The sequence below is a fragment of the Ruegeria sp. BB10 genome (assembly GCF_056535725.1).
Genome location: NZ_JBQFIW010000002.1, coordinates 1 through 113,600, shown reverse-complemented (window position 1 = coordinate 113,600; position 113,600 = coordinate 1). Strand labels below are relative to the sequence as shown.

Here is a 113,600-nt window from a genome sequence, read left to right as displayed (position 1 = left end):
TTTCCGGGGTGACGATGCCGGCGCGAGCATAGGCCAGTTGCGTCACAGCCTTTCCATCCTTGGCGCGCAGAGGGCGCGGGCGCACAGGGAACTCGGGCGTTAGCCGATCACCTTCGACAAAACCGTTGTCTTCCGGTTTGATCTCACGTCCATCATATTCTTCGGCATCTGCTCGAGCCTCAATCCACTTGCGACGCAGCGGCGCCAGACCTTGCCGAATGTCCGTCATCACCTGCGGATCGGTATACGGCCCTGAACTGTCATACACGGGCAAGGGTGGCTCCCCCGCCGTGGGGTGGACCGAAATTTCACGCATTGGCACGCGCACATCCGGGTGCACTGTGCCGTTTACATAGATCTTGCGCGATGCGGGCAGTTCACCGGCGGTGATTTTGGGGTTGGGGACGTTCATGTTGGTGCTCCTCAAGCAGTTCAACTTAAAAAGACACCAGATGAGTTTTGGCTTGGGGAAACGAGAAGGCAGACAGCCCCCTGTTCGGAGTGCGCTTGCCCGGTATTGTGGCCTGCGCGCCCTAGCTTCCTACGCCAGTATCAACTGGGTCAGGTTCAAAGGGTCGCGTCGCCGGGCATTGCCCCGTCAGCCTCTCAGTCCCCTTGGTGGGACTCCCCTGCGTACAGGTGGTTTAGCTTGAGATTCACGGCTTAAACAAGCACCAAAATTAATTTGTTTCAGATTTTCTCGAACGGCCGGGACCTTCCATTCGGTGCAGTATGTCACCAGAAATACGGTCTTATCTGATGCGCATGCCGACCAATTCGACAGATACTCCGCATATCGACGGTAAGTTAAACACGGTTATTTAACATAAGACGTCTTATAGGGGAATTCCCTCATTTGAGGGAGAATTGTCGGAGTACGTAAATAATGGGACTGAATTATTGAGACTCGTCTTCCCCATAATTCAACGACTTAAGATTCTCATGCATTTTGGTGGATTTCGCTGATTTGGACTTATCAAGCTTGTCTCAGACTGCAGCAATACGATCGTCGACTGCGACGCGCATTGGGAACTTCCGAGAGCGGAAACAACTCGCAGACCGACAGCTTCACAGCGTAAGGTTTTGTGCTGAACAATGTTGAGCGACTGAGTGCCCTGCCCTGATCACTTCCGGCCCTTACCGGACTTTAGTCGGTCGTTCAGCATTCTGCAGTGCGGCTCGGCATTACGGACATTCGCTGCACGTGCGCAATTAGAAGATGGCTGAATGACCGTTCTGCGGACGAAGCGGACAAATATACCATCCGGTTTTCCACTGCCGACTCAAGCAAGTAGGCAACCTCTCAACCCTGTGAGCCAACTAGTCGCTTGCTCTTTGCATCGCGTCTTCGAGTTTTTGAATATCCGCTTGGCTCAACTGGGGCCGGTCGATTTTTATCGTAAGCTTTTCCAGTTTCGCGGTTAGTGGGAACGGTGGTTGGTAGTCGTCGTCGTTAACGCCGGTCAATGTATCAGAACCTATGTCAAACGCCTCGTCCCACTGAAGGGTGGTGGGAATAGTGTTCTTCATCTTTTGGGTTGCTACGACTTCGCCATCGACTTTCAGCGTCCCGGTGCCACCTGACCTAAACCACTGGTGCTTCCATATGCGAGGTTCCGGTCCGAGGCCGTCATATTTGAAGTCAAACTCCAGAGTGTGCTTTCCGGGTGCCAAGGCCTCTTTGCCTTCCCATTTTATCCGTTCTAGATTCAACATATTCAGAGAAGACTGGCTTGCCATCAAGTAGGTAGAAACCGTAACCGGCAAAGCGGCCGCCTGATGTCAAAATCATGCCTTCAGCACCACCTTCGGGCACATCTATCTCTGCTGTAATGGTGTACGAGCTGTTAAGAATACTTGGGAATCTCCTGAGGAACCCCAGTCATTGGCCGGACATAAACGAACTCGTTTCGTCCCGCCGCAATGCTTGGCCGAGGTAATGAAATTCTGGACGTGACCGAGGCATCCATCGGGAAGACCTGATACTTATTTGCTTCTTCTATAAATATAGCCTTCAGTTCTTCGATCTTCTCTGGGTGCTGCGCCGCTAGATCATTTCTTTGATTCATATCCGTGGTTAGATCGTAAAGCTCGAGCACTTGATTGTTCAAAGGGTCAGGGTTTGGTGTCTTTGGCGTTTCCCATGGCATCCGGTTTACTTTGGTGCTCAATAACCAACCTTCGTGATACAAAGCCCATTGTCCCATCATTTCAAAGTACTGAGTTCGGTGACGGCTCGGTGCATCCTTGTTTTTCTCATCGAAAGTATATGCAAAGCTGGTGCCTTCAATTGGAGATTGAACAATCCCGTCGACTTCCAACGGTGCATCAATTCCGGTGACTTCTAGGATCGTCGGCACGACGTCGATTACATGCATGAACTGATCTCGCTGACCACCTTTGTCTGCGATTCCGTCAGGCCATGACACCACCATGTTCTGTCGGATGCCGCCAAGCCTGTTTGCATTCTGCTTGAAATAGTCAAACGGAGTATCAAAGCCAGGACCATCCTGCAGACATGTGATTGTATGTCTGGTCCGTTCCCCAGACATCGTACCACTGCAACTGCGTTTTTGCAGGCATCTCTGCGATACCATTGAACCAAGCCACCTCGTTCGGTGTCCCCATTGGACCACCCTCAGCCAGGTGCCATTGTCACCGTTGATGTAGAAGATCAGTGTGTTGTCACGTTTTCCGAGGTCCTCTATTGCGTCAATCACGCCCAATTTCATGGTCTGTATAAGCCGCATAAGCGGCGAACACTTCCACCTGCCGCACGAAGAGTTTTTTCTCGTCGTCCGTCAATTGATCCCACGGCTTGATTTTGTCTGCGGGCCAAGGCGACAGCGTTGCATCTTGCGGGACAAGCCCCAACTTTTTCTGATTCTCAAAAATTGTCTGCCTAAGTGCTTCGTACCCACCATCAAACAGGTTCATCGCCTCGATCTTCTGACCCACTCTTTGGTCGGGTGGTGCGGCGCGTGCGTTGCACCGGGCACATACTTGACAAAGAAAGGCTTACTTGGCTCGATTTGGTGCAACCGCGAAATGTGGTCAATCGCATCGTCGGCCATTCCGGTGATCAGGTTCCACTCAGGATCACCTTCAAACGGGTAAATCGGGGTGGTGTTTCGATATAGGTTCGGCTGCCATTGGTTCGCGTCTCCACCAACAAACCCAAAAAAGTACTCGAAACCTAAACCAGTCGGCCATTTGTCAAATGGACCAGCCTGGCTCGCTGCAAATGCTGGGGTGTTATGGTTTTCCAAACCATGAAGTGGCGTAGCCATTGTCTGAAAGTATCCTCCCGATAGTGGCTTTGTTGTCTGGAATAATACTGTTGTAGCCGGGATACCCGGTCGAAGATTCGAAATCACTCCGAACCCGACCGGTGATGATTGCGGCCTGTCATCAAGGCTGCTGGTCGGTGAACAAAGTGCGGTCGAATAGATATTCGTAAAACTCAAACCCTCTTTTGCCAATTCATCCATCGTATCAGTCGGGATGACGCCGCCAAAAGTACTAGGAATACCATACCCAGCATCATCCAACATGATGAGGAGGATGTTGGCGCGTTCTCAGGTGGCACGACGCGGCGGCCACAAGGGTTGAATTGGTCGCTTGCTCCTCAATTTTTCCCAAACACCGGAGGTTCAGGCAATTGCCTGCCATCAATTGTGGTGGTTCCGTCTGGAGAGCCCACTTGCGATTGGGATAGCGCCATTTCGGTAGTGAAACGAATGAGACCAATACTGCTACAGTTAGCTTCAATCTATTGGTTGCAGGCATTTCTAACCCTCCCTCCACATTGACACACGGGATTGCGGTCAACCTTATTTCCGTCGGTTTCGGGTTTTAGAGCCGCGCTAGACCAAATCCCGTAGTGATATTCATATTCAAGAATGTTCTATGTGTAGCACTAGATTTCCTTGGCACGACAATTTTTTGCGACCTCTATGGGCTCAATACGGACCTCGGACCGAACGCAGCATCCGGGCGGCAGACGTTACTCACATGTACCGAAACGGCCCATTGAGGATTTTGATCTGAAGCCGCACAGCTGCGTCGCAGCAACTGCAATGCGGACGTTCGTTTCATATCGGTCAGTGAAATGTCACTGCCAACGCAGCGTGCTTTTAGGTATCCGAATGGCCAACCTGATGTGCGTCGTAGCTTGCTTCCAGTTCTCCTCTCAAAAACTGTCCAAACTTCAGGATCGAACCTCGCAGTCCCTGTCCCAGGAGCGGCGCGATTTCAGCAGAGACATGTGGGTCGAAGAAGAACGGTACGGAATAGCGCTGTTGTCCGGTCGCATTGATAACCCGGTGCGGGGTGGACAACAACTTTCCGTTGGAGAGTCGGTGCAGCATATCGCCTACATTAACCACGAAGGCATTGTCGATAGGCGGTGCATCCACCCAATGACCCTCAGGCGTCTGGACTTGCAAACCACCAACATTGTCCTGTGCGAGCAATGTCAGACATCCAAAGTCCTTGTGGGGTGCAGATCCGTAAAGATCACCCAAAGCCTGTGGCGGTTGTGGTGGATAGTGGAGTAGGCGCAGCCAAATCGTTGGCGTCTGGAATGCACTGAGGATCGAACGATCCGCGGCGCCAATAGCGTCAAGGGCAAGACCCATGAGTTTGTAACCCAGTTTTGTCATCGCGTCGGCATAAGCCTCGCAGGCCTCTCGGAAACCTTCCAGAGCGGGCCATTGATTTGGTCCGGACAGATAGACGGCAGGGTCGACCTCGGCATCCTCGCGCATCATCATGAACGATGCGGACTGATTGGGTTTAGTCACCTTGGCCAGGTCAGAGTTCACGTCCGTGGAGGTGTTGATCGCGATGTAGCCACGATGACATTTATTTAATGCAATTGCCTGTTTTTCGATCTCCGGCAGTGCATGAAATTCCGTCGAGGCGGCAAACACGGCAGCGCGCAAGTCAGGATCAACGCCGTGATTAACAACATAGCCAAATCCGGTTTTTCCATAGGCTTCGGCGAATTCCAAGGCGAGGTTGGACGTATCCTCTCCATTGATCAGCGGTGCAAGATCAAGCACCGGGATTTCAATGAATTCAGTCATCTGAGGTCTCCAAAATTGTTTTACTGGCAGGGTTACAAATGGAAGACCAGCTATCCGGCAAAACGTTTTCGGCGATGAGTGCTGTGGCGCTCTAAGACGACAAGATGGAGAAACTTGGGCATATGCTGCAAGCTATGACAGACTAATTCTTCGATCAATCCATAACCACCGCGACCGGCCAGGGCCAATTTCTAAGATCTCGGGGACTTTCGCGTTGCAACTTCACAAGACAAGTCACTTGTACTCAATTCCGCATTTTCTCGTTCCGAATCTCCAAACCAGTCGGCTACTGAGGCCGATGATTGTGAAGCAATGGCCCTTCCGATAGTATCAGACAGCGTTCAAGCAGAAGTACCAGTTGGAAAACGACGGGAGGTTTAACCACGCTGGTAGATTGGAGGTATATCTTCGTATGGCTCAATACCCTATCTTATGGTCGTTCCGTCGCTGCCCATACGCCATAAGGGCCCGTCTCGCATTGGCGAGTTCACGAGTCACAGTCGAGCTGCGCGAGATTCTTTTGCAGGACAAACCAGAGGCTTTCTTGCAAACATCCCCGTCCGGAACAGTGCCCGCGCTTCGACTTCCAGACAAAGTAATAGATGAAAGCCTGGAAATCATGATTTGGACGCTTCAACAAAATGATCCGCAGCGACTTTTGGATATGCCTCAAGAAGGTTGGGGCCTAATCGCGGCAAATGATGGTCCATTCAAGGATGCATTAGATCACACAAAATACGTCGTGCGGTATCCGGATTTAGACGTCAAAGGAGCGCAGGAAAGCGGCGAGCTACTTGCTCAACCTCGACGAGCGGTTAGTCGGGAGGGCCTGGCTTTTTGGAGATCGCCCACTCTCGCCGATTTGGCGATTCTACCATTTGTTCGCCAGTTTGCGTATATAGACCGGGCGTGGTTTGACGCACAGGAGTGGCCGAATTTAGCGGCGTGGCTGGATCAATTCCTGGACAGTGAAGTATTTTTGCTGGTGATGCGAAAGTACATAACTTGGTCAGAAGGCGATGCTCCGATTTGGTTCAACGACTGAGCCCGACACGTCGCATCACAGCCCAATCCAGACTTTAGACCGGGGGTCGCTTTGCCGCGAGGGGGCAAAGCTGCCGTTAGTGCACAGCGCAGTATTTCCATGCTCAGCATGTTCGAAATGCGGGCTTGCAGGACATTCGATTTGAACGGGATACTTATCGAAAACGAATGCTCTAAACTCAAGGCCGGCCTACTACAAAGTTTGGCACTATCCCCGCCTTCTTGATCGCTGCTTCAACATCATGCCCTGCGAAGAACCCATATCCTGAAATGAGTGCCGAATCTATGCCAGCGCTGGATGCGCCCAGAATGTCGGTGTGCAGGCTGTCGCCAACCATCAGAACCCGGGACCTGTCGATGTGCCCGAGACGTTGGAAAGCAAGATCATAGATGTTGGCGAAAGGCTTTCCAAAGAACTGAGGAACAACACCTGTCCGGTCTGCCAGCTGGTGCGCGAAAAGACCGGGCTCTTTTGAAAACCCGTACTCGCGGGGCGCGACGATATCAGGGTTGCCGACCATTACCGGACGAGGCCGTTCAAGCAAGGCCGTCTCTAGCATAGCTTGACGCGATTCAGTCCAAACCGCTGATCCTATCATTAGAAACCCGTCAACGGTTTCGTAGGGCTTCGGGTCATCCTCGAGGTAGGATAGTTTCAGCCCTTCCAAATCGCGAAGACCGGCACTGGGGGTCGCCATCAAGCCCCAATGCAACCCACTTTGACCGTTTATTTCTGATAGCAACGTGGCCCGGCTGGTGATCACGTCTCGGGGCGCGAAGTCATAACCAAGCCTAGAATATTTTTCCAACAGAGTTGTGTGAGGAAACCCAGCAGCATTTGAAACGACCAAAACACGTTTGCCGGCGGCTTTCAGCGACCTGACCCGATCCGGTGTATCCGGGATTGCCGTGTCACCTATATTAAGAACCCCGAAGGCGTCGAGGAGGAATACATCGAACTCATGAGCTATGTCATCAAGCGTTTCAACCTGACGATATGTCACTTCAGTAGGTCTGGCTTCCGGAAGGCGATGTCGTACAGCTTCATAGGCATCGAAAGCCTCCTGCGCAGAGAACCCGGTCAAATGATCGCCCCTCGAACTTTTGCCGAGACCCATTCGCTGATCAAAACCGCGACGAGAATTACAATCAGGATCAGGCTGACCTGTGGCCAAGCCAGAACGTTGAGCGAAGCTGACAGTTGCAATCCAATACCTCCGGCACCAACCAGGCCCAGAACCGTGGACTCGCGGATATTTATGTCCCAACGAAAAACGGCAATGCCTGCAAAAGCGGGCAGGATTTGTGGAACAATCCCGTAAGCCATGACCTGCCAGCGCGACGCACCGGTCGCCGTGATCGCTTCGACCTGAGTGTGATCAATTTCCTCTATGGCTTCATACAGAAGCTTTGCGCAGAACCCGATTGAACGGATGGCAATTGCAATAACACCTGCAAAGACGCCTGGGCCAATAATTGCGATCAATAGAAGCGCCCAGATCAGCGAGTTGATAGAGCGGGTCGAGACAATGATCAACAAAGCTATGGGTCGAATGAACAATGTCGACGGTGTGGTGTTGCGCGCGGCCAAGAAGGCAACCGGCACTGCCATGCACAAGGCGATGATAGTACCTAGGGTGGCAATGTTCAGCGTATCCCAAATCGGGCGGCCCAGCTGTGTGATGTAATCCCATTTGGGAGGCGTTGCGCGGGTCCAGATATCGTTGGCAATGCGGGGGGCATCCCAAACGAAAAACCAGGTCGTCGATTCCGAAATGAACTGCCAGCAATAAACAAAGACAGCCACACCCAAAAGCCAGCCAAACCAGCGAACAAGACTTTGACCCGTCGTCCGTCTGCGCCAGATCTGCGTATCGTTTTGTTCAAGAACAGGCACTACTGAACCCTCGCGCGGATAATTCCCGAAAGGTATTCAAGTGCCATGACGATCCCGATGATCAGGATGAGAATGGCCGCCGCTGTGTCGTACTCATATCGATCGAACGCAGTGTTCAACGTCGCGCCAATCCCGCCGGCACCGACCAGACCAAGAATTGCGCTTTCTCGAAAATTGATGTCGATCCGGTACATGGAAAGGCCCACAAGTCGCGGCATAACCTGCGGCTGAACGCCATAGTTGATCCATTGCGGCCAACGCGCGCCAGAGGCCTTGATTGCCTCGGCCTGAACCTTGTCCATCGCTTCGATGTCTTCGGCTAAAAGTTTTGAGAGAAATCCGATGGTGGCGAAGGAAAGGGTCAGAAATCCGGCCAGCGGACCAAAACCGAAGATAGCCACCAGCAAAATGGCCACGATGATTTCTTGCAAGGCTCGACTGATGGCAACAATGCCCCGGCAAATCATGTAGACTGGTAAAGGGGCGATATTTCGTGCTGCGCCCAACCCTATTGGGATCGAGATCAAGATACCCACGACCGACGCAGCCACGGTCATAATGATACTCTCCAGAAGACCGCTCCAAATGTCTGACCACCGCGAAACGAAGTCCGGGCTGGTAAACGCAAGTACAAATGCCCACCCTCGATCCAGCCCTTCATAGACACGGCCCCAATCAACATCGATGGTCATGAAGGCCGCAATCAGATAAGCGAAGAAACCCACGAGCAATGCCCAGCGGAGCAATGCGTTTTTAACAAAGGCAGGCTTGCGCCAGCCTTTACCCAGCACGTCGTCTAACTCTCGATGGCTCATTCTGCAGCCTCGACATCTTCATCTTCGTCCACTTTTTCGATGGTCGCTTCCCAGTCTTCCTCCCCATAAATCTCGGTCAGCTTTTCGGGGGTAAGGCCTGTTGGAAGACCATCATAGACGATTTCGCCAAAGCGGAGGCCCACGACGCGAGGAACGAACATCTGGGCAAGTGCCACGTCATGGATATTGATGATCGCCGCCAATCCGCGCTCCTGACACAGCTCGGTTATAAGTCGCATGATCTGACGGCTGGTTTTCGGGTCGAGCGATGCTGTTGGCTCGTCGACCAGCAGCAATTTTGGGTTTTGAATCAAGGCGCGGCAGATGCCGACCCTTTGGCGTTGCCCCCCTGACAACTCGTCGGCGCGTTTGTCAGCCATGTGTAACAACCCCACCCGATCAAGCAGGCGGAAAGCCTCGTCAACGTCCGACTGCGGATATCGCCGTAGGAAACTGCGCCAGAATCCCACATATCCCAGCCGTCCCGACAATACGTTTTCCATCACTGTGAGGCGTTCTACCAAGGCATATTCCTGAAAAATCATGCCCATTTCGCGGCGCGCTTTCCGCAAAGCGCCCGAGCCGAGTTTTGTCAGGTCCACATCATCCAGAAGGACGCCGCCGCTTGTGGGTTCGACCAAGCGGTTAATACAGCGGATCATGGTCGACTTGCCTGCACCCGAGGGTCCGATCAACGCAAGCACCTGTCCTTTGGGCACCTCAAGATCGATGGCCTTTAGCGCCTGATCTCCGGTCTTGTATGTTTTCGTCAGCTTTTGAAGACGCAGCATAAAATGCCCCAGATTAGGTTGAATAACGGGCCCTTTCGGGCCCGCAGTATTGGCCAAGAGTCACTGGCAGGCGTAGGAGACGCCATTTGCTGCGTCAATTTTACGAATGACATCCCAGAATTCCTGATAGGTCATTTCAAGAAACTGGCCTTCGTTCGACTTCGAGAATTCAGCTTCAAGTGTCGTGCCCTCCCAGTCAAAATTGAAGAAAGCATTGCGGATTTTCTCCTGCAGCTCGGGCTTCAGGTTGTAAACGGTGCCAAATCCTGTGGTCGGGAAAGTCTGCGATTTATAAATCGTAACAACGTCGTCTTCGTTGATGACATCACGCAAGATCATCCGTGATTTAACCGAATTGGCAATCGAAGCCGCCAGGTAATCCTTGTTGGCCACGCCCAAGATCGAGTTGTCATGCTTGCCCGAATAGACAGGTTCGAAATCGCGTTCCGGCAGAAGATCAAAGTCGCTCTTCAAAATTGCTGATGGCGCTTTGAAACCTGAGTTGGATGTGGGGGACGTAAAGGCCAGTTGCTTGCCTTTGATGTCCTCAACCTTTTCGATGCCCGAACCAGGAAAGGTAATAATCTCCATCTCATAGCCAAAATTACCGTCTTTCGAAGCCATGATCGTGAATGGCCGGAACCCGGCGCAGTTTACAGCCAGTGGGTTGGAACCGGTGTTGAAGCCCGCAATATGCAGACGCCCCGAACGCATCGCTTCGATCTGAGCTGCGTTGTTCTGAACCGGAAAAAAGACGACGTCCTTGCCGGTTTCCGCCTTCAAATGCTCAAGAAAGTCTGACCATGCGGTTTTGTAAACGGCGGGGTCTTCGACTGGCGTATATGCAAAAATCAAGGTGTCTGGATCAATTTGCTCGGAGGCATCTGTTGGAATATCCGCGATCAGATCCCCATCGGCGTCACAAAAGCGCTCATCTAGGTCACCGCGTGGACAATCCTGCGCCGAGGCTGTCCCCGACAGCGACAATAGCGCAATTGCGGAAGCCCCAACCAATAGTTTGATGTCAATCTTCATGTTTTCCTCCCAGTTATGTGCGGCTTTTATCAGCCGCTGTTTGTCATTCCTTTTCGTTCTTAACCGGCGACGAGAATATCGACCTCGGCACCATCTATTACATTGAGCAGTTCCCCAGTTGGTTTTGTGTCGGTGACTATGGAATCCAACTCGGCAAGATCGCCTACCTGAGCCAGACCCTTGCGACCAAATTTCCCGGAATCGATAAGAAGGTGGCGTTTCGCAGCACGCGTCAGCATCATCCTCTTGATCGCCGCAAAGCCCCTTACCGTCTCTGACGGGCCTTCTACTGAGAAACCCGAAGAACCGATCATGCACCTGTCAACGTTGAAACGAGACAGGAATTCCAGTGTCTCGGTTCCGATCGTTGCAGATTCAGCTGCCAGGTATTCTCCGGGGCACAGCAAGACCTGGGCAGTACCATGGCCAAGGGTCATCGCTACGGGGATTGAATTCGTGATCACCGTGCAATGGATATCGAGAAATGCCAGCGCGCGTGCCATCTCGACAGTCGTCGAGCCGGAATCGACCATGACCGTTTCGCCGTCCTGAACAAGCTCCGCCGCGCTGATACCTATCCGCTCGCGCTCTTCGATCTGTGCGCCGGTCCGTTCTTCCAGACTTGGGTAATGCCCTTGCACTGGGGCTGATGCCCCACCGTGCGCACGCGCGATCAGGCCTTCATTGGACAGGGCTTCGAAATCCCGGCGCACGGTCTCATTCGAAACGTTGAAACGCTGTGCCAACTCGTTGATGCGAACGTGCGGGCGCAGTTTCAATTCCAGCAGGATTTGCTGGCGTCTGTCGGACTTTTTTACCCGACCAGGACTTTTTTCAGGTTTCTTACCGCGCGTATCGGTTTTGGACATTCAACGACTCGAATATTGTCAAAGCTCAATTTTGTGGGGTTTCGGGCATTTTGCAATATTTTTTGTTGCATAATCCTCATTTCGTAGTGAAAATTCACCTGACATCAAAGATTTCAGGGGACAGAGCAATATACGCAGGCTGATCAATTTCAAAAAGAAAGGCCGGGCGCATCGTTGGTTTTCTCTTGGTGAAGTTGGTGGTTGTAAAAGTATCCGGACGCATTTTCCAAAGGTTTTGACAGATAATTAGGAAGCCTCAACACTCTAAGAAAAATTTCGTAAGGCTGCATGAGGAAGGGCAAAATAGATCCGGGAAACCCGGACGAATTAAACCCTAAGGGAGGAAAAATAATGAAGAAATTGACATCCACTGCCGTGGGATCACTGATTGCCTTGACCGCGTCATTGTCCGCAGCGCATGCCGATAAGCTGACTTTCTATTGCTCAGCTCAAGAGGATTGGTGTCAACTGATGGCACGTAGCTTCGAAGATGCAACTGGCATCGACGTTAACATGACCCGAAAGTCCTCGGGCGAGACATTTGCGCAAATCCGTGCCGAAAGCTCGAACCCGAAAGGTGACGTTTGGTGGGGTGGTACGGGCGACCCGCATCTGCAGGCCGCTGAAGAAGGCCTGACGATGGAGTACATGTCCCCAATGCGCGACCAGCTTCATGATTGGGCGATATCTCAGGCTGAAAGTGCTGGCAACAAGACGATCGGCATCTATTCAGGCGCGCTTGGGTATGGCTACAATGCCGACCTTGTCGCTGCAAACAACCTGCCCGAACCTGCCTGCTGGAAGGATCTTTTGAAGCCCGAATACAAAGGACACGTTCAGATGGCGAACCCGAACTCGTCGGGTACGGCCTATACGACGCTGGCCTCAATGGTGCAGATCTTCGGCGAGGATGAAGGCTTTGAGTTCATGAAGGGCCTGCACTCGAATATCAACCAGTACACCAAGTCCGGCTCGGCGCCGATCAAGGCCGCCGGTCGTGGCGAGAACACGATTGGTATCGTCTTCATGCATGACGCCGTAAAGCAGGCCGTTTCGGGGTTCCCGATCAAAGTCGTCGCGCCATGCGAAGGCACCGGTTACGAAATTGGCTCAATGTCGATTATAGACGGGGCTCGTAACGAAGAAGAAGCGAAGAAGTTCTATGACTGGGCCCTGTCGCCCGAAGCTCAAAACCTTGCTCTTCAGGTTAACGCGTTTCAGGTGCCATCGAACAAGGGCGCGGAAACTTCGGATAGCGCGCCTGACATGAGTCAGATCAAGCTGATCGACTATGACTTCAAAAAATATGGCTCCTCAGACGAACGGAAGCGTCTGTTGCAGAAATGGGATGAAGAGGTTTCGGTTCTGCCGCAGTAAATGGCTGACACTACATCAAAAACGACCCATCCGGTCCTAATCTTCTGGATCATCGCCGGGTGGGTCGGATTCTGCCTGCTGCCCTGGTACATGGTCGACGGCGGCCTATGGTCGTTCGGGTGGCTCGTGGACGGCTACCCGTTCGATGAGGATTATGCCCCCGCTGCGTTTTTGATTGGACAAGGTGAGAAGCTGTGGCTCGCTCCGCTCCTTATCGCCCTCGCCCTGCCGCTTTTGGTGTTGAAGCGTACCAAATCTGATCCGCTTTACGCCCGTATGCTGATACTGTCCGGAGCGCTGGGGTTCGGCTGGCTGATCGCTCAGGGGTTCAGCATCGGTATCAGAGGCTTCAACTTCGATTGGTTGGATGCGTTGTTTGGTGAGCTTGGCGACCGTCAGTTCGGAATGGGCTATGGCGCGATGATCTGCGCATCAAGCTTTCTGTTCCTGCTCACTCAAGGTATCGCGGCGAGGGGTGCTATTAATGGTGATGTCTTCGTCGTAAGCGCTATTGGCGGTGTGATTACCATCGTTACCGCTTTTGTCTTTTTCCCCATCGCCAAGATGCTTTTTGCTGCTTTCATCACCGAAGACGGCGCTTATTCCATTGCGGTTTTCTTCTCGAAGTTCTTCGACGACCGGTTGTGGGGATTGGGGTGTTTACAAGGTGCGCGATGCGGTGCTGCGTGGAATTCACTGTTCCTAGCCATCCTTGTTGGCGTCATCACCACGGGTCTGGGTCTGTGCTTCGCGTTGGTCGTGACGCGCTCAGGCTTTCGCTATAAGCGGGCGCTGCGAGCATTGACTGTTCTTCCAATAATCACCCCGCCATTCGTGATCGGCTTGGCGCTTATCCTACTTTTTGGCTTGTCCGGTTCTGTAACCCGGTTCTTTGCCGAGCTATTTGGCACACAACCGACACGCTGGCTTTACGGAATGCCAGGTATTCTGATCGCGCAGACACTCGCGTTCACTCCCATTGCATTTCTCGTACTAATAGGCGTGGTGGAAGGTGTTTCACCTTCGATGGAGGAAGCGGCCCAGACCCTGCGGGCCAGCAGATGGCAGACGTTCAAAACGGTTTCTCTACCCCTGATGCGGCCCGGTCTTGCAAATGCATTTCTTCTGGGCTTCATCGAAAGCATGGCCGACTTTGGGAACCCGCTTGTATTGGGTGGAAATTTCGACGTGCTGTCGACTGAGATTTTCTTCGCAATTGTCGGCGCTCAGTACGATCAAGGCCGTGCTGCGGTTCTGGCAATGGTGCTGCTGTTCTTTACCCTTTCCGCCTTTTACGCGCAGCGTGTCTGGCTGGGAAAGAAGAGCTACACTACCGTCACCGGCAAGGGTGATGCGGGGGTGCATCCTCTAATGCCAACGGGCCTATCGGTTCCGGTTCTGCTCATCGCTTTGGGGTGGGCGCTGTTCACCATTGTTGTCTATGCAATGATCATCTACGGCAGTGTGGTTGAGCTGTGGGGAGTCAATAATTCGCTGACGATCAAGCACTACATCACTGCATTCTCAGTCCGCTTCGAAGAAGAGGGTATACGCTGGACCGGAGCCGCTTGGGACAGTTTCTGGACCACAATAACCATCGCGGCCATAGCAGCGCCATTGACTGCCGCTGTTGGGCTAGTAACTGCCTATCTGCTGACCAGGCAAAGCTTTGCAGGCAAGAACGCTTTCGAATTTGGAACAATGTTGTCCTTCGCCATCCCCGGCACGGTAATTGGCGTTAGCTACATCCTTGCCTTCAACGTTCCGCCAATCGAAATCACCGGCACAGGTGTCATCCTCGTTGTCAGCTTCATCTTCCGCAATATGCCAGTTGGTGTTCGCGCTGGCATCGCGAGCATGTCACAGCTTGACCGCAGCCTTGATGAATCCTCGCTGACCCTTGGCGCAAACTCGTGGCAGACGTTCCGGAATGTCATCCTGCCGCTGTTGCGCCCTGCGATACTTGCTGCACTTGTCTACAGTTTTGTTCGTGCCATGACGGCAATCTCAGCCGTCATCTTTCTAGTCAGCGCAGAGTATGACATGGCAACCAGCTATATCATCGGTCGGGTCGAGAATAACGACTATGGCCTTGCTATCGCCTATTCGACGACGCTGATCTTCGTGATGCTCGCGACGGTCGGCTTATTGCAACTTCTCGTTGGCCGGGTTCAGATTGGTCGACGCACCCAGCACGGAACGGAGACATCGCCATGACCGACACCAAAATCGGTTCCAAGGCCGCCCCGGTACGGTTTGAGAACGTCTCGAAAGTGTTCGGCAAGGATGTGGTCGCCGTCGATAACATCAACCTTCACGTAGACGCAGGAAAGCTCGTTACGCTGCTTGGCCCGTCAGGCTGCGGAAAAACAACGACACTGCGCATGATTGCAGGGTTGGAGATGGCAAGTTCGGGCAAGATCCTGATCGGTGATCGGGACGTGACCAAACTGCCAGCCACCGACCGTGATGTATCTATGGTGTTTCAGTCATACGCGTTGTTCCCTCATATGAGCGTGTTGGAGAATGTGAAGTATGGCCTTACATTCTCGGGCTTTGGGAAGGACGAGGCCCGCAGTCGCGCCTTGCATGGTTTGGAGCTGGTTGGCCTTCAGGGGTTCGACAACCGCCTTCCCTCAGAGTTATCGGGCGGCCAGCAGCAGCGTGTCGCCGTCGCGCGCGCACTGGTTCTTGAGCCGCAAGTGCTGTTGTTCGACGAGCCGCTATCCAACCTCGACGCCAAGCTTCGCCGTCAAGTTCGTGAAGATATTCGGGCAATTCAGCAAGACCTAGGCTTAACAGTTGTTTACGTTACCCATGATCAGGAAGAGGCACTGGCAGTCTCGGACGAGATAGTTGTTATGCGTAACGCAGCGATCGCTCAAATAGGCACTCCGCGCCAGCTTTACGATGCGCCGAATGACCGGTTTGTCGCCGATTTTATAGGTGAGGCAAACCTTCTGAGCTGCCAAATCGTAAGTATTGATGGCGATATGGCGACCATAGAAGTCGAAGGCTACCGCCACACGCTGCCACGCCGCGGTCTGTCCGAAGGACCGGCAACCATCGCCGTGCGACCCTCACGTTTGGTGATCGGTTCGGATCAAGGTATTCCAGCCTCAGTGGCCAAGGCGACCTATGTTGGCGTTCGGATGGAATACACATTGAAAGGTGCATTCGGTCAGGTTTTTGCCGTTCAAGATGATGTCGATGTACCGCTAGAACCCGGCACTGAAATCATGATGGGTTTTGCTGACAAAGGGCCCGTGCTTTTGCCTGACTAAATGCCGACTCTCACAATCATAACACACCCCGAGGTCTCTATCGATCCGGTCATTCCGATAACAGAGTGGTGCTTGAGTGCGACGGGCCGCAAACGCGCTGCTGAATTTGCATCCAATGAAGTCTTATCGAAAGTCACGCAAATTTGGGCCAGTGGCGAGCGAAAGGCCCGCGAAACAGGCGAGATTCTTGCCGCATCCCGAACGCTACCTGTAAACTACCACTTGGGTCTTGGTGAGAACGACCGCAGCGGCACCGGTTATTTGCCTCGGGACGAATTCGAGGCAGCAGCTGATGCTTTCTTTGCTCAACCGGAAACGCGCTATCGCGGTTGGGAAACAGCTGTCGAGGCGCAGATTCGTATTTATCGTACAGTCACCGAGATTGTCCAAATGCATGGCGCCGGAGATATTGCAATCGTGACACACGGCGCGGTCGGCACATTGCTGTGGTGCGCACTCTCGGATTGTTCGATAGACCGCAAGTACGATCAGCCCTCACAAGGCCATTTCTGGCAGGCAGATCTATTGACACTCAAACCCTATTCGGGCTGGGTTTCGTTGGCATAGACCCTAGTCGTTCCAAGCGTTCTCTGCGATTTCAACCAAGGTCTCGAACACATCTGGTGTACCCACGATTACGCGCCCACCTTCGCGGATCATCACATCGGCGTTCTGATCCTCAACAATGCCACCCGCTTCCGAGACCAGCAATTGCCCAGCCAGACAATCCCAGGCATTCATGTGTTCTTCCATGTATCCCAAGAGTCGCCCAGCAGCGACGTAGGCCAATGATAGCGCTCCGCTGGCGTTTCTGTGAAACATAGCCCCGTGCTCGATTAAATTCTCGACAATAGGTAAAACATGCCGGGTCTCAATCCGGTTCGAATATCCCACGGCGACTGTTCCGTCCCACAGCGACACCCCTGACGAGACGCGCATTGGTGATCCGTTAAGCGTCGCACCTTCTCCGCGCATCGCTACAAAGGTCTCATCCACATTTGGATCACGTATCACACCGATCTCAGTATGACCTTCCGTGACGCCAGCCAGAACAACAGTCCATGCAGGTATGCCGTTGACGAAATTTGTTGTCCCATCAATTGGGTCAATCACCCAGTCAAAACCGCTCTTACCAACAGTGGCGCCGTGCTCTTCACCGAAAATTCCGTCATTGGGCAACGCCTCTGCAATCCTCTGACGAATAAAGGTTTCAACATTCTTATCCGCCTCGCTAACCCAGTCCTGAGCGCCTTTTTGATCAACGACAAGATTACCCCGATCTGCGAAATACTCTTCGGCAATTGCCCCAGCCTCCTCACAAACTTCGATGGCAAAATCTCTGCGTTTTGAAAGTCGAGACATGGGAGGTCCTTTTCCGATTAAAGAGCTGCCACGCAACATTGCAAGCTAACCGAATGCCAAGCAATCAAAGAGTCAATTCGATTGTTTTCGAGAGCCATTTCCATGCCGCAAACCTAAAAGTTTTAGTGTTGATAATCTCCTCCGCAAACAACCTGCAAGTCAGTTATACGCTAGTTTTAGTAAGCATTTGGGTTAAGAGCCGACTTACGATGGTGCAGCTTGGATTCTGAAATGTTCACAATTTGAATGTCGGCTTTCTTGCAAGCGCCCTCATTGGTTCGCACTCGCTGCGAAAGTCCGTTTTCCGCCCTGTGTTTTCAAAACCACTTTGCCGGGAACCGCAGTATTAGCCGATCAAGTTCATTGTTCTGCTCCGGCTCGAGCTCGGATCTTAGTTCTTGCATCAAAGGTGCCCTGCCCTAACGCTTCTCGTATACGCCTCTGATAGAAAACAGGTTTGTTCGGCGTTTTAGAGTGGTTGCGATCAAACCGTGAGTTTTTCGGCGTACGGCAATCGAAGAAGCGCGGTAAGGCCGTTCCATTGAGGTGATGCTGCGAGGGTTTGGTTGTGCCGGGTAGGCGACACTAGAAAAGAGGTCTATAGGCGCGCGGCCGAGCCGGATTGATCTCATCAGAACATTGGCGAACGCCATGGTGAAGTCTCGGAATTCGCTTTTGTTCTTGGTACTTGATCGTTCCGACAAGCTCTTTTCAAGTGCCAATTCAAAGTGGATAACCTCATTTCAGGCTATCTGCACATTATGGTTGTCGCGCAATGTCGCTGCAGCGAGAGTTATCAGGATGGGAATGGAAGATTGCGCCTGCACCGTATCAGTCATCGTAAACTCTCTTGTCTCATGTGCCAGTGAGGAGCTATCCTGCCACTTAAAGTCGACTTGAGGTCAACCATGAAACTTCTTGATATTGGCGTCCTGTCCAAAAGGAGCGGCGTCCCCCCTCAACACTGCGCTATTATGAGGAGATCGGGCTGATCCAGTCCGCCGCTAGGAATGGGCTTCGACGGCAATTCGAGATACGCGTCGCGACGCAGCTTGCTTTGATCTCTTTAGGAAAAATGGCGGGATTCTCACTTGCTGAGATCAAGGACATGTTCGCCAATGATGGCACTCCGCAATTGCCACGCCCTGAATTGCACCTGCGCGCAGATACTCTTGATGAACAAATCCGTGGTCTCACCCGGCTACGCGATGCGTTGCGTCACGTGGCGGATTGTCCGGCAGAGACCCATATGGATTGCCCAAAGTTCAGGCGCCTCATGGAGTTTGCGTCGCGTTCCGCCGCCACTCAAAAGCGATGAAAGCGCCTGCTCAGACTGATTGCAACCACCAAGCAATAGGCCAATCTCTTGCTGCGATTTGGCTAATTGAACATGTGGGTTCGGAGTGAACATGCGGTGGCAGACATTTGATCCGCCCCGCCGGAAACGTGGACACAGCTGTCGTTGACCATGAAGCGACCAACAGCAGGTATTCAAAGCAGGCGTGTCGCCATACCACCATCAACAGCTAACGGAGAGCCAGTCACGAAGCTTGCTCGGTCCGACAACAAGAACAAGGCTGATTGAGCGATCTCGGTCGGTTCAGCCATACGCTTAACGGGATGTAAACCCGCGATTATGTCGTGCGTCGCCGGGTCGTCACCCGCCATGTCAGTCTTTGTTCCGCCCGGCAGAACTGTATTGACGCGAATGCCTTGCGCCGCATGATCCGATGCCAGCGACTGTGTAAATCCTATCAGTCCTGCTTTCGATGCAGCATACGCCGCCATGCCCGGCATGCCGCCGTTGCTGAAGCCAACAAATGTTCCCGTAAAGACGATTGACCCACGGCCACGTCTTTGCAAAGCGGGAAGCTGGGCATTGGCCGCAAGGAATGCACTGGTAAGGTTGGTTGCAAGGACAGACTGCCAGTTGCTTAGTTCCATTTCCGGAATTGGACTCATATCACCCACAATGCCTGCATTGTTGAATGCGCCATCGAGGCCACCAAACCGTTGTTCTGCCAAGTCAACCAGGCCCTTGGCAAATGCCTCATCGCGAACATCACCTGCCAGATAAACGGCGCGCCCATTGCTTTGCTCTATCTGCTCAACAATTGACTTCAGCCGCGCCTCTCTACGCGCGCCCAAAACGACGTTTGCCCCTTCTGATGCAAACAAAAGCGCTGCGGCTGCACCGATTCCGCTGCTCGCCCCGCTGATGATGATCGTTTTGTCTTTCAGTTCCATGGTCATGCCTTTCAGTTTCTGCATGCCAGTCAGTTAAGAAAAAACATCCGTGCTGAGCGATCCGTTTCCTGTGCTTGTCGGGCGGCCAATATCGAATGAGCAAGAACCGGGTCGGCAGACAACCTTCAAACGGAAACCGTCATTTGCGGGTCCCGCAGCACTCGGTATTTTGCTCTCAACGATGCCAATCCCCCCTTCCCGTGCGATCTCTGGCCTCATCAGTGCTGGCCAATAACACGCGCCCTATTACTCTTTGATCAGGCTCACGGTCCGCTGCCTCCTGGACCGCAATAGAAGTCAATTACCGCGCGTGCTAAGTCGCTTTTTGCGCCAAGCGTAACGATCGCGATAATCAATGACGGCAACTTTAGGCATCAAGCCTCGCTTCGGTATCCCAGAACGGTCTGTCCTTCCCGATCCGTTCGGCGAGGAAGTCCACAAAGGCGCGAACTTTCATTGGCATATGGCGTCGCTCGGGGAATACGGCATAAAGCGCCTGTTCCGGAAATGCGTAATCCGGCAAGACCCGGACCAGATCGCTGGTGGCCAAATGAGCACCCGCCACAAAGGTCGGCAACCGCCCAATACCAAGTCCGTCAAGCAAGGCAGCGCAAAGCGTCTCGCTATTGTTGATGCGCAGAGTGCCTTTGGTGCGTACCCGCAGTTCACCATGTGGTCCATGCAGCACCCACTCCATCGGATCGCGTGAATAGGCATAGTGAAGGCAGTTGTGCGTCAGTAAGTCTTCAGGTTGCTGTGGATTACCCCGCCGCAATAGATAATCCGGCGCGGCGACAAGGACACTGTGGATAGGCGCCAGCCGACGCGCGATCATGGCAGAGTCAGGCAGGGTGCCGGCCCGAACGGCCATGTCCAACCCCGCATCGACCAGATCAACGACCCGGTCATCCATAGTCAGGTCCAGTGTGATATCAGGATAAGTGGTCAGAAACTCGGTGAGCATCGGTGCAATATGCAGCCGTCCAAAGGACATGGGCGCACTGATCTTCAGGTGTCCGACCGGGTGACCCTGAACGGCCGCAACCGCGTCTTCCGCCTCCTGCGCCGATCCAAGCGCCTGTATTGCATGCGTCAGGTAGATTTCACCGGCTTCGGTCAGCGAGATGCTGCGCGTCGAGCGATGAAACAGTTGGGTGCCAAGATGCGCTTCCAGTGCGCCAATCCGCTTGCTGACGGCTGACTTGGTGATCCCCAATCGCCGCGCAGCTGCAGCAAAACCGCCGCATTCAGCCACAGCGACAAATACGGGGATAGCGCCGATTTCGATCATGTTTCTCTCGTATAGTCAACTTTTTCTCACCCTAATGTAAACTTGATAGCCAATTATCATGCCATTGGAAACACATTAGGTCGTCCTCAACACATGTTGGATGGAGACGGCCATGCCCAAAATGCTCATCAACGGAATTCTGCGCGACAAGCCAGCGCAATCCGACGGGCGCTTTCACCGGTTGCCCAGTTCCTTTCGCGGCTGGATCAGTTCGGACGCTGAGGCAGACTTTCCGACCGCGTCTGGCCGCTATCACCTCTATTTGTCCAAGGCCTGCCCATGGTGTCATGGTGTCGACCTGGTATTGGCACTCAAGGGGCTGCGCGAGGTAATTAGCATAACCTGGTTGGACTCGGTGATGTCTGAGGACGGTTGGGTCATCAACCAATCCGACTTTGACGAGTCCGCCGGTGTGCCACGTGATCATTACCTCTATCAGGTCTACCAACGCGCTGTGCCCTCTTATACCGGCGCGATTTCGGTCCCGGTGCTGTTAGACAAGCAAAGCGGTCAGATCATCAGCGCCGAATCCGCCGACATCATGCGGATGATCGACACTGCCTTCGTCGACGCGGCCATTCCGGACCTCTATCCAACCGAGTTCGCCGCTGAGATCGATCGGCTGGCTGAAATGATCCAGGCCCCCATTCGCAACGGTGTCTATCGCGTCGGTTTTGCCACCACGCAGGAAGCATATGACGAGGCGATCCATCAGCTTTATGCAGGGCTGGATACCGTAGAAGCAGTGCTGATGACGCGGCGATACCTGGCTGGAGCGGCGCCGACTGAGGTTGACCTGAAACTCTTTCCGACGCTCCTGCGGTTCGATCCGGTCTATGTGACTCATTTCAAGATCGACTGGAAACGGATTTCGGATTATCCGGCCCTTTCGCGTTACCTGACGGACGTATCAAGTATATCGGGCGTCGCTGAAACCATCGATTTGCAGCATATCCGCGCCCACTATTTTCTCAGCCACCGCCACATCAACCCGAGTGGCATCATCCCGATCGGGCCGGAGTCGACGAATTTCATTGCAGATCTGACAAAGGGTGCCGCGTGATGCCCCGCTTTGCCACAGGCCTTCCGCCGACCGCCCTGATCATCGCGATCGGTGCGCTGGTTGGGGTCAGTTTTACATTGTCCAAATATGTAGCCATAGCAGGTAGCGCGCCACTGCAAGCTTTGTTCTGGCAACTTCTGGTCGCGAGCGTTGTTCTATTCACCATCGTTGCGATCACCGGTAACCGCCCGCCACTGCATCGCAAGTACCTGTTCTACTACTTGGGGGCGGGGATTTTGGGCATCAGCGGTCCCGCATTGATCGGCTTTACAGTACTAGGCTACGTCTCGACCGGCTTCTACTCTGCGCTGGTTACACTGTCGCCGCTTTTCACTTTCGCGATCACGGCCTTGGTCGAAAAGAGAATGTTACCCTCATACCGGCTGATCGGAATCCTGATCGGGTTGGTCGGCATCAGCTTTGCCACCCATAGCGGCTTTGACCTGTCGGGCGTTGCGCCGCGCTGGATCACCGCTGCGCTGGCGGGTCCTCTCCTGCTGGCAATGGGCAATGTCTTTCGCAGTCGGGCCTACCCGCAGGGTGCTGATCCCATAGCGCTGGCGGCCGGAACACTGGGGCTTCAACTGTTGCTGATCGGTCTTCCGATCATTGTAAGTGGTCAGATCGCGGCCGGTTCGATGCCAAGTCCTGGACCGATTGCCGCGTTAACCGGGATCGGACTGATCACCGCACTCAGCTATGTGCTGACTTTCGAAGTCCAGCGGCGCACCGATGGCGTCGGATTTGCTCAGGTCGGATATTTCGCCACTCTTTTCGGCATTGGCTTCGGGGCTCTGGCCTTTGACGAACCAATACACCTCACATTGGTCGCCGCGCTCGCGGTGCTGTTTTTTGGGTTGGCCATAACCAACGGGCACATCCGCCTCAACCACTTCTGGCGTCTTGTGTCCAAAACACTGGCCCATGTGCCGCTGAATGTCACATCTTTCCAATCATCTGCCAAGGAGAACAAGGATGCAGATCACCGCCGAACACAGCTCGCCCCATACAGCACTGGTTGCCGGACTCTATGCGGCCGTCGACGCAATGAACGCCAGCGACGTCGTTAGCTATTTGACAGAGGGCGTTACATTTCGCCTCGGGAATTTCGACCCGATCAACGGGCGCGGGCCTGTTGAGCATGCCAACGAAAGTTTCTTTCAGACCATCGCCGCCATGCGTCATACGATAACCGGCATCTGGTCCAGTGGTAGCACTGTGTTTTGCGACGGCACGGTCCACTATACACGCAAGGACAGCAGCGAGCATGAAGTCCCATTCGCCACACGACTTGGCCTGCAAGAGGGAAAAGTGGCTGATTACGTAGTCTACGTGGATATTTCAGGACTCTAGAGGGATTGATGGTGGTACAGATAAGTGGCTTCGACTCCCTCAAAGCCGCTACAAACCACCATACCGTATTCAGTTCAATCAACGACGATTTCGACAAGAAGCCAGAAGTAGGACCAGGAATGTCAGATTAAGCACCGCATTGAACGGCGCACCAACCAGGATTGAGAAAGTGCTATCGGTGCAAAACCAGGACCATGTTGCAACCCAGGTTACTCTTTGAGCCGCAGCCGGGGAAATTGGCGCAACATATGTACCTAATGCCCATGACATTCCGCCGAGCCCGACGGTCAGCCCACCGGTGATGGCCAATAGCAATGGCGACGGTATCGCCATGTCGGGCGCAACCTCCTGCGTCGGCCAATAGGCAACCTTAAGGAAAAGGTGGGCGACGGGATGCAGTATCGATAACCCTGCCAATGCAAAAAGCACTCCCGCTCCAATCAGGATCCATCCTGAACGACGCATGGCAGATTGTTGTGATGTCATGTTTTCCTCCTAATTCACTTGATCTGTCATGCGCGGTCAGGAGTATTCAAAGCAATTACCTCAGAGGTAAGTGATCTCTGACAATTGATTGTGTAAGATTACCTTATGACTTCTTACTCAGTTCTATTGAAGGAATGGCGCAAGCGCCGTCGGATGAGCCAGCTCGATCTAGCTGTTGAAGCCGACGTCAGTGCTCGACACATATCGTTTCTGGAGACCGGACGTTCCCGACCCAGCCCTGAGATGATCGTTCATCTTTCAGAGGTTATGGAAGTACCCGTTGACGCCAGGAATCAGATGATGCAGGCCGTCGGTTTCGCGCCGAGATATACGGCGACGCCGCTTGACAATGCGGCGATGGAACCCATTCGGAACGCTGTCACATGGACGTTGGAAAGACATGCCCCCTACCCGGGTCTGGTGCTTGATCGTCTTTGGCGGGTTGTAGAATTAAACGGTCCCGCTGCGGTGCTGTTTGCACCTCTCGGATTGGCTGCAGGAAATAGCCTCCTCGAATTGCTGACTGGCCCTACGATGGCACAGGTTGTTGAAAACTGGCCTGAAGTGGCGCATTACACTATGCTTCGCCTTCGCGCGGAAAGTGCAGCGGCAGGTGGCATACCTGATTTGGAGGTTGCGATAAGAGAACTGGCGGCGCACGCGCATGCACCAAGTGACGCAATAGTGGGACCATCCATTCCCACGGTCTATCGATTTGCCGGACATCGCCTTTCGATGTTCGGAACGATAGCGCAGTTCAGCACTGTAGCCGACGAAACACTTGACGATCTAAAAATTGAATTGTTCTTCCCGTCTGATGAACAGAGCGCTGTCTTGCTGACGGCGCTCAACAGTCAGCCACAGGATCTCCAACTGCCGATATCAAGCTGACTTTGTGTCTCCAAACGGTCGGAATTTGCCTAGTTGGCCTAGCAGTTTGAAGTTGTCTCGATACTTGCTACCTCTTCCATGCGGTTCCCTCTGCACTTGCCGGCCTTGTTGGTTGATCTCGTCGGCCTGCGTAACCTCTCGAGAAAACTTTCGCGAAATGCTGGTGAAAATTGCGCAACTCGATTGAGATTCAGCTGTCCTTGCCACGCAATACAAACTGATTTGTTGCGCACCCATGTCACAAACTCCACGCCTGCCGCGTCCTGTTTCTATACACCCAAATACAGGAGCACCTCATGCAATCCCGTCTCAACCATTTCGCCGTTGCCCCGCAACTGATGCAGCCAATGCTCGACATGGAGGAATGCCTCAAAACAGCGGGCCTTGAGCACAGTCTCATCGAATTAGTAAAATTGCGCGTGTCGCAGATCAATGGCTGCGCTTTCTGCATTCATATGCACACCCATGACGCGCGTGCGCAGGACGAGAGTGAAGACAGGCTTCACTTGCTGAATGCGTGGCGAGAGTCGTCTCTTTATTCCGAGCGTGAACGCGCCGCTCTTGCCTGGGCTGAAACGCTGACCCGCATCGAGCAGAATGGTGCACCGGATCACACCTATGATGAGATGGCCGCTCAGTTTTCAGATCAGGAAAAAATCGCCCTGACGCTGGTAGTGACAACGATCAACGCCTGGAACCGCATTGCTATTGGGTTTGCAACGCCACATCCTGCCGCCAAGGAGGCCACGGTCGAATGAGTCATATAACTTCACTCGAAAACGACCAAACATTTGTCGATCTGCGACCGCGCTTGTTCGCGGTCGCCTATCGAATGCTGGGCACTGTTAGTGACGCAGAGGATGTAGTACAGGATGCATTTTTGCGTTGGCAGAAGGTTGATCATGCTAGCGTGCGGGACGCGACTGGGTTTCTGATCCGAACGGTCACGCGGTTATGTTTGGATCACATGCGGGCCGCGCATACTCGACGCGAAACATATCCCGGTGAATGGTTGCCGGAACCACTGATCACAGATGATGCCACCGAGCGACTGGATCGTGACGTCTCGGTGGCACTCCTACTGGCGCTGGAGCGGCTGACACCTCTCGAGCGGGCAGCCTTTCTGCTCCACGATGTATTCGAGCAATCATATGACGAATTGGCACAGGCATTGGAACGCACACCTGAATCCTGCCGCCAGCTTGTTAGCCGAGCTCGGAAACATGTGCAGCGCAACAAACCTCGAACGCAGGTTGAGCCGCAACAAGGCGAAGCCATCGCGAAGGCATTTTTCATGGCCGCCAAAAGCGGCGACACTGACGTTCTCGCCAAATTACTTGCGCAAGACGTAAGATTTGTTTCGGATGGCGGCGGCAAAGTATTGGCGACACTCAACCCGATTTTGGGCCGAGACAAAGTGATGCGGTTATTGTCTGGACTGGCGCGTAAATACACTGATCAACCTGCCCAGCAATGGCAATTCTGCCACCTGAACAATCTGCCTTCGATCCTCAGCCACGAAACGGGGGACATTTTGCAAACCACGTCGTTGGAGATAGAAAGTGGGATGATCACAGCGATCTACGTCGTGCGTAATCCAGAAAAGACTCGTCATCTGTCTTTCGACGGACACACTCCCATCAATGGCGGCCTATCTGACTAGGATGACTACATCGGCCCAAAGCGGGCACGCGCTCAGGTGTCGTGATGCCGCGGTGCGGCTCATCGTTGCAGTCATTCGCGGAAACAGCGAAATCAAGTCATAAGCAAACTCACACGTCGCGGGAAAGCCTGCTATTCAATTGTCGTTCGCGCCTGAGGGCTCATACGGCCGAAACATGGGAACCCATCGCGGCACCTTCGCCTTGTACCGCAGGTAGTCCTCGCCAAAGCGTCGTTCCAGCCCCGGCTCCTCTACGAATTTGAAGTAAAGTGTGTTGAGGAGAAAGAACACTATCGCCCAACCCAACAGAAATGGGCTGCTCATTGCCACTGCTTCCGCCAGTATCATTAGAATAACCGATGAAAGCATGGGGTTGCGCACATAGCGGTAAGGTCCACTGACCACAAATCTTTGAGGTGGATCCCACGGTGCAGGAGTTCCGTATCCCTCAAGAACAAACAGTTTCATCGTGTTCGCGGCCAAGGCAAGCGCGGGGACAGCCAACATCGCTGCCACAGCCCAATGCAGACGCGTTCCCACACTTACACCAAATGGCCATTGGTCGCTGAAACATTGGATCAAAATCGGGATGTAGATCAGTGCTGTACCCGGAAGGATAAGTACCGCTTTAGTCATGCGCCAAAACATAGAGGAATCTTACCACAGCTTGTCGATCGTATTCTTCGCAACCAGACCCAGTGCAACGTCGGATTGGCTATAGTAAATCCTTGGATCAGAACCAGAACCACTTGCAACCTCTCAAAAATTGTCGAGGTTGGATGGTGTATTGTCAGAGGTATTTGCTCATTTGCGACCAGAAAACGTACATTTGAAACCACCTTTGCGGCGCGATTGGCAATAGTCTTGGGAAAACTGGGACGGGTCGCCATGCCAGGAAGTACTCGAAAAACTACGTTGGAAGAATGTGACCTTCTGATCCGCAATGCCTCGGTAATTGACGGTACCGGTGGCCCCATCCGCAATGCAGATGTGGCAGTATCAGGAGACGAAATTGTCGGTGTCGGGCCACTGGACGGTATTCGTGCGCAGGCGGAAATTGACTCGACAGGCCTGTGCCTCGCCCCAGGTTTCATTGACGCACATACTCATGACGACTGGGCGCTTCTACGCACCCCGGATATGCCGTTCAAGGTGACACAGGGTGTTACCACTGTTGTGGCTGGGAATTGCGGGATCAGCGCCGCTCCGTTCCGGGTACAGGAAGGTCTGCCTGACCCGTTCAATGTCACCCCGGAGATACAGAAATTCAGCTTTGAATCCGTCACAGAGTATCGATATGCGATTAACGATGAGGCCCCTGCCATCAATGTGCGACTGCTGGCCGGACATTCGGCACTACGTGCTACCGTGATGGGGCCGGACTTGGCGCGCGCTGCAACGAGTGTAGAAATCAACCGAATGGCGGAACTGCTCGATAAGGCACTGACTGAGGGCGCGGCGGGGCTGTCCAGCGGGCTGGACTACCCCGCCGCGCTGGCGGCCCCGATGGAAGAAGTTGTGATGTTGGCACGGGTGCTACGTCACCACCCGAACACCGTTTACACAACCCATGTTCGGGATGAAGGTGACGGCGTGATCGAAGCCATCAAAGAAGCCCTGTCCACTGGACAACGCGCCGATGTTCCTCTGATCCTGTCGCACCACAAATGCGCAGGTTTTCGCAACTTCGGTAAAAGCAAAACGACGCTCGCCATGATTGACGCAGCCCGCGCGAAAGCAGAGGTCGCCATGGATGTCTACCCCTATACCGCCTCGTCTTCTGCTCTGATGGAGCGATTCATTGATGCCGCTAAAGACGTGATTGTCATCTGGTCCGCCCCGCACCCGGAGGTTGGAGGGCGGATGCTTGATGACATTGCTGCAGAATGGGGCGTGTCGCGGGAAGAAGCCTGTACAAAGTTGAAACCCGCTGGCGCTATCTATTTCGACATGGACGAAGAGGATGTACAGCGGATCCTACAACACCCGGCGTCGATGATCGGATCGGACGGGCTGCCTGGCACTGAAAAACCGCATCCTCGGCTTTGGGGCACGTTTCCACGGGTCTTAGGGCATTACACCCGGGATCTGAAATTGTTCTCGCTGGCACAGGCAGTGCACAAGATGACCGGCCTGACCGCAGCAAAGTTCGGCCTGACCAATCGCGGAGAAATTGCAGTCGGGAAAAAGGCCGACCTTGTACTGTTTGATGCAGAGACAATCTCGGATCTGGCTGTTTTCGACGCTCCAGAGCAGCCCGCCAAAGGCATTCATTACGTTTTTGTAAACGGGCAGGTCACCCTTTCTCAGAGGCACCAGACCCACACGCGCGCAGGTCGCTTCCTGAACAACCACAAACAATAACGGGAAAAAACATGAGCAGAACAGTCTGGCTGAACGGGACATATATGCCCGAGGAAAAAGCGCAATTGCCAATCTTTGATCGGGGCCTGCTGTTTGCTGACGCTGTATATGAAGGCTTTGGCATTCTGGACGGGCAGATCATCGATTTCCATTACCATATGCAGCGTCTGAACCGGTCGTTGGCCGAGTTGGAAATGCGGCCACCGATGAGCGAGGGTGCGTTATATGACGGGCTGATGGGGCTGATTGCGCGCAACGGGGTGGAGGAAGCGTTTCTCTATCTGCACGTCACCCGTGGCGCGCATGATCGCGATTATCTTTACCCCGGCGGCCTGTCACCCAACGTTTTTGCCTTCACCCAGCCGCTGCACGGGGGGCTGGCCGCCGATCCGCCGCAACCTCTGCGACTCGCCAGCGCACCGGATATTCGCTGGGCACGACGAGATATCAAGACCAGCAACTTGTTAGGTCAGGTTCTGGCGAAAGAAATTGCCCGCAAGGCCGGTGCGGATGAGGCGCTTATGATTGCGCCCGACGGCACAGTGACAGAATGCGGGGCAATGTCGTTTTTCATCGTAAGAAATGGCTGCATCTACGCCCGCCCCCTCAGCCGTGATATTCTGCCAGGGATCACCCGCCAGACCATGCTACGCGTTGCCGACGACCTGGGGCTGAAAGTGGTCGATGCCACCTATACGCTAGACGACGTCTTCAGGGCGGATGAAGCTTTTGCCACTGGCGCTTCCAGCTATGTTCAGCCGGTGCCCGAAGTCGATGGTCGACGAATAGGTGACGGTGAGACGGGCACTGTTACAACCTTGCTGCGCCGCGAATATCTCAAAGCCGTGCGCACCTCCTTCCGAAACAACCCCGCTAGTCTTCAATAGATAGCAACAGCTAGGCGTTCGCGGCCCATAAGAGACATTTATCGCTGTCTCCAACGCTGCGGTGCGGCTTCTCCAGACCAGCATTCACCGCAATTGCAAAAAAATGGGCACGCGAACACGCGGATTACTCAACTAAACCTGCTGTTAAAGGCAATCACCTCTAGGTCTGCAACCACTGGGGACACTTATCCGGAGGTTTGACCAAGTCCTGCCTGATGATAAGTCGCAATCACTTCAATGATGGTCCGTATTGCGAGTGGCTTGTGCTTTGTTGGGGCGTCAAAGCATAGATGCCGCCTGAGCGGAGCGACCAATCCGGCAGGAGGCGGACCAGTCGGCCCGCGGCCACATCGTCATAGACAAGAAAATTCGGCAATATCGAGAAACACGCGCCAGCGGCGATGGCTCTGCTTATCGCTGGGGATGTGTTGAGTTTGAAAGACGAGATGACGGTAATGTCCTGAACCTTGCTACCTTTCGAAAACCGCCACTTGGTCGCATTTTTGAGCGCGGCGTTAGCAACGAAAGAAAGTCCGGCAAGGTCATTTGGCTCTGTGGCACTTTGAGCCAATCCGGGTGACGCAACCACCCATTCCTCGAACGTCCCGACTTTGCGCATTTGATTTGACGAGTCACTCGGCCATCCGACACGGAAGCCCAGGTCAAAGTGGTGTACAACCGGGTCAAGTCGATCATCGCTGAGGTGAAGATCAATCGTGACACCTGAGTTATCCTGAACAAACTGCGCCAATAGCGGAGCGAGATGCAGCGTGCCGTAATCAACTGGCGCTGTTATTCGAAAATGCCCTCCGGGATCGCTTTACCAGACTGGACCTCTGCATAAGCTTCTTCGGCTTGGTTTAGCGCTGCCTTGGCTTGCTCGTAAAACCGCAGTCCCGCATCTGTTGGTGCATGTGGCGCGTGTTGCGATGCAAAAGGGCCGTGCCCAGTTCTTCTTCCAGGGTCAGAATTTGCTTGCTGACAACGGCTTTACTAATACTCAACGCTTTTGCTGCGCCGGTGATCGTACCCGCGTCTACCACGGCGACAAAGTAGCCAATCCTGTTGAAATTCACGTTTTTCAATTGTCACCTTTTAACTGACAGTCATTCCACAAACTGTCCCTTTAGGTGACGTTATGTGGTCACTAGGTTTTCTGCAACAATTGAAGGTTTTAACGTAAGGCGAGCTGACCGTGCTTCTCCATGCCGAAACAACTGAAATCATCGGTCTGTCGGATTTCTACAAAACGCCGACGGTTGTCCCCCATCTGGCTGCTTAGGAGGAAACTCATGAAAAATCTAATTGCAATATCAGCAACGTTGCTTGTGATGAGCGTTCCTGCCTTTGCGGGCGAGGAAGAGAACAAGGCGGTTGCCCTGCGGCTCTGACAGAGATGTTTGATGCTCAGAACGTTGAATTGATCGATGAGCTTTTTCATCCGCGCTACATTCAGCATTCACCGTCCATCGCCGATGGGCGTGAAGGTATCCGGGCAAGCGTGATCTGGATGAAAGAAAACGGCATGAAACCGCAGCGTGAAATTGCGCGTGTTCTGGCGCAGGGAGATCTCGTCGGCGTTCAGGCACGTAAGTATTGGCGAAGAGACCGCCATCGTTGGAGACATCTTCCGTTTTGAGGACGGCCAGATCATCGAACATTGGGATACGTCTCAAACCGAAGTTCCCCAATCCGAAACTGCCAACGGTAATTCCATGATCGACGGTGGCGGAGATGTAGACAAATACGTCTCAAACATGAATCTAGCGCGCAATACAATGAACGCGGTCGAGTTCTTTGACCGCGGGATCGCCGGGGACATCGAAACTCTGAAGCGACTCTTTGGTGCGGAGTATATGCAGCATAACCCGAGGGTCCCGAATGGAACCGAACCCATCTTTGGCTTTTCCAGGATAGTGACGGCACACTTGGCAATGTTACTGTGCATCAGACAATCTCTGACGGTGATCTGACCATGGCGCTGGTAGAATATGCCGATTGGGGCAATGCGGTGATCGAGATTGTGCGTCACGATGACGAAGGCAAGATCGTGGAGCATTGGGATATCGTACAAGAGATTCCGGCTGCCGAGGACTTCGCCCACGGGAACAGTATGTTCTGATAAGGCAGGTGGCCGAATACTGACTGAATTAGTCCGAGAGGAGCCAGACATGAAAGCCAGTAAATCCACGCGTCGCAACCTTTGACCGGATTTGCCGCTGTAGCCGGAGGGTCTTCTTTTGCGCCGGGCTGACGCAGCAGAAATGACGCCTCGCGCCGCCGAAGGGCCATTCTATCCAACGCCATCCATGCGGATGCCGGATGTGGACAACGATCTGGTCAAAATCATGGGGCGCGTGGAAGAAGCCGGCGGTGAAGTGATCACGCTGAGGGTCGCATCACCGACAGAAATGGCGCGCCTCGGTCAGGACACAGGATTGAAATCTGGCAATGCGATCTCAACGGAAAATACCTCCATCCGGAGACGGCCGCAATGTGGTCTATGATCGGGGCTTTCAGGTTTTGGTCATGACCTCACTGACGAGGATGGCCGCTACAGTTTCCGCACGATCAAGCCCGGTAAGTATCCGGGCCGTACGCCCCATATCCACGTAAAGTCCTTGATGGCGATACCGAACTGCTCACAACGCAATTCTATGTGGCCGATGAGCCCGAAAACAAACGCGATAGCCTTTACCGACGCCTTTCAGACGAACAAGCTGAAAGCGTTTCGATGTTTTTTGTTGAAACGGACTCCGGAATCGAAACTGAAATCAACCTGCAGGTTTGAAGGTTCCGGCTAAAAGCGGCAGATATTTGCGCGCCTATGACATAAGGCACACTCGGCTCATTTAACTAGGCTGGGAGTCGACGTCAAAGCGGCGCAACATATTCAACTGGCGAGAGAAAAACGGGATTTCTCGAAATCATAGTGCCACTGAAAAGCGCTTCGATAAAGTCCACTCCATGATACTCATCTGTAAACAGAGGAAATCCGTATGCAGACTGAGTCGAGAGTCACCGAACTTCTTGGTATCGAATATCCAATCGTTCAGGCCCCGATGATCCTTCAAAAACCGCTGGTCCCTCTGGCGTCGGCCGTAAGCAATGCTGGCGGGCTGGGTTGGCTGGGGTGTGCCGAAATGTCGATCAACGAACTGGAGCAAAGAATATCTGAGATGAAGGCGGCGACCGATAAACCGTTCAACCTCAATTTCTTTCTACATGAGGCTCCAACCTTTGATCCTGTGCTCGACGAACAGGCGCGTTCACTCGTTTTGCCGTTTTATCAGCGGCTCGGTTTGGAGATTCCCACAAACACTTCAGATACTGAGGCAGAAACCTTTGACACCGACAAGCTTGCGCCCTCGTTTCCGAAACGCCTGCCATGGTTAGCTTTCACTTCGGGTGCCCTCCGACCCAGGTTGTTGAGGCCTTGAAAGGCGCCGCTCAAATCAATTGATAAAAGGGACTGGGTTCGGCTCAGAGTCGACATTCAACCTAATGCCGTGGTGTTGCAGTCGCAGCCATAAAACCCGCCGTTCGCTGCGTGCGCAAAATATCGATGCGTATAAACACACAGTACGCGGGACAAAGTGAGCTTTAGATACGTTGCTCACGCCACGCCCAGCGGTGTCATTGGCCCGAATGAAGTCGAATGCTGCCGCCAGAACATCCAAAACCTCGAAGATTGGCTGGGGTGCCTGCTTGAGTGACGCTGCTGCAGGACAATATATACAAATCGAATTTCCTGATTGTATGATTCAATAACCGGCCCACCTGCATAGCGGCCAGAAACCGGAAGGTAGCCTTGCTGAATTTGACGATTCCCATACCCCTGATATTGGTCGCCGTTTTGCCCGCCGTTCTGGATCGGTGCTCTGGTTCAGACACGAGCGTGGCCCTGGGCGTACTGGCCCGCGACCGGGTGGCTTTGACTGCCACGGCCAGTGAAATCGTTGTCGATTTACCGATCGCCGAAGGAACTGTCGTCAAAGCAGGAGATATTCTGGTTCAACTCGATCCAACATTACAGACTGCCAAGCTCAGCCTGGCACAGGCCGAGCTTCAAAAGGCGCAGGCCACGCTGTTGAAGCTACAAGTCGGACCGCGGGAAGAAGAGATTGCAATTGCCGAAGCCAAGGTCGCAGGTGCTGTTGCGCGACTGGTTGACGCCGAAGCCATCTATGAAAGAAACGCCAGACTGGTCGAAAACTCGGTCGTCACCGAAGCACAGGTGGCAAATGATCTGGCCTTACGCGATTCTGCGCGTGCCGAGTTGGCCAGCGCTCAGGAATCTTTGAAAGAGCTGCAAAACGGCACCCGTCCCGAAGATATTGCTGTCGCCGAGGCCAACGTACGTGCAGCAGAAGCCACGGTTGCTGCCGAGCAGACCGTGTTGGATGACCTGACAGTTGTTGCGACCCGCGATGGTGTACTGGATTCACTGCCTTGGAATCTGGGCGAGCGGGTAACATCCGGCAGCCCGGTTGCCGTTATGGTCACCGGTCAAACACCCTATGCGCGTGTCTATGTGCCCGAACCGCATCGCGTCAAACTAAAGCCCGGCGATAAACTGAGAGTGCGCATTGACGGACTCTCCGATCCATTGGACGGCGTGATCCGCTGGATCAGCGACGATGCGTCGTTCACGCCATATTACGGACTGAACAAGGATGACCGTACGCGGCTTGTCTATCTCGCCGAAATTGACCTGCCAACCGCATCGCCGGACTTACCCGCCGGAATGCCTGTGCAGGTTCCCTTACCATGAGCGACATCGTTGTATCGACGAAAGGCCTGACCCGCCGGTTTGGGGAAAACACAGCGGTCAGCAATCTGGACCTTGAGATCAGAACGGGCCAGATCTACGGGTTTCTTGGCCCCAATGGCTGTGGCAAGACCACTACCATGCGCATGTTGACCGGCTTGCTGACCCCTAGCAGCGGAACGATCTCGGTTCTGGGGCAGTCCATGCCCGAAGCGGCGGAACCGTTGAAGAACGAGATTGGGTATATGACGCAGATCTTCTCGTATTACCGCGATTTGACCGTTCTTGAGAATCTGCGGTTCGCGGCTGAAATTTACGGCATTCCGGCTAAATCAGCCGCGGACCGGATTGACGAGTTGCTGCACACCTATGACCTGACAACGAACGTGCATCAGCTAAGCGGCAGCATGAGCGGCGGACAACGGCAGAAACTGGCGCTGGCGGCAACCGTCATGCACCAGCCAAAACTTCTGTTTCTCGACGAACCAACGTCGGCCGTTGATCCCGAAACCCGCCGCACGTTCTGGGAGCAGCTGTTCGATCTGGTCGATCAGGGTGCGACGATGATTGTGTCGACCCATTTCATGGACGAGGCAGAGCGTTGTCACAGGCTGGCGATACTGCAGCACGGCGTAAAAAAGGCGGATGGGTCACCCCGTCAATTGATGGATGATCTGGACGCCGATGTTGTAGAGGTGGAAGGGCCGGACCTGAGAAAAGTCAAGCACGAGCTGGATGGCAAATCCAAAATACTCTCAACGGCTCAGGTCGGCTCGCGGCTGCGCGTGCTGGTCGACAAGTCCGAACCTCGGCCAGTTGATATGCTACGCGCCCGGCTTGATGCGTTTGCGGACCTGTCCCTGACGTCTCAACGTCCAAACCTTGAAGACGTCTTTGTCAGCGCAACGCGGGGGCCGGAACAATGATCTCGCCGCGTCGTATCACAGCCGTTTTGAAGAAAGAGCTGCTTCAGCTGAGGCGAGATCGAATGACCTTTGCCATGGTTGTCATGATACCACTGATCCAACTGCTGCTGTTCGGCTATGCGATAAACACAAATCTGCGTCACGTGCCCGTCGCACTGGTGGATCAATCCCGAACTGAACTGTCGCGCACGCTGGCGCAGATTGTTCAGGCCACGCAGGTCGTAACAATCACCGAGGAGTTGACCAGCCCGCAAGAGGCCGAACGCGCGATCACCGAATCTCGCGTACGCGCCGCTTTAATTATTCCTCAGGATGTGAGCCACCGCCTTGCCCGAAGCCCTTCCGTCGGATTGGGATTGCCCGACGCAACCAACCAGACCAGCAGTCGGCCTGTTGCCCATTGGATCGTGGACGGCTCGGACACGATGGTCGCCAGCGCGATCAAGTCCCTGCGCACGATGCCACTGACCGAGTTGCTCAAGCAACCGCCCAACCGACAGGTACCTACGTTTGAAGTCACGCTCTACTTCAACCCCGAACAGCGGTCGGCGGTGAACATCGTACCCGGTTTGGTTGGGGTTATCCTGACCATGACAATGATCCTGTTCACCTCGGCCGCTATCGTCCGTGAGCGCGAGCGGGGAAATATGGAGATGTTGATCAACACACCGATCAAGTCCATCGAGCTGATGATTGGCAAGATCATACCCTATATCTTCCTGGGACTGCTGCAGGTCGCAATCATCCTTGGCATCGGGCACGTGTTGTTCGATGTCCCGATCAATGGTGGGTTGGGCGTTCTTCTTGTTGTGACACTGCTTTTTATCATTGCCAGCCTGTCGCTAGGGTTGGTCATTTCAACACTTGCACAGAACCAGCTTCAATCGATGCAGATGACCATTTTTGTCCTGCTGCCCTCGATCCTGATGTCCGGGTTCATGTTCCCCTTCGACGGCATGCCGCGACCTGTCCAAACCATCGCACAAGTCCTGCCGGCCACGCATTTTATGGACATGATCCGCGGCGTGGTCCTGCGAGATGCTTCGCTTTATGAGTTGCGATGGGGGATTCTCTGGATGATCGGGTTTGCAGTATTCGGATTGTTGGCGGCAACTCTGAGATTCAAGAAACAGTTGGATTGAATTGCGGCCCGTTCCGAACATTCGTCGATTTTGACGTTACAGCATTGCAGCCTCCCGATAGCGGACGGTTAGCCAAGGAAGATAAAAATCATGGGAAAAGGCGCAAAGGCAATCGCTGCCGCCAAATCAAAACCCAGAAAGGAAAACCTACGGCTGGCCCGGCCAGAAAGGCGCGTCCCCCGCCCCCTCCGAAATCCGCGACTCTTTCCTGATTAGGAAATTTGACGACGAACTGCTGCTACATCCCAGAAAGGCCTGCATTGGTGTTTAGTAGGAACTGGCGAAAAATTGGGCTGCTTGCCGCCCCAATGCCACGGGCGTTTTCTCCGACTGCTGCGGCTTCCACGACCGGAGGGATAAGACCGCGTTTGTCCTGGTTGACCAGATAGCGCCGAACCCTTGCCACCAACTCTTCTCTTACGTCCGGCGGAAACGCCCCGTCGATGAAAATGGCCTCGAAGTCGATGACGGCACAAATTGAAAGAGAAGCCTTGGCCAACTCCTGCGCAGTCGCTCCAATCCACGGCTCGACATACCGTGTGATGCTTGTCCAGTCCTGCGGCTTCTTCCAGAGAATCGCGGGGTCGACGCCCCCTTCGATCAGCCTGTCCTCAAGCAGAAACAGTGAGGCGGTGTCGATCAGTTGCTGGCTTTCACCCAATGGGCCCGTCGTGCGCATCGCGCCCAAGGCACCAGCATTGCCTTGGTTGCCCTCAAACACGGTGCCGTTCAACGCGACTCCGCCGCCGATCATTGACCCAATGAAGAAATAAAAATAATCGCGATACTCAGCCCCACGACCATATAGATGCTCCGCGTGACACGCAGCGGTCGCGTCGTTGACTACAAAAACCGGCAAGTCGCTGAACTTGGCGACCTCCGAGAAGAAGTTAACATTTTTCCAGAAACTAAACTTCTTGGCGGCAAGCCCAGACAGGTCGTGCCATTTCCAAAGTTCGAACGGTGTGCCGATTCCAATCCCGCATACGCGATCACGAAGCCTTTGCGGTTCGTGAGCCAGTAGCGTTTCCAAGCCAGAATCCAAAAAACCGAAAACGGCCTCTGGCAACGGATAATCATAGGTTGTGGAAAGTTGGCGGCGCGGCCTGCCTGTAAAGTCGATCAAAAGCAGATCGGCACTGCGTCGCCCTATCTTCATCCCGACTGACAAGATGCCTTCCGGATTTAACTCCATTGGGATCGAGGGCTTCCCAACTTTTCCTCGCAACGGGGCTCCGCGTTTGAGAATCTGGTCTTTTTCGAGCTTGCGCAAAATGATTGAAACGGTCTGTGGAGACAGACCTGTCAACCGCGCAACGTCGGCACCCGCCGTAGGCCCATGCCGTTGTAAAACTGTCAAAATCAGACGTTCGTTGTGGTCTCGAACACCTCTTTGACTTACGCCTCCTGTCAGCATTCTCAGCGCGTCTTTCTCCATAACTCAAAACATAACCACCTTGTTTTACTATGGAAAGGCGGTCGATCAAATTAATAAATAAACTTTATTTATTTATTGACAGGGAGACCAGAATCACAGTTTCTTGAATGAGACCTTCATTAGAGGATGGAGGTAGGCCTCGTTGGTACGCCGCTCGGGGCAGCAAAAATTTTCTGGGAGGACAAATATGAGAAATCTATTCAAGATTGCCGCATCTGCGACCGTGCTCACGATGGCAGCGGCCTCTGCTCAGGCAGCCGGAGAAACCGTCTGCCTGATCACGAAGACTGACACCAATCCCTTCTTTGTAAAAATGAAAGAAGGCGCGACGGCCAAGGCTGAAGAGCTTGGCATGACGTTGAAAGCCTTTGCTGGTAAAATTGACGGCGACCACGAAACTCAGGTTCAGGCCATTGAAACTTGCATCCTCGACGGTGCAAAGGGAATTCTACTAACGGCATCGGACACGAGCTCGATTGTTCCAGCGGTCCAACAAGCGCGGGATGCAGGACTTTTGGTTATTGCGCTGGACACACCGCTCAGCCCGATCGATTCAGCTGATGCAACTTTCGCAACGGATAACTACAAGGCCGGACTGTTGATCGGGCAATGGGCAAAGGCCAAAATGGGTGACGCTGCAGCGGACGCAAAAATCGCGACGCTTGATCTGAATGTCAGCCAGCCAACAGTAGACGTTCTGCGCAATCAGGGCTTCCTTGACGGATTCGGAGTGGACTTGGCAGATCCCAATGTTATTGGCGACGAAACGGACGCGCGGCTGGTTGGTAGTGACGTGACCGACGGCAACGAAGAAGGCGGGCGCCGCGCCATGGAAAACCTTCTGGCCAAGGACTCGACGATCAACGTTGTGCATACGATCAATGAACCGGCAGCGGCGGGCGCTTACGAGGCCCTGAAATCCATTGGACGTGAAAACGATGTTCTGATCGTTTCAGTCGATGGCGGGTGTCCCGGCGTACAAAACGTTCAGGCCGGTGTAATCGGCGCCACAAGCCAGCAATACCCCTTGCTGATGGCTTCGCTTGGTGTTGAAGCCGTAAAGAAATGGGCAGACGAAGGCGTGAAGCCTGAAAACACACCTGGAAAAGACTTCTATGATACCGGTGTGGCGCTGATTACTGATCAACCCGCCGATGGTGTTGAATCGATTTCAGTCGCAGAGGGACTGGAACTCTGCTGGGGCTAAGTACAAGCCCATTTGGTGAGGCGCTCATATGAGCACCTCACCATTGCTTTAACCAGCAATCCGATACTTCCTGTAAACTGATCTCGTGACCCCAATGCAAGCCACGAAAGGGTGAGATATGTCTGAAACAAACCAAGGCACCCCGGAATTTGAAGCCGCCGCAAGCAGGACGGAAACCGTCGCGGAGTTTGAGGATCACCGGCGCGGCGCACTGGGGAAGTTGCAGCACCTTCTCCATGTCAATCCGTCCTTTGTGCCACTTATTGTCTTAGTCGGAGCGATGTTGGTTTTTGGGCTGCTATTGGGTTCAAAATTTTTCTCGCCTTTCGCTATGACCTTGATCCTTCAACAGGTTCAGATCGTCGGCATCGTGGCAGCAGCGCAGAGCCTTGTTATTCTGACCGCTGGCATCGATCTGAGTGTCGGTGCGATCATGGTTTTTTCTTCAGTTATCATGGGTCAGTTCACCTTCCGATATGGCATTCCTGTGCCATTAGCCGTCATGTGCGGTCTGGCTGTCGGAACGATGATCGGAGCCCTCAACGGTTGGCTTGTCAGCCGCGTTAAACTCCCCCCTTTTATTGTCACACTTGGAATGTGGCAGATCGTTCTGGCAACCAACTTCCTGTATTCCGCAAACGAGACCATTCGTAGTCAGGACATAGAGGCAAACGCCCCCTTCCTTCAGTTTTTCGGCACAAAATTTAGCATCGGTGGGGCGACTTTTACAGTTGGCGTCATATTCATGCTCGTCTTGATTTTTGTGCTGGCCTATGCACTCAAACACACAGCTTGGGGCCGTCATGTCTATGCGGTGGGCGACGATCCAGAAGCGGCCGAACTGTCCGGTGTCAACGTCCACAAGACCTTGATGTCAGTTTATATGCTCTCCGGGCTGATCTGCGCCTTCGCCGGCTGGGCTCTGATCGGCCGCATCGGCTCAGTCTCTCCAACTTCTGGCCAACTGGCCAACATCGAAAGTATCACCGCGGTTGTGATCGGTGGCATCTCACTGTTCGGCGGGCGGGGATCCATTCTGGGATCGTTGTTCGGAGCACTGATCGTTGGCGTGTTTACTCTTGGGCTGAGGCTCTTGGGCGCAGATGCGCAGTGGACCTTCCTGCTCATCGGTCTCCTCATCATCGCAGCGGTCGCAGTCGACCAGTGGATTAGAAAGGTTTCGGGCTAATGTCAGACACAACACCAATCGTCCAAGGCCGCGGAATCGTGAAGCGCTATGGCCACGTCACCGCCATCGACCATTCCGATTTTGAATTGCGTCAGGGAGAAATCCTTGCGGTCATTGGGGACAACGGCGCCGGAAAATCATCCATCGTCAAAGCGATCTGCGGAGCCACGATCCCGGATGAGGGCGAAATCCTCATCGAAGGCAAGAAGGTTAACTTTACCTCTCCGATCGACGCCCGGAACATGGGGATCGAGATCGTCTATCAACAACTTGCCATGTCGCCCGCTCTGTCAATCGCGGACAATATGTTCATGGGTCGTGAGATCCGCAAACAGGGCTTCATGGGGCAATATCTGCGTCAACTTGACCGACCCGCCATGGAAAAGTTCGCCCGTGAAAAACTGACCGAGCTTGGCCTCATGACCGTTCAGTCGATCAATCAAGCGGTTGAGACACTGTCGGGCGGTCAGCGCCAAGGTGTTGCCGTTGCGCGCGCCGCAGCTTTTGCGACCAAGTTCATCATCATGGACGAACCAACGGCTGCACTGGGGGTGAAAGAGAGTCGCAAAGTTCTCGAACTCATCCAGGACGTGCGCGCGCGTGGCATTCCGATCATACTTATCAGCCACAACATGCCGCATGTCTTCGAAGTCGCCGATCGCATCCATGTGCACCGGCTGGGCAAAAGGCTCTGCACAATCGATCCCAAGGACTACACAATGTCCGATGCCGTGGCCTTCATGACTGGTGCCAAAGAGCCCCCGAAAGAGGACGCCGCGTGATCGGGCAGGACATAATGCGCGTTTGCGACCTGATCTCGTCCCGGAGGCAAGTTGGGGTTCGGACGATTGTCGCAATCGCCGGCCCCCCTGCATCCGGTAAGTCGACGCTGGCAGATAACGTTGTGCAATCACTGAACGCACATCAGAGTTCTGCGGTTCCGTTAGCCACGCTGGTACCCATGGACGGCTATCATCTGGACAATCGGGTACTTGAGACGCGTAGTTTGTTGGAAAAAAAAGGGACACCAGAAACCTTCGACGGAGTTGGGTTTTGCAAGGCAATCAGAGGACTGCAGTCGGCCCGACATGAGTCCTTTCACCCCAAATTCGACCGCCAAATGGATCTGGCCATTGCAGGCGCGATTGCTGTTCACCCAGAAACTCCGACTATCGTCGTTGAGGGAAACTACCTTCTGATGGATAGCGACCCGTGGAGAACATTGGCAGATGTCTATGCCGCAACAGTATTTGTCAGCCCAACTTTAGAGGAGCTTAAAAGCAGGCTGCAACGCCGCTGGATTATGCATGGCTTTGACCCAAAATCCGCGCTGCAACGCGCCACAACGAATGATCTGCCCAATGCTGAACTTGTCATCAGAGAGAGCAGGAAGGCCGATCTGACATTAAACCAGAATTACACCGAATTCGGTATGCGTTACGCGTTTTGATCCGGCTCAACCGACGCAGAAGCGATCCGTTGATACTAACTCGTCCTGGCGTTTTTTAGTTCAATTAACATCATCCCATACACGATGAGGAAGCTTATGAAGTTCTTCGTGGACACCGCAGAAGTAAACGACATCAAAGACCTGATAGACTTTGGACTGCTGGACGGTGTTACCACGAATCCAAGCCTGGTCGCCAAGTCTGGCCGCGATTTCAAAGAAGTCATTGCTGAAATTTGCACTCTGACAGATACGCCCGTATCGGCAGAAGTCGCAGCTTTAGATGCCGCAGGAATGATTGCGGAGGAGAGTCTCGGCGATCGCAGACAACGTGGTTGTCAAACTGCCGCTGACCTTGGATGGCCTGAGAGCCAGTGCTCATTTCAAGAGGCAGGGTATTAGAACAAACGTCACGCTTTGCTTCACACCCAATCAGGCTCTTTTGGCGGCAAAGGCGGGCGCGACCTATGTATCACCTTTCATTGGCAGATTGGATGACATCAATCTAGACGGAGCCGATCTCATCCGTGATATCCGAAGCATCTTCGACACCTATTGTTTTGAAACTGAAATCATTGCAGCATCCATCAGAAGCCCCAATCATATTACAGAGGCGGCCTTGGCCGGATCAGACATAGCCACGATCCCCCGTCCGTTATCCGCAAATTAGTCAGGCATCCGCTAACCGACACCGGCATTGAGCAGTTTCTCAATGATTGGAAGTCGACCGGGCAATCGATTCTGTAATGGAGGGTCATTTTGCCTGAGACAGAAGGCACCGAACACTGAACGGCTGTGTGTCGGGGGATTAAAACCTCAATTACAGGTTACCTTAAGTGATTAGAAAGTCGAGTTGTTCGGAAAATTGCCGGCACTACGCTTCAGTGGTGGCATAAACACAACGGCAACGATCTAAATCTTCAACGTCCGCTTTCTGAAGTGACGGGAGATTTTGGTGCGGCCGCAGCAAAGGTCCACTTCCCGTGCTTTGCGTCATCTAAAGCATAGCTACGCAGGTGATTACACATAGAAGATGAGATGGCACGGGTGTCTCGCTATTCGACCGTGCCAAACAATTTGTGGCAAGTTTAGAGAGCCAAATATCCTGTGTTACACTTTGAGACTACTCCCCGAGAATTAGGAGACCAATATGGTTAGTTCATCCAGGCGAGAATTCTTTAAAGCAGCCGCAGCAACGGGTCTCGGGGGAACTGCTGCGATGCAAGTTTCAGCCGCAGAGTTTCCATCGGGCCCATTTTGGAACAATGTTCCTGATCCAGAACTTTCCAAGCAAGAGCTTCCAAACTTCAAGTTTGAACTGGAAAAATCCAAAGGGCGTGAAGACGGTGGCAGTTTCGGAAAAGAAGCCACCGTGCGCCAACTTCCGGTTTCAACGGAATCGCCGGTGTCTCAATGAAACTGGAACCCGGTGTCGCCCGTGAATTGCACTGGCACGCCACTGCTGCGGAATGGGCATTTGTCATGGAGGGGCGATGCCGAACAACAGTCATCAACCCGGCTGGAAAATCCGAAACGAACGATTTTGAACCAGGTGACGTATGGTATTTCCCGCGTGGTTACGGGCATTCCATACAGTGTCTGGGCAACCAGCCCTGCCACTTCATTCTGATATTCGACAATGGGTATTTCTCTGAATTCGGTACATTCAGCATCACGGACTGGATTGGCCACGCGCCGAAAGACCTGTTGTCAAAATCCCTTGGCTTGCCCGCAGCAGCGTTTGATTCTTTTCCCAAGAGCGAAGTTTATTTCGTTCACGGCGACCCGCCGCCGGAAGAACCTGCTTTGCCTCATCAGGGGCATCTGGCAACACCTCGGAATACGCATAAATACAGGCTGCTCGACCAAGAGCCTAATTCTTCTTTCGCAGGCGGTCGAGAATGGCTGGTCAGCCAATCGGAATTCCCCATCTCAACCACGGTAACGGGCGTGGTTTTGGAACTTGAGCCTAAGGGGATGAGGGAGTTCCACTGGCACCCGAACGCGGATGAATGGCAATACGTAATGAGCGGTAGCATCGGAATTACCATATTTGGTGCAAACGGCCGCTTCGCCACAGAATCTCTGAACAAGGGGATGTGGGATATATTCCTCAGGGTTATGGGCATTCGATTGAAAATGCTGGTGAGGGAAAAGCCCGAATACTGATCGCGTTTAACACCGGTGAGTATCAGGCAATCGACCTTTCAGAATGGATTGCTGGTAATCCCAACTACCTGCTTGCCGCGCATTTTGATCAGAAACTGGATGTTGTCGAAAAGCTCCCGAAGCAGGACGTCTTCATCGCTCCAAGGTAGGTACAAGGCAAACGTATAATGGCGGCATACTAAGACTTGAACTTGCCAATGATCAGCGCCGCGACGATCAGAATAAGCGCAAGGATGTCATTCGCCTGTAGTCGCTCTCCAAGAAACGCAATGCCGATGAAAACGCCAACCAGCGTGATCAGATAACCGGAAAGGGCAGTAAAGGTCGGGCCGGTTCGACCAACCATATAGATGAACAGAACATAGGCTATGCCGCCACAAAGACGCCGAGGCCTGCCAGCGCTGTTACGCTTTGCCACGACGGGTCCTGCTTCCACGCGGAACTGAGGATCAACGTCAAAACCACCAGTACTGCGGACGCGATCATAAAGACGTTTCGCATCGCAAGAACAGGTGGCACGTTTGACAGATGTTTCATCATGATTAGGCTTGCCGAGAAACTCAATGCGCCACCCAGGATCGCCAGTTCGCCGATTATGTCCGCCAGCCAGCTGCCTTTGATACTTGGAACGATCAGAACCAGAATCCCTACAAAGCCGACAGCGACACTCAGCGCTGCGATCAAACTCCAATGCTCGTCTTTCACGAAAAACGGGGCCAGTATCAGGGTAAAGATTGGCACTGTGGCAAGGAGGATGGCAGCAATACTGCTGTCGACGTGTTGCTGCCCCAGGATCAGAAAGCACGGCAAGATTGCTTCAGCTACCGCGATTGCACAGTAAAGCGACCAAGGCTGTCTGCCGACTTTTATCGAAGATCCCGCTGAACGTCCGTACATCACAGCGGCGATGATCGTCAGGGTGACAAATCCGATCAGCACCCGCCCGGTCGCCACGACCAACGGCGAAAAACTCTGAATGGCCAGTTCGTTCAGAACAAACTGAGACCCCAAATCAGACTGATCCCGACCAATAACAGATAGTCGAGGGTAACAGGCCTGTTCATGACGAATGCGCTTTTTCGAACACGTGATTCACCACAAAAACATGAAGTCAACCAATCCTACCACAAGCAGGGAGACCGTGCGCCCAGGTATTAACATGCGTGAATACAGTGTATTTTCTGGATAGATATGGGAGGCACCAGATGTACGAAGATCTATTACCTCACACATTGCCGACTGAGGCCGAGCGGCTTGATCGCATGTCACATGCGCACGACCCCGATACCTTTGCAACAATTGAAAGACTGACCTTCCAGAGAATGCGCATTGTCTGGATATAGGTGCCGGGCGCGGAAGCGTCGCGATCTGGCTGGCCGAGACATTGCCCCACGCAAAAGTCATCGCCAGCGATCTGGACGTGTCGTCCGTGAAAGAAAACACCTTACCCAACATAGCCCTAGAGGAGATCGATCTGCGAGCCGATGAGCTTGGTTCAGAATTATATGATCTGGTTCACTGTCGCGCGGTGTTGTGCTTTACCGACCCGAACAGAGGTTTTGTCAGCGATCCTGAAGTCGCTCAAACCCGGCGGCGCATTTGTTGTTACTGAAATGGACTTCAGGCGAGTTGCTTCCGGTCCGAGCCGTTTTTGGGCTACGTTCTGGACCGCGTATCTCGAATTCACCGCATCTCAAGGGTGGAATTTAGAATTTGGTGCAACGTTGCCGGGCTTTCTTGCCAATACGGGCTTTACGGAAATTGATGCACGGCACATCCAGCCCATTTTAAATCTCTCCGGAAATACCGCAGGAGCGGCTGAAGCGCAGACCTGGTCACTAACATTGGCAACATTGGCGCCTAAATTGATCGGTGGCGGTTTTATGACCGAAGGCATGCTGACCGAAGCACTTTCGATCATCCGTAACCCCGAAGCTTGGACGGCCGGACCAGGCTTCATGGTCACCAGTGCGCGGCGACCGATGACCTAACCCGAGGGCAACTTATCCTCAGTAAGAAACACTTGTGGATGTCTGCTATTTTGAAGCAAGCGCCATTCGTGCAATATGTAGAATGTGGTACTTAGGGCTCAAGGCGGCCATCAGAGCCAGTGCAGCATTGCCCCCTGCCCCACATCACACAGGCCTTAAGGACGGCCCAATCCGGTCACTCAGTGAGGTGCATAGTTGCTGCGCGCGCAGCCCGCTTTGCTGACTTTCACTGCATGTGCGAATTATGAAAGCACCAAACTCACAGATCACGGACAAATCCTGGTTATGGCTTCCGATTGCAAGCTCAGCCAGCTATGAACCTGGTGGTTTAACCTTTCCAATCCAGAGTGAGTTGCGTTTGGGTCACGATCGCCGCAGTACGGCCATCGGGTCGGGTAATCGTGGTCTGCCAAATCATTGTTTTTCGACCGCGATGCAGGGGAATACAGGTCAAAGTGATCTCGTCGCCAATCCGCACAGATCGGATGAAGTTCGTCTTGCTCTCCGGGTTGTTGTACTGGCATCTTTGTCAAGGTTCACTGCAGCAGCTACTCCTCCTATGGAGTCTGCCGCCCCCATGATCGCACCACCATGCATCACCCCGTTTCGGTTGCCCATGTCTTCTCGGACGAGCAGTTTCGCCACCACCTCCTCCACTGAAACGGACACCAGTTCGAGGCCCAGAGATTGGGAGTAAGGTGGTAACCAGTGCTGGATGTTTTGTTATGCATGTACGGTTTTACTCATGGACGAATACATCTGTGTTCCTTGGTGTCCGAACTAGGTACCCACCACCATTTCACCTGCGGGCGGAATACACTTATTCTTGTGGTGTATTCAAAATCGAATTGTAGGAGAAGTTACCGTGTCCGTCCCGCAGATTGTAACTGTCGTTGGCTATATGACGATCCTAGAATCACATGCAGCGGCATTTAGAGAAAATTGTTGTAAAATGATTGAACTGCGTAGGCTAGAACCCGGCCATTTGGCGTCAGCCTACAGTTTCGGTGCCGGTGGAAAAGTTGTATCCCGCGAAGACTATGACAACGCCGATGCAGTGATCCGCCATATGGAATTGGGCAACCACATCTTTGAGCTCACGCAACAGCTGGTCGAGATCACCGGGGTCGAATTACATGGCCCTCAAGCTGAGCTTGAAAAGCTGGGCGATCTGTTCAATGGGATGTCTCCCGCAATCTTTGACACCGAGTTTGGATTTCGCCAGTAGTTAGACGTGTATGACGGATTGAACGGAAACTGATAAGATGGGCCCAGCCCGGTGATCAGGGCATCTGTTTGCAATAGGTGGAGACAGGTCGAATGATGGGACGACGACGCTTTTTGACTCGTGTGATCCCGACCACGTTCTGGGCAAACATCGTAATGCGTAGCCTTTCCATAAACGCGGAGGCAAAGACCGTCGAAAACACAAGCTACAAGGTACTCACGGCAGCCGAAGTAGAGACTCTGGCTGCCTGGTGCGCGGCGATCGTGTCCGGCGCAGACCAGGCCGGGGTCGCTAGGTTTGTCGACGAAAACCTCGCAGGAGATCAGGGCGCGTCCTTGTTACTTCTCAGATACCTTGATGCCAGCGACATGGCAGGATTTTACCGCAATGGGATCTTGGGCATTGAAAGAATGCCTGCACCGGTTTGGTTTGTCCTTTGCACGGGCGGATGCCGGTAACCGACTGGAATTGGTTGAGGCTGCGATAGCCTCGAAGATGCAAGTCTGGACCGATCCAGATCCGAATTTCTTTATTTCATTTCACGCAGCGACGCGGTGGATGTTGTTTATGGCACGCAGGCGGGATTTGCGGATCTGAATATTCCTTATCTCGCGCATATTCCGCCACCCCGGCCTTGGTAGCAATTCTGCTAACCTAGGAGAAACCCAAAACACAGAGAACCAATGACCAAAATCTCACATGATAAGGTCGAAGTCGTGATCATCGGCTCTGGCATCGCCGGCAGCACGATGGCGGCGGAGCTGGGTGAGGCGGGGTTCACCGTGCTGGTCCTGGAAGCCGGGCCGGAGCGCCAGCTTTCGGATATGATCAGCTCGCAGATCTGGTCCCGGCGGCTCAGATGGGCAGGGCCGGAGGTCCGGGAGTCAGGCGATCTTGTGGGGGCCGCAAACTTCGCCATGGGTTGGGGGACCGGCGGGGCCGGTTTGCATTGGTACGCAAATTGGTACCGGCTGCATCCGGACGACTTTCACGTCAAATCCTTGTACGGGCGCAGTCTAGACTGGCCCATTGATTATGAAGACCTGCGGCCATGGTATGACCGTGCGCAGTCTTATTTTGGCGTTTCTGGCGATGAAGATACTAATGCGCCGCCGGCGAGGCCTATCCCATGCCTGCCATTTCAATTTCCAAACAGTCACAGACCATCAAGCCCGGGTTTGAAGCAGAGGGGCTGAAACTCACGACAAACACATTGGCAGTAAACTCCGTTCCCTATGATGGCCGGTCAGGATGCCTGCTTGACGGCTGGTGCGACGCGGGCTGCCCAATCGGGGCGTTGGCAAATCCACTAGTTCTGCAATGGCCACGGGCCCGAAAAGCTGGGGTTGATCTACGCCACAACGCCTATGTTGCACGAATTGAAACTGACCCTGCGGGATCTAAGGCAACCGCAGTCTTATATGTCGATGAGCAGGGTCGGAAAACCTGCAACCTGCCGAAATTGTTATCTCGGCGTGCCACACAATCTGGAATGCACGGTTGCTGATGCTGTCCGCCAGCGACAAGCATCCTAATGGGCTTGGCAATGGCAGCAAAACCCGGACGCTATTTTACGTCTCACGCGCTAACGACCATCCACGGGCTTTTTCTCAGGAAACGGAGCCCCATTTGGGTGTGTCCGGTGCAAATACGCTCTGCCTGGATGGCTATGACGACAAACAACCGGCAAAGGATACCTTTGGCAGCCGCGCGTGGCTTGTTGGACAGGCTGCAAAACCCAACGATCTGTTGGGAATTGCTCTGGCCAAACCCGAATTGTGCGGCGAGGCTCTGGACGCATATTTGCGTCAAGCCAGTTTGCATTATGGCAATATGACTGTGTTGTGCGAGGAAGATAGTATTCCGGAAACCGCGTCACGCTCGATCCATCAAAAAAAGATCGATATGGGTTACCGCAAGCCCATGTGCAAACTCTCTTCCACAGGCAAATGCCTCCAGATCAGATCTGGCCAGGGCCGAGGGTCTCCGTATCTTCAATGCGGCGGGGGCTACTGATGCCTGGGCGGGCCCGCGAAATCCTATGCACATGATGGGCGGAACAATCATGGGCGACGAAGCATCGGCATCGGTCACGAATTCATATGGGCAGGTGCATGAGATCGACAATCTGTTTGTCGCCGGCGCAAGCCTGTTTCCAACGCCCGGCGCCATCAACCCGACAGCTACGCTGGCTGCGTTAGTGTTTCGCACGGCAGATTATATTCGCACCCATCGATCAGAGTTACTGCCCTAAAGAGCGCTGCGCGGCAGTTGTGCCCGCCCCATTCCATCGAATGCGTCGAGCAGTACTGAACCAACGGTGCAGAGCACTCTGGTGGCCAGAATGTCGTCAGACTGACAATCCGGGGCCACTGGAATGTACCGAACAGTATATAGTCCGAATAATCTGGCGCTACGCCGCCCAGGAACGGCGTTTCGGCGAGCGTTACCTCAAACGGGCTCAGTGCTTGTTTGATCGCGTGACGTGCGGATTCAGGGTCAGCTCCGATTTCTTCGACGGTCTGGCCGAATTTGCGCAGGTTCGTTCACGATAGTAATCCTTGTCGCACTTCGCCGTCAGGGGAAATTGCTCCGCTATGACAGCACGAAAGATCAGAGGGTGCAGCGTGTTGTCTGCCCAGTGATTGACGAATAGCGACTTTGCCTTGTCGGATGGGCTGGCAAACAGTGGATGGCCCGGATAGGTGTCATCCAGATAAGACGCAATGCACCAACTGTCCCGGACCCACTGATTGCCATCCACCAGAACCGGCGCCGTCACACCCCGGATCTTGCGATCCGTTGCTTTTCGGTTATGCGCCATGGCTCTGAGTCAAAACTTAGTTGTTTATGCGCCAGCGCCATGCGACTGCGCCAGCAGTACGGACTCAAATGGACTTTTGGATTTTCACCAACAACTTCAAAGAGCCTGCGCTTGTTCTCGTGCGATATCATGTTGGGGCCCATTCTGTTTCACGGCAGTCTATCACATTGCCAGAAACGACTGAGGCTGCTTTTGCGTTATGTTCGCGCAAGGGAGTCCTGGTTAATGGCTGTCCGCAACCGCAGTTGAGCAGCCGCCACGCCATCATTTGGCTCTGAGCCGACACTGGCTTTGCCCACTGGTGCTGCGGCGCACCCCGTCGAAGCGGCCATTCACTGCAACTGCGGTATCAAGGCTTGCACGAACTTTAGCATTGTGACTCTGCGACTACCTATTGACCTAATGAATCAGCCGCCAATCTGAGTCATCGTAGCTTGAACCGCATGATACCTTTGTGCGTTGGGAGGATGTGTGCCCAGAAAACGATCACCAGGATCAGGAACTCGCGCGAAGTACAGCGCACCTTTGAGTGGATCATAGCCCGCTTTATGGGCTATTACCGTGCCTAGTTGATCAGCTTCCAATTCAAAGTTCTTTGAATAGCTGCGCATAACAAACGCTCCAAGATCTTGTGCAGCGGCAATATCATTCGGCCCGGTCCCGGCTATTGTTGCCAGACCAGCCAAAATTACTGCACCAGCCGCCGCATTTTGAGCGCGACGCGCCAAATGCCCTTGAATGTGGTGAGCGGCTTCATGCGCCATTACAAATGCAAGTTCATCGGTATTGTTCACACTTCGTGTCAGCGCTTGGGTCATTGTGATCACCGGGCGTCCCGACTTGCTTAAACTCTGATATGCGTTTGAGGGTGCTTTTTGTTTGGATCAATACGGATCAAATCGCAATTCACTCCCCGAGTACGGCGGCGGCATTCTCGCTCTGCCACGGGTTCTATCCGTGCGGCGACCTGCCGAAACCTTACTTGTGCCTGCTGTGAACTGACGGGGGCGCTTGCGCGACCGGGGTTTGGATAGGTGCAGATGGAGGAGGGTTGGTTGATACGCATCCCGCCAACATCAAAATAGATATTGCCAATACAGCTCGCTTCATAAAAGCATCTTTCTAGCAATTCAAAACACAGAAATAGAGGCCATAGTCTTCGATAAGCCAACATCCAAATCCGATAATAGAGCTTGTGTGAATTGTTATTCAATAACAGCGGAGATTGTCTGTAGTCGCAGGCCGATTCAGCTGTCGCCAGAATGGTGAGCACCGTAAATGGCGTTGAAACGAACAGCCAACTAGCCCACGGCCTCCTCGCTAACGACCTAAACCTTGTTGATCGACACATAAACAGCCGCCATTCCCGGCACCACGGCTTGAAACCTATCTGTTTTGCGGCGTTTTTCGGAGATCGAATGACCGCAGACTAAGAACCTTCTCCTATAAGGTTAACTCAATTGGCAACACTAAGCGCTATTGAATAACAGGTTTGTGTCGCAACCCTTTGGGTGCAGTTTAATCGGAAAATCAACGTCTGGGAAACTTGGACCAGTCAGATGGGGCTGCTCAACAGTATCTCCTACCGCCGATATTAAGCTGACTTTGTGTTGATCCTCCCCCTCTGAAGTGGTCCGCCGCTATGGTAAAGAAAATGGAGGAACCACATGGCGAACAAGCGACCGAAGCCGGAAGAGATCGTCTCACCAATCAGGTGGCCCGACAAGAATTGTCGGAGTACGTAAATAATGGGACCGAATTATTGAGACTCGCCTCCCATTGAATTCAACACCTTAAGATTTTTGCGCTTTTTGAATGTTTCTACAGCGACTTGTCGGCCGCAGCCTCGGGTCATGTTGCTTACCTCGTTTGCGACAGCCGCAGCTGCCGCATCACCGGTTTCGATGCCCTTGAGAAGTTTCTGGATCAGGTCCTCATTCGAAGCCACAGAAACAATTTACACATTCTTACGCAAAAAATAAAATTAGTTGCCATCTTCGGTATCAGCCAATCGAAACGAAGTCACTGATTACAAGCTGGGACTGAGGTTCAATGTGGTCAAGTGACAACTCTGTTGGTGCTGCAGCGCGGCTTCGCCAGTGCGAACACTGGGTAATCTAATTAACGATGTCGCGGATGTTCAGGTAGTTGGGTCACCAGCTCTCTCGTTAACGATCTCAAGTATACGGTTTCGTTGAATTTTCCCAGATGGCCCTTTTGGCAGTTCCAGCAGAAAATGAACGCGATCGGGCGATTTGAACCGGCCGACCTGCGCTTCGCAAATTTTCGATAGATCCATAGAGGTCACTTGAGACCCCTCGCGAATTGCAACAGCGGCTTCTACGGTTTCACCATAGCTGGCGCAGGGGCGTGCGAAAGCTGCCGCTTCGACAACGTCTGGGTGGGAATAAAGCGCTTCATCGATCTCACGCGGCGCGATGTTCTCACCGCCTTTGATGATCAACTCTTTCAAGCGTCCTGTTACGAAAACATAGCCGTCCTTGTCCATGCGCGCGAGGTCGCCGGTGCGCAACCAGCCATCAGCCGTAAACGTTCCCGACGTCGCGCTGGGGTTCTTGAGGTATTCCAGCATCACATTGGGACCACGAATGACCAATTCGCCTTCGGTTCCGCGCGGCACAGGTTGAAGACTGGCGTCCAGGATTGCCGCTTCGTTTCCAAAGGCAACTCCGGGCGACCCGATCTTACGAACACCCGGAGGCAGCGGGTTCGACAGAATCTGCGCCGCCGTCTCAGTCAGGCCCATCGTTTCTATGATCGGAATTTCGAAGCGGTTTTCAAAACTTCGCTGAACGTCCGGCGCCAATGCTGAAGATGCGGATCGTCCGAAGCGTACGCGCTGTCGGGTATTGGCATCCGGACTGGTGTCCGAGTGCAGCAGATGAGAAATGATGGTTGGTACCACCGAGAACCAAGTTGCGCCGACCTTGCCAAGATTGTCCCAGAATCTGCTGGCCGAAAACTTTTCGCACATGGCCAGCGAACCGCCCGATACCAATGTTCCCATCACCGTCACGCACAGCCCGTTTATGTGGTAGATCGGTAAGACGCAAAACCCGCGGTCAGCGTCAGTCAATTGGTGCGCGACCGCAGTTGTCCAACCGCCCGCCAACAAGCTGGCGTGAGTGTGAACCACCCCCTTGGGACGCCCGGTCGTCCCCGAAGTGTACATCAACAGCGCATGACTGCTTGATGAGATGGCATGCAGGTTGCTGCCGGTGTCTTTGGCGTCCGATACATGCAGCGCTGTAATCGCTGCCGGATCGGCTGTTCGCGCAAACAGGCCCGTTTGGTCGGAATGCACGAACCCATAACGTGCATCGCTGTGCTCCAGAGCATAGGTAACGGCGCTGTCTCCGGCGACGAGGTTGATCATCGTTGCCCGAAATCCGCCATAGAGAACACCGAACAGAACCTCCAACGCTTCGCGACAATTTGGGTAGAGGATGGCGACACTTTCGCCTTTTTCTACGCCCAGATCGGTCAACATGACGGCAACACGACGCGCGGTTTCGCGCAACTCGCTCCAAGTCAGGTCCGCCGCGTCGTCCGGGAAGACGAAACCGGTCCCACCTTGGATCGCACGGTAGTCCAGCCAATCACGGATGGTGCCTTCGGGCGGGTTGGTCATTGTCCGACCTCCGACCAGTAGGCGCCGAAAATCTCATCAAGCCCGGGTTCGCGCGGCGGCGTCTCACGCACAATTTTCGTGGTCTGGACGAAGTGACGCCAGTGCAGATTGGTGTCGATTGAGTTCTCGCCCCAGCTGCCGCAGCCCATCGACAGCGAAAAAGGCATCCCGTTGGTAAAGCTGCCGCCAGTGGCAAAGGTATGTGCTTGATTAACGATCACCCGGCAGGTGGGCAGATCACGCCCCATACCGATAGCACGCGCATCGTCATTCGTATGAATGCCAACCGAATGCCCTGCCCCTTGATGCGCCAGAATTCGGGTTGCAATTTCCCTAGCGTCGTCGAAATCCGCCGCGCGATAGAGTGCCAGAACCCGGCTGAGTTTTTCGCCCGACAATGGATGATCCGCGCCGATACCGTCGGTCTCAACCGCAAGAAACTTGGTTCCTTCAGGGACTTTGCCTGCCATCCCCAAGGCGTCCAGCATCTTGTCGGCGTCCTGCGCGATAACGGACCGGTTGAGGTGACCGTCAGGCCAGAGCCGCGCGATGATACCGTCTGTTTCCGAAGACGGCACCAGAACGCCGCCTTCGGTCGCCATCGCGGCGACGAAGGCGTCATAAACCGCATCCACCACGACCAAAGCATTCTCGGAAGAGCAGGACGTTGCATTGTCGAAACATTTAGACGCCGCGATCTTGGCTGCGGCATCTTGCATGTCGGCGGTTTCGTCGACAATCACAGTTACGTTGCCAGCGCCAACCGCCACTGCAGGCGTGCCGCAGGACTGCGCGCGCTGGACGTTGTTTTGGCTGCCAGTGCAGATCACCCGATCAACGGTCTCCATCAACCGCTGGGTTTTCGCCTTTGACCCGGGCGCTGCGATCATCTGGACCAGATCACAGTCCAGCCCCAGTTTGTCAAACTCAGCGTGGATGTAACCCACCAGCAGCTCACAAGAGGCCACGCCCTTGGGCGACGGTGCCACCACGATGGAATTGCCACCCTTGAGCGCATTGATGATGTTGTTCGCGGGCGTGGCGGCAGGGTTGGTCGAAGGGACGACCGCGCCAATGACCCCGATCGGCCGGGCAATCTCGGTAATTCCGGTGGCCGGATCGTCACTGATAATGCCTTGGGTTTTAACGCTCGCGATATCCCGCAACAGGCCAAGTGTCTTGCGGTGGTTCTTTGTGATCTTATCGGGCACATTGCCCAGTCCGGTGGTTTCGACGGCTACCTCGGCAAGCGCCCGATTGCGCGTCGGTTCCATGATGGCCCAGCCCGCCGCCAGTGCCGCTTTGTCGTAAAGCGACTGGCTGGCACCGGCTTCAAAAGCCGCCTGAGCTTTTTGCGCGCGTGCGACAATACGATCTATTTCAGCAATTTCGGGGGAAATCCCGTCCTGAGCGTTCATCTTGGTCCTCGAATGGTTGTTCGGGGCGGACCCGTTCCGCCCCGCTATGATCGCCGGATCAGAGGCCGGCCAGCAATTCGTTCAGTGTCTGTTGGCGTTGAGCCCACATTTCAATCACTTCGTCCCGTGTCATGATGTGCATTGGCGAACCGCCTGCCTCCATCTTTTTGGCGACGCGGGAATTGGCGAACATCTCGGGCACGGTGGCGGCCAGTTTCTCGATCACCTCCGGCGGAGTTCCTTTGGGCACCATCACACCCCGGAAGTTGACCGACGAATTGTCGACCTCGAGCCCCTGCTCCATCATCGTCGGAACATCCGGCAGGAAGGCGTTGCGTTCCAGATCGGCGACGCCCAGGATTTTGACGTTACCCGCCTCTTGGGCGCGGAACGCGTCAGACAGGTTGTTGATGCCGCCCATGACTTCGCCCGCGATCACCGCTTTCATTGCTGCGGCCCCGCCACCTTTGGTCGGGATATAGGCCATTTTGGTCCCGGCGGCCTTGTCGAGTTGCAGTGCAGCAATGTGGTGGCCTACAAACAATCCTGCACCCGAAACGGTCAGTTTGCCGGGGTTTTCCTTCGCAAAGGCGACTACATCCTGCATTGAATTGAATTCACTGTCCGCACCAACCACGAACACAGCAGGATCGGCCCCCCAATTGGCGATGGGCTCAAAGCTGTCGGTCGAGTATTCGACGCCGCCCTTGATCGATTGGGCGATGAAGTGGGGAACGTTGTAGGCGGCCAAAGTATAACCGTCCGGGTCGGCCTGCGTGGCAAACCAGTTCCAGCCAACGCGACCACCTGCGCCGGGTTTGTTGATGATGGCAATGGGCATTCCCAGCGCATCCTCGTTCCCGGCCGTCATGGTGACGATCCGCGCCTGAAAGTCGGTTGCACCTCCGGCCCCATAGCTGACCATCATCATCAGTGGTCGTTCCGGGTATTCCTCGGCCATTGCCTGGCCTGTCAGGCCAGCCAGAACCAGTGCGGCCCCTGCGATCAATCGTTTCATTTTGCGTTTCCTCCCTGATTTGGTTCACCCGCAAATTGGTGCGGTCAGAACAGAATTTCCCTTGGGGTGTAGACGTTCAGAAGCATGGCGAAGAGCCCGTACATCACCGTCACAAACACCACTGTGATGACCCCGCGTTTGATCCAGCTTTTTGCTTCGGCATGAGGCGCGGGATCGTAGATCGACAGCAGGACAAAAAAGGCGATGGTCGTAGCGGTATAGAACCCAAGCGTTTTTGCCGCCCAGAACACGTAGATCAGCGTGATGATCAGGCCGGGCAGCATGTTGATGAACATGGCGCGCGTCACGCCGTTTCCGACCTTGGACAAGCCCATCAGGGCTTTGCCAAATGTCCAGCCGGCCAGAACCACGAAAACAGACGCGATAAGGCGCGGGAACAGAAAGGCTTCGGCCGGTTGCTGGGTATAGCTGACCCACGTCACCCAGAGACCAACTGCAAAAACCAGACCCGACCCGAATATGTGCTGCGAGCGGTTCATGCCTGCGCCTCCTCTTTGGTGGTGTAGCGACGGCTGCGCAGTTCCATCCAGACCGAATAGGCGATCGAGGCCAGCACAATGACGATCAGCAACAGGTTCAAACCGCCGGTCAGGAAATACGAAGCCTTGCCAACGGTGGCGTCGGCGATCATTCCGCCCTGAATGAAGTTGGCCTCGGCGATGGGTCCAAGGATCAGCCCCAGCACCAGGGGTGCGGCAGAGAATCCGAAACGTTCCAGAAAGAACATGCCGATGCCAAGACAGGCCATGACATAGACGTCACCCATCGATCCCTGCACCGAATAGGCCCCAAAGACCGACAGCGCCAGCACGATGGCGGCCATGACCGATTGCGGCACCTGCGCCACGCGGGCTGCTAGCCCTGCGACATAAAGGCCAAAGATGCACATCAGTATCTGCCCGATCAGCATCGAGTTGATGAAGGTCCAGGCGACATCGGGGTGATTGTCGAACAGGTCTGAGCCGGGGAAAATACCGTGAATCAGCAAGCCGCCCAACAGAACAGCGGCGGTGGGGCTGCCGGGAATGGACAGCGTCAGCAAAGGTACCAGAGATGGGCCGACCATGGCATTGTTGGCGGATTCCGCAGCGATCACGCCTTCGGAATGACCCGTGCCGAACTTGTCTTTTTCAGCCGAGAACTTTTTGGTCTGATCGTAGGCGACAAGACCCGCGATTTGTCCGCCGACACCCGGGATCAGGCCGATGATCGAGCCTGTCATCGTGCCGATACCCAGCGCGCGGGTGCGGCTGAACAACTCTCGGAATGCCGCGACGATCGAATGGCGCTGCACTTCAATGACCTCGGCCCCTGCGTTATGGCGACCCTTGGCGAACATCGTCAGCACCTGTGGGATTGCGAACAGGCCGATCAGCGCGGCAATGATGTTGATTCCACCACCCAAAGCGGGGTGAAAGATGAAACGCTGCGCCCCCATGATGTCATCAAAACCGATAGTGGCCAGCCACAAGCCGATGCAGCCTGACAGTAGTCCCTTTACCACCGACGCGGAGTCCAGAGTGCCGATCACCGTCACGCCCAGAATGGCCAGCCAGAACAAATGCGAAGGGCCGAACGCCAGAGCCCATTTGGCCAAAACGGGGGTCAGGAAGATCAAAAGCAGAACCCCGAATATTCCGCCCACCGCCGAAGCCAGAAACGAAAGCTGCAAAGCACGCGCACCTTGGCCTTGTTTGGCCATCGTATGCCCGTCCAGTGTTGTGGCGATATTGGCAGGCGCGCCGGGGATCTTGAGGAGAATTGCGCTGACTGCCCCTCCGGCCACGGTCGATGTATAGGCGGCTCCCAGCAAGATCAGACCCTGCGCCGCCTCAAGCTGGAAGGTAAACGGGATCAACAGCGCGACAGCCATGGTCGGTGAAAGCCCGGGCGTCGCACCCAGGATGAGACCACCGATCGTGCCGCCGAGCAACAGCATGAATGACAACGGGGTAAACACGTCTCCGAAGTAATAAATGAATTCCATTCAGGGCCTCCCAACCCGTCGGTTCATGTTTCTTACTTTTGTTGACAAATCAGGTTAGGCGATGAAAATAGTATTGCAAATGTTTTCATAAATTCGACCAAACGGGAGAATATTATGTCAAGTTTTCAGAAGGGTAAGGTGGATATTGTGGCGGTCGCAAAGGCCGCAAAAGTGTCACCATCCACAGTGTCGCGCACCTTTAATCACCCGGATCTGGTGAACCCAGCGACTCGCAAAAAGATCAATCGAGCGGTTCAGAGACTGGGGTATATCCGCAATCGGGCCGCGCAGACGATGCATGGCAAACGGTCCGGTACCATCGGCCTTGTGGTGCCCACGATCAACCATGCCATTTTCGCCGAGGTTATTCAGGCATTCTCGGATTCGATCGACAAGGCCGGGTTCAGCCTGTTGCTGGCGTCGCACGGATACGATCTTGACCGGGAATACGCCATGGTCCGCAAACTGCTCGAGCATCGCGTGGATGGCGTCGCGCTTGTCGGTTTGGAACACGCCGAGGCAACCGCCCGCCTGATCGAACAGCAGAAAATTCCGGGGCTGGCGATATGGAACTACTCCGAAGATTCAGACTTGCCCTGTGTCGGGGCAGACAATCTTCTGGCCGGGCGACTTGCGACCGAGCATCTTCTGGCCTTGGGGCATCGGGACATCGGACTGATTTTTCCCAAAACCAATGGCAATGATCGAGCGCAGCACCGGTTCACAGCCGTGCATGATACGCTCGCGGAAAGGGATATTTGCCTTCCGGATAAGCGAGTTTCCGAAGCGCCCTACAGTGTCTCGCAGGCAAAGCAGGCTGCCATTTACCTTTTGACGGAACATCCGCGCCCTACGGCATTGTTGTGCGGAAACGATGTTATTGCACAGGGTGCCTTGTTTGCCGCGCAGAGACTGGGCCTGACCGTGCCCGAAGACCTGTCGATTATCGGCATCGGCGATTTCAAAGGGTCGTCAGACGTCGAGCCGGGTCTAACGACCATTCGTATTCCGGCAGAAACCATCGGAACGCTGGCGGGGGAAAAGTTCACCGACTACATTACCTCAGACGATCCGGAGCCATTCAGAGTCTGCTGCGAATTGGAGTGCATCGTCAGAGGAACAACGGGTCCAGTGACGATTTAGCGGCTATACAAGGCAATATTTTTTGACCCCGGAAAATTCTCGTATTGAGCGTTTACGGGTGTGAAGGTGTGAACGCCCCTGCTGGTTGCGATGAACTGATAGCAGATTGGCAATTTTCTCGCTTTAAGTGCTTGCGGTGTGAAAACTGCTGCATGAGCGCCGGATAGTTCGCTTCCGCGCAGTAGAAAAGTTATGATTCACACAGACTGTAGCAATTCATTAGCCGAGTAGTTGCACCTCTTGGACGCCATGCGGCGGGGTTACGCTCCAACTGTTAGCCTCAGTCCTCAACTTTGCGCTGCTTTATAGTAGTCTTGAAGCCACCTGCAGAACTGGTTCACCTCGTTTCGTTTTTCCGAGGTGACCTGAACGACCAAAAAACACTGCGGGCGTAGGCAGCCGATCATCGAGTGGAGAGACCAGCAGTCCCTATTTGATGTAGTTGCGCAAAAAATCCTCCGAGATAGTCGCCGCGCCTTGGCCGAGGGAAACGATCTGCAAGGCAATCAGTGAAGAACCCACCTTCATGGCAGTGTGGTCCGGCAACTCTATGCCAGCATTCCCCGCCATCTGAGCCCAGTCCGCCTCTGAGCCGATGATCTGGACAGCCCGTTCGGCCAGTTTTTCCAGGCACAGGTTGCGACTGAGCGAGTTGGCCAGGCTTGGATGGCAAACGATTTCGGCAAATTGACGCCCCAGATGGCGGAAGTCGCGTTCGGCCCAGTTGCCATATCCGGCATACTCGGAGTTACCATTTTACTTTGGGTTACAGACAGCTGGCATGGAATCGCACCTGCGTGGGTCGCACTTGGGGCCGCTCTGATCTGTGCATTACCTGTAGTCGGTGTCATCCCCTTCAGTGATCTTCCTCAGAAAGTAAACATTGCGCCAATCTTCTTTGTGTCCGGGGTCATTGGGTTCGGAGCCGTGGTTTTTCACTCCGGAATAAATGCCTGGGCCGGAGTGTATCTGGTGACCATGTTCATGAAGCAAACCTTTCCAGCAATACGGCAATATTTGCCTCTCTGGCCGCCATCGGATCACTGGTGGCGGTGTGTACAACGGTTCCGACTGCGCCAGGTGTAATGACGCCACTGGCAGGACAATTGGCAGAAACCACTGGCTGGCCAGTTGAGTGGGTCTTAGTGGCGCAAAGGAAGCTCTCTTGGTCTCTTTCCAAGCATTCCCTACCTGTCAACCGAAAGTCGCGTTCTTAAGTTTTGGAAATTTTGGCCCGTTTCCGAGTCACAAAGACTCGAAAACCTAAGTAACTGAATCTGTTGCATGCGCAGTCTCAGTAATTAAGCGATCCGACAAGAATTGTTGGCTTTCAATAAAATGAAACCAAGTGCCTGAGAGTTTTACATTTTTCAATACAGTACTTTGAATGAAAAAAGTTTCCGGCCCCTCCCCAAGAGGAACCGGAAACCCCATCTTTTTGCAACCAATTGATTTTGCTTGACCTTATCTAAGGACCACCACGCTGCAATTGGAATGCCGTACAACCCTGGCGGCCGTAGATCCCAGTAGTAGGTCAGAAAGACCGGGTCGGTGTGAGGACACGACGACACAATCTGCCTTGTGCTTTTCCTGCCAACTGAGGATTGCATTGGTCGAATGTCCTGACACAACATGAACATCGATCACGTCCGATCCCAGCTCTGCCGTCAAAGTATCCGCAAGCTCCTCAATTGCTTTCTTAAGCTGATCCTTCGGAAAGTATGACGCCATGTAGGATGGCAGCTCTTCCATAATGGACAAGACCGAAATCCGACCACCGTCCGCCAACAGTTTTTTCGCTGCTTCTATGGATGCCGAATACTCTTTCTCATGTCCGGGAGCTACGGGGACAAGTATATGTTTGAACATCTGATATCCTCTATTTCAGCGCGTTGGGCAGCCAGGTGGCGATTTCCGGGAAGATGAAAATCAACGTGAGGCCAACGAATTGAAGTACAACAAAGGGTCCAACCGAGTTGTAAACATCGCCCATACTTACGTCCTTGGGCAAAACGCCCTTGATCCAGAACAGAACGAAGCCGAATGGAGGGGTCAGATAGGCGATCTGAATGTTAACGATGAACAAAGCGCCGAACCACAGTTTGTCGATCCCCAGTTCATCAATGATCGGGATGAACAGTGGGGTACAAAGCAGAATGATGGCCCAGTCATCCATGACCATACCCAGGATCAAGATGATCAGCATCATCATCAACAGGATGCCTGTGCTTCCGCCTGGCATGGATAGAACCAGATTGGTCAGAAGGTCCTGGCTGCCCAAGGTATTGAACACGTTGAGATAGACAGTTGCGCCAATCAGGATCCACAGGCCCATACCGCTAAGCTTTACTGTCGAAACCAGCGATTCAACCAGAACTTCCTTGGTCAGTTTGCCATAGATGAAGTTGATGACGAATGCGCCCGCAGCACCAAACGCAGCAGCCTCGGCAGGCGTTGCGATGCCGCCCCAGATAACGCCCAAAACGATCACGATCAAAAGGGCAAAGGGCCAGATGCTGAGCACGGCGGTGAGTTTTTCACTCACCGTGAATTTCTGATCTGCCGGTAGAGCGGGCCCAAGTTCCGGCTGAATGCGGCAACGGACACCGATGTAGATGGTATAGAACATGGCAAGCATCAGACCCGGCATCAGACCGGCCATGAACAGGTCACCGATGGATACTTTTGCCAAAAGACCATAGAAGATGAACGGAACGCTCGGTGGGATCAGCGCGCCCAGAGCGCCACCTGCCGCGATACACCCGATGGCGATCCTACGGTCATAATTGTATCGCATCATCGAGGGGTATGCGATCTGCCCCATGGTTGTCGTCGCAGGTGGCGTGATGCCAGTGATAGCTGCGAAAACGGTACAGACCTGAACCGTTCCCATCGCCAGTCCGCCATGAACATGTCCAATCAGCTTATAGACAGCGTCATAGGCGGCCTCGGCTATTCCGGAAAATCGTATCAAGGATCCCATGAACAGGAAGAGCGGCACGGTCACCAGAATCGAACTCCACGGAGTCGAATAAAAGGCACTTGGCACCGACAAGAGCGCTCGCGGTTCTATGATCATCGCAAACAGTACGGCTGTACCGCCAAGGCCAAATGAGACCGGCAAACCCATGAAAAGAATGGCGAATAGCACTATGAAGTACAGCGCTGTGATAAGTTCAAGGCTCATTTTTTGTCTTTCCTTAGCACGTGGCAGCCTAGGAACGTCGGCTAATGCGCGGTTCCAAATGCCGTATTGTTGGCGGCATTTTCCGGGGCACCGCTGGCTCGTTTAACAAGCCAGCGGTCATTTTGTGCGTCACGTATGACGAATTTTCGGTGGATTAGTTCCCTGCAGCTTTATCTTCGAGGAACTTTTTGTAGATTTCGACGCCTTTGGCGTTTCCTTTAGATGCTGCAGCAACTTGGGGCCAAACTTCTGCGATGGACTTTTCACGCATTCTTGCCACTTCTTCGTCGCTCAGCATGATCACTTCGCCACCGGCATCGCGCAGGATTTGCAGCGCTTCTTCAACGCCTTCCGCGTGCATACGGCTGGTTTCAAAGTAGGTTTCTTCGAAAATACCGTCGATTTGCTCACGCTGCCAGTCCGTCAGGGCATTCCAGCTTTGCAGGTTGATGAAGATTTCCTGGTGCTGTGCGGGGTTCCAACCCGGCATGATCGCGTAGTCGATCACTTCCTGGAAGGACATGTCGTCGATCCCACCGGTATCCCAGTAGGTGCCTTCGATCGTTCCCAGCTTGATGGCAGTATAGATTTCGCCACCGTTCATGGAAACGGGTGCACCGCCCATTGTCGAGTGGAAGATCGCCTGAGGACCACCTGCGCGCATTTTGTGGCCTTCCAGGTCTTCCATTTTTTCAACCCGGAATTTGGTGAACATCGCGTTTGGACCCTGGTTGGTCCAACCAGCCCAGTGCAGGTTACGCGCGTGTGCAGCTTCCTGAACGATATCGCCGACGCGATAATCAGGATTTCCCCACATCACTTCCCATGCTTCTTCGGTGTTGTTGGCGCCCATTGCCATACCGAAAGCCAGCATGCCTTCCGGCATATCACCACCATAGACGGATCCCCAGCCGGCATAGCCGTCTGTTTGACCGGCTGCGGCTGCAGAGAAGGCTTCGGCGCCGCTTACCAGTGCGCCAGCAGGCTCGACACGGATTTTAACGGTACCTTGTGTTGCTTCCTCAACGGCTTCAACCCAAGGGATCAGGCCGTTGTCCCAACCAGCGTCAGTTTGGTCAAATGCCGGCTGGAAAACCCATTCTGTTACCTCATCCGGCGGGCCGTCTGCAGCGAAAGCAACACTTGCGCTGGTGGCAAGAGCACCGGCCCAAAAGGCTGTCTTTATGGATTTTTCAAGTTTCATTTGTATCCTCCTTGTTTGTAGAGATGATTTTTTTTCGTTTTGATCTTGTTCAGATTAGGACGTCGCCGGGTTTCGGCTTACGCCTCATCAGGTTCGCCGCCGAAGATTGTTTGCAAATCCACAAGAAGCTTCTTGATGACGATCAGCAGAACAAAGAACCCGGCGAGTGGGATTGCAAATTTGATTGGGTAGATCGGAATCGGCACCGATGTCGGCGTCCACTGGTTGAGCATCAGTGAAAGCGAACCCGCTTCGTATCCTTTCCAGATCAGAGTCACCAGAAAGAGGATCGCGATGGGCGCGGTCAACACATCTAGGATCGCCTTCTTTCGCGTTGTCGCATTCGCGTAGAAAAGATCAAGCTTCACAAAGCTATCATGCTGCAGCGAATAGATACCACCCACACATGCCAAAAGCACCATTGCGGCCTGCAAGGTGGTGCCGATCCATTGCGATGGGTTGTTGAGCAGGTAACGCATGAAAACGTCGGAAACACCAAACGCCATGCAGTACAAAATCAGAAACCATCCGATCCAACCTGCGAATTCGGATATGGCCCCTGTAAGAGCTTCAAGTCCTCGCATCAGCACGCTTTGTCCTCCCCGTGAAAATGCCTATTTTGAACAAGGCGTTGCAATGACTTTGCAGACCCAGCTCTGTCTTCCCTAGAAGAATATGATGCGTTCCATACGCGAGCAGGCGCAACCCCTCATTTCGCAGAAGGCTTGCATCGTCCTCCTCGGGTCAAGTTAAGATTATGCGGGCCAATAAGCGAAAGGCACAGATCGATGAAAATATGGGCACAGATCAATCCAATGCTTATCACGTTGTAAAATAACAATAATATTCGATATCGACTTGAAATTAAGCGGATAATTTCAATGTCGATGGGAACAGTTAGCGCCCGTCCAACGCACATTGCTTCAATGGATCGACCAGACGGTGGTTCTTCGTCGTCCTGATGCATTCCAAAGATGAGATTCAGAAAAGCACTAGGATGCTACACAGATTTTGCGTTGGCACGTGTTAGTGTTTTCACGAGGCCTTTGGGATCAACTTCAAATAATAGAACCTCGCCGGAATATGACGTGGCGCTTCAATGTCTCAATGCGAGAATTTTAAGAATGGCCGCTCAATCCCAGCCTTGGCTCAGACAACTTTTCCGCCGGTAATATCGAATTCAGCCCCCGTGCGAATTCCGGATGGCCATCTGGTTGTCATGGTTTTGAGTCGGGTATTGAATCGCACCCCTTCCATGCCGTGGATGTGATGGTCGCCGAACAAGGACCGCTTCCACCCTCCGAAAGAGTGATAAGCGACCGGAACCGGGATTGGCACATTTACTCCGACCATACCTATGCGCACGCGCGCCCAGAAATCACGCGCAGCGTCACCGTCGCGGGTGAAGATCGCCGTCCCGTTTCCATATTCATGATCGTTTACCAGACCAACTGCGTCTTCGTAACTGGCGGCTCGCACCACGGAAAGGACCGGTCCAAAGATTTCATCCTTGTAGATGGGCATATCAGGCGTCACTCGGTCAAACAGGCACCCGCCGATGAAATAGCCGTCTTCGTACCCCTGTAACGAGATTTCGCGCCCGTCGACAACAAGCTCGGCACCCTTTTCAAGGCCCTGTTCAATATAGGAATAGATGCGGTCGTAGTTTTGCTTGCTGATCACGGGACCAAGTTCTGAGGACGGGTCGGTAAATGGCGCAACTTTCAAAGCCCGCACCCTGGGTGCCAGTACGTCGATCAGCCGATCTGCTGTGTCTTCACCAACGGGTACGGCAACTGAAATGGCCATACATCGCTCGCCCGCAGAGCCATAGTCCGACCCAATGAGCGCGTCCGAAACCTGTTCCAAATCCGCATCCGGCATAACGACCAGATGATTTTTTGCGCCGCACAACGCCTGCACGCGTTTCCCGTTCGCCGAGCCACGCGAGTATATGTAACGCCCAATTGCCGTTGAGCCGACAAAGCTGACCGCTTCAACCAATGGATGATCCAAAAGCGCATCCACGGCCACTTTATCCCCATTCACGACGTTGAAAACGCCCGGTGGCAACCCGGCCTGCGCCAGTAATTCCGCGATGCGCATCACGACCGAGGGGTCCTTTTCGGAAGGCTTCAGCACGAAGGTATTTCCACAGGCAATGGCCACCGGATACATCCAAAGCGGGACCATGGCGGGAAAATTGAAGGGTGTTACACCTGCAACAACGCCCAAAGGCTGTCTGACAGAAAAACAATCTACGTTTGCTGCAACGGCCTCTGAATACTCGCCTTTAAGAAGCTGAGGAATCCCACACGCGAATTCGACAACCTCGATACCGCGCGCAATCTCGCCTTTTGCGTCCGGCAGAGTTTTTCCATGTTCTGACGACAGCAGTTCAGCCAGTTCATTGGTGTGTTTTTTGAGAAGATCGCGAAACTCGAACATAACCATCGCGCGTTTGGCAGGCGGTGTTGCCGCCCAGCCCGGCGCCGCCTCAGCCGCTGTTCTAACGATGGTGTCTACGTCTTCGACAGAGGCCAGCGTTGCCTTTCCGGTCACCGCCCCGGTGGCCGGGTTTACAATTTCAGAAATCCTGTTGCTCGCACCTGGCCAGAATTCGTTGGATACAAAGTGCCCCAGAATATTCATCTCTCACCTCGCTACATTCGACCTGACGGACCTATGGGCGCGGTAAATCAACAAAAAAATAACTTGCTTTCGCGTGGGCAAGTGACTCGATCAGACCAGCCCGATTGGCCTTGCCCATCAATAAAGGTAAGTTTGTTGGCCTGTTGGATAGACACAGATGAGTTTAAGTGTGGGCACAGCTAGAGCGCATCAATGGCGCTGCGCAAGGTGCGAAGACCCTGTTCGATATTGCCTGCAGGAACAGCGGAAATGCCAAGCCTGAAGGTTGTTTCACCCTTCTTTTCATCAGAAAAACAGACGCTTGACGGCTCGATAATCACGCCCCTTTGACGTGCAGCTTCCGCGATTTGATAGGCGCTGTGCCCTTGGGTGCTGCGGAAGAAAAAGTTCGTGCTGCCATATTCGTATTGCAACTCGAAATCGGGAAACAGCTCTTGGATGACCTGCGATGCGACGTGCCAGCGTTCGTTGAAAATCCGGTGCATCTTTGCCCGGTGCGTCTCATGATGACCAAAACGCAGGAACAGAGATGCGGTGTGTTGAATGACGTGCGGTGGATGGCGGATCATCATTCCGCGTAGGGCGCGCGCTTCTTGCACCAGAGATTCCTGGGCGACCAGATAGCCCAGCCGCAGACCCGGAGCCAAGCTTTTTGAAAGGCTGCCAGTATAGATCACCCGCCCCTGAGAATGCCCACTATACAAAGGAAGCAGACTGTTCTCATCAAAGTCCATGTCACCTTCGTAATCGTCTTCGATAATCAGGAAATCTTCCTTCTTTGCCATGTCCAGTAGCTGACGTTTTCGGGTCTGCGACATAGACAGAACTGTTGGCATCTGACGGTTTGGCGTCACATAGACCAGATCGCATCCGGCCAGTCTTTCATCGACAACAAGACCCTCACTGTCGACGGGGATGAACCGGACCTCATCAAAGGTCTGCTCGAATATGTTACGCGCGTCGGCATATCCTGGATCCTCAATTGCAACGACGCGGCCAAAGCCACGCAGCAAAGCCGCCACGATATAGATGGCCTGCTGCGCACCCATGGTAATCAGCACGTTTTCAGGCTTGGCGACGATGCCTCTATGCGGCAACAACCGGCTACAGATTTGTTCAACAAAGGTGTCGGAATCACGATACTGGTTGTCACCTGTCCAATTGCTGAGGTCGCGCATGTTCAACGCCAGTCGGGAACATTCACGCCATTCAGCCAAAGGAAACCTGTTCGAGGCCGCCTGATTGCACACGAACGGGAACTGATAGTCCGGCCAATCCGCAGGCCGCGTGATACAGCCTGCTTTGGATGGCAAACGCCTTCTGGTTATTCTTTCGACGATGTTCGGGAAATTCGCGTTGATCTCTTGATCTGCCTTGGCCTGCGTCCGGTTCAGATGGAGAGAGACATAGTAGCCAGATTTTGGCTTCGAAATGATCGTACCTTCGTCAACAAGCCTGGAATATGCACCCAACACCGAGTTCACAGACACCTTGAGATCGCGCGCAAGTGCTCTGCAGGAGGGCAATTTCGCTCCATTTTGCAGTACGCCGCTTGAAATCAAATAAGCCAACTCTGCGCGTATCTGATCGCGTATACCTAATGCGTCATCGCGGTCGATGTTCATCACATTGACCAGATTTGACGCCGAACGCTGTGCATCGGATGCCTCTGGTTGATTTTTGCAAGAGAGATTTTTGCTCATCGTGAACTGGCCATTTGATAAAACACAAGACGCATGATTATTGTGATCCTGCATCCGAGTTTTGGGGGCTACGCGAATTGTGTACGTATCCCGGAATATAGAAAGCCTCTGGGCTTTCCATTCTCAAAACCGACATCCGACAAAGGGTAGCGCCTTGCCAAAGCATTGTGAAAGGTCAATCGAGCTCTGTTCAGGCTGATCAATGATGTGATTGCCCAGCTTGAAGTCTGAATTGCCCCACAGACCACAAATCGCCGTCGACAAAGAAGGGCTTGAACAAGCCAGAGACAGGTCGGCCAGTGTATTCCCGTTGTAAACTCGCAATAGCCTGAGATTGCCTGGTTCCATAAACACCCCTTTTATCGCATGTTTGCTCGGACTGTATTGCGATGGTCTCACCCTATCACTGACTACGCAAGATTCGTTCACGTGAAGATTCGCGGGTTAACATGGGGGTTTTCCCCATGTTTCTTAAGAAAAACGGTGCGGGGCCTCAGTCTTCGTCAGCTGTGGCTTAGTTCACCTCATCTGGCAACATCAGGGTGCTGAACTCAGAACTGCTGCCGAAGCCAAGAATTGAACGCTTCGATTTGTGGGCGAACAGCAGCGCGGTGATCTGTTCTAATGAGGTAATGAGATTGCTCCAATGCTACCGCTTCGCCAGCGATACGAATGTTCTGTCCGGCCGCCATCGCCCGTGCCACAAAACGTTCAATGACCACGGCACACCCCAAACCAGCACCAACCATTTCGATCGCGGCGGTTGAGGTGTCGGTCGCCAGCGGCGCGCCAGGGTGCGTTGATTCCAGCGAAAAGGCGGAAAGATAGCGCGCCCAATGATCGTCAAAACCCAAGATATGAATTGAGGGGTGCTGCAGTAAGTCCTTGGGCCCTTTTATCATTTCATGAGACACGGCACTGACAATCGGGACAATCGCCTCGTCCGAAAGCGGCTCCAAATTAGGGCCTGCATAGTCTTTGGACGCTAAGACGATATCAACATCGACCGGGTGTTGTTCCGAGGAATCCTTCCAGATCGAGGTTAAAAGTTTGACGCTGGTGTCGGGATGGTCGCGCAGAAAGCCATCCAACCTTGGAGACAACCACATGATGAAGGCCATCGAGGCACGTATAGTGATCGTTGCAGCCCCGCGGGGACCAAATAGGCCGGTCGTCGACATCTCAATCGTGCCCAGTGCTTCGCGGACAGGCAGTAAGTAAGCTTTGCCCACATCGGTCAATTGCAGACTTTTGGGGCGGCGCACGAACAGCTTATCGCCCAGCTGTGCCTCAAGGGCTTTGATATGCTGGCTTACGGCAGTCTGTGTCAGGCCGATTTCTTGACTCGCAGATGTGAAGCTCAGCAATCGCGCTGCGGCTTCGAAACTCCGCAACCAGTTGAGGTTCAGATTGTGGCGCATCAGCTTTCCATTAAAATTTTATGTTCATGGGCTCGTTTTGTTTCGTTTTATCTGTTCAAGACTGCTCTGCATAGTATCGGGGTGTGCGACCGCGCACTGACCGGTTGAGATTTCCTGAAGGAGACCATCATGACTGACACCAGCCAATCCAAACGGGATGTCGCTCTGGATTTTGTAGACCTCGACCGCTACCCGATTGCCGATCTGGACAATGGCCCGGGTGCAGAATTATTAGCCCAATGTCAGCTCAGCATCGACACCAACGGCTGGTGCAATCTGGATGGCTTTCTGCATTCCAAGGCTTTGAAACAGGTGAATTCAGAGGCAAACGCCCTGCTTCCGACGGCGGAGATTTTGCACGTGAAGCGAAACATCTATCAGGGGGCGATTGACCCTTCGCTGCCTGACGATGATCCGCGCCGAAAAGAATTCATCCATAGCGCCGTGCAGCTTGCAGATGATCAAATACCGGCAGAGTCCGGCCTCAAGCAGCTGTACCAGTCAGAAATTTTGACCGAGTTTGTGCGGCGGGTGCAGATGAAAGACCAACTGTATCGATGCGCGGATGAGTTTCAGGCGCTCAACGTCGTCGCCCTGCAACCCGGAAGCGGACATGCCTGGCACTATGATACGACCGAATGCACTGTCACGCTGTTGTTGCAGGCTGCCGAAAAAGGTGGCGAGTTCACCTTTATTCCAAATTCCCGGACAGACTCGGATGAAGACCGAGAGGCGGTGGACCGCTTGTTGGATGGGGACTTGTCTCATGCCCAGACCTTCGCGCGCGGGGCGGGAACGCTGACGTTGTTCCGTGGCGGGTACTCGTTACATGGCGTGACCAAGGTTGAAGGTGACCGCCCCCGTATTACGGCCACGATGACTTATGACGAACAGCCCGACCGCGAAATCGGGGATGAGATCAACATTCGCATATACGGCAAGCGGGTGGAAAACATACTGGCCAGCCGCAAGGCTGAAACCACGGGCTAAGGACGGAAAAGAATGAAAACCGCACTTTTGGTGATTGATGTTCAAATGGCCCTGGCGCACGAGGATGCTTTGGGCACGGAACGGTCATGTCCTGAGGCAGAAAGCAATATTACCCGGCTGCTGGACAAGTTTCGCGGCGACGGCAGCACGGTCGTTCATATTCACCATCATGGTACGGATCCTGATGACCCGTTTCACCCCGACGCCCCAGGTTGTGCAGTTCAACCGTTCGCGGCCCCGGCCACCGATGAGCCTATCGTCGTCAAGACCGGCAGCAGCGGTTTTGCGGGAACACCATTGCAGGCAATTCTGCAAGACGCTGGCGTCGAGCGTGTTATCCTGTGCGGTGCGACCGCCAATCATTGTGTAGAATCGACCACGCGCAGTGCAGCTGATCTTGGCTTTCAGCCAATCTATGCAGCCGATGCTGTTTGGACATATGGGCTTACCGGCCCGGACGGAAAATCCCACAATGCCGCTCAAGTTCATTCGGTTAGCATGGCAACGCTTAACGGTGAAATTGCGGATGTGAAATCAACAAACGACATTCTGGCCCAATAACACTGGCGATCAAAAAAGAAGCGCTGCGTTGAATAATTATAAGTCAGAATTCAAAAGCATGATTTCTCGCCACTTTTTTGTTTTTTCCGTCGTGAAAGAAATAGCAGACTGAACCGAAACGTCCGCCGACAAGTTACCTAGTCAACTAGCGCCTTTTTCAGAAACAAGCACCTCTAATCGGGCTGCGCGCCCGGGCAGTTCAGTAGATGACGTTAAGCATCAACAAGGAAACAACCAGGAACAGAATTGTCATAACCCCACCCGAGCGCACAAAATCCATAACCTTGTAACCTGCAGGGCCCATAATCAGCGCGTTGACCTGATGGGTTGGAATAATAAAGCTGTTCGAGGTCGAGATTGCTACGGTCAGTGCAAAGACAGCTGGGTTGCCTCCTGCCGCCACCGCAATCGAAATGGCAAGCGGCACAAGCAAGACAGTGGCCCCGACATTCGACATGACCAACGAAAAGGCTGTGGCCAATATCGCGACACCAGCCTGCAGCGCCCATATCGGCCAGCCGTTTAGAATGATCATGATTTGCTGGGCAATCCATGCCGCCGTTCCGGTGTTTTGCACCGCCTGCCCAAGCGGTATGAGACAGGCCAGCAGGAATACGGTGTTCCATCCGACTGCGCGATAGGCCTCATCCACACTCAGTACACGTGTGAGCATCATTCCCGCGGCTCCGGTCAGCAGGCACAACGACAAACGAACGTCGGTGAACAAAATCAGCGATAGGGAAATTGCGAAAAAGGCCAAGGCCCAACCAACCTTCTGCGGCCTCAATTCATCCTGTGGGAAATCCGTTGTCACGACGACAAAATCAGGATCCCGCTTAATGCGCATCAGGTTGTCCCACCGGGTATGTGCAACAAGCATGTCCCCTGCGTGAAAATCCTCGAGCCCGATCTGAGTGGAATCGTGCGTGTCGGTTTCAACATGGCTAAGCGTTTCTTCACCGCGGTGAATTGCAAGCAACGACATGCCATAGGTCTTGCGAAACAAAAGTTCGCGCGGGCATTTTCCGATCAGTTTGCTATCGGGCGTCACAACGACTTCGGCTATGCCGGCATTGGTCGGCGCAAATTCTTCAACGAAGATATCCAAATCCGGCAGAACCGTTAGACCAAATTTCAGTGCAAATTGTTCTACATCCCAGCGGTTTCCGATGATGGCCAATCTGCAAGGTGCTGCAATCTCGGCGGTCAGGACCTGAACCATCGACGTTTTGCCGCGATAAAACGTAGAGATTATGTATAGGTGTTCTTCGTGGTTGATATCAGCCAGAATGCGCCCCACCAATGGGCTATCCTCGGGCACGATCACCTCGAAAACATCTGCCTGCAGCCCGTACACCCGTTGCAAATATTCCTGCGTACCCTGCCCTGTGCCGGTACTGTCAGATCCGGTATCGCCTGGTAATACCCACCGCCCAAGCAGCAGAAAATACCCGATCCCGGTTAAGATCAGGACCGCTCCGATTGGTGTAACCGAAAAAAGACCAAATGGTTCAATCTGCTGATCAGCGGGCAGACCCTTGTTTGCAGTGATGACGAGATCGTTAAGCAAAATCAGCGGTGATGAGCCTACCATTGTCATCGTGCCGCCCAAAATGGCGCAAAACCCCATGGGCATCAGCAAGCGGGACAGCGGAATTCCGGACCTAGAGGAAATTCGGCTGACCACGGGCAAGAACAATGCGGCCGCACCGACGTTCTGCATAAAGGATGAAATAACGCCGACCGTGCCCGAAACAATTGGCAGCACCCGGTTCTCGGCGGTGCCGCCATATTTCAATATGACCGCCGCAACTTTGTTCATGATGCCGGTTTTATCCAGACCCGCCCCCACGATCATAACCGCGATGATGGATATCACCGCGTTGGACGCAAATCCGTCGAACAGTTGCGAAACATTGGCAAGGTTCTCAAGCCCCGGAGCGTAGCTAAGAAGGCCAACCAGAACCAAAACCAGTATCGCAGAAAGGTCTATTCTGACAATTTCCGATACGAAAAGGAAAACGGTGAAGGCCAACAAAGCGCACACCACTCCCATCTCGAACGTGAAGGTTACGTGTTCCACTATATTCACCGAGACATTGTCAATTTTGCTTTAAATTGAACAACTAAACTATCAAGCTCGCGCTGTCATGATGTTTCAGTATGTACCGGCAAAACGAAACAAAATTTCAAGGCGATGACGCCAGAAAACAGAGTGATGAGCGCCTCACGCCTCAAACATCCTAACGAAACACTACTTATCATCCATGAATACAACGCCCGTCCAATCGCCTGGCGGAGGGTCCGCCAGCAACCCTTTTGCTCGCTTGATCATAAAAACGGACGCAGGATCGCCCCCGCGCAAATTATCTGCGGTCTCAAAGGACGCGACCGCCTCGGACATGCGCCTGGCCCGGTAATGGGCAAGACCTGTTTCATATGCCTCGATCCACGGTGGGGTCTCAGCGACACTGTCAGCCATGGCAATCAGTTCGAAAACGACCAGTTCTCCGGACCGGCCGGCAATTTCAAGCGTATCCAGTTCCCGGACGATGATCACATCACCTGCTTCTCGCCGTGTTTCGGGCCCAATGAGGATCGCGCTGCCATAGGCCTTGTTGGCCACTTCTAGGCGGCTTGCTACGTTTACGACGTCCCCAATTGCAGTGTAGTTCAGCCGCTGTTCCGATCCGATATTCCCAACCAGAGCTTCACCACTGTTCAGACCGACCCTGACGCGCAGGGAATCGTCAGAGTCACTTCGCAGGCCAGCACTTTCGACCACGTCCACGAGTTCCAGCGCAGCACGACAGGCATCTTCAGCGTGGTTGAGATTTTCTCGCGGGGCACCCCAGAACGCCATCACCGCATCCCCGATGAACTTATCGATTGTTCCATGATGCCGTTCAATGGTCGATGACGCAGCGCTGAAGAATGGTGCCATCAACTCGACAATCTTCGGGCCATGCTTTTCGGTCAGGCCGGTGAAACCCGACACATCACAAAACAGCACAGATATCGTTTTTGTTTCCCCTCCGGGCTGCGTCTTGATACCTGCCGCCACCAGCATTCGCACAAGATCGGTCGGCACATACTTTCGAAACGCCGACAGACCCGCCGCCATGTTGGCCGTCGCTGCGGACAGGTTATTTAGCTCTTTCAGGCGCGAGGGACGCCGCGAGACCTGCTCGACATCGAAACGTTCAATTCGGCTGAGGTCTTCGGCAACGCGCGACAAAGGGTTTGCCACAACCTTGCGCATTAACCAAATGGCAAGACCGGTCGCCACAACAACCACCCCAAGCAGCGCATAAATCAGATTGACAAGCGTCCGGTCGATACCTGCCAGGAAGGCGGCTTCGGGGATGACCGTGGCCACGCGCCACCCGTAAAATCCAAGCGGGGTCAGTGCCACGGCATAGGGCACGTCGTCATACACCACACGGGTCGTCAAACTGCCTGCAACATTCGGACCAGAGGTCGCCAAAAGAGTTTCCCCAGACATTTTGGCAACTTCGTACAGCTCACCTTCACCCATCCGCGCCGGGGTGACCTCATCCGCCTCCGGGTCCGGTACGGCGATCACCTTGCCATCCGCGCTCAGAATATAGGCCGCGCCAAACTCACCCGGCCGCAATGATCCCAGAAAGCGCGACAGGCGATCCGTTTCAATGGCCACCGTCAACACGCCTTGGCGTCTGCGGTTCACGTCGATTGCCCCGGCAAAGGCGTAGACCGTTTTGTCGCTACCCGGCAGGTCGCGCACCTCGATCCAGTCCGGCGTATCGCGATCAATGAAATTACCGTACCAGGCGTGATCGCGCGGATCATATTGGGTTGGCGAAAACGAGCGGTCTTCGAATTGGATGTCCCCGGGAATAAAAATGTAGCGGTCCTTGCGCAGGCTCCGATCCCGGATCTCGTCGTTGATTTCGATCATCTCCAGCCCGCTGTCGCCTAAACGGTGGGCGGCGAAGAAGTCCCCGTCAGGCCAGCCGAAGGTAATCCACGATATGTTGGGCTGCGCCTGCAATTGCGACAGGAACACAAACTCTCGCTTGTCGGCTTGCTGTGTCTGAATCACATTCTGAACAAAGATTGTCCGGACCGCTGCCCAGGCCGCTTCAGCGGATCTTAGGGTCAATCCCACTTCGATCCGAACAGTGTTGGCGATTTGACTGTTGATCTCGGCCGCCAACATCCGACTGTTTTCCCGCGCGGTCGTCCACCACAGCGAATGCACCACAAAAGTCGACGCGCCGATTGAAAGCGCGACAAGTATTGATACGGCAATTCCTACGCTGACTCGCACTTGTGGTCCAAACGGCTGTTGGTGGCAAAAGCCTGGGGTTGATCGGCCAAATGTGAGTTGAAGGTTAAAGGGCGCAATTCCTTGTTTCCAGATGGTTTCAAGAAACATGCCGATTTGTTTACCCGGTGTTGAACACAGCAAGTGAATATCTGGTCACGCCGTACGACCCACGGGTCATCTACCACAAGCGCGTGATTGCGGTGATGGGGGGTTGGCATGCCCAGCCCCCATGTGTAACAGGACGCATCCCGGTCGCAGCCTACCCGGGTAACAAAACAAGGGTTCAAAAAATGAAAACGATTGTAATCTGCTCGGGCGGGCTGGATTCGGTGCCGCTTGTCGATGAGATGACAGGCGAAACCTATTTCCGGGCTTCGATACAATTGGCCGAAAAATCTATTGGCAGCGGCGCGTATGAACGTCCTCTTCAGGCCGGAATGACCGTGGTGGCAGAGATGACCACAGGCGAGAATACTATGCTCGCCTATATGCGGAAGCCGGTGCATCAGACCGTGAACAACGCTTTTGACGAACGCTGATGGAAGGCCAGGTTACAAGCCAACAAAATGATGACGGTCTTGTAACCTGTGCGAGGATGGCTTTTCGACAAACTACTCAGGAGCGCATATTGGCTCCATTGGCATCGTAAATTGGTGCACCCAGAACCGTGGCGACATAGAACGTGCCAAGGATTTCCACCTGCAGGATCGTTCCCGGCGCGGCATGTTTCACGGCAACATACCCCATGGCCATCGACGCCCCGACCCGATGCGCATAGCCACCGGAAGAGACATACCCGACGGCAGTGCCGTCTTTCACGATCGCCTCATCATTCGAAACATCTATTCCGTCGACGTCGATTGTCATGGTCACTAGCTTCTGTTTGACGCCTTCGGCGCGGGCCGCCTCGGTCGCCGTCTTGCCGACAAACTCTTTGTTCCAATTGATGAAGGCTTCCATGCCGCTTTCGACTGCATTGAAATCCGGGCGGAATTCAAGCGTCCAGACACCCCACCCTTTCTCCAGCCGCATCGACATCAACGCGCGGGCCCCATACCAGCAATAGCCCAGATCGGCCCCGGCCTCTTCAATCGCTTCGGCCAAGCGCAACAGGTATTGCGGCTTGCAATAAATCTCATAGCCCAGTTCGCCGCTGAACGAGATGCGATTCAGGATCACCGGTACACCGGCCACATAGGTCTGGCGAAGATCGCGGAACTTGAAGGCCTCGGCCGAGACATCCTCTCGCGTCAACCGCGCCAACAACTCGCGGGATTTGGGGCCAGACAATGCGATTCCGTGCCAATCGTCCGACACGTTGGCATAGCTCACATCATCCGGCAGGTCCTTTTCGAACCAGCGGCGATGCGCCTCTTGCATGGCGCCTGAACCAAACAGGATAAAGTGATCGTCGGCCAAACAGGCCACGGTCAAATCACCAAAGAGCTTACCCTTGGGCGTCAACATAGGTGTCAGCGTCAGGCGCCCCGGTTTGGGCACATACCCGGCCAGCACGTAATCTAGATAAGCCCGCGCACCCGCGCCTTTGAATTCATGTTTGGCGAAATTGGCAATCTCGATCCCACCAACAGCCTCTTGCACCGCTTTCACCTCACGCGCGACATAGTCGTGACTGCGATTGCGCTCAAAAGTCGGGTCTTCATGCGCGTCCTCAGGGCCATCGGCGAACCACAGCGCGTTTTCCAACCCAAAGCCCTGCCCCATCCGCGCGCCTTTTGCGACCAAACGATCATAAAGCGCAGTGGTTTTCTGCATCCGTCCCTTGGGTAGCGATTCGTTCGGAAACGTCATCACGAAACGGCGTTCGTAGTTTTCCGAGGATTTGATTGTGCCCCAGTCTGGCGTTGCGAACTCGCCAAACCGCGCCACATCCATGGCCCAGACGTCGATCGAAGGCTCTCCGTCGATCATCCATTCAGCCATGGTCAGACCCACACCGCCGCCTTGGCAAAAGCCCGCCATGACGCCCACTGCGACCCAATAGTTCTTCATCCCCGGCACCGGGCCGATCATCGGGTTGCCATCAGGACCAAAGGTGAAGGGACCGTTGATCATGTCCTTGATCCCAGCCTCGCCAATGGTAGGAATGCGTTCAAACGACATCTCCAGCCGATCGGCAATGCGGTCAAGGTCAGGTTGCAGCAGCTCATGCCCAAAATCCCACGGCGTGCCGTTCACCTTCCAAGGGGTCGATTTCGGTTCATACGTGCCCAGCAGCATCCCCTGCCGTTCCTGCCGGAAATAGATGTTGGCCTCATAGTCGATCCCGGCGGGCAGGCGCCCCGCCTCTCCCATGATCTCCATCCGCTCAGCAATCTGAGGGATTTTCTCGGTGATCAGATAATGGTGTTCCATTGGCTGAACCGGCAGGTGAATGCCAGACATATGCCCGACCTCGCGCGCCCACAGCCCTCCACAATTCACCACGTGTTCGGCATTGATCTGACCTTTGGGCGTGGTCAAATCCCACGAGCCGTCGGGTCGCTGCGACATCGCGGTAACACCGCAATGGGTGAAATACTGCGCACCATGAACGCGGGCAGATTTGGCAAATGCATAGGTCGCTCCCGACGGGTCCAGATCGCCGTCCTGATCATCCCACAGCGCTGCATAGTAATGTTTCGGATCGACCAGCGGGTGCCGTTCGGCCAACTCGGACGGAGAAATGAACTCCTGATGCAGGCCCATATAGCGCGCCTTGGACCGCTCGCGTTTCAGATAGTCGTACCACTCCTTGGTCGAGGCCGCGTAGAACCCTCCAGTGATATGCAATCCAACCGAATGGCCCGAGGTCTCCTCGATCTCTTTATACAGATCAATGGTATAGCTTTGCAGACGGCTGATATTCGGGTCCGAGCTGATCGTGTGAATCTGCCCCGCCGCGTGCCAGCTTGAGCCCGAGGTCAGCTCATCTCGTTCCAGAAGCACCACGTCCTTCCAGCCGAATTTGGCCAGATGAAACAGGATCGAGCACCCAACGACACCGCCACCAATGACAACGACCTTGGCGTGGGACGGCAGCGGTTTGCCGGTGGCTGTCTCATCTTTTTGAATCTCGGGCATACGTGTTTTCCTTGGTTGACCGGCATAGGTGAAAGGTCGGGGGACTTAGTACCAGGCGTCGGGCAAGCTTTCTTTGCGTTTGGCAACGAATGCCTCCAATTCTTCTTTCAACGCCACGTCGATGGGAGGTGCCTCATAATCTTTCAGCATCTGGTTCCAGCGTTCATAAGCCCGCGTGCGCATGTCCTTGGCACCTTCATCCTCCCAGCTTTCGACGTTTTCACTGTGGCTGAGCGCGGGTTCATAAAACGCATCCTGATAATTACGAATGGTGTGACCGCAGCCCAGGAAATGGCCGCCGGGACCAACCTCCTCATAGGCGTCACTGGCCAGCGCTTCGTCTGATGTGTCCAGCCCCAGGTCCAGAACCTTTTGATAAGACCCAAGCCGGTCCGCATCCATGATCAGCTTTTCGAATCCGGCGCACAGTCCACCTTCCAGCCAACCCGCCGATTGCAGCACGAAATTCGCCCCGGCCAACATGGTCGAATGCATCGAATCCGCGCTTTCATACGCGGCTTGCGCATCCTCGATCTTAGACGCGGTCAGCGATCCGCCACAGCGCAGAGGCAGGCCCACGCGTCGCGCGAGTTGCCCGATCGCATAATTCGAGATCACCGGCTCGGGCATGCCAAAAGTCGGCGCGCCGGATTTCAGCGACATCGAAGACAGGAAGTTCCCCAGTATGAAAGGCGCACCGGGACGGATAAGCTGAATATATGCACAGACCATCATCGCCTCGGCCAATGCCTGGGCCACCGAGGCGGCGGTCGATACCGGCCCCATCGCCCCGGACAGGATGAACGGCACTACCATCATACCTTGCCCCCGGCTGCTGTAGACCCGCGCGGATTCCGTCACCACCCGATCCACCAGCAGCGGTGAATTGGTGTTCACGTTGCCCATGATGACACAGTTTTCCGCCATCACATCCGCGCCAAATACGATCTCGGACATGTCGACACTGTCCTGAGCGCGGCTCATCTCGGTAATTGCGCCCAGATGCGGTTTGTCGCTTAGCGTCATGTGGGCCAGCAACATATCCAGATGCCGCTTGCTGACTGGAACATCACACGGCTCGCAGGTCACAAAACCCCCGTGATGCAAGTTTGGGTGCAGGTAGGTAAGGCGCACCAGGTCTTCAAAGGAGTTCAGATCGCCATAACGCCGCCCACCTTTCAGATCACGCACAAAAGGGGCGCCATAGACCGGAGCGAAAACCTGATTTCGACCGCCGATGACAACCGATCGATCCCGATTGCGGGCCAACTGAGTAAACTCACTCGGTGCCTTGGCACAAAGGGCGCGAATCCAATCTGCAGGGGCGCGCACGATATCACCGTCGACCTGTGCCCCTTCGCACTTCCATAGCGCAAGCGCCTCGGGGTCGTCACGAAAGGCGATGCCGACGTCCTGCAAAAACCAATCCACCTGACGTTCCAGACGAACGACCTGCTCCTCGTCGAGCAGATCGTAAAACGGGGCCTGGCGCTGAATAAAGGGTGAGGCGGGCACAGCGATATGTGTATCCTGCCGTTTTCTGGATGTCCGAGCGCGCCGTGCCATTGAAACCCTCATCGCCATGTTTCTTCAAGAACCATAGCGCTCAACCACATCTCTGTGACGGTTGAAAATATTGATGTTTAGCATAATCTGAAGTTATGCAAAAACCCTGGTCCCTCCTCTCCTCGCCTCGCCATCTGGTCGTCTTCGAAGCTGCCGCACGCACGGGATCATTCACCAAAGCGGCAGAGGAGTTGAATGTGCAGCAACCCGCCGTCAGTGCCTCGATCAAGCAATTGGAAACCTCACTTGGCGTCGTATTGTTTCGGCGCAGCCATCGCAGGATCACTTTGACCAATGCAGGAAACCGTCTGTTTTCAGATGTCACCCGCGCGTTCGAGCTGCTGTCGCATTCTGCAGCTTCGATCCGGCAATTTGCCAGCAATGATCACGTGACACTCAGCGCTTCCTCGGCATTCAACAACTACTGGCTTATGCCTCGAATAGCATCGTTTCAGCAAAATCATCCCGATATTGAGCTGCGCCTGCAATCCAGCGATCGCGAGCCGGACCTGAATGTGGAAACTATCAGCCTTGCCGTGCGGTTGGGCGATGGCAATTGGCCCGATTGCGACGCGCATTTGATATCGGATGAGGTGATCTATCCTGTCGCTTCACCTCGCGTCATGGCCGCTGCCGTCACGCTCAAGAATGTGCCCGGCCTTCTGAATCAACGGCTTATTCACCTAGAGGAGCCGGTCCGTGAACGCCCCACATGGGAACAGTGGTTTCGCACCTTTGGCATCACCGAGGTCACCCCTCGTACCGGTCTGCGGCTGAACGATTATGCCTTGGTTTTGCAGGCCGCGATGGCGGGTGAGGGCTTTGCCTTTGGCTGGCATCATGTCGTAGCTCCGCTGGTGCGGCAGGGCATGCTGGCGGCGCGTCCTGAATGGGCCTGGAAAACGGGCAAAGGGTTTTATCTGGTGTGGTCCAAAACTCGCCCCCTGACACCAAAGGCCGAGATTGTGCGGGATTGGATCCTGTCTTCCCGACAAGAGGGATAACAAGGGCGGGGCGGGCTTTAACGCCGCTCCGCGTCCCTCATTGCGCGGCTGGCTGCCACTTCAGCACTGACACCGCTGCGGAACATCAAAAACATCATCATGGCCACCAACACAAGCAGGGGAAGAACCATCAGCTGGATTGCGTTCATCCCCAGATAGGCCGGCTTATCCAATACTCGGCCGAACAGGTTTTGATGCAGGTTGACGTTGTAAATGTCATGATCTTCAACGTAATCAGTCGCCTCGCGCCAGGCGTCTTCATCTCCGGGTTTTAGTGTGGTTTTCTTGGTTTTCAGGACCCACTCATAGCGCAAGGACGCCTCAGCTTCGTTCCACTCGCCCTTGGTTTCAAAATCGACAAAGCGGTTTTCAAAGCTGTGACCGACCGGTTGGTTCAAGGATGCCGGCACATTGCGCATGACCACTGTGTGTACAGCGTGGATCGGATTATTAACCTGCGATTGCCCTGCCAACGCCGCGTCATCATCAAGCTCGTAAAGCTGATCCGAAACCACATAGCCAAAATGGCTCAGGTCCGCCCAAAGGCCATCTTCTTCGAACCCGCCGCGCGGCAGGGAATATCGCTGCACCAGCCGAATGACGTTGGCGTCAAGATCATCCTCAACAACCATCGCATCGGGATGCGTGGCACCGGGAAAGCGATCCGCATACCAATCTTCGTAATTCTTGTGCCGCTTTTCCTCATCCTGACGATCAAAAAGCCACCGCCTGTAATCTGCGTTCACACCGCGCCAGGTTTCGGTCACATCCAGAATGGCAGCCACCGGACCTTCATCCAACAAAGTGTACTCTTGCAGAACTTCGGACGTGGGCTCAGTTGGAAGATGCCGCACAATCTCGACCAGTTCGGTGCTGTCCGGTGACAGCGGCAGCCCCCAGGTGAAATCGGTCAGCGAAATGGCCCGACCGACTCCGCCCTGCAACAAGTCGGTGGGGTCAACAAACCAATCGCCCTGTACATCTCGAATGCGAACAATCGCATGATCAAAAACAAAGGGCGACGGCAACATGCGTGGCAAGGCAGGTCCGATTTCATGATCCACGATGACCGCATCGGCTTGAATACCCAGATGCGCCAGCATCGAAATCAGCAACAGCGCCTTATCCTTGCAATCCCCGTAAGCTGTGGACCAGACCGTATTCGGCGTACGGGGTATCCAACCGCCTTCCCCGATGGAAACACTGAAATACCGCACACGGTCCTGAACCAGTCGCAGGGCCTGGGTCGCGCGCCATTCGGGGTCGTCCGATTGCGCCGCGATCTCTTCAAGTATCGCAATCAAGTCATCGGGCAAAAGATCAGGGCGAGGTCGGTAATCTGTCGCAAAGCGCTGTGCGATCTGTCCCCAATCGAGAAACGTGGACAGCTGCATCCCGTCATTCGAGACATCCCAGGCCTCTGCCGCATGCAGGTTTCCGTCTTCCTCCTCAATCTCGCCAAAAGCCCACGACAAGACCGTGCGCCCATTGGCTTCGTAACGGTTGATCGAGAAGTCTTCGGTATGATTTAGACCAAAACGGGTCGACGCTGGCAGGTCGATGCTTATCCGCCTCTCCGTCCAACTGCCGACTCTGGGCTTGTCTGCCCAATAGTGGAACTGATCAGGAAAAACCGGTGTTGTCGCTTTTTTAGACCAGATGATCTCAAGGCCATCCCCCACGCGCAGATCGGCGATCTGGCCGAAATATTCAATATCGCCCTGCATCACGCCGGATTTGAGTTCACGCTCCAGACTCAATTCTCGGAACGGCAAGTCGAGTTGGTCAAATGTCTTTCCGTCCCGATGTATCCGCAGCCGATGCAATGTGGCGCGTTCGAAAATCGGATCCACCGTCAGGCGAACCTCACCGAAATCCTCAAGACGGGACCGGTCGTGAACAACAAAAAATCCCTGTCTAACGATTTCATACCCGGCCTCTTCGACCCGCATTTTCTCATCAAACAGGGGTTGGCTCACTGGTCTGTCTGCTGCCAAAGCGGCCCGTCGATCCTGTGGCGAAACCTCTTCGTACCATGCAGGCAGGGTTGGATTTCGCAGCATCTCGGCTGCGGCGGGTTTGGATTGAAGCCAGCCGATGAATCCCAAGATCGTCACGAAAACAATCAACCAGACCACACCGCTGATCAGGAACGACCACCACCGTTTCTTTTTTCCCTGTTTCGGTACCGTGGCATGTCTGGCGCCATCCCATGGGCCCAATCCTCGCGATGTACGGTGGGCAGCAAATAGGTTTGTCGCCGACGGGATTTCAGGGATGACAAAAACCTGATCGTCGGTCAGCTCAACAACAGTCAAAAAATTTTCGCAGTGTACCGCGCGCACCATGTTCCAGCCGATGCGCAAAACCCTGCCTTCCCGCCAGATCTCTAATCCTGACGTGTCGCAGGTCACGGCGGTTGGTCCCCAGGCGATGCCGCGCACAAGCCCGTACCGAGCAAAGTGCAGATGCCGCAGACGGGGCAGATGCTTTCGAAAAAACGACGCATGCGCCATCAGTGCGGTGACCAACAGCACGATGCACAGCTGATTGAACAGCGGAAAACCTGCCTGCACGGTATTACCCGAAACAAGGGACCACAGGCCAAGCGCAGCAAACCCGGTGAGGATCAGGAAGGTCAAATAGTTGAAAACAGAATCCAACCTATTGGGGCATTTGGTTCCTGTTTTCCTTGCGACTCCTTCAAGCGCCTCAAACGCGTCCCGGGCCGAGATATTCTGCACCAACGCCGCATCCGGTGCGTCTTGCAGCGCAAAACTGCCTTTGCCCGAGCGGCTTTCCTGATTGAGTTTGCGCAGCAGGTGCTGGGCATCTTGCTCGGTCGGTAAGGGGATAAAAAGCAACCGCATATCGGGGCTGCGCCACATCACGAACCGCCCATTGCGTTCAAGTTTAGAGATATGCGCAAAATGCCAAGATTCGGTGAAATCCTTCTCTTGTGCGATGACGTGGTCTTGCTCAATCGAATAAGTCACCGCCTCGGGCACACGCTCAGTTGGGGTAAGAATAACAGGCGCGCAGCCCGTCCAAATCGCCCAGAAACTGCCTGCTTTCAACACGCTCGACCGCGCAAAGAACAAGCATAGCAGCCCGACGAACAACGCGGCCCAAGGTTGTTCACCAGCCGCCGAAAGGCCCAGATTCGAATGCCATGAAACAAAGAAAGTGCCCACGGATTCAGCAAGGAAAATGGCAGCCCAGACACTCAAGGCCAGGGCAAAAAGCAGGTTCAGCGCAAACTGCTTGCGCGCCTCCAATTGGCGCAGCTCTGCCCGAACGGCGCCATTCAATTCGGTTTCAACGTTAAAATTGGGTGTTTTGACTGGTGCTGCCGAAATGTCGGGAAAAAGAGCGTTCACAATAAGAGAATCCCAAAAATTCAATACTCGCCAATAGATTGCACCATAGTGGCAGAATTATGGATTCCGTAACGTCCAAATCGCGCCTTGTTCAGGCACCCGCATTCCAGCGCGCGGCGGTGGGGGAACTCAAACGCAGGGAATCAACAGCCCGCGCAGCAATCTGATCGATCACGTCATTCAAATTTTGCGGCTTGAGGTAAAAGGCGGGCACAGGCGGCATGATCACGGCCCCCATTTCCGTTGCAGAGGTCATGTTGCGCAGATGCGCTAACGTCAACGGCGCTTCGCGGGTGAGCAGGATCAAAGGGCGGCGTTCCTTAAGCTGCACGCTGGCCGCTCGGGTCAGCAGGTTGTCGTCCAGACCCAACGAAATCGCTGCAAGCGTGCGCATCGAACAAGGCGCTACAATCATGCCCGCAACCGGGACCGAGCCGGAAGCGATACTTGCCCCCACATCGCCGGTGGCATGGTGCCGTGTCGCCAGATTGCACAGATCGTCCAACGCATCCGCGCCGCATTCCTGCGCCAACGTAAGATTGGCCGCAGGGCTGACGACCAGATCAATCTCAACTCCCAACCCCGACAAATTGCCCGCCACAGCAAGGCTTAGCGCTGCGCCCGATGCACCGGACACCCCCAATATGACACGGGCAGCGCTCATTGGCTCAGCCCCGGCATGATCCGGCCCAACAGATCAGCAGCAAAGGCCGCATCGGCATCCGAAGTTCGCATGATCTCACCCCATTCGCGCGAGGTTTCCGAGCCGATCTTGGTGGTGGCATCGATGCCCATCTTGCCCGCCAATCCGGGTTGGGGCGAGGCAAAGTCGAGGTAATCCATGGCAGTATTTTCCAGCAACATCACATCGCGCACAGGGTCCATGCGGGTGGCCAGCGCCCAGGCGATGTCGTCCCAGTTGGACGGATCGATATCTTCATCCACGGCCACGATCATCTTGGTATAGCTAAATTGCGGCAACATCCCCCAAAGCGCCATCATCACCCGCCGCGCCTGTCCGGGATAGCGTTTGTCGATACTGACAACCGCCATGCGATACGAACAAGCGGCGGGCGGCAGCCAGAGGTCACGCACTTCGGGAATCTGCGCGCGGATGGTCGGCAATGACAGCCGGGTGAACACTTCGCCGATGATGGCAGGTTCATCCGGGGGGCGACCTGTATAGGTGGACAGGTAGACTGGTGCGTCACGATGGGTCACGGCGGTGACGTGCATCACAGGAAACGGCTCGGCCGGGTTGTAGTATCCAGTGTGGTCGCCAAACGGTCCTTCGGGGGCGGTATCAGTTGGGGAAACCCAGCCTTCCAACACAATCTCGGCGTCGGCCGGCACCAACAGTGGCACAGATATGGCAGGTATCATCCGGGGTCGTGTGCCGTTCAGGGCACCTGCTAAACTCAACTCTGACATGGTTTCCGGCAGCGGCAACGCCGCTGACAACAGCGTTGCCGGATCAGCACCCAAAACGATGGCCACAGGCATTTTTTCACCACACTGAACCCAACTGCGATGATGCCCCGCCCCGCCGCGATGAGGCAGCCAGCGCATGATCAATCGGCTCCGGTCCAGAACCTGCACACGGTAGATGCCAGCATTGTAGCGGCTGACATCCCCGGCATCGCTGTCATACGGGCGGGTCACCACCACGGGCCATGTGATCAGTGGACCGGCATCGCCCGGCCAATGGGTCTGTACCGGCAATGCAGACAGGTCGACATCTGTCCCGGTGTGGACAACATCCTGAACCGCCGCCGACCGAACGGTTTTTGGGCGCGCTGCCAACGCCGCCTTCAACATCGGCCAGTGTGACAGGGCATCGCGCAACCCATCCGGCGGCGCGGGGCTGCGCAGCGCCGCCAGAAAGGACCCCAATTCATCCAGGCCATCTGGCGTAACGCCCAGCCCGGCGGCGACACGCCGGGCTGTGCCGAACAGGTTGACTACGACAGGAAAATCCAATCGGTCGCCCTGCGCCGTTACCGGGTGATCAAACCGCAGAACCGGCCCTTGTGCTTCCAAAACAGCGCGATGCACGGCCGTCATCTGGTGGCGCAAAGAGATGGGTTCGGACACCGCCTGGAATTGGCCGGTGCTTTCGCTCCAACCAAGAAAATCACTAAGGGTGGGAAATTTCGGTAAGGTGCGAATGGGACAGCTCCGGTAATCTGCCCTTCCCCTAACAACGATTTTGTCGCGCAGAATTGACAACAGTCAATTAACGGGCACCTGCACCCGCCTACGACAGCAGGACCTGCTAAACCGCCGGAGGTCAGTTTGTCCGATCCTCACATAACAATACCGCACTGCCCCGCCCCTCTGGCGGCGGCGCTGCGGCTGGTACCGCTTGCACCCCTGTCCCTGTCGCTGACGGTTTTTGCGCGCAAGATCGCCCGCACCTCACCCGGCCTGTTTCAGCGCCTGGGCGAATACAGGCAGACCGATTTTGTACTCGACCCGGTCGACCTGCCGATTGTTCTGTGTCTCAATCCCAACGATGGTCGACCAAAGGTGACCCTGACTCGCGGTCAGGGGAAAGGAGTGGCCCGGATCTCGGGTCCGCTTGCGGCCTTGCTTGGTCTAGTACACGGGGCCTTTGATGGCGATGCGCTGTTTTTCTCACGCGATCTGGTGGTTGAGGGCGATACCGGCGCCGCCCTCGCCCTGCGCAATGCCGTGGACGATGCCGAACTGGACCTGGCGCAGGAAGCGGCAAGATTTTCCGGGCCATTCGCGCGTCCGATACAGCAGCTGATTGCCCTGGCCGAGCGTCAAACCGGCATCTGCCTGACCCGACCCGAGGACGCAGTAATATGGTGATGGAAATCGTCTGCCCGGCAGGAACGCCCGCCGCCTTGCGGGCCGCCGTTAAGGCGGGGGCACATACGGTCTATTGCGGTTTCAACGATGAAACCAACGCCCGAAACTTTCCGGGCCTCAACTTTAATCGCAGCGAAATGCGCGATGCTGTAAGTTTCGCCCATCAACACGGCTCAAAAGTGCTGGTTGCCATCAATACTTTCCCGCGCGCAGGGGATGAGGCGATCTGGCACAGCGCCGTAGCAGATGCCAAAACTTGCGGCGCAGACGCGGTGATCCTGGCCGATCTTGGACTGCTGGACCACACCGCCCGCACCCACCCTGGATTGCGACGGCACCTGTCTGTGCAGGCCGCCGCTGCCAATGCCGATGTAATCAATTTCTATGCAGAAACGTTTGGCGTCAAACGTGTGGTCCTGCCACGCGTTCTGTCCGTGCCCGAGATTGCCGCCATCAATGCCGAAACCGAGGTTGAGACTGAGGTGTTCGTCTACGGCGGCCTGTGCGTGATGGCCGAAGGGCGCTGTTCGCTCTCTTCCTATGCCACCGGGTTGTCACCAAACATGAACGGGGTCTGCTCACCCGCCAGCCATGTGGATTACTCAGAAGATCAGGGCGTTCTGGATGCGCGTTTGGGCGGTTATCTAATCCACCGGGTCGATAAGGGGGAACCGGCCCCCTACCCCACCCTGTGCAAGGGGTGTTTCACCGCAGGATCCCAAACCGGACATCTGTTCGAAGATCCGGTCAGCTTGAACGCCGAGCAGTTGATCCCGCAATTGCAAAAAGCGGGCGTTACGGCGCTGAAGATCGAAGGGCGGCAACGGTCGAAATCCTATGTCGCGCAAGTGGTGCGCAATTTCCGCGCGGCGGTGGATGCGCTTGAGGCCGGGCGCCCGATGCCCGAGGGCATGCTGGCCCGCCTGTCCGAGGGGCAGGCCATGACAACCGGCGCCTACAAGAAAACATGGAGATAACGTGATGGAACTGACAGTCGGGCCCAGCCAGTTCTTCTGGCCCGCCGATTTCTGGACCGGGTTTTATCAGAACCTGACCCAGTCTCCGGTCGATCGTGTGGTGATCGGCGAGTTGGTCTGTTCCAAGCGCCTGCCCTTCTACCAGGACCGCATCCCCGATGCGATTGCCGCGTTGATCGAGGCCGGGAAACAGGTTTCCCTCACCAGTCTTGCGCTGATCACTCTGAAACGTGAACGCAAACTGACCGCCGAACTGGCCGAAATGGGTGTGACGGTCGAGGTCAATGATTTGACCGCCCTGGCCCATCTGCCCAAGGGCTGCGCGTTCACGGTAGGACCGCTGGTGAATGTCTACAATGAAGGCACGCTGAACTGGCTGGCGGCCCGCGGCGCAAATCGAGTCTGTCTGCCGCCGGAATTGCCCCTGGCATCAGTTGAGGCATTGACGCGGGTTGCCAATGACCTGGATATCGCGATCGAGGTCTGGGGCCACGGCCGGATACCGCTGGCCATCTCTGGCCGCTGCTATCACGCTCGCCTTCATGGGCGCACCAAGGACAACTGCCAATTCGCTTGCGAAGACGACCCCGACGGGCTCGAGGTTCTGACCGGCGACGGCAGGCTCTTCATGGCAATGAACGGGGTACAGACCTTATCTGACAGCTATGCCTGCACCGACCATCAAATTGACCAATTGCGCTGGGTCGGAGTGTCAGCCTTGCGTCTGTCGCCACAATCCAAGGGGTTTGCGAAACTTTGTATACTGTACCGTCAGCGTCTGGATCAGACCTTGCCCCAAGGCGGTGTTGCGAAAGCGATCACGGCGGATGACCCCGCCCTGCGCCTAAGCGATGGATTCTTGACCGGCGCTTGCGGGGCGGACTGGTCAGGCGCTTCCTGATTCTGTGCAACACTTCTATTGCTTGGCCCGGATTGCACGACATTGTTCCTGAGCGCGCATCCGCACTGAGCTAGCCGAGCATCCCGGACGTCATATCTGGTAAAGAAGCGGGCCGGCCCAACCTGCGACAGGTGAACCGGCCGGGCAGAACTTAGAAATGGGCCGACTTGGTCCCTTCTGGCGCGACGGGCGGTGCGAACTTTGTCAGGTCGATGCCTTCCACGGCGGATTTGTACTCTTCGATCTTCGGCGTCCGGCCCAAAATCGCTGAGAGGACAACAACCGGGGTCGATGCCAGCAAGCTTTCGCCTTTTTTGTCCGGTGCATCTGCCACGACGCGGCCCTGGAACAGGCGGGTCGACGTGGCAAGAACGGTATCACCCTTAGCGGCTTTTTCTTGGTTGCCCATGCACAGGTTACAGCCGGGGCGCTCAAGATAGAGAATATTTTCGTACTCGGAGCGCGCCTTCTGTTTCGGGAACAGGTCGTCGAATTCGAAGCCCGAGTATTTCTCGAGCACTTCCCAGTCGCCTTCTTCCCTCAACTCGTCGATGATGTTGTAAGTCGGTGCCGCAACCACCAGCGGAGCCTTGAATTCGACCTTACCGGTTTCCTTTTCCAGGTTTTTCAACATCTGGGCGACAATCTTGATGTCACCCTTATGCACCATGCACGATCCGACAAAGCCCAGATCAACATGTTTTTCGGCATTGTAATACGAGATCGGACGGATCGTATCGTGCGTGTAACGCTTTGACACATCGGCATTGTTGACGTCCGGGTCGGCGATCATCGGCTCGACGATCTGATCCAGATCGACAACAACCTCAGCGAAGTATTTCGCGTTGTCATCGGGTGTCAGAGCAGGCTTTTCACCCGACTTGATCTCGGCAATGCGTGCATCGGCGATGTCGATCAGCTTTTGCAGCATCCCGTTTTCATGCTCCATACCTTTGTCGATCATGATCTGGATGCGCGACTTGGCTAGTTCCAGCGAACCGATCAGGGTCTCGTCATTCGAGATACAGACCGAGGCCTTGGCCTTCATCTCGGCCGTCCAGTCGGTGAAAGTGAAGGCCTGGTCTGCCAACAGCGTACCGATATGCACTTCGATCACGCGGCCCTGGAATACGTTGTCGCCATGCTGTTCCAGCATCTGCGCCTGGGTGGCATGCACCACGTCGCGGAAATCCATATGCTCAGCCATCTTACCCCTGAAGGTCACCTTGACCGATTCCGGAACCGGCATCGAGGCTTCGCCGGTGGCCAGCGCCAGTGCCACAGTGCCCGAGTCGGCACCAAAGGCCACGCCTTTGGACATCCGGGTATGGCTGTCGCCGCCAATGATCACCGACCAGTCATCCACGGTGATGTCGTTCAACACCTTGTGGATCACGTCTGTCATCGAATGATAGACCCCTTTCGGGTCACGACCGGTGACAAGACCAAAGTCATTCATGAACTTCATCAGACGGGGCGTGTTTGCTTGCGCCTTGGCATCCCAGACCGACGCGGTATGACAACCCGACTGATAGGCACCATCAACGCTGGGTGCCACGACGGTGGCGGCCATCGCCTCAAGCTCTTGCATGGTCATCAGGCCGGTGGTGTCCTGCGAACCGACGATGTTGACCTTCACACGCACGTCTGAACCGGCGTGCAAGGTTTTGCCCGGCGTTGTGCCCACGGCATTCTTGTTAAAGATCTTCTCAACCGCAGTCAGACCCTGACCCTCGTGGCTGACTTCTTTCGACGGAGCAAACACCAAAGGTGCCTCAATACCCAGCGTCTCGGCCGCAAGTGCCTGCAGTTTCTTGCCGAAGACGATGGCGTAGGATCCGCCGGCCTTCATGAACTCTACTTTTTGAGGGGTGAAGGACGAAGGCACGTCAACCAGTTCTTCGCCATCTTCACTCAGAAGCTTGTGCGTTTTGGTGTTGATCTTCAGAACCGTGCCGGTTGCGACCGAATACTTCTCTTCAAGGATCGGGTTGCCGTCATTGTTTAGGATCGCGTTGCCATCTTCATCCACCTTCTTGACCCAGTTTTTCAGGTCCAGACCGATGCCGCCGGTCACGCCCACGGTGGTCAGAAAGATCGGTGAAATGCCATTGGTACCCGCAACGATCGGCGCGAAATTGACGAATGGCACATAGGGGCTGGCCTGCTTACCGGTCCACAGCGCGACGTTGTTCACACCGGACATACGCGACGAACCCACACCCATGGTGCCTTTTTCGGCGATGAGCATGACCCGCTTGCCGGGGTGCTGCAGCTTCAGCGCTTCAACTTCTTGCTGCGCCTTGTCTGAAATAAAGCACTTGCCGTGCAATTCCCGGTCAGCCCGCGAGTGCGCCTGATTGCCCGGCGACAACAAGTCGGTCGAGATGTCACCTTCGGCCGCGACATAGGTTACGACTTCGATTTCTTCGTCGATCTCTGGCAACTTGGTAAAGAATTCTGCTTTGGCATAGCTCTCCAGAACGTCCTTCGCGATAATATTTCCAGCTTCATAGGCCGCCTTGAGACGGTCGGTATCGGCGTCGTACAAGAAGACCTGCGATTTCAGCACCTCGGCGGCCTGATCCGCAATCGAGGCATCCGTACCCAGTGCCAGGTCCAGCAGAACCTCAACCGAAGGGCCGCCTTTCATGTGCGACAGCAGCTCAAACGCGAAAGGAACCGAGATTTCTTCGACCTCAGCTTCGCCCAGAATAATCTCTTTCAGGAATTTGGCCTTTTCACCGGCAGCGCTGGTTGTACCAGGCAGCGTGTTATAGATAAAAAAGTTCAGCGCCCCGTCCCGGTGTTCGCTTGCCACACCCTTGATGTAGGCGACGATCTCTTTCACCAATGCGCCGTCGTCGATGGGCTTGGGGTGCAGCCCTTGTCCTTTGCGGGTTTCGATCTCGCTGAGGTAATCTGTATAAAGGCTCATGGCTGTTCCGGCTGTTAGCGTTTCGTGTGGGTGCCTACCGGGTTTTCAGCGGGCTGACCGCTGCCGGTATAAAATTGTATGCGGCGGTATACTAATTTTTCTAAGACTTCAAGTGACCATCTGAAAAATGCGATCACAAAGTCCGGTATGAGCCGCAGTTCAGCGGAACCAATAGTCCCACCCGTCTAGGTAATACCCCGCCAGCACATGGTTCTGCAGCGTGTTGGGCTTGGCCGCAACGCGGTCCGTATCGGCACCAAACACCTGTACGGCCTGCCAGACATCGGGTGTCAGATAACTCAGCCCATCCGGCACATCCAAACCTCGCCCCGACAGTGGCGCGGGTGAGGCCAGCACAAACCCCATTCCCCGAAACGGTTCTGGCCGAAAGTCATATCCCTTTGAAGGACGAGAAGGCAACGCAGGCGGGTTGATTATCCTAGCAGTTGAACAAACTGCTGAAACAGGGAGAGTCCGGGTGTGAATTGACCTTTGCGGATCATGTTGACCAGCTCGAAGCCAGCCAGGGCAGATGCAGCTGAATCGAAAGACTAAACGGTTATCAAGGCCTTCCTGAAAAGTGGCGGTCAGACGGAACACGAAGCAACGGACTTCGCTGGAGTCTTCGCCGATACGGCAGCTGAGCTCGCCAAATCTGCGAGTTAATCGACCTTAACTTTCATTAGGTAGGTCATGAGCTTTGGTATCGTTTATAGCTTTTGAGCGGACATTCGTTCGAGGCGCAGCATCCGGTAGATTGAGCTCTTTCCAGACCTCGGATGCACCGCACTATCTGACTCGTGTAAAACCATCCGCACCAACAAGGGCGGTCCTTAGCTACCGTTTAGTGGTGTTGCTCAATGCTGCGCCAGCAACCCACATTGCCGACCTTCGCTCTATATGCTCGAAATTGGGGATGGCGAAAATCTAGACTGCGGGTTCACAGCGGACTTTGCAGTCGTTTTCGCGAGGCTATCGCCAGTTTCAGATGATGACACAGTCGCACATTCCCGTCAAAATAACATCGCGAATACCACGCAGGTAAAGACCACACGAATTCGTTTTGAAAAAGAGCTTTAAGCAAGGAAATTTCATGATTCACTATCGAAATTGCATTGCTTTTGTCGCAGTAATTCTTGTTATGGGCGCGCTACTTACCGCGTTATTTGGGGGAAGCCCAACTACGTTAGTGATTGTTGCCGTTTTAGTTTTTGTGGCTTCTCTCACGATCTCGAAAACCAACCCTCTGAACGGAGAAGCCGTCGACCGAACTTACTACACATCGGCTATGTTGGGAGCTTGTCTCTATTTCTACGCGCAGTCAGTGGAGCGCACAGAGTTTCTCAGGTATCGAGACCGGCCGAACTAAGATCTCAGCTAGAGGACTCTCAGTCGACCGTGGATCGGCTTGAAATCGATGTCGAAAATGGAACGGCGCGGCCCGATTCATCCGAGAGAACGAAGAGCAATCAGTTCGCGAGATTAGTCGTGAAATTGCCGAGTTTCGTTCGCTTCAAATCGAGATGAACGCAGCAGAACTGGACGCATGCTTAATTGGAAGCGGCTTTGACTTTTGGGGCAACCGACTTCGGCCTAGATGAGCCCTCTGGTGTTGACGCAATCATTGATGACCATCAAAAGAAGTGGAGCGCGTATTTGCTCAACAATTGTGCTCTGCAGCAAGAACGAAAATCGAACAAGAGCGGGCCATTTATGTCGAAAACTATCCGCTGGCGACAAGGTTCGGCGATATCGAGCAAACCGTGCTGAAAGAGAGAGGAATATCCCAACGTTTGGTACAGCTCGGCGGGTATAGCGTGACGATAGGAACAGCGTCTGCGGTCTTTAGCGGCGAATTCTCTATGGCAGAGCACATCACTGCCCTTGAAGAGGCACAAACCGTCCTCAAACAAAAAATCGACGATGTTCGGTCCAAAAGCCGAGAAATTACCGACGAAATTGAGAAGGAGAAAGAGCGATCAGCTTCCACAATTGGACAGATCGCTCTCTTCATCTGGCCATACGTCTTGATTGCACTGCTAGGGTTAAAGCTCTCTCGCGCGCCTAGAAAGAACACGCCTCAATTGGGTTAGCATCTTACTATCCGACCTCTTCTTAGGGGGATCGATCTGATATCCGCTTCATTGCTGTGTCTTCCGCAATCGCCTATGAGCGGACCAGTATAGTCGGCCCATTGCCGACCTTGAGCGCTATGTTCGAATGCTGCGTTTGCAGCCCACATTACTGCCGTTCGCTGCACGGGCAATATACAGAGTGTTATGAACTCACCAAATGCGGGACGAAGCGGGCGCTAGAGTGTCCTAGGATTAGAGCTAAATTATCGAAGCTCAACGGCAAAACTACTCGGTCTTTCGCCACTTTGACTAATAAGGCGAGGTCGATCTTGGGGCTATTCCAAATGCTCAAGAATTGGTTTCAAGCTATGAAGATAGAAAATGTTCGGCCTGTAGGCAGCGAACGTTAGCGTTTACCGCCCTACAATCAGTAATGGATTTTACCTGCCTTGAACGGGGCTAGGCTCTCTTGGAACTGCTCGATGAACTCTAGCGTCACCAGTGACGGTTGCTTTAAAATCGGACGCACAAGGGAAAGCGTATGTGACAAGAGCGGTTTGAACGGTCGGTAGCTCAATCCCTTGTCTGCATATTGGACGGCGTCCAACTCGCTGACCACGGAAATCCCAACACCTTTTACAGCCAATTCACATGCCGCCGTGAACTGCCTGACTTCGATGTGGGAATTCAGTTTGACGTTGGCGCTTTGAAAGGCTTTTGAAAGCTGTCCAAAAAAATTGCTGTCGCGCCGTGTGTGAATAATCTTGGCGGTTGCAAGATCCGTAGGTGTCACCTCGGAGAGGTGCTCCAATTCATGTCCGGTAGGAAACACGCAAACTGTACGGACATCGATGTCTCTGCTTTCGACGGCCGGATGCCCGTTAAAGTTATCTGTGATTCCGAAATCATATTGCTCACCGATCATCCACTCGAGAATGCGTTCCGGTCTGTCAGGTTCGATCGTCATGGTTACACCTGGCCGATCTTGTAAAAACGTGGCTATGACGTTGGGAAGGTGACTAGTGGCAAACCCGGGCAAACATGCGATGCGGATGTGTCCCGCTTTGCGTTGGGTTATGTCTTGACTAACGTCCGAGATCTGCTTCATCAATTCCAAAACGCGCTCTACGCTGGGTTGCAGATAACGCACCTCCTGCGAAGGCACCAAGCGACCTTCACGGCGATCAAAAAGTTGAAAGCCAAGCGATTTTTCCAGATCGGAAAGCAGTCGGCTGACCGCAGGCTGGCTTATCCCAAGATCCGTAGCTGCAGCAGTGACCGATCCGTTTGTGGAAACTGCCATGAGCGCCTCCAATTGGCGGATCCTCAAAGTTTGACTCATACTTTGATCCTGGTTCGTTGTTCGCTTAGTTGTTTTATAATGTAATGTTATGTTTTTCTCAAAAATTAAATGCTTGAATTATAAATTTGTAACGTTAACGTCGTGAAATCGTCATGTGTGCTGATTACGCGTTGCGGTCGGTATTCAACGAAGCATCAACACTGATGCATGGGAGGAATCATGAATAAGCAATTTCTCGGCGCTCTCGCCGTAACTACTGCGTTGTCCCCCGTGGCGGCGATGGCCCAAACTGAAGTTCAGTTCTGGCACGCCTTCACCGGCCGACTGGGTGAGCTTGTTAAAGCGCAGGTTGAAGAGTTCAACGCCGGCCAGGATGAGTTCGTCGTGGTCGAAAGCCACAAAGGCAATTACTCGGAAACTCTGAACGCGGGTATTGCGGCTTTCCGCGCCGGTGAGCAGCCCCACATTCTAATGGTTTTCGAAGTGGGCACGGCAACGATGATGTCGGCCGAAGGTGCGATCAAACCCGTCTATGAAGTGATGGCTGAAAGCGGTGCGTCGTTTGATCCTGACGCATACATCGGCGCTGTCAAAGGGTACTATACTACAACGGACGGAGAAATGCTCTCACTGCCTTTCAACTCGTCCACACCGGTTCTATGGGTCAATCGCGATGCCTTCGAAGCGGCGGGTGTTGATCCGGACACAGATCTATCGACCTGGGAAAAGGTTGGCGACGTACTTGAGCAGCTTAAGGCTGGCGGCGAGGACTGCCCGCTGGTGACTGCATGGCAAAGCTGGATTCACCTCGAGAACCTGTCGGCCTATCACGACGTTCCGTTCGCATCGCAGGACAACGGTTTTGCCGGTCTGGATACCGAGCTGATGCTGAACGGTCCGGCGCAGGTCGCACACCTGACAGCAATGGGTGACTGGGCCAAGGATGGCAAGTTCATCTATACCGGACGCAGAAATGAAGGTGGTGCAAACTTCCGGGCTGGCGAATGCGCATTGTTTACCGAAAGTTCGGCCGGTTACGCTGGCATCAGCTCCGAAGCCGAGTTCGAATTCGATGTTCGCCCGCTGCCCTATTGGGAAGGCGTCACAAGCGAGCCGCAGAACACCATTATCGGCGGTGCGTCCCTTTGGGTGATGGAAGGTCATGACGCCGAGGAATACAAAGGCGTCGGCGAATTCCTCAGCTTCCTGTCGTCTTCGGACGTTCAGGCGGCGTGGCACCAGAACACCGGTTATCTTCCGATCACGGCCGAAGCTGGTGAAGCCACGCGTGCCGCAGGCTTTTACGACGAAAACCCGGGAACCGATATCGCTGTGATCCAGATGACGGCGAAAGAGCCCACCGCAAATTCAAAAGGTCTGCGTTTGGGGTCGTTCGACCAAATTCGCGGCATCATCGACGAAGAGCTCGAGGCCGTCTGGTCCGGCGAGAAAACCGCTCAGGAAGCGATGGACAGCGCGAAAGAGCGAGGTGACGCTCTGCTGCGCCGGTTCGAATCCGCCAATCAATAAGTCGTAACTCGATGCGGGCCTGTTTCGGGCCCGCATTTTCTATATTCGGTGGTTTATCGGGATGGAAAAACGCGTCACCTTTCGCGGCTGGCTGTTGCCATTGGCGCTAATCGCCCCGCAGGTCATCATTTCCGCTGTATTTTTTTTCTATCCGGCGGGGCAGGCTGTTTGGCAATCTCTATTCATACCTGACCCCTTTGGGCTGTCGTCCCAATTCGTGGGTCTCGGTAACTTTGAATTCCTGCTGAGCGATAAATTCTACCGAGCCTCTTTCGTGACGACAGCGGTGTTTTCAACGCTTGTCACTCTCTGCTCGATGATCCCGGCGTTGTTTCTGGCGGTCATCGCGGACCGCCTGATCAAAGGATCGGGCGTTTACCGGACGCTACTGATCTGGCCCTACGCCGTTGCCCCCGCTGTTGCAGGCGTGCTGTGGCTATTCATGTTCAACACACGCGTCGGCGTTGTCTCGTGGTACCTCGGCCAACTCGGCTATGACTGGAACCATGTCCTGAACGGAACCGAGGCCATGGGGCTGGTTGTTGTCGCCTCGGCCTGGGGGCGCATCAGCTATAACTTCCTGTTTTTCTTCGCGGCATTGCAGTCAGTTCCAAGGTCCGTGATTGAGGCCGCCGCGATCGACGGCGCGCGTTTCTGGCGCCGGTTCTTCACCATAGTGCTGCCGCTCTTGTCACCCACCGCGTTCTTCCTGCTGGTGGTTAATGTTGTCTACGCCTTCTTTGAAACCTTCGGCGTGATCCACACGATTACCGGTGGTGGACCACAACAGGCAACAACCATTCTGGTCTACAAGGTCTTCTCGGATGGGTTCGTGGGACAGGATCTGGGTTCGTCTTCGGCGCAATCGGTCATCCTGCTGATCGTCGTCGGCCTGCTGACGGTCATCCAATTCAAATACGTGGAAAAAAGGGTGCACTACTGATGGCAGCCCAACAACACGGAATGGTCGAAAAACGCGGGATGGGCATCTGGCTGACCCATGCCATGATGATCCTCGGGGTGTTGATCATCTTTTTCCCGATCTGGCTGGCCTTTGTCGCGTCGACCGTAACCCAACCGGAAATCGTGACACCGCCCATGCCGTTGGTGCCGGGTGATCAGTTCTGGGAAAACTACAAGGCCGCTCTGTTTTCCGGCGTGAATGTCCCGGTTGCAACGATGCTGTTCAACAGTTTGGTGATGGCCATCGGGATTGCCGTTGGCAAAATAGTCATCTCGCTGTTGTCAGCCTTTGCGATTGTCTATTTCCGTTTTCCCGGGCGGACAACATTCTTTTGGCTGATCTTCCTGACGCTTATGCTACCGGTCGAGGTGCGTATCGTTCCAACGTTCGAAGTTGTTGCCGGGTTCGGTATGCTCAACAGCTATTACGGATTGATCTTCCCTCTTATCGCTTCGGCCACGGCAACATTTCTGTTCCGGCAGTTCTTTCTGACGATCCCGGATGAACTAGCCGAAGCTGCCCGCGTGGACGGGGCCCGGCCGATGCGGTTCTTCATCGATATCGTGGTGCCGATGAGCCGGACCAATATCGCAGCGTTGTTCGTGATCCTGTTCATCTATGGGTGGAACCAATATCTCTGGCCGCTTTTGATAACCACCGACCCTGAAATGAACACCATTGTGATGGGTATCAAACAGATGTTCCCTTCTGGCGATGATGTGGCCGAATGGCCAGTCATCATGGCCACATCCATTCTGGCGATGATCCCGCCAGTCATCGTGGTGGTGTCGATGCAAAAGCTCTTTGTCCGCGGCCTTGTCGATAGCGAGAAGTAAGAAATGGCAACAGTAACCCTTGAGAACGTCAAAAAGAGCTTTGGCCCGACGGACGTCATCCATGGCATCGATATCGACATTGCGGATGGTGAGTTCATCGTGATCGTTGGCCCATCAGGATGTGGAAAGTCCACACTTCTGCGCATGGTTGCGGGCCTTGAAACCGTGACGGACGGTGAAGTTCGAATTGGCGAAGAACGGGCCAACGAGAAAGAGCCGATGGATCGCGACATCGCCATGGTGTTCCAGAACTATGCGCTTTATCCGCATATGTCGGTGCGTCAGAACATGGGTTACGGGCTGAAGATCGCCGGGTTGCCCAAAGATCAAATCGATCAAAAAGTGACCGAGGCAGCAAAGCTGTTGCAGTTGGAACCTTTGCTGGACCGCAAGCCCAGACAGCTATCAGGCGGTCAGCGTCAAAGGGTGGCGATGGGTCGGGCCATTGTCCGCGAGCCAGCAGTTTTCCTGTTTGATGAGCCGCTTTCGAACCTAGATGCCAAGCTGCGGGTACAGATGCGTCTGGAAATTCGCGAACTCCAGGAAAAGCTAGGGATCACAGCGCTCTATGTGACCCACGATCAGGTCGAGGCCATGACGATGGCCGACAGGATGATCGTGATGAATGGTGGCATCGCCGAGCAGATTGGAACGCCGTTAGAGGTCTACGAAACACCGAGAACTCTGTTCGCGGCACAGTTCATTGGCAGCCCTGCGATGAATGTGTTTGACGCCCAGCGTGAAAACGGGACGATCAAGATCGGTGAAATTGCGGTCGGCCGTTCTGCAGGTCCTGATACCGCGTTGAAGCTGGGGATACGCCCAGAGCATCTGCTGTTGGATGATAATGGTCCGCTGGAATCGGCGATTCAGATGGCAGAACCGTTGGGGGCCAACACTTTGTTGCACGGTCAACTAGCGAGAGTCGGCGGAGCGATCACGATAAGCCTTCCGGGAGTCCATCCGATCGAGGGCCGGCATCCGAACTTGCGGTTCTCGGTCGCCCCAGAGCACATGCATCTGTTTGACCAATCAACTGGTGAAAGGCTGGGCGGCTAATGACGTTTCCTCAAGTCGAAGCCTTCCGTGGTGGCGAAAACCTGATCCGGATCGTGGGCCATCGAGGGGCAAGAGGCGTTTTGCCCGAAAACAGCATGATTGGTTTTGATTTCTCGCTGTCTATCGGTGTCCCGCTTCTTGAGTTTGATGTTGTCCTGACGGCGGATGACGTGCCGGTCATAACCCATAATCATCGTCTGCACGCCCCGAGCTTTCGCGGCGCAGATGGCCTGTTTCTGACCGGGGAGGAACCGAAGGTTTCGTCACTGACTTTCGAAAAGATTCAGCAATTCGATATTGGACGGTTAGACGGGCATTCTGCCTATGGCCAACGCTTTCCAGACCAGGCCCAATTGGAAGGCGTTCGAGTCCCAAGGCTGATGGACTTGCTAGATTTGGTAAGTGAACCAAAATACGGCGATGCCTATCTGATGCTCGAACTGAAGTCGGATCCTGACGTGGCCGATGATCCGCTTCATAGGGAGAACTTTGTCGGGCGAGTTCTACAGGAAGTTCGCGGCAAAGGTCTTTCGTCGCGCGCGGTACTGCACAGTTTTGACTGGAACCTTCTGGAGGAATGTCAGCGAAAAGCTCCTGATATGCCGTCTTCTTACCTTACACAGCTTCCAGATAACGCGGATGATGTTGGGGAGGATTCCTCGAAAGCGGTTTGCCCTGACTTTCGTGGTCGTTGTGATGAAATTCCCGATTTGGTCAAGCAAGCTGGCGGTTCGCTTTGGTGCCCGTACTACGCGGATGTAACGGCTGAAAATGTGGCGCGCGCAAAAGATCTGGGCCTATGTGTTGCCGTTTGGACGGTGAATGAGCACGAAGAAATAGACAGGATGATCGACCTGCGCGTGGATGCAATCGTATCTGATTACCCTGGGCGGGTTCAAAGGCATCTGTCGGATTTAGGCATGGGTTGGCATATCGACAACCAGTGAATTCTGCATTGCTAATTCGTGACGTTTTTTATGTTTCTTCCAGTCGCAATCGGAAAGGATTGGTCACATCATCACTTCAACCTCCTGTGTAGGGCGAGAAGCATAACGGCTCAGCGTACTAAACAAGCTGCAGCATTGCCTCTGCAATTGTTCGGCGGTCGCCCCAAAGTACTCCTTATCACGTCGCGTTACACAGGACGCTGGATCATGCCCAAGGGCTGGCCGATGGACGGTGAGCAAGACTGGCGCACGGTAGAAATTGAAGCGCTGGTGGAGGCTGGTGTGGAAGATACAGTTTCTCGCAAGCCGATCGGTGAGTTGAGAACGCTAAGACTTTTAACGACGGTACCAGTGTCCAAGTGAAAGCCACCGTCTACCCGCTCTACATCGTTAAGGTGAAGCGCCGGTGGAAGGAAAGGCACGAAAGAAAAAGGCACTGGTTTTCACCGAAAGGAACTGCGAAAGCACTCAAACAGCCAGAGTTGGAAGACTTGCTCTTAGACCTAAAAACAATCCAAGAAAGAACAGATCAATACCCGCAATCGCAGCGGCTTGAGGCTATCAACCCCTGGCCAGCTTCGCGTACCCGTTTCTGGTCTGTGGCGTTTTAATGCCCAACAAACTACCTGCGAGCTGTGTTTTCAGAATCTGCGCAGTTCCACCACCGATGGTAAACATGCGCACGTCGCGATACATGCGCTCGATTGGCTCCTGCGCGCCGTATCCGCGCGCACCAAATATCTGCAAGGAGTCGTTGACGACTTTGATCGCCTGTTCAGACGCAAAGGCTTTTGCCCTGGCTGCCATTGCCATGTCGGGAAACCCAGTCGAACCAAGGGATCCAGCGGCTTCGTGCAACATCAGACGGGACGCATGGACCGCCGTGTCCATGTCTGCAAACATCCATTGAAGACCCTGAAACTCCTGCAACGGGCGGCCGAATTGATGACGCTCACGCAGGTATCTTTTTGAGTGCTCCAGCGCACCGGCTGCAATTCCCATGGCTACCGTTCCCGCCCCGACACGCTGGCTGTTATAAGCGGTCATCAGATCGGCAAAGCCACGTTTTATTCCCGATGGGGTGACCAGCGCGAAACGCTCATCAACTTCCAGATCGGTAAAACGAAGCTCAGTTTCGGGCATGCCGCACAGCCCCATGGTCCGTTCGCGACCGACCACATCGAACCCTTTGGGGGCGATACCGTTTTCAGGATCGTAGTGAACCAGAAAACCGGTGATCCCGAGATCGGTTCCGTCTTCATCCAGAACACGCGCAAAAATTAGGTAAAGCTTCGAAACGCCGCCGCCCGTGATCCAGTGTTTGCCGCCGTTGATCAGATATTTCCCGCCAACACGCCGGGCCGTTGTCTGCATCTCGGTCGCCGCGCTGCCGGCGTTGGGTTCAGTTATACAGATCGCGGGCTTGTCCCCGGACAGGACAAGCGGGGCCACAAAATCCCGTTGCTCATCTGTGCCATAGGCCATGATCGCGCTGATGCCGCCCATATTGGCCTCGACGACGATCCTGGCACTCAACGCGCAGGCCTTGGCGATTTCTTCGACGGCCAAAACCACGTCAAGGTATGAGGCGCCGAGCCCTCCGAACCTGGGCGGGATTGTCATGCCCATAAGCCCTGCGTCAGTCAGTTCACGTACGTTTTCCCAACAATAGGTGCGAGTTTCGTCCCAGTGACCGGCCCGGTCCGCAAATCCTGGAGCAAGTTCGCGGGCGATTTCCTGATACGTCTTTGTTCCCTGGTCAAGCATTGGGTCATCCTCTCTGTTCACAATTATGTGAGAGCTCGCATGTTATTTTCAATCGAATTTACTTTGCCTTTAAATTAAGTTTTATTGAACTTATGCAGATTTCAGCTTTTGAAACTCTGGTTGCAATTGCGCAGCACAGCTCATTTTCTCGAACCGCAGAAGTGCGCAACATGACACTGTCTGCTGTCAGCATGCAGATGAAATCGCTGGAAGAAGAGCTTGGCACAGCGTTGTTCGACCGCCGGTATCGACCGCCCAAACTGACGCCACTCGGAGTGAGGGTTGCTCAGGACGCCAAGACAATAGTTGATGCCTACTCAGTTCTGAAATCAAGATGTGTGCCTACCGATCAACTGACCGGAACGTACCGGGTCGGGTTTGTCCCTTCTGCTGCTGCTCGCATTCTGCCCCTGTTTCTTGGAACGGCAGAACAGCTGGCTCCAAAAGCAATGTTGCGAACCAGTACCGGATTGTCAGAGACTTTGTGCGAACAGGTCCGGAACGGTCAACTGGATGCCGCAATCGTAACTGAAATCGCAGATGCGACATTTGATCTTTGCTGCGAAACCGTGATCCGTGAGGAAATGGTGATCGCGGCACCGCTGGACAGCAAGGTAAAAGGACTAAGCGGACTTTCCGGATCACACCCCTTTTTGCATTTCATTCCGTCGTCGGGCATTGGCAAGCTGATCGCCCAATACCGTGATCAGATGCAATTGAAGTCGAAGGAAGTGATTATCCTTGATAGTATCGAAGCCATCGTAAACTGCGTTAAAAACGGCATCGGATACGCACTTTTACCAAAAACAGACGTATTGCGGTATGGCGCTGAACAGGTTCTTGTCCTGCCGTGTAAGCCGCAACCGTTGTTTCGCAACATCTCACTGGTGACACGCGAAGACGCCTTGACTGAAGTATGGCGCTCAAAGCTGAGGACATTGCTTGAGGCGAGCATAACCGGTCTGGAAAACACAGAAATCTAAGTTGTTTAAATTGTTGGGTGGATCGCCCGCAACGCGGTCCATATCGGCACCAAACACCTGTACGGCCGCCAGACTTCGGGTGTCAGATAGCTCAGCCCATCCGGCACATCCAAACCTCGCCCCGACAGTGGCGCGGGTGAGGCCAGCACAAACCGCCGTTCCCCGAAACGGTTCTGTCGCAAATTCCTTTGAAGGACGAGAAGGCAACGCAGGCGGGTTGATTATCCTAGCAGTTGAACAAACTGCTGGAACGGGGAGAGTCCGGGTGTGAATTGACCTTTGCGGATCATGTTGACCAGCTCGATGCCAACCAGGGCAGATGCAGCTGAATCGAAAGACTTGAAACCCAACATGGGCCTGATCCGACGTTTGATGAATCGATGTTCTTGTTCAATGATGTTGTTGAGATACTTCTGCCTCACCATCTCGATCGGTATCGGATCACCCAACGGTTCAGCGTCGCGTGATCCAGTTCAACGCCTCTTTCCGCCATGATTTCCTCCAGATCCCGATTTGACAGGCCGCATCGGAGATAGAAGAAAACAGCGTACAAGATCACGTCTTTCGGAAAGTGCGCACCTTTGAATGAGATGGTCACGGTCTGCTCCTGTCTTATCTGAGCATGCGCCACCAAAACGACACTCAGTCTGACAGGTGGAACAAAGTTTGCGACAAAACCAACTTGCGCAACACCTTATAACTGTCCTGCGCGTCCAGCTATGATCCGCAAAATTCGCAGATTTGGACCATTACCCGACCACCGCCAAAACGTCCAGCCCGGCACCGCATGAGGTGCAATTGATCGAGGTAAGCTCGGGCAACCTTGTCATGTCTGCTGTATCTTTATGCCAAACGGATCGAACCAGCGCCCCTGAAACCACATCGACCCTGCCCCCCAAAATTCGCCCGACAGCAATCTGTTGTCTTCGCCCGTGGCATTGACGAGGTCATAAGTCTCACCCACTTGCAGTTCCTCGTCGAACCGCCCTCGCAGGGCAATACACTCGGCTTGTTCCACTTCGGTAACCGTGTAGGAGTTGTTTTCATACTCCAGCGTCTCGCCCGGTTTGAAAGGCGGTCGGAACTTTGGCATCCGTCCGTCGGAAATGCGGATCTGTTCGACCACGTCACCCTCATCCACCGAAACCCAGGAGATCGCGCCTTTCTGAGACGTCCCGCAGAACTCGTCCCAGAACCCGCGACCATAGGAATAGCGCGCGTGTCCAAAAATCTGAATTGCTTTTCGCCCCAGCTAGACCGTGTCCCCGATCCCGAACAGCAGCAGCGTCATGCATGACACCCTGATAGCCCGCAAGCGCAATATGGTCCCCTTTGAAAACAGTGTCGAGCCACAGGATGAGCAGGTCACGACCTTGGCCGCGTCAATAAGATCGGGCACAAAGACCCGCAATTGGGACAATTGAAATCTTTCATACCTCAGGTCTTTCAAAGCAGTCGAAATTCAAGCGTCAGTAATCCTGTCTATTCAGCGGTTTCAAAGCGCAGACGGCGCACCGAGGTCAACCCGGCCGTAGGCGGCCAACAACCGCGCGGACCATTTTTGGGCGATGTAATCCGCCATGAACCGCGACGGTGCCATCAGGGTGACGACCCCCTGCCCTATCAGCCTCTGTCAGATGTTGGAACCAACTCGCCCATAGTTCAGGATCGCGCCCGTGCAATATGGCTTGCACCTGCGTCCAGACCTCCTCGTCCGACGGTTCAAATGGTGCAGGTTTGACTTTGAAAGGGACGATATTTGTGTCCGGTTCGGGATCATCCGACATTCGGGCCTGAAAATCGGACCCGATGGTGGGCCAGATGTCCGAAGTATCAAGCATCACCTGTTTCAGGTCCAGCTCATACACCGCAACTCGCCCGCGCAGCGGCTCGCTTGACCGCAATCCAGCCCATCGACCGCAGCTTTGCCATTTCACGTTTCACCGTGCGTTCGTTTACTGACCACAGACGCGCGATCTCTTCCCGCCCAATCGACAACTCATTGTTGCGCCAGTTGTACCGGGTGGTGATCAAGGCAATGATGCGTAAAATGCTGCGCTGGCGATGTTTGTCGCCAGACAGGGCGTAAACTGTCAACGCTGATAGAATGTCGTATTTTATGGCAGGCGCATTTCGCCCTACCGGTTTTGCAACCTGCATTCCTATTCTCACCGCTCTGTCTGCCTCAGACGGGTTATACCGCCAATGATACGCTGTTTGCCAACGCTTTTCATCTTGATGACCTGATTAGCGTCCAAACCGACGATTCTGTCAAGCGGAGTCTGATCTTGGATCGCTGCCCCCAATCCAATTCAAATTAAAAGTGAAAATAGGTGAAGTATTGGTGATGGGGGACATCTTGGGTGTCCCCTTAATATCTACTTTTGACCCCTATATGGGGCATTTCAGTGCTTAGCGCCCCCTAAATCTTGGATCGCTGCCACGAAACCATAGGGGTCGAATCGGATGCCAGCCGAATCGGATCATGCGGTGTAGCGCCTTGTAATCTTACCCGTGGGTAAGATTACACTTATCATATTTTCTTTTGCGTAAAGCGCAAATCAAGCGTAAATAGTAAAAACGTATAAAATAGCGTCCAAAAGAATGAGACTTGAGGCATGTACACGCACGAAGACCTGAACGCATTGCGCAATCAGTCCCTCAAATTGCAGGGCTGGATCCGCCAACAGACCTTCAGCCCTGAGATGGAAAAGACCCTCCGCCGCTTTTCAAGCTGGGAGGTGTCCGAACTGATCTTTCGCGTCAACCAGTCGACCTTTCGCGGCAAGCTGGCGGCGGACCTGTCCCTGCCCAGTGGTGAGGTTGAGCCGGATGGCCGCCAGCGTTGGTTCAGCCTGGAAGAGGTGAACGAGCTGCGCCGCCGCCTTAAGGTGAACCGCAACCTGATGCCACCCCGCCCGTGGGCAAGCGCGCCATCCGGGCGGCGGTGGCCAATTTCAAAGGCGGAGCGGCAAGTCGACCGTTGCTTTGCATCTGGCCCATGCCGCGGCGCTGGATGGGTACCGGGTGCTGGTGGTGGATTTCGACCCGCAGGCAACGCTGAGCCACTCGATGGGTTTGACCGACGTGACCGAAGATTTCACCGTCTGGGGCATCATGGCCCGAGATTTGATCCGCGAGACTGAGCGGATGAACAACCGCCCTGCTGCCGCCGATCCGGCACCACCCTGCCCCGCCGTGGTGCCACCCTCGATTACCGATATGGGGCTGGGCGATTTGCGCATTGCGGATTTCATCAAGCAAAGCTCTTGGTCGACTATTGACGTCATCCCGTCCTGTGCCAACGCCGCCTTCGTTGAATTTGCTTCCGCGCAGTATCGGCACCTGAACCCCGAGTGGTCTTTCTTTGCCGCCGTATCGCGCTATCTGGATCAGATCCCGGATGATGCATACGACCTGATCCTATTCGATTGCCCCCCGGCGATTGGGTACCAATCCATGAACGCCGTTTTTGCAGCTGACATGCTCTATGTCCCCTCTGGTCCCGGCTACTGGGAATATGACTCGACCACGTCGTTCATCGGTCAGCTGGCCGAGGCGTTGGAAGACCTCGCTTATGGTTTCGACAAGACCTTACCCACGGGTAAGATCGGCTTGCCCAAAACCTTTTGTGAGCTGCGCTTTCTGCTGACACGTTACGAGCCGGGCAATGCCCTGCACCTGGCGATGTTCGATGCGTTTAGGAAAGTGTTTGGTGACCACGTGGCCGAACACCCGGTTGAGATGACCCGTGCAGTCGAGCAATCCGGCCGCTTCCTAAGTTCTGTCTATGAGATGGATTACCGAGAGATGACGCGCGAAACCTGGCGCCGCGCGCGCTCGACCTTTGACAATGTATATGAAGAATTCCGGGACGTGATGCTATCGGCCTGGGAAAAGCTGGAGGATGACGCATGAGCCGCAAACGCAGAATGTTTGACATCGACATGCCGGCCATGGATGACATTCCGGTCGGCAAGGTTCCGGACAAGGTGCTGGAAAAGCGACGCGGACCGATGGCCACCGCAATATCGGAAAACGCGGACGCGTTGCGCGACCAGCAATCGACCGAAGAAACCATTCGTGCCGAAAATGATCGTCTGGCGCATGAGCTGGTCCGGTTGCGGTCGGATGGCTTGGTGACCGAACATGTAGTCTTGTCAGATGTGGTCACCGAAAACTGACCCGTGACCGCAAGCCCGGCCCCGATCCGGAGTTGGAGGAATTGAAGGCCTCGATCCGGGATATCGGATTGTCAAACCCCATCCGGTTGGAACGCCGTGCGGATGGCCGGTTCGACCTTATACAGGGCATGCGCCGCCTGTCGGCCTATCGCGCGTTGCATGAGGAAACGGGGATGATCTTTATGCGCGTATTCCAGCAGGTATCTCTGAAGCGGCAGACCTGAACGACAGCTACCGTCGTATGGTAGATGAAAATCTGATCCGCAAAGATATCTCGTTTGCTGAGATGGGTGCACAGAGCGTTTGCCGAAGACCCGTCAAACGATTGTGCTGACGTAGACAAGGCCGTTGCGGTCCTGTTCAAATCCGCCAGCTATACCAAGCGCAGCTATATTCGCGCGTTCGCCAGTTTGCTGATGATGCTGGACAAGGTGCTGATGCACCCCAATGAAATTCCGCGTAATTTGGGGGTCGAATTAAAGCGAAAATTTGACGCCAATCCCGGATTGGTTCGACAGGTCAGCACCGCAATCATGAGCGAACCGGATCGCGACGGTCCGCGCGAAATTGCCATTTGCGGACTTTTATAGAAGCAGATAGCACCGCGACGAAAAAGCCGGAACCGTCAGGTGCTGGTAAAACGCGCCGGGCAAAACCACATTTCAGGTGTCGGGGCGGGCAGGGGTCGCGAAGTGCTCGGCCTCGAGCGGGCGGATCGAACTGCGCTATGATCTGGACTTTACACGGGTTGATCGGGCCAAGCTGGAACAAGCGATTGCCACCTTGATCGATGATTTGCAGGAAGAAGACGATCTTACCCACGGGTAAGGTTCACACCTGAATTCTTGGGCAAGTAAACGCCGGGTCGAAACCCGGCGTTTCTTTGACTATTCACCCTAGCAGGTTTGTTGCCGGGTTTTCGGCGATATTGACGTCATCGTAATATTTCTGCGCCTGGGCCATGGAGTGATGTAGGGACAGCCGCATGGCGGCCTGGATCGGCGCACCGTCCAGTGCGGCTGGGTCAGAAAGCCTGAACGCAGCCCGTGCGGCGAGGCGTACCCATCCGGCAATCCCGCCAGTTTCAGCCGGTGTTTCAAGATCTGAGCGACCGCATCCGGGGAGAGGCGGCGCTTCAGCACCCGGTCAGATTTGGAGATCGGCCGGAACAGCGGTCCGTCGGCAATCTCGCCCACTTCAATCCAGTGCACCAGCGCCTGCGCGGCCCGACCCTTGAGCACCAACCGCGGCGTCTCACCCTTTTGGGTGGTCTTGGTCTCCAGCAGCGACAACCTGATGAGACCTTTGTCGCCGAACTCCTTCAGAGAGACATCCTCACGCATCAGCCCGGTGATCTCGGACCGGCGGCGACCACCAGATGCCCAGCCCAGCATCAGCAGTGCGCGGTCGCGGCAATCGCGCCGCGAGCCGCGACAGGTGGCCAGCAACTGCTCGAGAATGTCGCGGGTAATTGGATGCTGTGACTTCGGGGCAGGGGGCCGGGCTGCGGCGCGGCGCGCCTTGGATCGAGCCTGTTTGACTTGAGGTGTGCCAAACGGGAGGCGAGGTTCTTCATCCGGTGAAAGGCCAGCCAGGAGGCGATGTGCCGGTCCAGGGTTGAGGGCGCCGGGCAGGCCAGCGATTTGCGCAGGCCTTGCGCGATCAGAGCCTCTGCCGCCTGTCGTGCATTGTCGTCTTCCGGGGCATCGTTCAAATCGCGGGCGTGATCGAGGATGAAGGCCAGCGCCGTCCCCTCGCTTTCGGGCCAGTCCAGCGCCCGGTCAAAGCGGGCCTGCGCCCAGGCGGTGATGTAGAGCAGATCGCGCTCATAGGCGCGCAATGTGTTGGGTGGCGTGCCACGGATGTAAAGATCGGTCAGCGCGTCCTGATCCGCTTGGGAGAGGGCAGGGGAGGCGGCGGGGAGATATGCGGCTGGCGGCTTCATGCGGCCCATTCTGCGCCCATTTCTCGGCAAAATCAATTGTACCTGATAAGCGGTACTTATCATGAGTAATAAATAAGATATAAAGTTGTGAGCGTAGAGAGCAAAACATGTAAATAAAGACCACTATGGAGTGTTGCAGGTTGTTATGAAAGCTTTTCGAGGTGGTTCTGTCGCAAACTTTTAGATGGCAGAGCATCAGTGGAATTGGTGAGCGGTTTACTCTGCCAGTTGGGCGAATTGTTGAAAGGGACGGAGTCCGGGCGTGAATTGACCTTTGCGGATCATGTTGACCAGTTCTATGCCTGCTAGGACAGATGCGGCTGAGGCGAAAGATTTGAATCCCAGCATCGGTCTGATCCGTCGTTTGTTGAATCGATGGTCTTGTTCAATGATGTTATTGAGGTATTTCCGCCTCACTATCTCGATCGGGATCGGGCAACCAAAGCCTTTCAGCATCTTGTTGATCGCCTTAATGCCAGCTGTGTTGGCACCACTTTTGTCGATGACAATCTTCCGTGGCAAACCGTTCACCTCAAGCGCACGAGCGAAGAACTTCGTCGCAGCGGCTTTATTCCGGCGCTCGGATAACATGAAATCAAGGGTCTTTCCGTGTTTGTCGATGGCGCGATAGAGATAAACCCACTCACCCTTCACTTTCACATAGGTCTCATCCATGCGCCATGAACGATCGGCTGGGCGCTTTTTGTACCGTGAAGCATCAGCTACAAGACCTGCATATCGACTGACCCACCGGTTCAGCGTTGCGTGATCCAGATCAACGCCGCGTTCCGCCATGATTTCTTCCAAATCCCGATAGGAAACACCGTAGCGCAGGTAGAAGAAAACCGCGTGCAATATCACGTCCTTCGGAAAATGCGCGCCTTTAAATAAGATCGTCACGGTCTGCTCCTGTCATTTAGAGCACGCGCTACCAAAACTACGTTTGACCTGACAGGTGGGAATTAATTTTGCGACAGAACCCATCAGAGCAGCGGTTTTTTCCAGAATTTCAATCCGATGATAAGCGGGCAACCACGCGGACCTGTCCCGGAACAGAGAGTGAGCACGATCCAGCATCGGCTCGACCTCGTCCCATGTTCGCAGGTCAATCGCGCCTATTTTCTCAAGGCTGAATGGGTTCACGACATCCAAGCTGGTACTCATATCAGGCATACCTTGGCTTCCAGTTCTTCGATCAGGACGCGCTGGTTTTCGCTGTAATCGACAGGTGCGTCGATCAGATGCACGCCACCCGAAGCAAAGGCGGCCTCGAATGTCGGAACCAAGTCTTCGGTGCGTTCGACGCGGTGGCCGGTTGCGCCATAGCTGTTGGCGTATTGCACAAAATCGGGATTGTTGAATTCCAATCCCCAATCGTCAAACCCTGCATGAGCCTGTTTCCAGCGGATCATTCCGTAAGAGCTGTCATTCAGCACGGTCACCACCAGGTTCAACCCCAGCCGCACGGCGGTTTCCAGTTCCTGACTGTTCATCATGAATCCACCATCGCCACAGATCGCCATGACCCGGCGGTCAGGATACTGCATCGCCGCCATCATCGCCGAGGGCAACCCCGCCCCCATCGTCGCCAGCGCGTTGTCCAGCAGCACGGTGTTGGGCTCATACGCTTTATAGTTTCGGGCATACCAGATCTTGTAGATGCCGTTGTCCAGCGCGATTATATCGCTGTCACCCATCACCTTGCGGGTGTCGGCAACGATACGCTGCGGGATGATCGGAAAGCGCGGATCATCGGCCCCTTCGGATGTGTGTTTTTCCGTCTCCTGGCGCACAAGCCGGAAATAGCTGTCATCAAACTCCAGCGGACCGTCGAGGATTTCGGCCAGGCGCGTGATTGATTTGGCCAGATCGCCGACAACCTCGATCTGCGGGAAATAGACCTGATCAACCTGCGCCGCCTTGTAGTTCACATGAATGACCTTGGTGCCGCCCTCTTCCATGAAGAAAGGAGGCTTTTCCACGACATCATGGCCGACATTGATGATCAGGTCGGCCCGGTCGATGGCGCAGTGCAGATAGTCGCCGTCGCTTAACGCAGCCGTTCCCATGAACAGCTCAGACCGTTCATCAATGACACCTTTGCCCATTTGTGTGTCAAAGAACGGGATCTGAGTGTCAGCCACAAACCGGCTGAGCGCTTTGCGCGCGTCCTTGCGATTGGCCCCGGCCCCCAGCAAAAGCAGGGGCATCTTTGCCGATCGGATCAGTTCAGCGGCTTCCTGCAAAACCGTATGATCCGCCACAGCATAGTGGCGCGGATGAGGCTGCAGAACTGGTGCATCGGTGGCTTCAGCCGCAATATCTTCTGGCAGTTCCAGCAATACCGCGCCGGGGCGCTCTTCCTCGGCCACGCGGAACGCCTCGCGGATCAGGGCAGGGATCGTGTTGCCATGCACGATCTGCTTAGACATCTTGCAGATTGGGTCAAACAGGCCCACTACATCAATGATCTGGAATTGCCCCTGTTTGGATTTCTTGATCGGTTTTTGCCCGGTGATCATAATCAGGGGCATCCCCCCCAAATGGGCATATGCAGCCGGAGTTGCGAAGTTTGTCGCCCCCGGTCCCAGCGTGGCCATGCAGACACCTGCCTTGCCGGTCAAACGGCCATAGGTGGCCGCCATAAAGGCCGCGCCCTGTTCGTGGCGCGTCAACACCAATTCGATGGACGACGTGCGCAGAGACTCAAGAACATCAAGGTTTTCTTCGCCAGGCACGGCAAAAACCCGGGTGACCCCTTCGGCTTCGAGGGCGGCAACAAGCAGGTCAGAGGCTTTGGTCGGAGTAGATTTGGCAGACATGGAAACACTCACCTAAATGGGGTTTGAAGGGAACTATAGACAGCAATTGCGAGTTATTCAGCCGCCGCCACATGTTGCGGTTCGGGATAAAGCTCGCTCATCGGTAAAGAGCGGCCGTTTTCCAATACCAACCGCGCGTGGTGTCGCCTGAGAAGTCGGGGTTCAGCCACACCGCAGCTATGGGCGATAATGCCGATCTCTTTCTTCATGTTCATTGCATAGCTGGCCACGCGTTCTGATTTATTGGCCGGGTCCAAACCGAATTGCAGCTTGGGATTGTGGGTGGTGATCCCCGTTGGACAGGTGTTTTTGTTGCACTGCAATGCCTGAATGCAGCCCAGGGCAAACATGAACCCGCGGGCCGAGTTGACAAAATCGGCCCCTGCGCAATAGGCCCAGGCCACTTCGGTCGGGTTGATCATCTTGCCGCTGGCGCAGACCTTGACCCGGTCGCGCAGACCATGCGCCTTCAGCACATCAATGACCAGAGGCAAGCTTTCGCGTATCGGCATCCCCATATTGTCGATCAGGCTCATGGGGGCTGCGCCCGTGCCACCATCGGCGCTGTCGATGGTCACGAAATCCGGGGCGCTTTCAACACCGCGCCGCAGAATTGCAGCACAGAGGTCTTCAAAGAATCCTTGCGCGCCGATCACCGCCTTGAAGCCCACCGGCTTGCCAGTAACTTCCCGCACAAAGGCGATCATGTCCAGCAGATCGTTAACGCTGTCGATATCAGGATGCCGGTTCGGGCTGATCGCGTCCTGCCCAGGTTCGATCCCCCGGATTTCGGCAATCTCTTCGGTGACTTTGACGCCGGGCAGAATACCGCCTTTGCCGGGTTTTGCCCCCTGACTTAATTTGATCTCGAACATCTTGACGGCATCATGCGCCGCAACCTCGCGCAGCTTGTCCTCGTCAAACCCGCCTTCGGGTTTACGAACGCCGAATTTGCCGGTTCCGATCTGAAAGACGATGTCGGCGCCGCCTTCCAGATGATATGGCGACAGCCCGCCTTCGCCCGTGTTCATCCAGATCCCCGCTTTTTTTGCACCCAAAGACGGGGCGCACCGCCAGGGTGAGATGG

General features: G+C 54.5%; 112 protein-coding genes, 7 pseudogenes and 1 riboswitch (1 of these 120 running past the window's edge). Of the genes and pseudogenes, 58 read left to right on the top strand and 61 right to left on the bottom strand.

Translation table 11 applies throughout. The features are described from left to right. The 6 genes from thiC to ACR3EP_RS19565 form a co-directional block, all read right to left on the bottom strand. Positions 1 to 412: the 5' end (the start) of a phosphomethylpyrimidine synthase ThiC gene (gene thiC, locus ACR3EP_RS19590; protein ID WP_480639128.1), read on the bottom strand. 1,379 nt of this gene lie to the left of the window's left edge; the window shows 412 of its 1,791 coding nt (coding positions 1-412); its start codon is at positions 410 to 412; the stop codon falls past the left edge of the window. A gap of 109 nt (positions 413 to 521) precedes the next feature. Beyond that, positions 522 to 641, bottom strand: a riboswitch (TPP riboswitch). Positions 642 to 1,320: 679 nt separating this feature from the next. Then, on the bottom strand, positions 1,321 to 1,767 hold the full coding sequence (locus ACR3EP_RS19585; RefSeq protein ID WP_480639127.1) for a hypothetical protein: 447 nt from the start codon (positions 1,765 to 1,767) through the stop codon (positions 1,321 to 1,323). A gap of 80 nt (positions 1,768 to 1,847) precedes the next feature. After that, positions 1,848 to 2,720 (bottom strand): sulfatase-like hydrolase/transferase, encoded by an 873-nt coding sequence (locus ACR3EP_RS19580; protein WP_480639126.1) that lies wholly within the window; start codon positions 2,718 to 2,720, stop codon positions 1,848 to 1,850. Beyond that, positions 2,713 to 2,937, bottom strand: coding sequence for a hypothetical protein (locus ACR3EP_RS19575; RefSeq protein WP_480639125.1), 225 nt, complete (start codon positions 2,935 to 2,937; stop codon positions 2,713 to 2,715). The genes ACR3EP_RS19580 and ACR3EP_RS19575 overlap by 8 nt, the downstream gene beginning before the upstream one ends. After that, complete coding sequence (locus ACR3EP_RS19570) at positions 2,934 to 3,554, bottom strand: sulfatase-like hydrolase/transferase (RefSeq protein WP_480639124.1); 621 nt, start codon at positions 3,552 to 3,554, stop codon at positions 2,934 to 2,936. The genes ACR3EP_RS19575 and ACR3EP_RS19570 overlap by 4 nt, the downstream gene beginning before the upstream one ends. Positions 3,555 to 4,136: 582 nt before the next feature. Continuing rightward, positions 4,137 to 5,090 carry an isopenicillin N synthase family dioxygenase gene (locus ACR3EP_RS19565; protein WP_480639123.1) on the bottom strand — a complete coding sequence of 318 codons (954 nt, stop codon included), beginning with the start codon at positions 5,088 to 5,090 and terminating at the stop codon, positions 4,137 to 4,139. Between the two features lie 412 nt (positions 5,091 to 5,502). On the opposite strand from ACR3EP_RS19565, the gene ACR3EP_RS19560 reads away from it, so the two are divergent. Then, positions 5,503 to 6,135, top strand: coding sequence for a glutathione S-transferase N-terminal domain-containing protein (locus ACR3EP_RS19560; protein ID WP_480639122.1), 633 nt, complete (start codon positions 5,503 to 5,505; stop codon positions 6,133 to 6,135). A 178-nt stretch (positions 6,136 to 6,313) separates the two neighbouring features. Here ACR3EP_RS19560 and ACR3EP_RS19555 read toward each other — a convergent pair whose 3' ends face one another. Genes ACR3EP_RS19555 through ACR3EP_RS19530 form a run of 6 tightly spaced genes read right to left on the bottom strand, consistent with a single transcriptional unit; the run spans position 6,314 to position 11,541 of the window. After that, entirely contained in the window at positions 6,314 to 7,252 is a 939-nt protein-coding gene (locus ACR3EP_RS19555; protein WP_480639121.1) for an HAD-IIA family hydrolase, read from the bottom strand. After that, on the bottom strand, positions 7,216 to 8,031 hold the full coding sequence (phnE, locus tag ACR3EP_RS19550; RefSeq protein WP_170352078.1) for a phosphonate ABC transporter, permease protein PhnE: 816 nt from the start codon (positions 8,029 to 8,031) through the stop codon (positions 7,216 to 7,218). Before phnE (ACR3EP_RS19550) ends, ACR3EP_RS19555 begins: the two co-directional genes overlap by 37 nt. After that, the gene (gene phnE, locus ACR3EP_RS19545; RefSeq protein ID WP_480639120.1) at positions 8,031 to 8,846 is read right to left on the bottom strand and encodes a phosphonate ABC transporter, permease protein PhnE; all 816 of its coding nucleotides are present in this window, start codon (positions 8,844 to 8,846) and stop codon (positions 8,031 to 8,033) included. Before phnE (ACR3EP_RS19545) ends, phnE (ACR3EP_RS19550) begins: the two co-directional genes overlap by 1 nt. Then, positions 8,843 to 9,637, bottom strand: coding sequence for a phosphonate ABC transporter ATP-binding protein (gene phnC, locus ACR3EP_RS19540; protein WP_170352080.1), 795 nt, complete (start codon positions 9,635 to 9,637; stop codon positions 8,843 to 8,845). Before phnC ends, phnE (ACR3EP_RS19545) begins: the two co-directional genes overlap by 4 nt. 60 nt (positions 9,638 to 9,697) lie before the next feature. Then, on the bottom strand, positions 9,698 to 10,672 hold the full coding sequence (gene phnD, locus ACR3EP_RS19535; RefSeq protein WP_170352081.1) for a phosphate/phosphite/phosphonate ABC transporter substrate-binding protein: 975 nt from the start codon (positions 10,670 to 10,672) through the stop codon (positions 9,698 to 9,700). 59 nt (positions 10,673 to 10,731) lie between these two features. Further along, the gene (locus ACR3EP_RS19530; protein WP_480639119.1) at positions 10,732 to 11,541 is read right to left on the bottom strand and encodes a DeoR/GlpR family DNA-binding transcription regulator; all 810 of its coding nucleotides are present in this window, start codon (positions 11,539 to 11,541) and stop codon (positions 10,732 to 10,734) included. Between the two features lie 351 nt (positions 11,542 to 11,892). Between ACR3EP_RS19530 and ACR3EP_RS19525 the strand changes: the two genes are divergently transcribed. The 4 genes from ACR3EP_RS19525 to ACR3EP_RS19510 all read left to right on the top strand — a co-directional run bounded on the left by ACR3EP_RS19525 (position 11,893) and on the right by ACR3EP_RS19510 (position 16,769). Beyond that, positions 11,893 to 12,918 carry an ABC transporter substrate-binding protein gene (locus ACR3EP_RS19525; RefSeq protein ID WP_170352083.1) on the top strand — a complete coding sequence of 342 codons (1,026 nt, stop codon included), beginning with the start codon at positions 11,893 to 11,895 and terminating at the stop codon, positions 12,916 to 12,918. After that, a complete protein-coding gene (locus tag ACR3EP_RS19520) occupies positions 12,919 to 15,135 on the top strand; it encodes an ABC transporter permease (protein WP_480639118.1) in 2,217 nt (738 codons plus the stop codon). Continuing rightward, a complete protein-coding gene (locus tag ACR3EP_RS19515) occupies positions 15,132 to 16,202 on the top strand; it encodes an ABC transporter ATP-binding protein (RefSeq protein WP_480639117.1) in 1,071 nt (356 codons plus the stop codon). The genes ACR3EP_RS19520 and ACR3EP_RS19515 overlap by 4 nt, the downstream gene beginning before the upstream one ends. A 72-nt stretch (positions 16,203 to 16,274) precedes the next feature. Beyond that, positions 16,275 to 16,769, top strand: coding sequence for a histidine phosphatase family protein (locus ACR3EP_RS19510; RefSeq protein WP_480639116.1), 495 nt, complete (start codon positions 16,275 to 16,277; stop codon positions 16,767 to 16,769). Positions 16,770 to 16,772: 3 nt separating this feature from the next. Here ACR3EP_RS19510 and ACR3EP_RS19505 read toward each other — a convergent pair whose 3' ends face one another. Next, a complete protein-coding gene (locus ACR3EP_RS19505) occupies positions 16,773 to 17,564 on the bottom strand; it encodes an inositol monophosphatase family protein (RefSeq protein ID WP_480639115.1) in 792 nt (263 codons plus the stop codon). Positions 17,565 to 18,528: 964 nt separating this feature from the next. Here ACR3EP_RS19505 and ACR3EP_RS19500 point away from each other — a divergent pair. After that, positions 18,529 to 18,621 (top strand): annotated as a pseudogene (locus ACR3EP_RS19500) (helix-turn-helix domain-containing protein); the annotation flags it as partial. Between the two features lie 18 nt (positions 18,622 to 18,639). Continuing rightward, positions 18,640 to 18,882: a MerR family DNA-binding protein gene (locus ACR3EP_RS19495; RefSeq protein WP_480639114.1), complete on the top strand. Its 243-nt coding sequence runs from the start codon at positions 18,640 to 18,642 to the stop codon at positions 18,880 to 18,882. Between the two features lie 173 nt (positions 18,883 to 19,055). On the opposite strand, the gene ACR3EP_RS19490 is transcribed toward ACR3EP_RS19495, so the two are convergent. After that, a complete protein-coding gene (locus ACR3EP_RS19490) occupies positions 19,056 to 19,811 on the bottom strand; it encodes an SDR family oxidoreductase (RefSeq protein WP_480639220.1) in 756 nt (251 codons plus the stop codon). Between the two features lie 367 nt (positions 19,812 to 20,178). Further along, a complete protein-coding gene (locus tag ACR3EP_RS19485; protein ID WP_480639113.1) occupies positions 20,179 to 21,102 on the bottom strand; it encodes a LysR family transcriptional regulator in 924 nt (307 codons plus the stop codon). Positions 21,103 to 21,214: 112 nt separating this feature from the next. On the opposite strand from ACR3EP_RS19485, the gene ACR3EP_RS19480 reads away from it, so the two are divergent. From ACR3EP_RS19480 to ACR3EP_RS19470, 3 genes are read left to right on the top strand one after another with little or no spacing between them, the layout of a single operon-like run. Beyond that, positions 21,215 to 22,165: a glutathione S-transferase family protein gene (locus ACR3EP_RS19480; RefSeq protein ID WP_480639112.1), complete on the top strand. Its 951-nt coding sequence runs from the start codon at positions 21,215 to 21,217 to the stop codon at positions 22,163 to 22,165. Then, positions 22,165 to 23,235: a DMT family transporter gene (locus ACR3EP_RS19475; protein WP_480639111.1), complete on the top strand. Its 1,071-nt coding sequence runs from the start codon at positions 22,165 to 22,167 to the stop codon at positions 23,233 to 23,235. The genes ACR3EP_RS19480 and ACR3EP_RS19475 overlap by 1 nt, the downstream gene beginning before the upstream one ends. Next, on the top strand, positions 23,213 to 23,518 hold the full coding sequence (locus tag ACR3EP_RS19470; RefSeq protein ID WP_480639110.1) for a nuclear transport factor 2 family protein: 306 nt from the start codon (positions 23,213 to 23,215) through the stop codon (positions 23,516 to 23,518). The genes ACR3EP_RS19475 and ACR3EP_RS19470 overlap by 23 nt, the downstream gene beginning before the upstream one ends. A 78-nt stretch (positions 23,519 to 23,596) precedes the next feature. On the opposite strand, the gene ACR3EP_RS19465 is transcribed toward ACR3EP_RS19470, so the two are convergent. Next, on the bottom strand, positions 23,597 to 24,004 hold the full coding sequence (locus ACR3EP_RS19465; RefSeq protein ID WP_480639109.1) for a hypothetical protein: 408 nt from the start codon (positions 24,002 to 24,004) through the stop codon (positions 23,597 to 23,599). Positions 24,005 to 24,109: 105 nt separating this feature from the next. Here ACR3EP_RS19465 and ACR3EP_RS19460 point away from each other — a divergent pair, with 105 nt between their 5' ends. The 3 genes from ACR3EP_RS19460 to ACR3EP_RS19450 all read left to right on the top strand — a co-directional run bounded on the left by ACR3EP_RS19460 (position 24,110) and on the right by ACR3EP_RS19450 (position 26,558). Beyond that, a complete protein-coding gene (locus tag ACR3EP_RS19460) occupies positions 24,110 to 24,895 on the top strand; it encodes a helix-turn-helix domain-containing protein (protein WP_480639108.1) in 786 nt (261 codons plus the stop codon). 296 nt (positions 24,896 to 25,191) lie between these two features. Continuing rightward, entirely contained in the window at positions 25,192 to 25,653 is a 462-nt protein-coding gene (locus ACR3EP_RS19455; RefSeq protein ID WP_170506123.1) for a carboxymuconolactone decarboxylase family protein, read from the top strand. Further along, the gene (locus ACR3EP_RS19450) at positions 25,650 to 26,558 is read left to right on the top strand and encodes a sigma-70 family RNA polymerase sigma factor (RefSeq protein ID WP_170506120.1); all 909 of its coding nucleotides are present in this window, start codon (positions 25,650 to 25,652) and stop codon (positions 26,556 to 26,558) included. The genes ACR3EP_RS19455 and ACR3EP_RS19450 overlap by 4 nt, the downstream gene beginning before the upstream one ends. A gap of 135 nt (positions 26,559 to 26,693) precedes the next feature. Here the strand turns inward: ACR3EP_RS19450 and ACR3EP_RS19445 are convergent, their stop codons facing one another. After that, positions 26,694 to 27,194, bottom strand: a complete 501-nt coding sequence (locus tag ACR3EP_RS19445) for a methyltransferase family protein (protein ID WP_480639107.1) — start codon at positions 27,192 to 27,194, stop codon at positions 26,694 to 26,696. 252 nt (positions 27,195 to 27,446) lie between these two features. Between ACR3EP_RS19445 and ACR3EP_RS19440 the strand changes: the two genes are divergently transcribed. Both ACR3EP_RS19440 and ACR3EP_RS19435 read left to right on the top strand, forming a co-directional pair. Beyond that, on the top strand, positions 27,447 to 28,922 hold the full coding sequence (locus ACR3EP_RS19440; protein ID WP_480639106.1) for an N-acyl-D-amino-acid deacylase family protein: 1,476 nt from the start codon (positions 27,447 to 27,449) through the stop codon (positions 28,920 to 28,922). Between the two features lie 11 nt (positions 28,923 to 28,933). Further along, complete coding sequence (locus tag ACR3EP_RS19435; protein ID WP_480639105.1) at positions 28,934 to 29,809, top strand: aminotransferase class IV; 876 nt, start codon at positions 28,934 to 28,936, stop codon at positions 29,807 to 29,809. 229 nt (positions 29,810 to 30,038) lie between these two features. Here ACR3EP_RS19435 and ACR3EP_RS19430 read toward each other — a convergent pair. The 3 genes and pseudogenes from ACR3EP_RS19430 to ACR3EP_RS19420 all read right to left on the bottom strand — a co-directional run. Then, positions 30,039 to 30,611 (bottom strand): annotated as a pseudogene (locus ACR3EP_RS19430) (substrate binding domain-containing protein); the annotation flags it as partial. Positions 30,612 to 30,669: 58 nt separating this feature from the next. After that, positions 30,670 to 30,885: a LysR family transcriptional regulator gene (locus tag ACR3EP_RS19425; RefSeq protein WP_480639219.1), complete on the bottom strand. Its 216-nt coding sequence runs from the start codon at positions 30,883 to 30,885 to the stop codon at positions 30,670 to 30,672. A gap of 98 nt (positions 30,886 to 30,983) precedes the next feature. Then, complete coding sequence (locus ACR3EP_RS19420; protein ID WP_480639225.1) at positions 30,984 to 31,268, bottom strand: hypothetical protein; 285 nt, start codon at positions 31,266 to 31,268, stop codon at positions 30,984 to 30,986. Between ACR3EP_RS19420 and ACR3EP_RS19415 the strand changes: the two genes are divergently transcribed. The 8 genes from ACR3EP_RS19415 (at position 31,206) to ACR3EP_RS19380 (ending at position 36,648) form a co-directional block, all read left to right on the top strand. Next, positions 31,206 to 31,448, top strand: coding sequence for a nuclear transport factor 2 family protein (locus ACR3EP_RS19415; protein ID WP_480639104.1), 243 nt, complete (start codon positions 31,206 to 31,208; stop codon positions 31,446 to 31,448). The genes ACR3EP_RS19420 and ACR3EP_RS19415 overlap by 63 nt on opposite strands. Then, positions 31,348 to 31,782, top strand: coding sequence for a hypothetical protein (locus ACR3EP_RS19410; protein ID WP_480639224.1), 435 nt, complete (start codon positions 31,348 to 31,350; stop codon positions 31,780 to 31,782). Before ACR3EP_RS19415 ends, ACR3EP_RS19410 begins: the two co-directional genes overlap by 101 nt. Beyond that, positions 31,752 to 31,931 (top strand): hypothetical protein, encoded by a 180-nt coding sequence (locus tag ACR3EP_RS19405; protein ID WP_480639103.1) that lies wholly within the window; start codon positions 31,752 to 31,754, stop codon positions 31,929 to 31,931. Before ACR3EP_RS19410 ends, ACR3EP_RS19405 begins: the two co-directional genes overlap by 31 nt. 202 nt (positions 31,932 to 32,133) lie before the next feature. Continuing rightward, positions 32,134 to 32,316, top strand: a complete 183-nt coding sequence (locus ACR3EP_RS19400) for a hypothetical protein (protein WP_480639102.1) — start codon at positions 32,134 to 32,136, stop codon at positions 32,314 to 32,316. Between the two features lie 492 nt (positions 32,317 to 32,808). Continuing rightward, the gene (locus ACR3EP_RS19395) at positions 32,809 to 33,249 is read left to right on the top strand and encodes a nitronate monooxygenase (protein ID WP_480639101.1); all 441 of its coding nucleotides are present in this window, start codon (positions 32,809 to 32,811) and stop codon (positions 33,247 to 33,249) included. Between the two features lie 371 nt (positions 33,250 to 33,620). Further along, positions 33,621 to 34,583, top strand: coding sequence for an HlyD family secretion protein (locus ACR3EP_RS19390; RefSeq protein ID WP_480639100.1), 963 nt, complete (start codon positions 33,621 to 33,623; stop codon positions 34,581 to 34,583). Beyond that, a complete protein-coding gene (locus tag ACR3EP_RS19385) occupies positions 34,580 to 35,506 on the top strand; it encodes an ABC transporter ATP-binding protein (RefSeq protein ID WP_480639099.1) in 927 nt (308 codons plus the stop codon). Before ACR3EP_RS19390 ends, ACR3EP_RS19385 begins: the two co-directional genes overlap by 4 nt. Then, entirely contained in the window at positions 35,503 to 36,648 is a 1,146-nt protein-coding gene (locus ACR3EP_RS19380) for an ABC transporter permease (protein ID WP_170351261.1), read from the top strand. Before ACR3EP_RS19385 ends, ACR3EP_RS19380 begins: the two co-directional genes overlap by 4 nt. A gap of 238 nt (positions 36,649 to 36,886) precedes the next feature. On the opposite strand, the gene ACR3EP_RS19375 is transcribed toward ACR3EP_RS19380, so the two are convergent. After that, a complete protein-coding gene (locus ACR3EP_RS19375) occupies positions 36,887 to 38,086 on the bottom strand; it encodes an ROK family transcriptional regulator (protein WP_480639098.1) in 1,200 nt (399 codons plus the stop codon). Between the two features lie 232 nt (positions 38,087 to 38,318). Between ACR3EP_RS19375 and ACR3EP_RS19370 the strand changes: the two genes are divergently transcribed. The 7 genes and pseudogenes from ACR3EP_RS19370 (at position 38,319) to ACR3EP_RS19340 (ending at position 44,247) form a co-directional block, all read left to right on the top strand. Then, the gene (locus ACR3EP_RS19370; RefSeq protein ID WP_254428641.1) at positions 38,319 to 39,293 is read left to right on the top strand and encodes a sugar ABC transporter substrate-binding protein; all 975 of its coding nucleotides are present in this window, start codon (positions 38,319 to 38,321) and stop codon (positions 39,291 to 39,293) included. Between the two features lie 118 nt (positions 39,294 to 39,411). Further along, positions 39,412 to 40,482, top strand: coding sequence for an ABC transporter permease (locus ACR3EP_RS19365; RefSeq protein ID WP_480639097.1), 1,071 nt, complete (start codon positions 39,412 to 39,414; stop codon positions 40,480 to 40,482). Continuing rightward, the gene (locus ACR3EP_RS19360; RefSeq protein ID WP_170351257.1) at positions 40,482 to 41,264 is read left to right on the top strand and encodes an ATP-binding cassette domain-containing protein; all 783 of its coding nucleotides are present in this window, start codon (positions 40,482 to 40,484) and stop codon (positions 41,262 to 41,264) included. Before ACR3EP_RS19365 ends, ACR3EP_RS19360 begins: the two co-directional genes overlap by 1 nt. A 179-nt stretch (positions 41,265 to 41,443) precedes the next feature. Further along, positions 41,444 to 41,932: a nucleoside/nucleotide kinase family protein gene (locus tag ACR3EP_RS19355; RefSeq protein ID WP_480639096.1), complete on the top strand. Its 489-nt coding sequence runs from the start codon at positions 41,444 to 41,446 to the stop codon at positions 41,930 to 41,932. Between the two features lie 96 nt (positions 41,933 to 42,028). Then, positions 42,029 to 42,676 (top strand): annotated as a pseudogene (fsa, locus tag ACR3EP_RS19350) (fructose-6-phosphate aldolase). Between the two features lie 403 nt (positions 42,677 to 43,079). Further along, positions 43,080 to 43,346, top strand: coding sequence for a twin-arginine translocation signal domain-containing protein (locus tag ACR3EP_RS19345; RefSeq protein ID WP_480639095.1), 267 nt, complete (start codon positions 43,080 to 43,082; stop codon positions 43,344 to 43,346). After that, positions 43,343 to 44,247, top strand: a pseudogene (locus tag ACR3EP_RS19340) (cupin domain-containing protein). The gene ACR3EP_RS19345 and the pseudogene ACR3EP_RS19340 overlap by 4 nt, the downstream one beginning before the upstream one ends. Before the next feature lie 29 nt (positions 44,248 to 44,276). Here the strand turns inward: ACR3EP_RS19340 and ACR3EP_RS19335 are convergent. Both ACR3EP_RS19335 and ACR3EP_RS19330 read right to left on the bottom strand, forming a co-directional pair. Beyond that, positions 44,277 to 44,444, bottom strand: a complete 168-nt coding sequence (locus ACR3EP_RS19335) for a hypothetical protein (protein WP_480639094.1) — start codon at positions 44,442 to 44,444, stop codon at positions 44,277 to 44,279. 20 nt (positions 44,445 to 44,464) lie between these two features. Beyond that, a complete protein-coding gene (locus tag ACR3EP_RS19330; RefSeq protein ID WP_480639093.1) occupies positions 44,465 to 45,109 on the bottom strand; it encodes a DMT family transporter in 645 nt (214 codons plus the stop codon). Positions 45,110 to 45,431: 322 nt separating this feature from the next. On the opposite strand from ACR3EP_RS19330, the gene ACR3EP_RS19325 reads away from it, so the two are divergent. After that, positions 45,432 to 45,710 carry a methyltransferase gene (locus tag ACR3EP_RS19325; protein WP_480639218.1) on the top strand — a complete coding sequence of 93 codons (279 nt, stop codon included), beginning with the start codon at positions 45,432 to 45,434 and terminating at the stop codon, positions 45,708 to 45,710. A 707-nt stretch (positions 45,711 to 46,417) separates the two neighbouring features. On the opposite strand, the gene ACR3EP_RS19320 is transcribed toward ACR3EP_RS19325, so the two are convergent. Together ACR3EP_RS19320 and ACR3EP_RS19315 are read right to left on the bottom strand one after the other, a co-directional pair. Continuing rightward, positions 46,418 to 46,567, bottom strand: a complete 150-nt coding sequence (locus ACR3EP_RS19320) for a hotdog domain-containing protein (RefSeq protein WP_480639092.1) — start codon at positions 46,565 to 46,567, stop codon at positions 46,418 to 46,420. Then, complete coding sequence (locus ACR3EP_RS19315; RefSeq protein WP_480639091.1) at positions 46,540 to 46,734, bottom strand: hypothetical protein; 195 nt, start codon at positions 46,732 to 46,734, stop codon at positions 46,540 to 46,542. Before ACR3EP_RS19315 ends, ACR3EP_RS19320 begins: the two co-directional genes overlap by 28 nt. 307 nt (positions 46,735 to 47,041) lie before the next feature. Between ACR3EP_RS19315 and ACR3EP_RS19310 the strand changes: the two genes are divergently transcribed. The 5 genes from ACR3EP_RS19310 to ACR3EP_RS19290 all read left to right on the top strand — a co-directional run bounded on the left by ACR3EP_RS19310 (position 47,042) and on the right by ACR3EP_RS19290 (position 49,571). Then, on the top strand, positions 47,042 to 47,317 hold the full coding sequence (locus ACR3EP_RS19310; RefSeq protein WP_480639090.1) for a hypothetical protein: 276 nt from the start codon (positions 47,042 to 47,044) through the stop codon (positions 47,315 to 47,317). A gap of 387 nt (positions 47,318 to 47,704) precedes the next feature. Then, positions 47,705 to 47,914 carry a hypothetical protein gene (locus ACR3EP_RS19305; protein ID WP_480639089.1) on the top strand — a complete coding sequence of 70 codons (210 nt, stop codon included), beginning with the start codon at positions 47,705 to 47,707 and terminating at the stop codon, positions 47,912 to 47,914. 86 nt (positions 47,915 to 48,000) lie between these two features. Next, a complete protein-coding gene (locus ACR3EP_RS19300; RefSeq protein WP_480639088.1) occupies positions 48,001 to 48,513 on the top strand; it encodes an NAD(P)-binding protein in 513 nt (170 codons plus the stop codon). A 304-nt stretch (positions 48,514 to 48,817) separates the two neighbouring features. Beyond that, positions 48,818 to 49,333: a hypothetical protein gene (locus ACR3EP_RS19295; RefSeq protein ID WP_480639087.1), complete on the top strand. Its 516-nt coding sequence runs from the start codon at positions 48,818 to 48,820 to the stop codon at positions 49,331 to 49,333. Positions 49,334 to 49,358: 25 nt separating this feature from the next. Further along, complete coding sequence (locus ACR3EP_RS19290) at positions 49,359 to 49,571, top strand: GMC oxidoreductase (protein ID WP_480639086.1); 213 nt, start codon at positions 49,359 to 49,361, stop codon at positions 49,569 to 49,571. A 207-nt stretch (positions 49,572 to 49,778) separates the two neighbouring features. Here ACR3EP_RS19290 and ACR3EP_RS19285 read toward each other — a convergent pair whose 3' ends face one another. From ACR3EP_RS19285 to ACR3EP_RS19255, 7 genes are all read right to left on the bottom strand, one after another. Then, positions 49,779 to 50,141, bottom strand: a complete 363-nt coding sequence (locus ACR3EP_RS19285; RefSeq protein WP_480639085.1) for a glutathione S-transferase family protein — start codon at positions 50,139 to 50,141, stop codon at positions 49,779 to 49,781. 407 nt (positions 50,142 to 50,548) lie between these two features. Beyond that, positions 50,549 to 50,959 carry a M48 family metalloprotease gene (locus ACR3EP_RS19280; protein WP_480639084.1) on the bottom strand — a complete coding sequence of 137 codons (411 nt, stop codon included), beginning with the start codon at positions 50,957 to 50,959 and terminating at the stop codon, positions 50,549 to 50,551. Positions 50,960 to 52,281: 1,322 nt separating this feature from the next. Then, on the bottom strand, positions 52,282 to 53,793 hold the full coding sequence (locus ACR3EP_RS19275; protein WP_480639083.1) for an AMP-binding protein: 1,512 nt from the start codon (positions 53,791 to 53,793) through the stop codon (positions 52,282 to 52,284). Then, positions 53,790 to 55,211 (bottom strand): acylating sulfoacetaldehyde dehydrogenase, encoded by a 1,422-nt coding sequence (gene sauS, locus ACR3EP_RS19270; RefSeq protein ID WP_480639082.1) that lies wholly within the window; start codon positions 55,209 to 55,211, stop codon positions 53,790 to 53,792. The genes ACR3EP_RS19275 and sauS overlap by 4 nt, the downstream gene beginning before the upstream one ends. A 58-nt stretch (positions 55,212 to 55,269) precedes the next feature. Further along, complete coding sequence (locus ACR3EP_RS19265) at positions 55,270 to 56,229, bottom strand: Bug family tripartite tricarboxylate transporter substrate binding protein (protein WP_170351243.1); 960 nt, start codon at positions 56,227 to 56,229, stop codon at positions 55,270 to 55,272. Positions 56,230 to 56,273: 44 nt separating this feature from the next. Then, positions 56,274 to 56,729 (bottom strand): tripartite tricarboxylate transporter TctB family protein, encoded by a 456-nt coding sequence (locus ACR3EP_RS19260; RefSeq protein WP_170351242.1) that lies wholly within the window; start codon positions 56,727 to 56,729, stop codon positions 56,274 to 56,276. Next, positions 56,726 to 58,237, bottom strand: a complete 1,512-nt coding sequence (locus ACR3EP_RS19255) for a tripartite tricarboxylate transporter permease (protein ID WP_170379681.1) — start codon at positions 58,235 to 58,237, stop codon at positions 56,726 to 56,728. The genes ACR3EP_RS19260 and ACR3EP_RS19255 overlap by 4 nt, the downstream gene beginning before the upstream one ends. 114 nt (positions 58,238 to 58,351) lie before the next feature. Between ACR3EP_RS19255 and ACR3EP_RS19250 the strand changes: the two genes are divergently transcribed. Next, positions 58,352 to 59,380 (top strand): LacI family DNA-binding transcriptional regulator, encoded by a 1,029-nt coding sequence (locus ACR3EP_RS19250; protein ID WP_480639081.1) that lies wholly within the window; start codon positions 58,352 to 58,354, stop codon positions 59,378 to 59,380. A 1,464-nt stretch (positions 59,381 to 60,844) separates the two neighbouring features. Here the strand turns inward: ACR3EP_RS19250 and ACR3EP_RS19245 are convergent. The 7 genes from ACR3EP_RS19245 to ACR3EP_RS19215 form a co-directional block, all read right to left on the bottom strand. Next, the gene (locus tag ACR3EP_RS19245; RefSeq protein WP_170351238.1) at positions 60,845 to 61,249 is read right to left on the bottom strand and encodes a universal stress protein; all 405 of its coding nucleotides are present in this window, start codon (positions 61,247 to 61,249) and stop codon (positions 60,845 to 60,847) included. A 10-nt stretch (positions 61,250 to 61,259) separates the two neighbouring features. After that, the gene (locus ACR3EP_RS19240; protein WP_170351237.1) at positions 61,260 to 62,567 is read right to left on the bottom strand and encodes a TRAP transporter large permease; all 1,308 of its coding nucleotides are present in this window, start codon (positions 62,565 to 62,567) and stop codon (positions 61,260 to 61,262) included. A gap of 154 nt (positions 62,568 to 62,721) precedes the next feature. Then, positions 62,722 to 63,771, bottom strand: a complete 1,050-nt coding sequence (locus tag ACR3EP_RS19235) for a TRAP transporter substrate-binding protein (protein ID WP_170351236.1) — start codon at positions 63,769 to 63,771, stop codon at positions 62,722 to 62,724. 77 nt (positions 63,772 to 63,848) lie between these two features. Next, positions 63,849 to 64,355, bottom strand: a complete 507-nt coding sequence (locus ACR3EP_RS19230; protein ID WP_170351235.1) for a TRAP transporter small permease subunit — start codon at positions 64,353 to 64,355, stop codon at positions 63,849 to 63,851. 565 nt (positions 64,356 to 64,920) lie between these two features. After that, positions 64,921 to 66,423 carry a CoA-acylating methylmalonate-semialdehyde dehydrogenase gene (locus ACR3EP_RS19225; protein ID WP_480639080.1) on the bottom strand — a complete coding sequence of 501 codons (1,503 nt, stop codon included), beginning with the start codon at positions 66,421 to 66,423 and terminating at the stop codon, positions 64,921 to 64,923. 179 nt (positions 66,424 to 66,602) lie between these two features. Beyond that, positions 66,603 to 68,048: a MocR-like pyridoxine biosynthesis transcription factor PdxR gene (pdxR, locus tag ACR3EP_RS19220; RefSeq protein ID WP_480639079.1), complete on the bottom strand. Its 1,446-nt coding sequence runs from the start codon at positions 68,046 to 68,048 to the stop codon at positions 66,603 to 66,605. 629 nt (positions 68,049 to 68,677) lie between these two features. After that, a complete protein-coding gene (locus ACR3EP_RS19215; protein WP_480639078.1) occupies positions 68,678 to 69,547 on the bottom strand; it encodes a LysR family transcriptional regulator in 870 nt (289 codons plus the stop codon). Positions 69,548 to 69,676: 129 nt separating this feature from the next. Here ACR3EP_RS19215 and ACR3EP_RS19210 point away from each other — a divergent pair, with 129 nt between their 5' ends. Together ACR3EP_RS19210 and ACR3EP_RS19205 are read left to right on the top strand one after the other, a co-directional pair. Continuing rightward, positions 69,677 to 70,537 carry a HalD/BesD family halogenase gene (locus ACR3EP_RS19210; RefSeq protein ID WP_170351231.1) on the top strand — a complete coding sequence of 287 codons (861 nt, stop codon included), beginning with the start codon at positions 69,677 to 69,679 and terminating at the stop codon, positions 70,535 to 70,537. 12 nt (positions 70,538 to 70,549) lie between these two features. Next, positions 70,550 to 71,098, top strand: coding sequence for an isochorismatase family protein (locus ACR3EP_RS19205; RefSeq protein ID WP_170506107.1), 549 nt, complete (start codon positions 70,550 to 70,552; stop codon positions 71,096 to 71,098). Positions 71,099 to 71,297: 199 nt separating this feature from the next. Here ACR3EP_RS19205 and ACR3EP_RS19200 read toward each other — a convergent pair whose 3' ends face one another. Beyond that, a complete protein-coding gene (locus tag ACR3EP_RS19200; protein ID WP_437436543.1) occupies positions 71,298 to 73,181 on the bottom strand; it encodes an SLC13 family permease in 1,884 nt (627 codons plus the stop codon). Between the two features lie 171 nt (positions 73,182 to 73,352). Then, entirely contained in the window at positions 73,353 to 75,410 is a 2,058-nt protein-coding gene (locus tag ACR3EP_RS19195) for an adenylate/guanylate cyclase domain-containing protein (protein WP_480639077.1), read from the bottom strand. A gap of 290 nt (positions 75,411 to 75,700) precedes the next feature. Between ACR3EP_RS19195 and ACR3EP_RS19190 the strand changes: the two genes are divergently transcribed. Beyond that, positions 75,701 to 75,949 (top strand): hypothetical protein, encoded by a 249-nt coding sequence (locus ACR3EP_RS19190; protein ID WP_480639076.1) that lies wholly within the window; start codon positions 75,701 to 75,703, stop codon positions 75,947 to 75,949. A 76-nt stretch (positions 75,950 to 76,025) separates the two neighbouring features. On the opposite strand, the gene ACR3EP_RS19185 is transcribed toward ACR3EP_RS19190, so the two are convergent. Together ACR3EP_RS19185 and ACR3EP_RS19180 are read right to left on the bottom strand one after the other, a co-directional pair. Further along, positions 76,026 to 78,494 (bottom strand): GcvT family protein, encoded by a 2,469-nt coding sequence (locus ACR3EP_RS19185; RefSeq protein ID WP_480639075.1) that lies wholly within the window; start codon positions 78,492 to 78,494, stop codon positions 76,026 to 76,028. Between the two features lie 45 nt (positions 78,495 to 78,539). Next, entirely contained in the window at positions 78,540 to 80,060 is a 1,521-nt protein-coding gene (locus ACR3EP_RS19180; protein ID WP_480639074.1) for a trimethylamine methyltransferase family protein, read from the bottom strand. Positions 80,061 to 80,155: 95 nt separating this feature from the next. Here ACR3EP_RS19180 and ACR3EP_RS19175 point away from each other — a divergent pair, with 95 nt between their 5' ends. Continuing rightward, entirely contained in the window at positions 80,156 to 81,064 is a 909-nt protein-coding gene (locus ACR3EP_RS19175; RefSeq protein ID WP_170362673.1) for a LysR substrate-binding domain-containing protein, read from the top strand. Between the two features lie 17 nt (positions 81,065 to 81,081). Here ACR3EP_RS19175 and ACR3EP_RS19170 read toward each other — a convergent pair whose 3' ends face one another. The 3 genes from ACR3EP_RS19170 to ACR3EP_RS19160 form a co-directional block, all read right to left on the bottom strand. Beyond that, entirely contained in the window at positions 81,082 to 84,444 is a 3,363-nt protein-coding gene (locus tag ACR3EP_RS19170) for a DUF3857 domain-containing transglutaminase family protein (protein WP_480639073.1), read from the bottom strand. Between the two features lie 91 nt (positions 84,445 to 84,535). Further along, complete coding sequence (locus ACR3EP_RS19165) at positions 84,536 to 85,108, bottom strand: UbiX family flavin prenyltransferase (RefSeq protein ID WP_170394548.1); 573 nt, start codon at positions 85,106 to 85,108, stop codon at positions 84,536 to 84,538. Then, positions 85,105 to 86,613, bottom strand: a complete 1,509-nt coding sequence (locus tag ACR3EP_RS19160; RefSeq protein WP_480639217.1) for a UbiD family decarboxylase — start codon at positions 86,611 to 86,613, stop codon at positions 85,105 to 85,107. The genes ACR3EP_RS19165 and ACR3EP_RS19160 overlap by 4 nt, the downstream gene beginning before the upstream one ends. Positions 86,614 to 86,739: 126 nt before the next feature. Here ACR3EP_RS19160 and ubiT point away from each other — a divergent pair, with 126 nt between their 5' ends. The 3 genes from ubiT to ubiV are packed head-to-tail and all read left to right on the top strand — an operon-like array spanning position 86,740 to position 89,160. Further along, positions 86,740 to 87,282 (top strand): ubiquinone anaerobic biosynthesis accessory factor UbiT, encoded by a 543-nt coding sequence (gene ubiT, locus ACR3EP_RS19155; RefSeq protein WP_480639072.1) that lies wholly within the window; start codon positions 86,740 to 86,742, stop codon positions 87,280 to 87,282. Then, positions 87,282 to 88,259, top strand: coding sequence for a ubiquinone anaerobic biosynthesis protein UbiU (gene ubiU / locus ACR3EP_RS19150; protein ID WP_480639216.1), 978 nt, complete (start codon positions 87,282 to 87,284; stop codon positions 88,257 to 88,259). Before ubiT ends, ubiU begins: the two co-directional genes overlap by 1 nt. A 4-nt stretch (positions 88,260 to 88,263) precedes the next feature. Then, positions 88,264 to 89,160, top strand: a complete 897-nt coding sequence (gene ubiV / locus ACR3EP_RS19145; protein WP_480639071.1) for a ubiquinone anaerobic biosynthesis protein UbiV — start codon at positions 88,264 to 88,266, stop codon at positions 89,158 to 89,160. Between the two features lie 151 nt (positions 89,161 to 89,311). Here the strand turns inward: ubiV and ACR3EP_RS19140 are convergent, their stop codons facing one another. From ACR3EP_RS19140 to ACR3EP_RS19130, 3 genes and pseudogenes are all read right to left on the bottom strand, one after another. Then, the gene (locus tag ACR3EP_RS19140) at positions 89,312 to 92,098 is read right to left on the bottom strand and encodes a bifunctional aconitate hydratase 2/2-methylisocitrate dehydratase (RefSeq protein ID WP_480639070.1); all 2,787 of its coding nucleotides are present in this window, start codon (positions 92,096 to 92,098) and stop codon (positions 89,312 to 89,314) included. A 159-nt stretch (positions 92,099 to 92,257) separates the two neighbouring features. Next, positions 92,258 to 92,464: a hypothetical protein gene (locus tag ACR3EP_RS19135; RefSeq protein ID WP_480639069.1), complete on the bottom strand. Its 207-nt coding sequence runs from the start codon at positions 92,462 to 92,464 to the stop codon at positions 92,258 to 92,260. Between the two features lie 68 nt (positions 92,465 to 92,532). Further along, positions 92,533 to 92,649 (bottom strand): annotated as a pseudogene (locus ACR3EP_RS19130) (IS6 family transposase); the annotation flags it as partial. Positions 92,650 to 93,741: 1,092 nt separating this feature from the next. Here ACR3EP_RS19130 and ACR3EP_RS19125 point away from each other — a divergent pair. Then, positions 93,742 to 94,191 (top strand): hypothetical protein, encoded by a 450-nt coding sequence (locus ACR3EP_RS19125; protein ID WP_480639068.1) that lies wholly within the window; start codon positions 93,742 to 93,744, stop codon positions 94,189 to 94,191. A gap of 409 nt (positions 94,192 to 94,600) precedes the next feature. On the opposite strand, the gene ACR3EP_RS19120 is transcribed toward ACR3EP_RS19125, so the two are convergent. Then, positions 94,601 to 95,515 (bottom strand): LysR substrate-binding domain-containing protein, encoded by a 915-nt coding sequence (locus ACR3EP_RS19120; RefSeq protein WP_480639067.1) that lies wholly within the window; start codon positions 95,513 to 95,515, stop codon positions 94,601 to 94,603. 180 nt (positions 95,516 to 95,695) lie between these two features. Here ACR3EP_RS19120 and ugpB point away from each other — a divergent pair, with 180 nt between their 5' ends. The 6 genes from ugpB to ACR3EP_RS19090 all read left to right on the top strand — a co-directional run bounded on the left by ugpB (position 95,696) and on the right by ACR3EP_RS19090 (position 101,175). After that, positions 95,696 to 97,006, top strand: a complete 1,311-nt coding sequence (ugpB, locus tag ACR3EP_RS19115; RefSeq protein WP_170351216.1) for a sn-glycerol-3-phosphate ABC transporter substrate-binding protein UgpB — start codon at positions 95,696 to 95,698, stop codon at positions 97,004 to 97,006. 61 nt (positions 97,007 to 97,067) lie between these two features. Continuing rightward, on the top strand, positions 97,068 to 97,949 hold the full coding sequence (ugpA, locus tag ACR3EP_RS19110; protein WP_155150415.1) for a sn-glycerol-3-phosphate ABC transporter permease UgpA: 882 nt from the start codon (positions 97,068 to 97,070) through the stop codon (positions 97,947 to 97,949). Between the two features lie 20 nt (positions 97,950 to 97,969). After that, complete coding sequence (ugpE, locus tag ACR3EP_RS19105) at positions 97,970 to 98,806, top strand: sn-glycerol-3-phosphate ABC transporter permease UgpE (protein WP_170395270.1); 837 nt, start codon at positions 97,970 to 97,972, stop codon at positions 98,804 to 98,806. Positions 98,807 to 98,809: 3 nt separating this feature from the next. Then, positions 98,810 to 99,865 carry a sn-glycerol-3-phosphate ABC transporter ATP-binding protein UgpC gene (ugpC, locus tag ACR3EP_RS19100; RefSeq protein WP_480639066.1) on the top strand — a complete coding sequence of 352 codons (1,056 nt, stop codon included), beginning with the start codon at positions 98,810 to 98,812 and terminating at the stop codon, positions 99,863 to 99,865. Further along, positions 99,865 to 100,812: a glycerophosphodiester phosphodiesterase family protein gene (locus ACR3EP_RS19095; RefSeq protein ID WP_170362663.1), complete on the top strand. Its 948-nt coding sequence runs from the start codon at positions 99,865 to 99,867 to the stop codon at positions 100,810 to 100,812. Before ugpC ends, ACR3EP_RS19095 begins: the two co-directional genes overlap by 1 nt. Before the next feature lie 207 nt (positions 100,813 to 101,019). Further along, a complete protein-coding gene (locus ACR3EP_RS19090; RefSeq protein WP_480639065.1) occupies positions 101,020 to 101,175 on the top strand; it encodes an NUDIX hydrolase in 156 nt (51 codons plus the stop codon). A gap of 198 nt (positions 101,176 to 101,373) precedes the next feature. Here ACR3EP_RS19090 and acdA read toward each other — a convergent pair whose 3' ends face one another. Beyond that, the gene (acdA, locus tag ACR3EP_RS19085; RefSeq protein ID WP_480639064.1) at positions 101,374 to 102,579 is read right to left on the bottom strand and encodes a 3-sulfinopropanoyl-CoA desulfinase; all 1,206 of its coding nucleotides are present in this window, start codon (positions 102,577 to 102,579) and stop codon (positions 101,374 to 101,376) included. Here acdA and ACR3EP_RS19080 point away from each other — a divergent pair. Then, on the top strand, positions 102,579 to 103,562 hold the full coding sequence (locus tag ACR3EP_RS19080; RefSeq protein WP_480639063.1) for a LysR family transcriptional regulator: 984 nt from the start codon (positions 102,579 to 102,581) through the stop codon (positions 103,560 to 103,562). The genes acdA and ACR3EP_RS19080 overlap by 1 nt on opposite strands. A 221-nt stretch (positions 103,563 to 103,783) precedes the next feature. Here the strand turns inward: ACR3EP_RS19080 and ACR3EP_RS19075 are convergent. Together ACR3EP_RS19075 and ACR3EP_RS19070 are read right to left on the bottom strand one after the other, a co-directional pair. Next, positions 103,784 to 104,160: pseudogene (locus ACR3EP_RS19075) on the bottom strand (DDE-type integrase/transposase/recombinase). A gap of 228 nt (positions 104,161 to 104,388) precedes the next feature. Next, positions 104,389 to 104,793, bottom strand: a complete 405-nt coding sequence (locus ACR3EP_RS19070) for a DUF4178 domain-containing protein (RefSeq protein WP_480639215.1) — start codon at positions 104,791 to 104,793, stop codon at positions 104,389 to 104,391. Between the two features lie 58 nt (positions 104,794 to 104,851). Between ACR3EP_RS19070 and ACR3EP_RS19065 the strand changes: the two genes are divergently transcribed. Further along, complete coding sequence (locus tag ACR3EP_RS19065; RefSeq protein ID WP_480639062.1) at positions 104,852 to 104,986, top strand: hypothetical protein; 135 nt, start codon at positions 104,852 to 104,854, stop codon at positions 104,984 to 104,986. 96 nt (positions 104,987 to 105,082) lie between these two features. Here the strand turns inward: ACR3EP_RS19065 and ACR3EP_RS19060 are convergent, their stop codons facing one another. Beyond that, on the bottom strand, positions 105,083 to 105,430 hold the full coding sequence (locus ACR3EP_RS19060; RefSeq protein WP_480639061.1) for a hypothetical protein: 348 nt from the start codon (positions 105,428 to 105,430) through the stop codon (positions 105,083 to 105,085). Beyond that, positions 105,423 to 105,722, bottom strand: a complete 300-nt coding sequence (locus ACR3EP_RS19055) for a hypothetical protein (protein WP_480639060.1) — start codon at positions 105,720 to 105,722, stop codon at positions 105,423 to 105,425. Before ACR3EP_RS19055 ends, ACR3EP_RS19060 begins: the two co-directional genes overlap by 8 nt. A 458-nt stretch (positions 105,723 to 106,180) precedes the next feature. Here ACR3EP_RS19055 and ACR3EP_RS19050 point away from each other — a divergent pair. The 5 genes and pseudogenes from ACR3EP_RS19050 (at position 106,181) to ACR3EP_RS19030 (ending at position 108,574) form a co-directional block, all read left to right on the top strand. After that, positions 106,181 to 107,480 (top strand): annotated as a pseudogene (locus tag ACR3EP_RS19050) (AAA family ATPase). After that, the gene (locus ACR3EP_RS19045) at positions 107,477 to 107,746 is read left to right on the top strand and encodes a hypothetical protein (protein WP_480639059.1); all 270 of its coding nucleotides are present in this window, start codon (positions 107,477 to 107,479) and stop codon (positions 107,744 to 107,746) included. Before ACR3EP_RS19050 ends, ACR3EP_RS19045 begins: the two are co-directional and overlap by 4 nt. A 68-nt stretch (positions 107,747 to 107,814) precedes the next feature. Continuing rightward, on the top strand, positions 107,815 to 107,970 hold the full coding sequence (locus ACR3EP_RS19040) for a hypothetical protein (RefSeq protein WP_480639058.1): 156 nt from the start codon (positions 107,815 to 107,817) through the stop codon (positions 107,968 to 107,970). A gap of 54 nt (positions 107,971 to 108,024) precedes the next feature. Continuing rightward, a complete protein-coding gene (locus ACR3EP_RS19035; protein WP_480639057.1) occupies positions 108,025 to 108,336 on the top strand; it encodes a hypothetical protein in 312 nt (103 codons plus the stop codon). A gap of 76 nt (positions 108,337 to 108,412) precedes the next feature. Further along, positions 108,413 to 108,574 carry a hypothetical protein gene (locus ACR3EP_RS19030; RefSeq protein ID WP_480639056.1) on the top strand — a complete coding sequence of 54 codons (162 nt, stop codon included), beginning with the start codon at positions 108,413 to 108,415 and terminating at the stop codon, positions 108,572 to 108,574. A gap of 68 nt (positions 108,575 to 108,642) precedes the next feature. Here ACR3EP_RS19030 and ACR3EP_RS19025 read toward each other — a convergent pair whose 3' ends face one another. From ACR3EP_RS19025 to ACR3EP_RS19000, 6 genes are all read right to left on the bottom strand, one after another. Then, the gene (locus ACR3EP_RS19025) at positions 108,643 to 109,194 is read right to left on the bottom strand and encodes a tyrosine-type recombinase/integrase (protein ID WP_480639055.1); all 552 of its coding nucleotides are present in this window, start codon (positions 109,192 to 109,194) and stop codon (positions 108,643 to 108,645) included. Beyond that, positions 109,140 to 109,700 carry a hypothetical protein gene (locus ACR3EP_RS19020; protein ID WP_480639054.1) on the bottom strand — a complete coding sequence of 187 codons (561 nt, stop codon included), beginning with the start codon at positions 109,698 to 109,700 and terminating at the stop codon, positions 109,140 to 109,142. Before ACR3EP_RS19020 ends, ACR3EP_RS19025 begins: the two co-directional genes overlap by 55 nt. 207 nt (positions 109,701 to 109,907) lie before the next feature. Next, on the bottom strand, positions 109,908 to 110,591 hold the full coding sequence (locus ACR3EP_RS19015; RefSeq protein ID WP_480639053.1) for an IS6 family transposase: 684 nt from the start codon (positions 110,589 to 110,591) through the stop codon (positions 109,908 to 109,910). Between the two features lie 12 nt (positions 110,592 to 110,603). Then, positions 110,604 to 110,855, bottom strand: coding sequence for a hypothetical protein (locus ACR3EP_RS19010; protein WP_480639052.1), 252 nt, complete (start codon positions 110,853 to 110,855; stop codon positions 110,604 to 110,606). Continuing rightward, the gene (locus ACR3EP_RS19005; RefSeq protein ID WP_480639051.1) at positions 110,852 to 112,513 is read right to left on the bottom strand and encodes an acetolactate synthase large subunit; all 1,662 of its coding nucleotides are present in this window, start codon (positions 112,511 to 112,513) and stop codon (positions 110,852 to 110,854) included. Before ACR3EP_RS19005 ends, ACR3EP_RS19010 begins: the two co-directional genes overlap by 4 nt. A 53-nt stretch (positions 112,514 to 112,566) precedes the next feature. After that, positions 112,567 to 113,600: glutamate synthase-related protein (locus tag ACR3EP_RS19000; protein ID WP_480639050.1), on the bottom strand; the 1,034-nt coding region annotated here is incomplete at its 5' end.

Excerpts from the sequence above, each read along its gene's own strand:
- ACR3EP_RS19575 (WP_480639125.1), bottom strand. The coding sequence starts at position 2,937 with ATGAACCTGTTTGATGGTGGGTACGAAGCACTTAGGCAGACAATTTTT.
- ACR3EP_RS19570 (WP_480639124.1), bottom strand. The coding sequence starts at position 3,554 with ATGTTGGATGATGCTGGGTATGGTATTCCTAGTACTTTTGGCGGCGTC.
- ACR3EP_RS19565 (WP_480639123.1), bottom strand. The coding sequence starts at position 5,090 with ATGACTGAATTCATTGAAATCCCGGTGCTTGATCTTGCACCGCTGATC.
- ACR3EP_RS19560 (WP_480639122.1), top strand. The coding sequence starts at position 5,503 with ATGGCTCAATACCCTATCTTATGGTCGTTCCGTCGCTGCCCATACGCC.
- ACR3EP_RS19555 (WP_480639121.1), bottom strand. The coding sequence starts at position 7,252 with ATGGGTCTCGGCAAAAGTTCGAGGGGCGATCATTTGACCGGGTTCTCT.
- phnE (WP_480639120.1), bottom strand. The coding sequence starts at position 8,846 with ATGAGCCATCGAGAGTTAGACGACGTGCTGGGTAAAGGCTGGCGCAAG.
- phnC (WP_170352080.1), bottom strand. The coding sequence starts at position 9,637 with ATGCTGCGTCTTCAAAAGCTGACGAAAACATACAAGACCGGAGATCAG.
- phnD (WP_170352081.1), bottom strand. The coding sequence starts at position 10,672 with ATGAAGATTGACATCAAACTATTGGTTGGGGCTTCCGCAATTGCGCTA.
- ACR3EP_RS19530 (WP_480639119.1), bottom strand. The coding sequence starts at position 11,541 with ATGTCCAAAACCGATACGCGCGGTAAGAAACCTGAAAAAAGTCCTGGT.
- ACR3EP_RS19525 (WP_170352083.1), top strand. The coding sequence starts at position 11,893 with ATGAAGAAATTGACATCCACTGCCGTGGGATCACTGATTGCCTTGACC.
- ACR3EP_RS19520 (WP_480639118.1), top strand. The coding sequence starts at position 12,919 with ATGGCTGACACTACATCAAAAACGACCCATCCGGTCCTAATCTTCTGG.
- ACR3EP_RS19515 (WP_480639117.1), top strand. The coding sequence starts at position 15,132 with ATGACCGACACCAAAATCGGTTCCAAGGCCGCCCCGGTACGGTTTGAG.
- ACR3EP_RS19505 (WP_480639115.1), bottom strand. The coding sequence starts at position 17,564 with ATGTCTCGACTTTCAAAACGCAGAGATTTTGCCATCGAAGTTTGTGAG.
- ACR3EP_RS19495 (WP_480639114.1), top strand. The coding sequence starts at position 18,640 with ATGGCGGGATTCTCACTTGCTGAGATCAAGGACATGTTCGCCAATGAT.
- ACR3EP_RS19490 (WP_480639220.1), bottom strand. The coding sequence starts at position 19,811 with ATGGAACTGAAAGACAAAACGATCATCATCAGCGGGGCGAGCAGCGGA.
- ACR3EP_RS19485 (WP_480639113.1), bottom strand. The coding sequence starts at position 21,102 with ATGATCGAAATCGGCGCTATCCCCGTATTTGTCGCTGTGGCTGAATGC.
- ACR3EP_RS19480 (WP_480639112.1), top strand. The coding sequence starts at position 21,215 with ATGCCCAAAATGCTCATCAACGGAATTCTGCGCGACAAGCCAGCGCAA.
- ACR3EP_RS19475 (WP_480639111.1), top strand. The coding sequence starts at position 22,165 with ATGCCCCGCTTTGCCACAGGCCTTCCGCCGACCGCCCTGATCATCGCG.
- ACR3EP_RS19470 (WP_480639110.1), top strand. The coding sequence starts at position 23,213 with ATGAACGCCAGCGACGTCGTTAGCTATTTGACAGAGGGCGTTACATTT.
- ACR3EP_RS19465 (WP_480639109.1), bottom strand. The coding sequence starts at position 24,004 with ATGACATCACAACAATCTGCCATGCGTCGTTCAGGATGGATCCTGATT.
- ACR3EP_RS19460 (WP_480639108.1), top strand. The coding sequence starts at position 24,110 with ATGACTTCTTACTCAGTTCTATTGAAGGAATGGCGCAAGCGCCGTCGG.
- ACR3EP_RS19455 (WP_170506123.1), top strand. The coding sequence starts at position 25,192 with ATGCAATCCCGTCTCAACCATTTCGCCGTTGCCCCGCAACTGATGCAG.
- ACR3EP_RS19450 (WP_170506120.1), top strand. The coding sequence starts at position 25,650 with ATGAGTCATATAACTTCACTCGAAAACGACCAAACATTTGTCGATCTG.
- ACR3EP_RS19445 (WP_480639107.1), bottom strand. The coding sequence starts at position 27,194 with ATGACTAAAGCGGTACTTATCCTTCCGGGTACAGCACTGATCTACATC.
- ACR3EP_RS19440 (WP_480639106.1), top strand. The coding sequence starts at position 27,447 with ATGCCAGGAAGTACTCGAAAAACTACGTTGGAAGAATGTGACCTTCTG.
- ACR3EP_RS19435 (WP_480639105.1), top strand. The coding sequence starts at position 28,934 with ATGAGCAGAACAGTCTGGCTGAACGGGACATATATGCCCGAGGAAAAA.
- ACR3EP_RS19415 (WP_480639104.1), top strand. The coding sequence starts at position 31,206 with ATGTTTGATGCTCAGAACGTTGAATTGATCGATGAGCTTTTTCATCCG.
- ACR3EP_RS19420 (WP_480639225.1), bottom strand. The coding sequence starts at position 31,268 with ATGCTGAATGTAGCGCGGATGAAAAAGCTCATCGATCAATTCAACGTT.
- ACR3EP_RS19395 (WP_480639101.1), top strand. The coding sequence starts at position 32,809 with ATGCAGACTGAGTCGAGAGTCACCGAACTTCTTGGTATCGAATATCCA.
- ACR3EP_RS19385 (WP_480639099.1), top strand. The coding sequence starts at position 34,580 with ATGAGCGACATCGTTGTATCGACGAAAGGCCTGACCCGCCGGTTTGGG.
- ACR3EP_RS19380 (WP_170351261.1), top strand. The coding sequence starts at position 35,503 with ATGATCTCGCCGCGTCGTATCACAGCCGTTTTGAAGAAAGAGCTGCTT.
- ACR3EP_RS19375 (WP_480639098.1), bottom strand. The coding sequence starts at position 38,086 with ATGGAGAAAGACGCGCTGAGAATGCTGACAGGAGGCGTAAGTCAAAGA.
- ACR3EP_RS19370 (WP_254428641.1), top strand. The coding sequence starts at position 38,319 with ATGGCAGCGGCCTCTGCTCAGGCAGCCGGAGAAACCGTCTGCCTGATC.
- ACR3EP_RS19365 (WP_480639097.1), top strand. The coding sequence starts at position 39,412 with ATGTCTGAAACAAACCAAGGCACCCCGGAATTTGAAGCCGCCGCAAGC.
- ACR3EP_RS19360 (WP_170351257.1), top strand. The coding sequence starts at position 40,482 with ATGTCAGACACAACACCAATCGTCCAAGGCCGCGGAATCGTGAAGCGC.
- ACR3EP_RS19355 (WP_480639096.1), top strand. The coding sequence starts at position 41,444 with ATGGACGGCTATCATCTGGACAATCGGGTACTTGAGACGCGTAGTTTG.
- ACR3EP_RS19345 (WP_480639095.1), top strand. The coding sequence starts at position 43,080 with ATGGTTAGTTCATCCAGGCGAGAATTCTTTAAAGCAGCCGCAGCAACG.
- ACR3EP_RS19335 (WP_480639094.1), bottom strand. The coding sequence starts at position 44,444 with ATGGTTGGTCGAACCGGCCCGACCTTTACTGCCCTTTCCGGTTATCTG.
- ACR3EP_RS19310 (WP_480639090.1), top strand. The coding sequence starts at position 47,042 with ATGATTGAACTGCGTAGGCTAGAACCCGGCCATTTGGCGTCAGCCTAC.
- ACR3EP_RS19305 (WP_480639089.1), top strand. The coding sequence starts at position 47,705 with ATGGGATCTTGGGCATTGAAAGAATGCCTGCACCGGTTTGGTTTGTCC.
- ACR3EP_RS19300 (WP_480639088.1), top strand. The coding sequence starts at position 48,001 with ATGACCAAAATCTCACATGATAAGGTCGAAGTCGTGATCATCGGCTCT.
- ACR3EP_RS19290 (WP_480639086.1), top strand. The coding sequence starts at position 49,359 with ATGCACATGATGGGCGGAACAATCATGGGCGACGAAGCATCGGCATCG.
- ACR3EP_RS19285 (WP_480639085.1), bottom strand. The coding sequence starts at position 50,141 with ATGGCGCATAACCGAAAAGCAACGGATCGCAAGATCCGGGGTGTGACG.
- ACR3EP_RS19280 (WP_480639084.1), bottom strand. The coding sequence starts at position 50,959 with ATGACCCAAGCGCTGACACGAAGTGTGAACAATACCGATGAACTTGCA.
- ACR3EP_RS19275 (WP_480639083.1), bottom strand. The coding sequence starts at position 53,793 with ATGACCAACCCGCCCGAAGGCACCATCCGTGATTGGCTGGACTACCGT.
- sauS (WP_480639082.1), bottom strand. The coding sequence starts at position 55,211 with ATGAACGCTCAGGACGGGATTTCCCCCGAAATTGCTGAAATAGATCGT.
- ACR3EP_RS19265 (WP_170351243.1), bottom strand. The coding sequence starts at position 56,229 with ATGAAACGATTGATCGCAGGGGCCGCACTGGTTCTGGCTGGCCTGACA.
- ACR3EP_RS19260 (WP_170351242.1), bottom strand. The coding sequence starts at position 56,729 with ATGAACCGCTCGCAGCACATATTCGGGTCGGGTCTGGTTTTTGCAGTT.
- ACR3EP_RS19255 (WP_170379681.1), bottom strand. The coding sequence starts at position 58,237 with ATGGAATTCATTTATTACTTCGGAGACGTGTTTACCCCGTTGTCATTC.
- ACR3EP_RS19250 (WP_480639081.1), top strand. The coding sequence starts at position 58,352 with ATGTCAAGTTTTCAGAAGGGTAAGGTGGATATTGTGGCGGTCGCAAAG.
- ACR3EP_RS19245 (WP_170351238.1), bottom strand. The coding sequence starts at position 61,249 with ATGTTCAAACATATACTTGTCCCCGTAGCTCCCGGACATGAGAAAGAG.
- ACR3EP_RS19240 (WP_170351237.1), bottom strand. The coding sequence starts at position 62,567 with ATGAGCCTTGAACTTATCACAGCGCTGTACTTCATAGTGCTATTCGCC.
- ACR3EP_RS19235 (WP_170351236.1), bottom strand. The coding sequence starts at position 63,771 with ATGAAACTTGAAAAATCCATAAAGACAGCCTTTTGGGCCGGTGCTCTT.
- ACR3EP_RS19230 (WP_170351235.1), bottom strand. The coding sequence starts at position 64,355 with ATGCGAGGACTTGAAGCTCTTACAGGGGCCATATCCGAATTCGCAGGT.
- ACR3EP_RS19225 (WP_480639080.1), bottom strand. The coding sequence starts at position 66,423 with ATGAATATTCTGGGGCACTTTGTATCCAACGAATTCTGGCCAGGTGCG.
- pdxR (WP_480639079.1), bottom strand. The coding sequence starts at position 68,048 with ATGAACATCGACCGCGATGACGCATTAGGTATACGCGATCAGATACGC.
- ACR3EP_RS19215 (WP_480639078.1), bottom strand. The coding sequence starts at position 69,547 with ATGCGCCACAATCTGAACCTCAACTGGTTGCGGAGTTTCGAAGCCGCA.
- ACR3EP_RS19210 (WP_170351231.1), top strand. The coding sequence starts at position 69,677 with ATGACTGACACCAGCCAATCCAAACGGGATGTCGCTCTGGATTTTGTA.
- ACR3EP_RS19205 (WP_170506107.1), top strand. The coding sequence starts at position 70,550 with ATGAAAACCGCACTTTTGGTGATTGATGTTCAAATGGCCCTGGCGCAC.
- ACR3EP_RS19190 (WP_480639076.1), top strand. The coding sequence starts at position 75,701 with ATGAAAACGATTGTAATCTGCTCGGGCGGGCTGGATTCGGTGCCGCTT.
- ACR3EP_RS19185 (WP_480639075.1), bottom strand. The coding sequence starts at position 78,494 with ATGCCCGAGATTCAAAAAGATGAGACAGCCACCGGCAAACCGCTGCCG.
- ACR3EP_RS19180 (WP_480639074.1), bottom strand. The coding sequence starts at position 80,060 with ATGGCACGGCGCGCTCGGACATCCAGAAAACGGCAGGATACACATATC.
- ACR3EP_RS19175 (WP_170362673.1), top strand. The coding sequence starts at position 80,156 with ATGCAAAAACCCTGGTCCCTCCTCTCCTCGCCTCGCCATCTGGTCGTC.
- ACR3EP_RS19165 (WP_170394548.1), bottom strand. The coding sequence starts at position 85,108 with ATGAGCGCTGCCCGTGTCATATTGGGGGTGTCCGGTGCATCGGGCGCA.
- ubiU (WP_480639216.1), top strand. The coding sequence starts at position 87,282 with ATGGAAATCGTCTGCCCGGCAGGAACGCCCGCCGCCTTGCGGGCCGCC.
- ubiV (WP_480639071.1), top strand. The coding sequence starts at position 88,264 with ATGGAACTGACAGTCGGGCCCAGCCAGTTCTTCTGGCCCGCCGATTTC.
- ACR3EP_RS19140 (WP_480639070.1), bottom strand. The coding sequence starts at position 92,098 with ATGAGCCTTTATACAGATTACCTCAGCGAGATCGAAACCCGCAAAGGA.
- ACR3EP_RS19135 (WP_480639069.1), bottom strand. The coding sequence starts at position 92,464 with ATGGGGTTTGTGCTGGCCTCACCCGCGCCACTGTCGGGGCGAGGTTTG.
- ACR3EP_RS19120 (WP_480639067.1), bottom strand. The coding sequence starts at position 95,515 with ATGAGTCAAACTTTGAGGATCCGCCAATTGGAGGCGCTCATGGCAGTT.
- ugpB (WP_170351216.1), top strand. The coding sequence starts at position 95,696 with ATGAATAAGCAATTTCTCGGCGCTCTCGCCGTAACTACTGCGTTGTCC.
- ugpA (WP_155150415.1), top strand. The coding sequence starts at position 97,068 with ATGGAAAAACGCGTCACCTTTCGCGGCTGGCTGTTGCCATTGGCGCTA.
- ugpE (WP_170395270.1), top strand. The coding sequence starts at position 97,970 with ATGGTCGAAAAACGCGGGATGGGCATCTGGCTGACCCATGCCATGATG.
- ugpC (WP_480639066.1), top strand. The coding sequence starts at position 98,810 with ATGGCAACAGTAACCCTTGAGAACGTCAAAAAGAGCTTTGGCCCGACG.
- ACR3EP_RS19095 (WP_170362663.1), top strand. The coding sequence starts at position 99,865 with ATGACGTTTCCTCAAGTCGAAGCCTTCCGTGGTGGCGAAAACCTGATC.
- ACR3EP_RS19090 (WP_480639065.1), top strand. The coding sequence starts at position 101,020 with ATGCCCAAGGGCTGGCCGATGGACGGTGAGCAAGACTGGCGCACGGTA.
- acdA (WP_480639064.1), bottom strand. The coding sequence starts at position 102,579 with ATGCTTGACCAGGGAACAAAGACGTATCAGGAAATCGCCCGCGAACTT.
- ACR3EP_RS19065 (WP_480639062.1), top strand. The coding sequence starts at position 104,852 with ATGCATGACACCCTGATAGCCCGCAAGCGCAATATGGTCCCCTTTGAA.
- ACR3EP_RS19055 (WP_480639060.1), bottom strand. The coding sequence starts at position 105,722 with ATGCAGGTTGCAAAACCGGTAGGGCGAAATGCGCCTGCCATAAAATAC.
- ACR3EP_RS19045 (WP_480639059.1), top strand. The coding sequence starts at position 107,477 with ATGAGCCGCAAACGCAGAATGTTTGACATCGACATGCCGGCCATGGAT.
- ACR3EP_RS19020 (WP_480639054.1), bottom strand. The coding sequence starts at position 109,700 with ATGGGCCGCATGAAGCCGCCAGCCGCATATCTCCCCGCCGCCTCCCCT.
- ACR3EP_RS19010 (WP_480639052.1), bottom strand. The coding sequence starts at position 110,855 with ATGAGTACCAGCTTGGATGTCGTGAACCCATTCAGCCTTGAGAAAATA.
- ACR3EP_RS19005 (WP_480639051.1), bottom strand. The coding sequence starts at position 112,513 with ATGTCTGCCAAATCTACTCCGACCAAAGCCTCTGACCTGCTTGTTGCC.